A 113811-nucleotide genomic window follows, 5' to 3' on the forward strand; every position below is an offset into this window, starting at 1 on the left:
CGCTCCCGCAGCTCCGGCCGCGCGGTCGCCACCACCAGCAGGGGTACGCCCCGAGCCGCCGCGCCGAGCTGCTCGACGAAGGTGAGCATCGCCTGGTCGGCCCAGTGCATGTCCTCGAAGACCAGCACGGTCGGACCCTGCCTGGCGAGGGCGAGCAGGAAGCGTCGCCAGGCGGCCCCGGTCTCGGCCGGGTTGAGCCGCCCCGCGGAGACCCCCAGCAGTGGTCCGAGCGCGTCGGCCAACCGCAGGTCGGGCGGATCGCCGAGCTGGTCGAGGCGCTGGCGCAGCCGGTCGCGCAGCGGCTCCGGATCGTCGGTGTCCGGTGCCCCCAGCCAGGCCTTGACGATGTCGGCCAGCGCGGCGTAGGTGACGTTCTCGCCGAACGGCGGGCACTGCCCGACCAGCCAGGTGACCCGGTGGCCGGGCAGGTTGGCGGCGTGCCGGGACAGCTCGCGCAGCAGCCGGCTCTTGCCCACCCCGGCCGGGCCGAAGACGGTCACCAGCTGGGAGGTGCGCTCGTTGACCGTGCGGTGCAGGGCGCTGACCAGCAGGCCGCGCTCGTGTTCCCGGTCGACCATCGGGGTCAGCTCGGCGGCCTGCGGGTCGGTGCGCGGTCGGGCCCGGACGGCCAGCCAGAGCCGGCTGACGGCCGTGCGTCCCTTCAGGGTGACCGAGGGCTGGTCGACGTACTCCAGCTCGTGCCGGGTGGCCGCCCAGGTGCTCTCGTCGACGACCACCCCGCCGGTCGGGGCCAGCCCCTGCAACCGGGAGGCGGTGTTCACCACGTCGCCGGTGACGAAGGCCTGCCCGCCGTCGCGGGTGGCGGAGAGGTCCACCAGCGCCTCACCGGTGGCCACGCCGACCCGGAAACCCAGCGGCGGCTGTGGTCCGGCGGCCTGCCGGGCCAGGCTGCGTTGCAGCTCCAGACCGGCCCGTACGCAGCGCAGCGCGTCGTTGTCGGTGGCGACCGGGGCACCGAAGAGGGCCATCACCGCGTCCCCGATGTACTTCTCCACCACCCCGCCGTACTGGTGGACGAGTTTGCGGACGGTGGCGAAGTACGCCTGCTGGAGGCTGCGCGCCTGCTCCGGGTCGGCCCGCTCGGCGTACGTGGTGAAGTCGACGATGTCGATGAAGAGCACACTGACCTGGCGGCGGTCCTCCTGCACGGTGACCGCGTGGTCGTGCAGCGGCTGCCCGCAGTCGGTGCAGAAGTTGGCCTCGGGGGTGTTGGCGTGCCCGCACGAGGCGCAGCCGAGCGTCAGCGCCTGTCCGCAGCCGCCGCAGAAGCGGTCGTCCGGCCCCGCCGCCCGGGAGCAGTGTCCACACCTGAGGTCGATGACGAACTCCGTACGTGAGGAGATCCCATTATCCCGCCGCGACGGCCAGTCGGGTACCCGACCTGTGGGCGGACCCTGCGGCTGGCCGGCCGCCACTAGTGTTCCTCACGAGGAAAACTCACTGTCAGGAGAGTGCCGTGCAGGTGCGCTTGTCCGCCTACTGGACCGATCCGGACGGCACCGTCCGGTCCCCGGGGGAGACGGTCGACGTCGACGCGGTGACCCTGGCGAGGATGGAGGAGCAGGGCATGGTGGAGAATTCCGACAGCCAGACCACCTCGGACGCCGGCACGACCACGGGTTCGACGTCCAAGCCGCAGAAGATCGGTCCCGGGCCGACCACACCCCCGGAGAACATCGGGCCGGGGCCGACTGCCCCGCCCGCGGACGACATCGGTAAGTGAGCGAACGGCGTGGCCGGCGGACCGAAGGGTCCGCCGGCCACGCCGTTCGTGTCGTCTCGGACGGCGTGGCCGGGGGCGGCCTGGTCAGCGGTCGGTCATCCCGGCCCGTCGGCGCAGCGCGGCCACGTCGGTGACCACGATCCGGCGACCCTCGGTACGCAGCCAGCCCCGGCTGGCGAAGGAGCCGATCGCCTGGTTGACGCTCTACCGGGAACCGCCGGCCATCTCGGCGAGCTGGCTCTGGTTGAGCTCGATGGTGATCATCGGGGCCTGGCTCTCGCCGGCCAGCCGGACCAGCGTCTTGGCCACCCGACCGGGCAGGTCGAGGAAGACGTGGTCGGCGTTCTGCTCGGTGAGCCGCCGGATCAGCGCGCCCAGCGACCGCATCACCGCGTCCAGGATGCGCGGGTTGGAGTGCACCAGCTCCATGAAGGCCGGACGGGACAGCGCGAGGGCGGCGCAGTCCTCGATCGCCTCGGCCGAGGCCGAGCGGGTGGAGGCGTCCAGCAGGGAGACCTCACCCAGCACATCGGGTGGTCGGATGACCGACAGCACGGCGCGTTCCCCGGTCGGCGCGGTACGGAACACCGCCACCGCCCCGCGGCGCAACACGATCAGCGACTCGCCGGGATCGTTCTCGACGAAGAGGAGTTGGCCCTTGCGGTAGGTGCGCGGCACGGCCGCGGCGATGACCCGCTGGCGGACCTCCGGCTCCAGCCCCGCGAACATCTCCACCCCGGTGAGGGCGTCCCCCGGCTCCGGCAGGCGCATCTCCACGGCCCCACCCCTCCCCCGGTCACGGACCACAACTTCGCTCACCGGGTGAACCCTGACGGCCCTGTCGAGGTGAACTGACACCGGTTCGGCGTCCGGTAGCGGTACACATCAGATCATGACGGTCCAGTCGCTTGCTGTACACCCCCGTAGACCGTTCCGTGACACTCCCGAGCTGCGGCGGGCGGGCCGTGACGGGCGTCCCGCGCGGCCCGGCCGCACCGGCGCGGCCGGGACGGCCACCCCCGCCCAGGGACGGCCTCCGGCGGTGGGCGAGGATGGACGACGATGGTCTACCGCTACTTCTACGACTGCGAATTCATCGAGGACGGCCGGAGCGTCGACCTCGTGTCGATCGGTGTCGTCGACGAGTACGGCCGCGAGTTCTACGCGGTCTCCACCGAGTTCGACGACTCCCGCGCCGTGCCCTGGGTCCGCCGCAACGTGCTGGACAAGCTCCCCTCGCCGGCGGACCGCGCCTGGCGCTCCCGGAGCCGGATCCGCGACGACCTGTACGAGTTCCTGCTGGAGCCGGTCCGGGACCGGCCGGGCGAGCAGCTGGAACTGTGGGCCTGGTACGCCGCCTACGACCACGTGGTGCTGGCCCAGCTCTGGGGGGCGATGCCGGCGCTGCCCCGGGAGATCCCCCGGTTCACCAAGGAGCTGCGGCAGCTCTGGGACGACCGGGGTCGTCCCCGGCTGCCCGACGCGGCGGCCGACCGGCACGACGCGCTGGTCGACGCCCGGCACAACCTGGCCCGCTGGCAGGCGATGACAGCCGGTGACAACCGGCAGGTTTGACCCGCGTTGCCCGGGGCACCGGTTCGGCGAGCCGATCCGAGGGAGTGCGCCATGGCCGACGACGCGACCACCATCACCGACGCCCGGCGGCGGGTGACCGAGCTGATCCGGGACGCCCGGATCTGCATGTTGACCACGACCGGGGTGGACGGCCGGCTGCTCAGCCGGCCGATGGCGCTCCAGGCGGCCGAGTTCGACGGCGACCTGTGGTTCTTCGCCTACGCCGACTCGGCCAAGATGCGTCAGCTCCGGGTCAACCCGGAGGTCAACGTCGCCTTCTCCGACCAGCGGCACCACGCCTGGGTCTCGGTCTCCGGCACCGCTCAGGAGGCGTACGACCGGTCCCGGGCCGAGCAGCTGTGGAACCCGGTGCTCAAGGCGTGGTTCCCGGACGGGCTGGACACCCCCGGGTTGACCCTGATCAAGGTGCACGCCAGCTCGGCCGAGTACTGGGACTCGCCGGGTGGCACGGTGGTCAACCTGCTCGGGTTCGCCAAGGCGGCGGTGACCGGGAAGCCGCCGGCGGTGGGGGAGAACCACGAGGTCAGCTACTGACCGGTAGCCGGGGCCGGGCCGGGACCGGTCGGGGCGCGGTGTCGGCGTACACCTGAGCCGACTACAGTGCGCAGTGACGGCCCGCCCCGGGCCGGCAACGGTGCCGATGGTCTGAGCTGACACATATCCTGGGGCTTATCCGGGCTTCACCTGACGTTCCAGGAGGATGAGCAGATCATGCGTATCGGCGTGCTCACCGGCGGCGGCGACTGCCCAGGTCTCAACGCGGTCATCCGGGCGGTCGTCCGTAAGGGCGTCGCTACTTACGGTCACGAGTTCGTGGGTTTCCGGGACGGCTGGAAGGGCCCGCTGGAGGGCCTGTCCAAGCCGCTCGGCATCCCTGAGGTGCGGGGCATCCTGCCGCGCGGCGGCACCATCCTCGGCTCGTCCCGCACCAACCCGTTCAAGATCGAGAACGGCGTGGAGCGGATCAAGGAGAACCTCGCCGCGCAGGGCGTCGACGCGCTGGTCGCCATCGGTGGCGAGGACACCCTGGGTGTCGCCACCAAGCTGCACGAACTGGGCGTCAACGTGGTCGGCGTGCCGAAGACGATCGACAACGACCTGGGCGCGACCGACTACACCTTCGGCTTCGACACCGCCGTCAACATCGCCATGGAGGCGATCGACCGGCTGCACACCACCGCGGAGAGCCACCACCGCACCCTGGTCGTCGAGGTGATGGGCCGGCACGCCGGCTGGATCGCCCTGCACGCCGGCCTGGCCGGTGGCGCCAACGTGATCCTGCTGCCCGAGCGCAAGTTCGACGTCGACCAGGTCGCCGGCTACGTCGAGAAGCGCTTCCAGCACCAGTACGCCCCGATCGTCGTGGTCGCCGAGGGCGCCCAGCCGCTCGACGGCCAGATGGTCCTGCACAACCAGGAGCTGGACGCCTTCGGGCACGTCCGGCTCGGCGGTATCGGCCAGTGGCTCGCCGAGCAGCTCGAGGCGAAGACCGGCAAGGAGGCCCGCACCGTCGTGCTCGGGCACATCCAGCGCGGTGGCACCCCGACCGCCTTCGACCGGGTGCTCGCCACCCGGCTCGGCCTGCAGGCCATCGACGCCGCCCACGAGGGCGACTGGGGCAAGATGGTCGCGATGCAGAGCACCGACATCGTCCGGGTGCCGCTGGCCGAGGCCACCCGCGAGCTGAAGACCGTCCCGATCGAGCGTTACGACGAGGCCGAGGTCTTCTTCGGTAGCTGACCCGCCCGTTCCGTGCCCCCGTCGCGCCGTCGACGGGGGCACGGAACGCGGGACCATCGCGAACGGGACGGAAGGGTGACAATGGGGTCGGCGAGGCACACCGTCGCGGTGATCGGGGCGGGAAAGATCGGCGAGCTGATGCTCTCCGGGCTGCTGCGGTCCGGCTGGCCGGCGCAGCGACTGCTGGCCACCGCCCGTCGACCCGTGCGGGCCGAGGAACTGGCCACCCGGTACGGCGTACGGGTGGTCGACAACCTGACCGCGGTTTCCGAGGCCGCGGTGCTGGCGATCGCCGTGAAGCCCCAGGACGCGGGCGCCCTGCTCGACGAGATCGGCCCCAAGGTGCCGGCCGACAAGCTGGTCGTCTCGCTCTGCGCCGGGCTACCCACCAGCTTCTTCAGCCGCCGGCTGCCCGAGGGCACCCCGGTGGTGCGGGTGATGACCAACACCCCGGCCCTGGTCGACCAGGCGATGAGCGCCATCTCGGCCGGCGCGCACGCCACCGGCGAACACCTGGCCCTGGCCGAGGAGATGTTCGCCCCGCTCGGCGCGACCCTGCGGGTGCCCGAGTCGCAGCAGGACGCGGTCACCGCGCTCTCCGGCTCCGGCCCGGCCTACTTCTACCTGCTGGTCGAGGCCATGATCGACGCGGGCATCCTGCTCGGCCTGCCCCGGCAGGTGGCGCACGAGCTGATCGTGCAGACCGCGATCGGCTCGGCCGTGATGCTCCGCGACTCCGGCGAACACCCGGTCAAGCTCCGCGAGGCCGTCACGTCCCCGGCCGGCACCACCATCTCCGCCGTCCGCGAGCTGGAGAAGCACGGGGTACGCGCGGCGCTGCTGGCGGCGCTGGAAGCCGCCCGCGACCGCGCCCGCGAACTCGCCGCCCAGGCCGACTGAGATCGAGCACACGTCGGATTGTCGCCAGCAGCCAGCCGACCAACCGGACGAGTGACCGCCCGCTGATGACCGTCGCCGTGCTGGACGCCTGCGTCCTCGTGCCCAGCGTCCTCGCCGACACCCTGCTGCGCTGCGCCGAGCAGGAGCTGTACCGCCCGCTCTGGACGCGGGCGATCCTCGACGAGGTTCGCCGGAACCTGCCGCCGTCGGTGCTCGGTGCCAAGGCCGAACGCAGGGTCGAGGTCATGCGAGAACACTTCCCGACAGCGATGGTCTCGGGGTATGAACCTCTGATCGCCGAGATGACCGACGATCCCAAGGATCGCCACGTGCTCGCCGCCGCCGTGGCCGCCGACGCGGAAGTGATCGTCACCGCCAACCTTCGCGATTTCCCGGACCACGCACTGGCACCGTACGCCATCGAGGCGCTGCTCCCGACGACTTCCTCTGCCTGCTGCTGGACGACGACCCGGAACGAATCGCGGACATCGTCGTGCAGCAGGCGGAGGCCACCGGGAGAGGTGGACGGCCGAAGCTCAGTGTGGACGACATCCTGAGCGGTCTGGCCGGTTGCCGGGCGATCCGGTTCGCGCACCGGATCTCTCGCCAACTTGCCGAAGGTCGTTGGCCCTGACCTGTTTCGATCCGGTGCGGACTGGCGGCTGAGAAGGGGTGGCCTATCGGCGACGCCGGGTCTCCAGCGGCCACTCCAGGCTGACCCGCTCGTCGCGGCCCTGCCGGTCGAAGTACTCCTGGAGGTTCCGCTTCTGCCCGGCGTACCAGGTGACCTGCGCGCGGTGGAGGTCGTCGGGGAGCATCCGGGCGATGCGTTCGTGCCGGGCCGCGATCGCCGCGGCCAGCGCGACGGCGGCGCGGGCGTCGCTCGCGGCCTCGTGCGCGGAGCCGGGGTCCACCTGGTAGTACCGGCACAGGTCGCCGAGCTGCCGGCTGCCGTACCGGTGGGGTTCGACCTCCTGGTGCAGGATCGAGGGGTCGATGACGACGGCACGGTCCCAGTCCAGCGACGGCAGGGCGTGCCGGGCCAGCTCGGCGTGCAACGTCGTGACGTCGTAGTGGGCGCAGAAGGCGACCAGCGGCGTGCCCTCGGCGATCACCTTCCCGATGGCCGTGCCCAACTCGGCCAGCGCCTCGCCGGCCGGCCTTCCGGTGCTGCGCACCATCTCGTCGGTGATGCCGTGGATCTCGGTGGTGCGGGGCGGGATCGGCACCCCCGGATTGACGAGCCATCGCGTGGTCGTGCCATCGGAGTGCACCAGGGCGGCGGAGACGATGCGGGCGTCCAGCGGCTCGTTCCCGGTGGTCTCGATGTCGAAGCCCACCATCGGCAGGTCGTGCCACCCGCGGTGGGTGCCCGGCGGCGGCGCCACCTCCACCGGCACACAACCGTCATGGTACGTGGTCCAGCCGGCGCCGACCCTGAGCGCCTGCCCGGCCCCGGCTTCCACCCGCCGTCGGCACGTGCCACAGCTACCGGGGAACTTGTTGATCACGATGGGACTCCTGCTTCGGTCGTGCGGATGCCCCCGACGGACACGGGTGCCGGGGGTGGGACGCGAGGGGTCGCGCCCCAAGATCCTTAATCACCGGTCCCGTCGCCCACACCCGCCGGCCGGATCACCCTATGACCCTTGTGGACTGTCGGCTCCGGCCGCCCGCCGGTCGCGCACCGCAGCCGGCCGACACCGACAGCGACGCGGGCAACCCCGGTGACGACAAAGCGACACGACCACCCGAAGCCCCGGTGACACGGTGACGCGGTGGTGCATGAGACCTGGCCTGTTGAGGCGGTGACCCGGTGGTGCATGAGACCCGGCCCGGTGATGCGGAGGCCCGTCACCCGGTCACGTGGTCACGTGGCGGCGGCCTGGCACCGGCCCGTAGGGTCGACCGAAGCCGGCGACGGGTCGGTACGAAAGGCGCGGGTGCTCCATACTGGCCCGGTGTTCACTCTCGCCCAGGCGCGGTACCTGGTCGCCACCCTGCAGCCCCGCATCGACGAGCTGATCGGCATCCGGGCCGACCTGGCCGAGCTCCGGGCCGACCTGGCCGGCGCCGGCATGTCGGCGCTCGGCGGCCGGGCAGAGGTCAAGGCGCTGGAGGCCCGGTTACACGGGGTGCTGGAGGAGCTGAACTCGCACGACATCCAGGTCAAGGGGATCGCCCCGGTGCTGCTCGACTTCCCCGGCGAACGCGAGGGCCGGGCGGTGCTCTGGTGCTGGCTGGAGGGCGATTCCGACGTGCGCTGGTACCACCGGGTCGAGTGCGGCTTCGCCGGCCGCCGCCCCATCCGCTAACCCCACCCCCACCTCCACCCCACCCCCACCCCACCCCGCCCTGCACGCCCCACCCCGCCTGTGCGCCCCGCACCTCACCCAACCCTGCACGCGCCCCCAGCCCGCGCACCCCATACCCCACCCCCGAACACCCCACCTCACCCCGCGTACGTCACGCGCCCAACCCCGCCCCGCCAACCCCACCCACCCCGTCGATCATGGAGTTGTGGTGGGCGCGAACGGGGACATATGACCACGAAGCTGGCACCATAACTCCAAGATCGCGCGGGGTGCCGGGGTCGGGCCGGGTGGAGCGGGGATGGGGTGGGGTGGGGTGGGGTGGGGTGGGCAGCAGGGTGGAGGGGGTTAGGGGAGGGTGGCCAGCATGGTGGGGGAGACGTTGCCGCCGCTGAGTACCAGGATCGTCCGGGTACCCGGGGCAGCGGTCACCCGACCGGTACGCAGCGCGGCGAGGGTGACCGCCGCCGCCGGTTCGAGCAGTAGCCGGGTGGCCGCCATCAGCTCCCACCAGGCGGACCGGATGTCGGCCTCGGTGACCTCGACCAGATCGTCCACCAGTTCCCGGACGTGGGCCAGGGTGAGCTGGCCGGCGAAGGGGGCGGCCAGTCCGTCGGCCATCGAGACCGGTCGGGTCGCCGGGGTGGCGCCGTCGCCGCGCAGCGCGTACCCGACGACGTTGGCGGTGGCCGGCTCGACGCCGACGATCCGGGCCGTCGGGACGGCCGCCCGGACGGCGGTGGCCACCCCGCTGATCAGCCCGCCTCCGCCGACCGGGACCAGTACCAGGCCCGGCGGCGGGCCGTCGGCCAGCAGCTCCCGTCCCAGGGTGGCCTGACCGGCGATGACGTCCGGGTCGTCGAACGGCGGCAGCAGGTGGTAGCCGCGCTCGGCGGTGATCTGCTCGCAGGTGGCGAGCAGGTCGTCGGTGAGTACCACCTCGCCACCCCAGCGGCGGACCGCCTCGATCTTGGTGGGTACCGCGTTCGGGGGCATGCAGACGACGGTGGGCAGACCGAAGCTGCGACCGGCGAAGGCCACCGCCATGGCGTGGTTGCCGGCGGAGAAGGCGGTCAGCCCGGCGGGGACCGCCTGCCGCTCGGCCAGGGCGAGCAGCGCGTTCAGCGCGCCCCGGACCTTGAAGCTGCCGGTGTGCTGGAGGTTCTCCGCCTTCACCGCGATGTCGAGCCCGTACTCGTCGCTGAGCTGTGGACAGGGCAGCAGGGGGGTCCGGACGATCCGTCCGGCGAGCCGGTGTTCGGCGGCCAGGACGTCATCCACGCTGGTCAGTCGCACTGCCGGAGCCTAGCCGACCGGCCCGGGGTCAGCCGGCGGCGGAGCGGGGGAGGGGGTCGGCCGGCGGGTCGGCGACCGCGAAGACCACCACGTTGTCCCGGTAGTGCCGCACGCGCCGGTCGAAGTCGCCGCCGCAGGTGATCAGCCGCAGCTCGGGGCCGGGCGTCGGGCCGTACACGGTGGCGGTGGGAAAGGCGTCCTTGGGGGTACGCAGCGCGCCGGTGACCCGGAACGTCACCCGGCGGTCGCCGCGCCACACCTCGATCCGGTCGCCGGGGCGCAGCTCGCCGAGGCGGGCGAAGACGGCCGGGCCGCGCCGCGAGTCCAGGTGGCCGGCGATCACCGCCGGTCCGGGGTCGCCCGGTGCCGGCCCGCCGCCGTACCAGCCGGCCCGGGTGAAGTCGGCCGGCGGGACCAGGGTGCCGTCCCGGTCCAGGCCGAGCGCGGTGAGCGTGGAGTCGACGCCGATCCGGGCCACCCGTACCCGGGTGGGTGGCGCGGGCGCGGTGCGGAGGGCGCCGGCACCGGTGGCGCAACCGGCGGTGCAGCCGGGCCGCCACTCCCCGGAGCCGGCGGCGGGACCGTTGCCGTCCATCGGGCCGGAGCCGACGGCCGGGTCGGAGCCGGCGGCGGGGCCGGAGTCGATGGCTGAGTCGGCGGCGGAGCCGGCCGGGCCGAGTCGGGTGTCGGTGGCCAGGCCGACACCGGTGCCGGCGGCGAGGCAGAGCGCCACCCCGAGCGCGACCAGGGCACCGGCCGGCGCCGGCCGGGCCCGGTGCCGCCGGATCGCGAAGCCGGGTCTGGTCACCAGACCGGTCGCCGCCGACGCCGCACCAGCACCGTCGTGCCCACCAGCACGGCCCCCGCGGCCAGCCCGCCGGCCACCTTCGGGTACGCCCCGAGCCCGCCGACGGTCAGGCCGCCGGCCCCCGCCGGCACTCCGCCGGCCGGGGCGACCCCACCGTCGCGGGCGTCCTCGCGCAGCTCGGTGGTGAGCCCGCCCCGCTTGCCGTCGAGCACCAGCAGCGAGTAGACCCGCCCACCGGCGAGGGTCACCTCGACGTCGGTGGTCGGGCCGCTGCCGCCGCCGAGGCGCAGCCGCCAGCGGCCCGGCTCCACCTGTCGGTAGTCGGTGGTGGTGGCGAACCGGACGGCGTCGGCGATGGTCGGGCCGTCGTCGGCCGCCACGTCGACCACCGGGGCGCGTACCGAGGCCTGCACGATCCGCACCTTCGCCTGCCCGGCCGCCGGGGCGCTGAGGTCGTCGGCGAGCACCCGCAGGCCCAGGTCGGCGTACCGGCCCACCCCGGCCACCGTGTACGCCCGGCCCGCGTCGACGGCCACCTCGGTGGTGAGCACCGGCGGCTCGCTGGCCGGGGCGCCGGCCTGCCGCATCGCCACCGCGTACCGGCCGGCGGCCAGGGGCAGGTAGCGGGAGACGACGCCGTAGCCGACGGCGGGGAAGACCTGCGGCGTCCCGTCGCCGGCGGCGGAGAGGTAGACGTCCACGGCCGGGGTGTCGGGGGAGAGGTGGGCGAGCCGGACGTAACCGACGTCCCCGGCCGCGGCGACGGCCGGTGCGGCACCGCTCACGGCCACCGTCGCGCCGAGCAGGAGGGTGCCGGCGGCGGCCAGCAGCCGGCGCGGCGCGGTACGGAGCTGGGGCATCTCGCCTCCGAAGTGGTGTGTCGGTCCGGTCCCGACCTCCAGCGTCCCGTGAGCGGGACTGGATGGCAAGCCGGACACCTGCGGAACCCGCCGGTTCCGATCAGCGTGTCTCGGTCGGTGACCCCTGCGGAGTATCCGGTACCGTCCGTTCGTGATCAACGTTCGACGGGCCGTGGTGGCCGACGCCGGGGAGATCGTCCGCCTGCGTGGGGTGATGCTGGCCGACATGGACCAGATGGCTCCCGCGCCGGGCCCCTGGCAGCAGGCCGCCCGGGAGGTGCTCCACCACCGGCTCGCCGAACCGGCCGACCTGATGGCGGTCTTCGTCGTCGACGACCCCCGCCGACCGGGCGCCCTGGCGGCCTGCGCGACCGGGACCATCGAGCAGCGCCTGGGCGGTCCCGACAACCCCGGCGGGCTGATCGGGTACGTCTTCAACGTGGTCACCGAGCCGGCGTACCGTCGTCGCGGCTTTTCCCGGGCCTGTCTGGAGGCGCTGCTGGACTGGTACCGGCAGCGCGGGGTCGGCCGGGTCGACCTGCGGGCCTCGGTCCCGGGCGAACCGCTCTACCGGTCCCTGGGATTCGTGCCCACCTCGGGGCCGACGCTGCGGTTGAGCCTGCCGGTGCCGGCGGGGCGGGGCTGACGGGTGTTCGCGTCGCCGCTGACCGACGCGGCCGAGCTGCGCCCGCTCTCGCCGTGGCACGCGGAGGAGTTCCTGGCCCACCTGGATCGTGCCCGGACGCACATCGCCCCCTGGGTCGGCGCGTCCTTCGTGGCCACCGACCTGGAGTCGGCCCGCCGGGTGCTGCGCCGGTACGCCGAGAAGTGGGCGGCCGATGCCGGTGGCATCTGGGGGATCTGGGCCGGGGGCACCCTGGTCGGCGGGGTGATGTTCGTGTCCTTCGACCCGGTGTCGGGGGTGGCCGAGGCGGGCTGCTGGCTGGAGCCGGCCGCCGAGGGGCGGGGTCTGGTGACCCGGGCGGCCACCCGGATCGTGGACTGGGCGATCCGGGAGCGTGGCATCCACCGGGTCGAGTGGCGGACCAGCGTCGGCAACGTCCGCAGCGTGGCGGTGGCCCGCCGGCTCGGGATGCGGCACGAGGGCACCCTGCGCGAGGTCGTGCCGGGTCCGGCGGGTCGGGTCGACGTCGAGGTGTGGGCGGTGCTGGCCGGGCAGTGGTCGCGGACGGGCGGCCCACGGGCGTCGGCGTAGCCGCGGGCGGTCGTCTGCGGGGGTGCCGGTGCGGGGTCGCCGGACCCCTGTTCCACATCGATGTCCTTCCCAAACGCTGCATCGAGTGATATCTATCTCACACCACCACTTCCAGCCCCCAGGAGTGCGACGTGCGGAGATCCCGACTCGTGTCCCTCGCCGTGAGTCTCGCGGCATCCATCGGCGTGACCCTCGGCGTGGCGGTGCCCGCCCAGGCGGCCCCCTCCGACCGGTACGTGGCCCTCGGCGACTCGTACGCCTCCGGCGTCGGCGCCGACAGCTACACCTCCGAGAGCGGGGCCTGCCAGCGCAGCACCAACGCCTACCCGGCGCTGTACAACACCAACGTCAAGCCCGCCTCGTACAAGTCGGTGGCCTGCTCCGGGGCGACCACCACGGACGTGGTCAACAACCAGCTCTCCGCACTGACCTCGACCACCACCCTGGTCAGCGTCACCATCGGCGGCAACGACGTCGGCTTCACCTCGATCATGAGCACCTGCGTGCTCCAGGGGGAGTCCCAGTGCGTCGCGGCCGTGCAGGCCGCCGAGAACAAGGCCCGCGCGGAGCTGCCCGGCAAGCTGGCCACCGTCTACCGGGGAATCCGGTCCCGCGCGCCGTCGGCCCGGGTGGTGGTCGTCGGCTACCCGGTCTTCTACCAGCTCGGCACGGTCTGCGTGGGGCTCACCGCGACCTCCCGCGCGAAGATCAACGAGGGCATCAACCTGGTGGACGACCTCACCCGCACCGCCGCCACCTCGGCCGGCTTCACCTTCGCCGACGTCCGGTCCGTCTTCGTCGGTCACCAGCTGTGCAGCTACGGCGAGAAGTGGCTGCACGCGCTGAACTTCGTCAACCTCGGTGTCTCCTACCACCCGACGGCGGCCGGCCAGTCCGGCGGCTACTACCCGGTCTTCCGCTCCGCGGCGGGCTGACCCGCCACCAGCGGCCGGGCCGTCGGCGATCGATCCGCCGGCGGCCCGGCCGCCGGTGTCTCCGGTCGTCGGCGCTGCCACCGCATCCTCACCGGCCGGCGGGCAGGACCTTGTCGATCGCGGCGCGCAGCTCGGCCGAGTCCGGAGTGACCGTGGGCGCGAACCGGGCGGCGACCGTGCCGTCCGGGGCGACCAGGAACTTCTCGAAGTTCCACCGGACGTCCCCGGTGTGTCCGTCGGCGTCGGGGGTGTCGACCAGCGCCGCGTAGAGCGGGTGCCGGGCCGGGCCGTTGACGTCGACCTTCTCGGTCAGCGGGAAGGTGACCCCGTAGTTGACCTGGCAGAACTCGCCGATCTCGGCCGCCGTGCCGGGTTCCTGCCCGGCGAACTGGTTGCACGGCACCCCGAGCACCACCAGCCCCCGGTCGGCGTACTCGGTGGACAGCTCCTGGAGGCCGGCGTACTGCGGGGTGAGCCCGCAGCGGGAGGCCACGTTCACCACCAGCAGCGCCCGGCCCCGGTAGCCGGCCAGGTCGACGGGTCCGCCGGTCAGGGCGTCGATCTCGATGTCGAAGACGGTCATGCCGCGAGGCTACGCGCCCGCGCGCCCCACCTCGCCCGACCGGGCCGGCGAATCGACGGATACGCATCTTGACGAAGTGATGACGGTGTGAGTAGCGTCTCCCCATCGATTTGGAAAGTTTCCTAACTGTTTGAGGAGGCGCCTCATGAAGAGATCGCTCCGCCGCGCCCTCTGGGCCGGCGCCGTCATGGCGCTGACCGTGGCGGCGGTACCGGTGACCTCGGCGTTCGGCGCCGGAAGCGTCACCGCGACATTCGCCTCGGCGCAGGACTGGGGGACCGGCCACGAGGGCCGGGTCACCGTCGCCAACGGCTCCAGCGCCAGCGTCAGCACCTGGCGTATCGAGTTCGACCTGCCGTCCGGCACCACCATCAGCAGCTTCTGGGACGCCGACGTCACCAGCAGCGGCAACCACTACGTGGCGGTGAAGAAGAGCTGGGCCGGGCCGCTCGCCCCGGGGGCCAGCTTCAGCTGGGGCTACAACGGCACCGGACCGTACCGGGCGCCGCTGAACTGCACGATCAACGGCGCGTCGTGCGGCGGGGGCACCCCGCCCACCACCACGAAGCCGCCGACGACCGCCCCGCCCACCACCGCCCCGCCCACCACCGCCCCGCCGACCACGCCGCCCCCGACGACCCCGCCGCCGACCACCCCGCCGCCCAGCGGGGACAAGAAGGTCGTCGGCTACTTCGCCGAGTGGGGCGTCTACGGGCGCAACTACCACGTCAAGAACATCGCCACCAGCGGCTCGGCCGCCAAGCTCACCCACATCCTGTACGCCTTCGGCAACACCACCGGCGGCCGGTGCACGATCGGGGACAGCTACGCCGACTACGACAAGGCGTACACCGCGGCGGACAGCGTGGACGGCGTCGCCGACACCTGGGACCAGCCGCTGCGCGGCAGCTTCAACCAGCTGCGCAAGCTGAAGAAGATGTACCCGCACCTCAAGGTGATCTGGTCCTTCGGCGGCTGGACCTGGTCGGGTGGCTTCACCCAGGCCGCCCAGAACCCGGCCGCGTTCGCCGACAGCTGCTACAGCCTGGTGGAGGACCCGCGCTGGGCGGACGTCTTCGACGGCATCGACGTCGACTGGGAGTACCCCAACGCCTGCGGCCTGAGCTGCGACAGCAGCGGCCCGAACGCGTTCAAGAACGTGATCTCCGCGCTGCGGGCCAAGTTCGGCTCGTCGGCCCTGGTCACCGCGGCGATCACCGCCGACGGCAGCAACGGCGGCAAGATCGACGCCACCGACTACGCCGGTGCGGTGGGCAACCTCAACTGGCTGATGCCGATGACGTACGACTACTTCGGCGCGTTCAACGCGCAAGGGCCCACCGCCCCGCACTCGCCGCTCACCTCGTACACCGGGATTCCGCAGCAGGGCTTCAACTCCGACGCGGCGATCCAGAAACTCAAGTCCAAGGGCGTCCCGGCCAGCAAGCTGCTGCTCGGCATCGGCTTCTACGGTCGCGGCTGGACCGGGGTGACCCAGGCCGCCCCGGGCGGCACCGCCACCGGCGCGGCCCCCGGCACCTACGAGGCGGGCATCGAGGACTACAAGGTGCTCAAGAACACCTGCCCGGCCACCGGCACGATCGCCGGCACGGCGTACGCCAAGTGCGGCAGCAACTGGTGGAGCTACGACACCCCGGCCACCATCGGCGGCAAGATGACCTACGCGAAGAACCAGGGCCTCGGTGGCGCGTTCTTCTGGGAACTCTCCGGTGACACCGGCAACGGCGAGCTGATCGGCGCGATCAAGGGTGGTCTCGGCTGAGCCGAGCACCGACACCGCACCCGTCCGGCGGGGAGGGACCGGCAATCCGGTCCCTCCCCGCCGGCGTGTCCGCGTCGTCACGGGTTGCCACCCCACCGGTGCGGTGTGGCAGACTCGCCGCTCGGCAACCGGTCGACATGTCGCATCCCGGAGGACGAATGGACGCCAGACTCCGCGCCGCGGGCGTCGTACCGCTGGCCCTGTCGCTGTTCACCCTGCTCGGCTGCGGCTCGACCGGGGACGACGGGGCCGAGGGGACGCCGGAGCGGGTGCCCGCCCAGGAAGCGTCCGGCAAGGCCCGCGAGCGGGTCCAGGCGTACCTCGACGCGATGACCGCCAAGGATCCGGCCGCCGGCCGCAGCCAGCTCTGCGCGACGATGCACGCGGGTTTCGACGCCGCCGCGACCGGGCCGAACGGCGACTTCGCCGACCACTTCAAGGTGTCCCGGGCGACCATCACCGACATCCGCACCGGTGCCCAGGGGCAGGAGGTCAGCACCACCGTGACCGCTTCGGCGGGGACGCGGAAGACCACCCGGCCACTGCTGTTCACGGTCACCCGGGACGGCGCGGACTGGTGCATCGCGGGCGAGGAGCCCGGTGGACACAGCCCTGAGCCGTCGGTCACCCCCTGACCTCCCAACTGCCGGAACCGCGCCCCTCGCCGCCCGGCCGCCCGGACCGTCGCCGTACGCTTTCTCCCATGCGCCATGAGTGGCATCAGCTGAGCTACCCCGCCGTGAGCAGCCCCGGGCTGCAGACCAGCCGCCCCACCGTCGACTCCGCCGAGGACGCCGCCCTCGGCCTCGACAGGTGGCGTGAGCTGCCCCGCCAGCAGACCCCGCCGTGGTCCGACCCGGCCCAGGTCGCCGAGGTGTGCAAGGTGCTCGACACCGTGCCATCGGTGGTCGCGCCCTACGAGGTCGACCAGCTCCGGCGCAAGCTCGCCCTGGTCTGCGAGGGCAAGGCGTTCCTGCTCCAGGGCGGCGACTGCGCCGAGACCTTCGCCGACAACACCGAGAGCCACCTGCTGGCCAACGCCCGCACCCTGCTCCAGATGGCGATCGTGCTCACCTACGGCGCGTCCCTGCCGGTGGTGAAGGTGGCCCGGGTCGCCGGCCAGTACACCAAGCCCCGGTCGCTGCCGACCGACGCCCGGGGTCTGCCCGCCTACCGGGGCGACATGATCAACGCGCTGGAGGCCGACCCGGCCGCCCGGGTCGCCGACCCGCAGCGCATGATCCGGGCGTACGCGAACTCGGCCGCCGCGATGAACATGCTCCGCGCCTACCTGGCGGGTGGGCTGGCCGACCTGCACGCGGTGCACGACTGGAACAAGGGCTTCGTGAAGAACTCCCCGGCGGGGGAGCGCTACGAGGCGATCGCCCGGGAGATCGACCGGGCCATCGCGTTCATCCGGGCCTGCGGGATGACCGAGGACGACGCGCTGCGTACCGTCACCCTCTACTGCTCGCACGAGGCGCTGGCGCTGGAGTACGACCGGGCGCTGACCCGGGTCTCCGACCGCCGGGCGTACGGGCTGTCCGGGCACTTTCTCTGGGTCGGCGAGCGGACCCGGCAGCTCGACGGCGCGCACATCGACTACATCTCCCGGATCGCCAACCCGATCGGGGTGAAGCTCGGCCCGACCACCAGCCCGGACGAGGCGATCGAGCTGTGCGAGAAGCTCAACCCGGAGAACATCCCCGGCCGGCTCACCCTGATCAGCCGGATGGGCAACCACAAGGTCCGCGACGCGCTGCCGCCGATCGTCGCCAAGGTCACCGCCGCCGGGGCCAAGGTGGTGTGGCAGTGCGACCCGATGCACGGCAACACCCACGAGTCCTCCAACGGCTACAAGACCCGGCACTTCGACCGGATCGTCGACGAGGTGCTCGGCTACTTCGAGGTGCACCGGGGGCTGGAGACCCACCCCGGCGGCATCCACGTCGAGCTGACCGGTGAGGACGTCACCGAGTGCCTCGGCGGCGCGCAGGGCATCGAGGACCTCGACCTGCCCGACCGGTACGAGACCGCCTGTGACCCCCGGCTGAACACCCAGCAGTCGCTGGAGCTGGCCTTCCTGGTGGCGGAGATGCTGCGTGGCTGACCACCCGACCGGCGGCGACGCCCCGCTGGTGGACCTGCGGTCCGACACGGTGACCCGACCGACCGTCGGGATGCGGGCGGCGATGGCCGCCGCCGAGGTCGGCGACGACGTGTACGGCGAGGACCCGACGGTCAACGCGCTGGAGGCCGAGGTCGCGGCGCTCTTCGGGCACGAGGCGGCGCTGTTCGCCCCGACCGGCTCGATGGCCAACCAGATCGCCCTCCAACTGGTCGTCCCGCCCGGCGACGAGCTGCTCTGCGACGCCGACGCGCACGTGGTGACGTACGAGGTCGGCGCGGCGGCGGCGTACGGCGCGATCTCCTCGCGGACCTGGCCGGCGGTGGGCGCGGACCTCGACCCGGGCGTGGTGGAGGCGATGATCCGGCCGGACGGCTACTTCGCGGTGCCGACCCGGGCGATCGCCGTCGAGCAGACCCACAACCGGGGCGGCGGCGGGGTGATCCCGTTGCCGACCCTGCGGGAACTGCGCCGGGTCGCCGACACCGCCGGCCTCGCCCTGCACTGCGACGGCGCCCGGATCTGGCACGCGCACGTCGCCGACGGGGTGCCCCTGCAGGAGTACGGCGCGCTCTTCGACACGCTGTCGGTCTGCCTCTCCAAGGGGCTCGGCGCACCGGCCGGCTCGCTGGTGGTCGGCAGCGCCGCGCAGATCACCCGGGCCCGGGTCCTGCGCAAGCGGATGGGCGGCGGCATGCGGCAGGTCGGGGTGCTCGCCGCCGCCGGCCGGTACGCCCTGACCCACCACCTCGCCCGGCTCGCCGACGACCACGCGCGCGCGGCCCGGCTCGCCGAGGCGCTCGCCGGGTCCGGGGTGCTCGCCGGGCCGGTGCGGACCAACATCGTCCCGCTGGATCTGACCGGGCACCGGCTCGACGCCCGTGCCCTGGCGACCGCCGCCCGTGCCGAGGGGGTGCTGCTGTCGGTCCTCGGCCCCCGTACCGCCCGCCTGGTCACCCACCTCGACCTCGACGACGCCGCCATCGACCACGCCAGCAAGATCCTCCCCCACCTCCTGACCCCCTGACCCCCTGACCCCCTCCCGCTCTTCCCCTCCCGCCCACCGCCCTGCGCGCGTTGATCAAGAGGTTTGCGTCGCCCTGTCCGGGTTGATCAAGAGGTTTGCGTCAACTTCGATCTTCAAGTTGACCTGAACCTCTTGATCAACGCTGAATCTCTTGATCAACAGGGGGTCCGGGGGAAATTGCGGGGAGAGGGGGGTGGGGTTAGGGGGTTTGGAGGCGGTTGAGGGTGGCTATGTCGGTGGCGTGGCCTTCGTGTCTGTCCGAGGGGGTCTCCACGACGACGGGGATGCCGGCGGTGGCCGGGTGGGCCATCAGCTCGGCGAAGGCCGGTTCGCCGATGCCGCCCTTGCCGATGTTCTCGTGCCGGTCCCGGGTGGAGCCGCACAGGTCCTTGGAGTCGTTGGCGTGGATCAGCTTCAGCCGGTCCGCCCCGACCGTGGCGACCAGGGCGTCCAGGGTCGCCGTCATGCCACCCTCGGCGGCCAGGTCGTGCCCGGCCGCCCAGGCGTGGCAGGTGTCGAAGCAGACGCCCAGCCCCGGGTGCCGGTCCACCGCGTCCAGGTAGGGGCCGAGGTGTTCCACCCGGGAGGCCAGTGACCGGCCGCCACCGGCACTCGGCTCCACCAGCAGCAGCGGACCACCGGCGGCCGTGGTCTCGTCCAGCAGCGGCAACAGCGACTCGCGTACCTGCCGCAGGGCGGTCTCGGCGTAACCGGCGTCGACCGCGCTGCCGGCGTGGAACACCACCCCCCGGGCCCCGATCGCCCGCCCCCGACGCAGCGCGTGCGCCAGCGTCTGCGCGGACTTCTCCACCGTCGCCGGGGTGGGCGAGCCCAGGTTGACCAGCAGCGAGGCGTGGATGTAGACGGGCACCCCACGGGCGGCGCAGCCCGCGGCGAAGAGCGCGTCCTGGGCCGGGTCACCGGGCGGCAACGCCCAACCCCGCGAGTTGGAGACGTAGACCTGCACCACCCGGGAACCGGTCGCGTCCACGTACGGCAGGGCCGTCCTGGCCAGCCCGCCCGAGGTGGGGGTGTGCGAACCGACCGGCCGGAGCGGGCCCACCGGCAGCCCGCCGGGGCGACTCACAGGCAGCCCAGGGTGACCGGGGTGCCGGGCGGCACCTGGGAGTTCTCGCCCGGGTTCTGGAACCGGACGATGCCGTTGGGGTTGAACTGGACGTTCACCGTGAAGCCGGCCCCCTCCAACTGCTGCTTGGCCTGCTGGCAGGGCAGGTCGACCACCCGGGGCACGGTCACCTGCGGCGGACCCTTGCTGACGTCCAGCTTGACCTTGGTGCCCTTCTCCACGCCCGCGCCGTCGGCCGGACTCTGCCCGAGCACCTCGTCGCGCGGCTTGTCGGATTCCTTGTATGTCTCCACCGCCACCAGCCCGAGCTGGGACAGCGCGGTGCGGGCGTCGCCGAGGCTCTTGCCGACCAGATCCGGCACCGTGACGGGGGCCCGACCCCGGCTCAGGATGACGGTCACCTTGGTGCCCGGTTTCACCTCGGTGCCCACCTTGGGGTTGGTGTCCACCACCACCCCGGCCGGCAGGTTGTCGTCGTAGCGGGGGCTGCCCTTGGCCACCACCAGCTTCGCGCCGGTCAGATCGGCCTCGGCGAGGTCGAACTCCTTGCCGACGACGTCCGGCACCGGGAACCGCTCCGGCCCCAGGGAGAGGGTCAGCGTGATGGTGCCGCCCTTGAGGATCTTGGCAGCCGAGCCCGGGTCCTGGGCGACCACACCGTCGCGGGGGATCTTCTCGTCGTACCGTGGTTCGGCGAAGGAGAGCCGGAACCCGGCCCGGTCCGCCTGGGCCTGCGCGTCGGCGCGGCTGAGGTTCACCAGCTGCGGGGCGACCGTGTAGCGGCCCACCCCGACCCACCAGCCTCCCATCGCGGCGAGCAGGCCGATCACCACCACGGCCGCCGCCACCGACAACCGGCCGCGCGGGGTGCCCATCACCCGGGTACGCAGCTGCGCGAACCGGGAACCCAGGGCGGCATCCTCGACGGCCCGGCGTCGGTGCGGGCGCTGCGGGGCGACCGGCTCGGGCAGCCGGGCCCAGGTCGGCCGGTTCACCGGGCTGACCGCGGCCACCACCATCGTCGGCTGGGCCACCGCCGGCAACTCCTCGCCCACCCGGCCCAGCACGGCGGTGTGCGCGTTCGGGTTGCCCAGCTCGTCCCGGGCCACCTGCACCTCGGCCAGCAGCGCGCCCGCGTCGGCCGGGCGTGCGCCCGGATCCCGCCGGGTCGCCCGGCCGACCAGCTCGTCGAGCACCCGGGGCAGGCCGGGCACCAGGATCGACGGGGCCGGGACGTCCCGGTCGACATGCTGCCAGGCCACCTCGACCGGGCGGTCCCCGTCGTACGGAACCCGACCGGTGAGCATCTCGAACAGCACGATGCCGGCCGAGTAGACGTCGGTCCGCGGGTCGGCCTGCCCGTCGGTGACCAGCTCCGGCGCCACGTACGCGACGGTCGCCATCAGCTGGTTGCCGTCGCCCTCCTCGGCGCTGGCCTCCACCGCGCGGGCCAGGCCGAAGTCGGCGACCTTGACCACGCTGTCGACCAGGTTGGCCACCCCGCCGGTGGGCGCCTCGGCGACCAGCACGTTCTCCGGCTTGACGTCCCGGTGGACCAGCCCGGCCCGGTGTGCGGCGGCGATCGCGGCGAGCATCTGCTCCATGATCGCCAATGCCTCGTCGGGGTTGAGCCGGCGGCGTTCGGCCAGCACCTCGCGCAGGGTGCGGCCCCGGACGTACTCCATCACCAGGTAGGGAAGCCCCTGGTGGGTGCCCTGGTCGTAGACGGCGACCACGTTGGGATGGGTCAACCGGGCGATGGCCTTGGCCTCGTCGGTGAACCGACCCGGGAATCCCGCCAGTCGGGACCGCGCCTCGGTGGCCTGGGACGGGTGGATGATCTTCACCGCTACGGTGCGTTCCAGCCGCTCGTCGGTGGCGGTGTACACGGTCGCCATGCCACCACGGGCCACGCGACCGCGAATGCGGTAGCGCCCGTCGAGCAGCGAGCCCAGCAACGTGTCGGCGACCTGTATGTCCATCGGCAGGGAGTCTATGTGTCCTGAGGGTGAAGGTTGAACAGGATGCTACAGCCGGTTCCGACCCGACCGGTTCCGCGCGCTCAGCCAGGCACGACAGCACTCGCCGTCCAGCGGTACCCCACCCGCGCGACGGGACACCGCTGCTCGTGCCCGGGGGCGTCTGCTCGTGCCCGGAGCATCGTCGCGGGTGCGCTGCGGGTGTCGCGGCGTGTGCGCTGCGGGGGTGACATGCGTGTGCGGTCCGGTCGGGGCTCGGGTGCGTGTGCGGTCGGGGTCTCGCGGGTGCGGCCGGGTGGTGTGGGGCGTGCGACGCGGGGTGCCGTTGCGGCTGCGGCCGGGGGACGTGGCAGGGTGGTCCGGTGACCGATTCCGTACCCGCCGACCAGTCCGTCGGCAGTGAACTCGCCGGCCCCGGCGACCCGGCCGACTGGCTGACCCTCCCCGACGTCGCCGAGCGGCTCGACCTGTCGATCAGCAAGGTCCACCAGATGATCCGGGACCGCGAGCTGATCGCGGTGCGCCGGGACGGCGTCCGCCGGATCCCCGCCGACCTGGTGGCCAACAAGACGGTGCTCAAGCACCTGCCCGGTGTGCTCAACCTGCTCGCCGACGCCGGGTACGACGACGAGGCCGCGCTGCGCTGGCTCTACCAGCACGACGACACCCTCTCCGGTGGCAATGGCGCGGTCACCCTCGGTGGCGACCATGCCCGCGAGGTGAAGCGTCGCGCCCAGGCCCTCGGCTTCTGACCCCTCCCACCCCTTCCCGCCTCCTCTCCCACCCCTTCCCGCCTCCCGCCTCCCCTCGCCCCTCCCGGCCCGGAGCCGGCTCCCTGAAGTCACGACACCGCAGCACGATCAAGAGGTTCAGGTCACCTGCCGGCTCATCTCGTGACCTGAACCTCTTGATCAACAAGGTTCAGCGCGGGGTGGAGTGGGGCGGCGTGCGGGGGAGTGGGGGTGGGGCGGGGTCAGTCGGCGCGGCGGGTGGCGGCGATGGCCAGGTCGACCAGGGCCTGTCGGGCCTCGGTGTCCAGGTCGACGCCGGCCAGGGCGGCCAGGGCGGCGTCGGTCAGGGTGACGATGCGCTGCTCGGTACGGGCCAACGCGCCGGTGGCGCTGATCAGCTCGCGGAGCCGGGTAACCCCGTCCTCGTCCAGCGCCGGGTCACCGAGCCGGCCGAGCAGCAGCTCCCGCCCCGCCTGGTCGGCGACCTCCACCGCCGCCGCCACCAGGTAGGTGCGCTTGCCCTCGCGCAGGTCGTCGCCGGCCGGTTTGCCGGTCTGGGCCGGGTCGCCGAACACCCCCAGCACGTCGTCGCGGAGCTGGAACGCCTCGCCGAGCGGCAACCCGTACGCCGAGTAGGCGGTGCACACGTCCGCGGACGCGTCGGCGAGCGCGCCACCGAGCAGCAGCGGCCGTTCGACGGTGTACTTGGCCGACTTGTACCGGGCCACCTTGCCGGCCCGCTCCAGCGAGACCTCGCCGGTCGCCTGGGTCAGCACGTCCAGGTACTGCCCGACGGTGACCTCGGCGCGCATCTCGTCGAAGACCGGCCGGGCGCGGGCCGCCGTGCGCGGGTCCAGCCCGGCGGAGTGCAGCATCTCGTCGGACCAGACCAGGCAGAGGTCGCCGAGCAGGATCGCCGCCGCGTCGCCGAAGCCGTCCGGATCGCCGTTCCAGCCGGTCGCCCGGTGCCGGGCGGCGAACCGCCGGTGCACCGCCGGATCGCCGCGCCGGGTGTCGGAGCGGTCCATCAGGTCGTCGTGGATCAGGGCGCTGGCCTGGAAGAACTCCAGCGCGGCCAGGGCGGTGACCACCTGGTCGGCGTCCACCCCGCCGGCACCCCGGAACCCCCAGTACGCGAACGCCGGGCGCAGCCGTTTGCCGCCACCGAGCACGAACCCCTCGACCGCCTCGGCGACCGGCGTGAGGGCCTCGTCGATGCCGGCCATCCAGCTGCGCCGGCCGGCCAGGAACTCGGTCAGGGCCTTGTCGACGCGCTGCCGCAGGCCGGCACGGTCGACGGGGGAGACGGGAGCGGCGTGGGTCACGCCCCGACGCTAGCCGGTCGCCACCGTCGCCGCCGCACCACCGCCCCGGCGCGTCGGCCCGGCGGCGCGGCAGGCCAGGTGCCGGTCGAGCTCACTGCTGCTCGGCAACCCACGTGCCGCGACCAGCGAACGTCAACACCAACCCGCGTTCGCGCATCAGCTTGACGGCTGCTCGCACCGTCCCGCGCGACACGCCGTAGGTCTGTTGCAGGTACGCCTCACTCGGGATCGGTTGCCGAGGCTTGAGCGTCCCGTCTTCGATCTGCTTGGCGAGCAGGTCAGCCAGTTGCACGTAGAACGGCACTGGCGACATCTCATCGATGCTCATGGCCGGACCTTATGAACGACGAACACGACAATCTCGGCTAGCTACATGTAGGACGGTCCTGCCCGTATATTACGGTCTTAGACATGCTGTACGTGCTTGTACGAGTAGGACGAGGTGGTCTACCCTCGGTGGCGATCGGTAAACCGTCAGCATCAGGGGAAGGTCCTATGTCCCGTTGGAAGTGGTTCCACCGGCCGGCTGGAGCTGTCGATGTCGTCCAGAAGCCGGCACCTTCGCGAGAAGCTGTCGTTTTTGCTCGGAGCGGCCCTGCCCGGTGGCGGCCGGCGGAGGGCGAACGGCCCACGACCAATCTCGCGCCCGGTCCACGCGCCGGAAACGTCGTATGGCCGAACCGGGGGTCCTGGCCCCGTGGCTGACACATGCCTGCCGAATCGACCGGGACCGGGGCTTACTGCCTCGGCAGCCTGGATGGCCCGCCATGGATGAGGCGGGGGCGGAGCCATCGTTTGCTGTGCTCATGGCCGGCTACGTGGTCGACTTCCACCACCGCAGCGCCTGCTCCCGGTGTCAGCCCGACGGCTCCTGCGTACGCCTGACGCGGGCCGGCGAGACGCTACGTGCCTGGCGGGACAGGAAGAGCCGATGAGGGCCGGAGACGCATTCGACGTGACCAGGTCCGCGAGTGTCCAGTTCCTCAGACCGATCCGCTTCCGGCTGATCCGCGTGCTCGACTGGCCCACCTACGACGGGTGGGTATGGCTCGACGGGTATCAGCTGAACGCGAAGGGCGACGCCGTGTCGCGCCGCAAGATCTTCGTGCAGAAGGATGGCCTCCGCCCCGCCGCCCTCACCCGGCCCACCTGCCGGAAGACGACGCGGGTGTAGGAGCACTGCTGCTTCCGGTTGCGCCGTCACACGAGATCATGGGCACTTCCCGTCCGGTCCGAACGGTCGCTGCCCGAGATCGGCGGGCGCCGGGTGGGGCGTCGGTCGGCTCGGCGGGTGTCGATGTTCTGGTGGGAAGTACGTGAAGCCGGGCGGCAACGCCCGCTAGAGTCGACACGTGGCGCTCGGTCTTCCCTCCGTCCTCCCCAATCCCCAGCCGGCGATCGGGGAGCTGATCCGCGACCGCCAGCCGACGTTCTCGTTCGAGTTCTTCCCGCCCAAGACGGCGCAGGGCGAGCAGCTGCTCTGGCAGACCATCCGCGAGCTGGAGCCGTTGCGCCCGTCGTTCGTGTCGATCACCTACGGCGCGGGCGGTTCGACCCGGGACACCACCGTCGCGGTGACCGAGCGGATCGCCACCGAGACCACGTTGCTGCCGATGGCGCACCTGACCGCCGTCAACCACTCGGTCGCCGAGCTGCGCAACGTGATCGGGCGACTGGCCGGGGTGGGGGTCCGCAACGTGCTCGCCGTGCGTGGTGACCCGCCCGGCGACCCGGGCGGGGAGTGGATCCGCCACCCCGAGGGTGTCGACTACGCCGAGGACCTGGTCCGGCTGGTCCGCGACGCCGGTGACTTCAGTGTCGGGGTGGCCGCCTTCCCCTACAAGCATCCCCGGTCGGTCGACGTCGAGAGCGACACCGCGCACTTCGTCCGCAAGTGCCGGGCCGGCGCGGAGTTCGCCATCACCCAGATGTTCTTCGACGCCGACGACTACCTGCGGTTGCGCGACCGGGTGGCGGCGGCCGGCTGTGACACGCCGATCCTGGCCGGGGTGATGCCGGTGACCCAGATCGGCACCATCGAACGCTCGGTGCAGCTGTCCGGTGCGCCCTTCCCGCCCGCGTTGGCCGAGCGGTTCGCGCGGGTCGCCGACGACCCGGAGGCGGTCCGCCGGCTCGGCATCGAGCAGGCCAGCGAGATGTGCGCCCGGCTGCTCGACGAGGGGGTGCCCGGTATCCACTTCATCACCCTCAACCGCTCACCCGCGACCCGGGAGGTGTGGCGCAGCCTGCGGGCCGACGCCCGGGTGTGAACGCGCCGACCCCGACACCTCGACCACACCACGGCGGTTGACCGATGGTGGGCACACAGCTGAACTGGAACGAGTACGCGACCGCCTGGGCCCGGTTGCACGGCGGTTTCGACCCCCGGGCCGCCGCGCCGGTGGTCCGTGCCTGGCTGCGCTTCGCCTACCACGTCGGTTACGTGCTGGGCCGGCTTCGGGTCACCCCGACCGCGGTGACCGTCGGCGGGGTGCTGCTCTGCCTGTGCGTACCGCTGTTCAGCGTCCGGTCGGCCCAGGGGGCGATCGTGGGGGCGCTGTTCGTGTTGCTCGCCTCGGTCGCCGACAGTGTGGACGGGGCGGTGGCGGTCGCCACCGGCCGGACCACCCGGCTCGGCTACGTCTACGACTCGGTCGCCGACCGGCTCGGCGAGATCGCCTGGCTGGTGGCGTTCTGGCTGGTCGGCGCACCGGGGGCGCTGGTGGTCGCGGCCGGCGCGCTGTCCTGGCTGCACGAGTACGTCCGGGCCCGCGCGGTGGCCGCCGGGATGCGGGAGATCGGCGCGGTCACCGTGGGGGAGCGGCCCACCCGGGTCTGCGTCGCCCTGGTCGGGCTGCTGCTGGCCGGGCTGACGGGGCTGATCGACCTGGACCTGTCCGCCGGCACCATCACCATGGCCACCGCCGTCTGGCTGCTGCTGGCCGGCTTCGGCCTCGGCCAGCTCCTCTCCACCGTCCGCCGCGCCCTGCTCGACGCCGGCTGACCCGCCCGCGCCCGGGCGGGCCATGGGGCGGGGGCGGGGGCGGGGATTTCTACCAGGCGGGGCCGATCTCGTCGGCGACGATCTGGGCGGACAGGGTGACCATCGGCAGGCCGCCGCCGGGGTGGCTGGAGCCGCCGACCAGCCACAGCCCGTGCGCCGGGCCCCGGTTGGCCGGGCGGAGCAGCCCCCCGGCCGTGCCGTAGATCGACCCGCCGGGTGCGGCGGTCGCGGCGTCCAGGTCGGCCGGGGTGCGGATCTCGCGGAACAGCAGCCGGTCCCGCACGTCGACCCCCCGTTCGGCGAGTACGTCGAGGATCCGGTCGGCGTACGCGTCGGCGAGCCCCGGCCGACGCCAGTCGACCGCATCGGGGGCGGTGCCGTGGCGGGCGGCGTTGACCAGCACGAACCACGCCTCGTGCCCGGCCGGGCGGACCATCGGGTCGTCGGCCACGGTGACGAAGACCGTCGGGTCGGTCGCCGGCCGGGCCCGGATCCCCCGCCCCGGGTCGCCGAAGACGGCGTCGAACTCGGCGTCGTAGTCGCCGGGGAAGAAGACGGTGTGGTGGGCGAGCCCGGAGTCGCCGCGTACCCCGAGCAGCAGCACGAAACCGGCCAGGCTGCGGTCGGTCAGCGCGGCCAGCCGGCGCGGGTGCGGCAGCAGGTCCCGGTAGACGGTGAGCGCGTCGGCGTTGGCGACCACCACGTCGGCGGGGACGGGCGCGTGGACCCCGGCGAGGCGTACCCCGTGCACCCGGCCACCGGCGGCGTCGATCCGGGTGACCGTCTCCCCGGTGCGGACCGTCACGCCCAGGTCCAGGCAGCGGGAGAGCAGCGCGTCGGCCAGGGTGCCCAGCCCGCCGCGCAGGTACCAGCCGCCGAAGGTCAGCTCGGCGTAGGGGACGGCCACCAGCGCGGCCGGGGCGCGACGCGGATCCGCCCCGGTGTAGGTGGCGTAGCGGTCCAGCAGCATCCGCAGCCGGGGATCGGACAGGTGGCCGCGGCCCAGCCCGCGCAGGGTGCGGCCGGGGCCGATCGCGGCCAGGTCACCCAGCCGCCAGGCCAGCGCGGCCAGGTCCCGCGGCGAGTCGACGGTACGCCGCAGGATGTCCCGGTGCGAGGCCGTCCAGACCCGGGCGGCCCGCCGCCACAGCCGTTGCCAGTCGGCGGCGGACCGGTCGCCGAGGGCGGCGCCGATCCGGGCGGCGAACTCGTCCGGGTCGGCGCACGAGTCGAGGACCGGCCCGCCACCGGGGAAGACGTGCCGCACGATCGGGTCCAGCGGGGTCAGGTCGAGGTACTCGTCGAGCTTCGCCCCGGTCGCCTCGAACAGGTCGTGGAAGACCTGCGGCAGGGTGAGCAGGCTCGGCCCGGTGTCGAAGTGGAAGCTGCCCGCCGGGGTGTGCCGGACGTACCGGCCGAGCTTGCCGCCGACGGTGCCGGACCGTTCGAAGACGGTCACCTCGTGCCCGCTGACGGCCAGCCGGGCGGCGGTGGCCAACCCGCCCACGCCGGCGCCGATGACCACGATCCGCGCCATGCCGCGCCTCCTAGCTGACCGGGCGGCCCCGCCAGGACAGGCGACGCCGCTTCCGCAGATGGTACGACCGCAGGGTCAGCCAACCGAGCACCACGACCGACACGGGGTGGGCCAGCGCGTCGGGCCAGGCCCGGCCGCCGGTGGCGTGGGCGCTGCGCACCCGGCCGGCGACTCCGGCGGCGTACCCGGTCAGGGCCAGCCCGGCGGCCGGCGGCGGACCCGCCACCAGCGCCGCCACCGCCAGCAGCGGCGGCGCGGTGTAGAGCAGCAGCAGTGCGGCGACCACGGCCGCGGCGGCCGCCGGGTGGCCGAAGGTGGCCCAGAGCGACTTGGTGTAGCCGTCGCGCAGCTGCGGCCAGGTCTCGTACATCCGGCAGGCGGCCAGCCGGGAGCCGTCGGCCAGCGCGATCCGGCCGCCGGCGCGTTTCACCGCCCGCGCCAGCTCGATGTCCTCCAGCACCCGGTCGGCGACGGCGGCGTGCCCGCCGGCCCGGTCGTAGCCGGCCCGGTCCACCAGCAGGAACTGCCCCCCGGCGGCGGCCAGCGACGGCCGCGCCGAGCGTTCCATCGCGCGCAGCGGCAGGAAGGTCAACCACAACCACTGCAACAGCGGCTGCACCAGCCGGTCACCCACCGTCCGCACCAGAATCCTCGGGTACGCCGACAGCAGCGTCGCCCGCGCCGCCCGCAGCTCGGTCACCGCCGCCGCCACCGCGTACGGGGTGAGCACCACGTCGGCGTCGACGAAGGCGTACACGGTGGCGGTCGGGTCGGCGTGCCCGGCGAGTTGGTGGCAGGCGTGCGGCTTGCCCAGCCAGCCCGGTGGCGGGGTGACCCCGGTGCGCAGGGTGACCCGGGGGTCGTCGCCGACGACCGCGCGGACCACCTCGGCGGTGCCGTCGGTCGAGCCGTCGTCGAGCACCACGATCCGCAGGTCGGGCACCCCCTGCTGGGCGAGCAGCGCGAGCAGGCACGGGGTGACCCGGTCGGCCTCGTCGCGCAGCGGCAGCAGCACCGCCACCGTCTCGTCGACCCCGACCGGCCCGTCGGCCGGCCGGCGCAGCCAGTACCGGGCGTTGACCCAGGTATGTGCGGTCAGCGCGGTCACCGCGACGGCCAGCACGAGCGCGACGACGGTCACCGCCGCGCCTCCACCGACCAGGCCGGCGGTCGTCGTCCCGGCGTCGGGTGCCGGCACGGTGGCGGGGCGGGTCGGCCGGGCCGGGTGCCGCTCATGCCGGGGTGTCGACGCCGGGCCGGTCCGGCACCGGCCGGTCGGCGGGCCGTCGGCGGGCGCGCAGCAGGGTCACCGCCAGCGGCACCGCCACGGCCGCCATGCCGACCGCCCCCCAGACCGCCGAGGCGGGCAGCCGGAGGAAGACCGCGTGCGCCAGCACGCTGGAGAAGTACGTCCACAGGTAGAGCGCGAACATCGGGTCGTCGCGGGAGCCGGTGACCGCGGCGGACGGCCCGGCCAGCGGGCGCAGCGCGCTCATCAGCAGCACCGCGAAGAGCAGCCAGCCCAGGTAGTTGCTGACCGGGATGCCGGGCAGTCCCGGCAGCGCCGGGGTGGCGTCGCGCCACACCCAGTAGCCCTCGGCCACCATCTGCGGGTCGAGGAAGAGGTCCCAGCCGGCCAGCCCGACGGTGGCCAGCGCCACCCGCCCGGCGTGCCCCACCCACCGGGGCGTCGCGGTGCCGGCGGCGGGTGCCCGGCCGGCCGGCGTGGTCAGCCTGCCGGCGGGCGTGGTCGGCCGGCCGGTGGACGTGGTCAGCCGGACGGCGGCCAGCCAGGCGGGCCAGGCCATCCAGGTCCAGGCCAGTGGGATGATCAACGGCACCCCGGCCAGCTTCGGCCCCAACTCGCCGGAGTAGTCGTAGCTGCCGAACGGGAAGCCGGTGGCCACCCCGAGCGCCTCGATCGCGAACCCGCCGCCGGTGGCCACCGCGACCAGCGCCACCGCCGCCCGGGCACCCCGGGTGAGCAGCGCGTGCCCCACCGAGAGCAGGTAACCGAGGACGACCGTGGCCACGGTGAGCCGGGCCCGGGTGCCGCCGGTGGTGAGCGGATAGCAGATCTGGGCCAGCACCAGGACGGCCAGCAGCAGCCAGGGGACGTGCCGGCGGGTCATGGCATGGCCGGGTCGGACGCGCCGGGGCGGGGCAGCGGCAGGTCCCGGCCGAGCACCCCGAACGGCCGTTCGTCACCGGGGAACCGGAAGTGCCGCAGCACGTCGACGAAGCCGAACCGCCGGTACAGCCGCCAGGCCCGCGATGTCCGCTCGTCGGCCTCCGGGGTGGACAGCAGGGTGGTGCCGCCCTCGGCGAGACTGAGCAGGGCGGTGAGCTGCCGGGCGCCCACGCCGTGCCCCTGCGCGGCCGGCCGGACGTGCAGCTCGACCACCTCGAAGCAGTGGGTCAGCCAGCGCTGCCGGGCGTCCGGGTCCAGCGCCCGGAAGACCTGGTCGTGCCACCACTGTCCACCCGCGCCGAGGTAGCCGTAGCCGAAGCCGGCCAGGTGGCCCTCGGTGGTGAGGCTGGCGACGGCGCGGAACCCGGGCCGGCGGGCGTGGGTGGCGATGTAGCCGCGCCGGGCCTCCAGCAGGTCGCTGCGGTAGCCCATCGCCTCCCCGTACACCGTGACCACGTCGTCGAGCCGCCGGACGAGATCCTCCGGCGTCCACCGCACCAACCTCATGCGCGTCCTCTCACGGTTGCGGGTCACCCTCGGCGACCCAGCCCAGCACCGACCGGTCGCCGACCACGGCGCGCACCTCGAAGCGCGCGAACAACTCCTCCGCGTACCACCCTTCGGTGGGGGTGCGGGTGATCGCCGCCCGGTGCTCCGGGTGACGGTACGCGAAGGCCACGAGGTCCGTCGGGTCGCGCCACACGCTGACCGTGCCCTGCCAGCCGAGCGGCGCCTCGCCGACGCCGAACCGGGCGAGCAGCCCCGGCGCGGCGTGCAGCGCGGCGGCGACCGGCGGGACGGCCCGCCAGAAGGTGAGCGCCCGGCGGGGGCGCAGCCGGGCCCGGGTCAGCGCCAGCACCGGCCCGTCGACCCGGCCGCCCGCCGGCTCGCCGAACGGCCGCCGGCCCGACCACGCGCCCCGGCTGGTCACCGGGCGCAACTCCAGCCGCGCCGACGCCTGGGCGATCCGGGCCCAGGAGCGGCCGACCGGGGAGGCGTCGAAGCCGGCCGCCGCGGCGGGGGAGTCCCACACCACCAGCGCGGCCCACCGGGTGAGGTCGGCGTCCCCCGGGCCGAAGCCGGTGCCGGTCCCGGTGCCGAGCAGCTTGCCGAACCGTACGCCGGGGGTGCGCCGCAGCTGCCACGGATGCCGGGCCATCCGGGCCAATGCCCGCCCGACGGCGGCCCGGGGCACCCGCCACACGTGCAGGGTGACCAGCTCCGGGGTGGTGTTCACGCCACCTCGGCGGGGGTGCCGCCGGTGATCCGCAGCAGCTCCGGGTAGGTGGTGGGGAAGACCGCCTGCGGTACGCCACCGGCGGCCCACACCTCGGGGTGGCCGGCCAGGGCGGTGTCGACCAGGGTGCGCAGCGGCCCGGGGTGGCCGACCGGGGCGACCCCGCCGATCACCTGCCCGGTGTGCTGCCGGACGAACTCGGGGGTGGCCCGGCGCAGGTGGGTCACCCCGAGATGGGCGGCCAGGCCGGCGGTGTCCACCCGGTGAGCGCCCGAGGTGAGCACCAGCAGTGGGGTGCCGTCGGCGTCGAAGACCAGCGAGTTGGCGATCGCGCCGACGTGGACGCCGAGCGCGGCGGCCGCCGCGGCGGCGGTGTGCACCGCCTCGGGCAGCAACCGGACCCGGCTGGGGGAGCCGGACCCGTCCCGCGCGCCCGCGTCGTCGAGCGCCCGCTGCACCGCCTGCACGTTCGGGTGTGACTGCATGGGGCCATTCTCCCCGGTGCCGTCGGTGCTGCGGCATCCGGTCCCGGGTGGGCGCCCGAGCACCCCGCACCCGGCCGCACCCCCACCGGCGCGCGGTCCGGTCCCGCCGCTGCCGGGTGCGGGCGGGGCTCCAACCTGGCACGCCGTACGTCACCGTTGCGTTTTCGTCGGGGGCAGGGTGTACTGTCAGAGCAGTTAGAACGAGTGTTCGATTCACTCGCACACCCGTTCCAACGTCCCCGGGGGCGGTGTTTCGCGGCGCCGACCCGGGCAGGTGCGGTTTCGCGGACCGCACCGGGGTTCCGGGCAGTCGCGAGCCCGGTCCCGTCAAGGCAGGTCGTCGCCCGCCGCCCACGACCCCCGGGCGGCGGGCGACGAACCCGCCGGTTCGCCGGCCGGGTGTGGTGTGGGGAAGCGTCCACACCCGGCCGGCCCCTATCGGTGCGCCTTCCTCCGCACCACCCGCCCGGGCGTCGCGCCGGTGGAGTCCCTCCACCGTGCGTTCCGCCCGACCCGGTCACGCGGAGGAGACAGTCATGCCGACCAACCCGGCCCAGGCGCCGACGGTGCCCGCGCACGTGCTGCCGCACCGCACCCCGACCCAACTCCTCGCGGTGGCCCGACGGGGGCTGGCCGAGGCCGCCCAGACCCGCCCCGACGGGTTGCGTTACGCCGCCGCCCACCTGGCCGCGCTGCGCGCCGCCGCCGCCCTGCTGGCGGCCCGTGCCCGGCCCGCACCCAGCCGGCGACGCCGGATCACCAGCGTCTGGGTGCTGCTCGCCAGCGTCGCCCCCGAGCTGGACGAGTGGTCCCGGCACTTCGCCGCCGCCGCCGGCAAGCGGGCCGCCGCCGAGGCCGGCATACCCCGGGTGGTGAACGCCCGGGAGGCCGACGACCTGCTCCGGGCCGCCGAGCAGTTCGTGGCGGTGGTGGAGCAGGCCCTCGGCCTGACCCACCAGCCCGCCCTCGACGGCCTCGCCGCCTGACCCGCTTCGCCGGTCGAGTCGGCGGGGCCGCGGCCGGCTCGCCGCCCGGGGGGAACAGCTGACCCGGCCGCGTCCCGGTCCCCGCCGGCCCGCCGTCCGACGCACAACCTGATCCGAGTAACGACACGACGGGGGGCTGGTCCGATGGCGGGCCGCATGGTGGTCGGTTCCGCCGCACTGGCCGCTCTGGTACGCCCGGCGAGCGCGCCGGACCCGACGGGCGGCCACCGGGTGCTCCCGGTGGCACCCGAGCTGACCGGCCTGCTGCCGCACCGGGGACTACGCCGGGGCAGCACGGTCGCCGTCACCACCGGCCAGCCCCGGCACAGTGGTGGCACCTCCCTGGTGCTGGCGTTGCTCGCCGAGGCGTCCCGGGCCGGGTCGTGGTGCGCGGTCGTCGGGGTGCCCACCTTCGGTGCCGGTGCCGCCGCCGAGGCCGGCATCGCCCTGGACCGCCTGGCCCTGGTGCCCCATCCCGGCCCGGAATGGCCCACCGTGGTCGCCGCCCTGATCGACGGGGTCGACGTGGTGGTGACCGCCGTGCCGCACGCCGTCTCCGCCCCGGTCGCCGACCGGTTGGCCGCGCGGGCACGGCAACGCGGCTGCGTGCTCGTCCCGTACGGTCGCTGGGCCGGTGCGGACGTCACCCTCCAGGTGGTCCGGGGAGTCTGGGCGGGGCTCGGTCCGGGCCGGGGCCGGTTGCGCCGCCGGGAGGTCACCGTATCGGCCCGCGGGCGCGGGGCGGCGGCCCGCCCGAAGGAGATCACCATGTGGTTGCCCGGAGACGGGTCCACCCGGATCATCCCGCGGGCCGGGTCGACCGGCCCGTCCGGGTCCACCGCCGGGGCCCGGCCGGGCGGGTTGGCCGTGGTCGGGCCGTGACCCGTACGCCGGTACGCACCATGCTGCTCTGGTGTCCGGACTGGCCGGTGCTCGCCGTCGAGATCGTCGACGGGGTACCCGCCACCGGCCCGGTGGCCGTGCTGCACGCCAACCGGGTGGTGGCCTGTTCGGCGCCGGCCCGCGCAGCCGGGGTGCGCCGGGGCCTACGCCGACGGGAGGCGCAGGGGCGCTGCCCTTCGCTGACCGTCGTGGACCACGACCCCGGTCGGGACGCCCGTGCCTTCGAACCGGTCGTCGCCGCGGTCGAGGAGGTCGTCGCCGCGGTCGAGGTGGTCCGCCCCGGTGTCTGCGCGTTCGCCGCCCGAGGACCCGCCCGCCACCTCGGCGGTGAGGAGGCCGCCGCCGAACGGATCGTGGAACAGGTCGCCCAGGCCTGCGCGGTGGAGAGCCAGATCGGCATCGCCGACGGGGTCTTCGCCGCCGGTCTCGCCGCGCGGACCGGGCAGGTGGTGCCCCCGGGCGGTACGCCGGGATTCCTGGCCGGGCTGCCCGTCGAGGCGATCGGCCGACCGGCGCTGGCCGACCTGCTGCGCCGGCTCGGCGTACGGACCCTGGGCGACTTCGCCGCGCTGCCCGCCGGTGACGTGCTGGCCCGGTTCGGCTTCGACGGGGCGCTCGCCCACCGGCTCGCCGCCGGGTACGACCACCGGCCGCTCGCCGTCCGGCAGCCGCCCGCCGACCTGACGGTCACCGCCCACCACGACGAGCCCCTCGACCGGGTCGACGCGGCGGCCTTCGCGGCCCGGATGCTGGCCGAGCGGCTGCACGACCGGCTGGCGGGGCACGGGCTGGCCTGTACCCGGCTCGGCATCGAGGCGGTCACCGCACACGGCCAGGAACTGCACCGGGTGTGGCGGCACGACGGGCTGCTCACCGCCGCCGCCATCGCCGACCGGGTGCGCTGGCAGCTCGACGGCTGGCTCTCCGGCAGCACCGGTCGACCCGGTGCCCGCCCGGCCCGACCCACCGCCGGAATCGTCCGGCTGCGGCTGATCCCCGACGGGCTGCTGGCTCAGGGTGGTCTGCAACCCGGCCTGTGGGGGGAGGCCGGTGCGGAACGGGACCGGGCGCACCGGGCGTTGAGCCGGGTGCAGGGCATCCTCGGCCCGGAGGCGGTGGTCACCGCCGTGCTGGGCGGCGGCCGGTCCCCGGCCGACCAGACCCGTCTGGTCCCGTGGGGCGACGAACGACTGCCCACCCGCCCCGGCCCGCCCCCGCTGCCGGACACACTCCCGCTGCCGGGTGGGCTGTCTGCGGCGCCGCCCTGGCCGGGACGGCTGCCGCCGCCCGCGCCGGCCGTGGTGCTGTCCGTTCCGCTCGCCGCGACCGTGCACGACGCCGCCGGGGAGCCGGTGGTGGTCAGCGCACGGCTGGTGGTCAGCGCCGCCCCCGCCCGCCTCTGCGTCGGCGGTAGCGACCCGGCGGAGATCGTCGGCTGGTCCGGTCCGTGGCCGCTGGACGAACGGTGGTGGGTGCCCACCGAGGCCCATCGCCGGGCCCGGTTCCAGGTCTGCCTGGCCGACGGCGCCGCCCTCCTGCTGGCCGTCCAGGCGGGCCGGTGGCTGGTGGAGGCGATCTATGACTGACCGGTGGTCTGGTTCGCGTGGGGCCGCGTCGGGTGGGGTTGGGCCGGGCCGGGTCGCGTCGGGTTGGGCCGGGTCTCAGGGTTGTTTCCTCATGAGTGGTATGCCGCTGAGGCATATTTATGCCTCAGCGGCATACCACTCATCGGAGAAACCACTCCTGTCGGCGGTGACCCTGCCGCGCCACGCGCCCTGCGCCGCAAGAACGACCCGTCGCGTCAGGGCGGCCTGCGCCGTCAGGGCGGCGTGCACCGTTGGGGCGGGGCGAGCTGCACCGACAGGGTGGCCTGCACCGTGGGGGCGGCCTGTGCCGCGGGGACGGCGGGCACGGCGGGGGCGGCTGGATGAGCTTCCATAATCCGAAGCTGCCCTGGTCGGAGCTGGAGCGGGTGCTGTCCGGACGGCCTGCCGACGGCAGCGCGGGTGACCGTTCCCTGGACGGAGGTTCCCCCGGCGAGCGTTCCCCGGGTGACCGGTTCCAGGACGGTGGGCCTCGGGGCGACCGGTTCCAGGACAGTGGGCCTCGGGGCGGCCGGTTCCAGGACGGTGGGCCTCGGGGCGGCCGGTCCCGGGAGGACGGGCCGGATGGCCGGCGGCGGACGGACCGGCACCTGCACGTGGTGGATCCGCTCGCCGACGCCGACGGTGGCGACTCGCCGGCCTGGAGCCGGCACCGCGAGCGGTACACGCCTGTCGGGCTGACCCGACCGGACGGCGCGGTGCCCTACGCCGAGTTGCACGCGCACACCAACTTCAGCTTCCTCGACGGGGCGAGTCATCCGGAGGAACTGGCCGAGGAGGCCGTCCGGTTGGGGTTGACCGCGCTCGCCGTGACCGACCACGACGGGTTCTACGGGGTGGTCCGGTTCGCCGAGGCGGCCGGTGCGCTAGGCCTGCCGACGGTCTTCGGCGCGGAGCTGTCGCTGGGGCTGCCCGGCCCGCAGCAGGGCGAACCGGACCCGCTGGGCCGGCACCTGCTGGTGCTGGCCCACGGCCACGAGGGGTACGCCCGACTCGCGTCGGTCATCTCCCGGGCACAGCTACGCGGCGGGGAGAAGGGTCGCCCGGTCTACGGTGACCTGGAGGAGCTCGCCGCCGAGCTGCGGGACCACGTGCTGGTGCTGACCGGCTGCCGCAAGGGGCACGTGCCGGCGGCGCTGCTCACCGAGGGGGTCGACGCGGCGGCCCGGGAGCTGGACCGGCTCACCGCGCTGTTCGGCGCGGAGACGGTGGCGGTGGAGCTGACCGACCACGGGCACCCGGTCGACGCCGACCGTAACGACGCCCTCGCCGAGCTGGCCGCCGCCACCGGGCTACCCACCGTGGCCAGCAACAACGTGCACTACGCCAGCCCGGGGCGGCGACGGCTGGCGACCACCCTGGCCGCCGTACGGGCCCGGCGCAGCCTGGACGAGATCGACGGCTGGCTGCCCGCCGCGGCCACCGCCCACCTGCGCAGCGGCGCGGAGATGGCGGCCCGGTTCGCCGGGTACCCGGGTGCGGTGTCCCGGGCCGCCGGGTTCGGCGCGGAACTCGCCTTCGACCTGCACCTGGTCGCGCCCCGGCTGCCGGCGTACCCGGTGCCGGCGGGGCACACCGAGATGAGCTGGCTGCGCCACCTCACGCTGGCCGGGGCGCACGAGCGCTACGGCCCGCCCGGGGCGCACCCGGAGGCGTACGGGCAGCTGGAACACGAGCTGCGGATGATCGACGAGCTGGGCTTCCCCGGCTACTTCCTGGTGGTCTACGACATCGTGGCGTTCTGTCGCGCGCAGGACATCTACTGCCAGGGCCGGGGTTCGGCGGCCAACTCGGCGGTCTGCTACGCGCTGCGGATCACCAACGTGGACGCGGTACGGCACCGGCTGCTGTTCGAGCGGTTCCTCGCCCCGGAACGCGACGGGCCACCCGACATCGACGTGGACATCGAGTCCGACCGGCGGGAGGAGGTGATCCAGCACGTCTACGCCCGGTACGGCCGGGAGCACACCGCCCAGGTCGCCAACGTCATCTCGTACCGGCCCCGGTCGGCGGTGCGGGACGTGGCGAAGGCGTTCGGCTACTCGCCCGGGCAGCAGGACGCCTGGAGCAAACAGATCGACCGCTGGGGCTCGGTCGCGGCGGTGGACGTCGAGGGCATCCCCGAGCAGGTGGTGGCGTACGCCGACGAGTTGCAGACGTTCCCCCGGCACCTGGGCATCCACTCCGGTGGCATGGTGATCTGCGACCGGCCGGTGATCGAGGTGTGCCCGGTGGAGTGGGGGCGGATGCCCGGCCGCAGCGTGCTCCAGTGGGACAAGGACGACTGCGCGGCCGTCGGGCTGGTCAAGTTTGACCTGCTCGGCCTGGGCATGCTGTCGGCCCTGCACTACGGCTACGACCTGATCGGCCAGAGCCTCGACCTGGGTGACATGACGCTGGACGACCCCGAGGTCTACGAGATGCTCTGCCGGGCCGACTCGGTGGGGGTGTTCCAGGTGGAGAGCCGCGCCCAGATGGCCACCCTGCCCCGGTTGAAACCGCGCGAGTTCTACGACCTGGTGGTGGAGGTGGCGCTGATCCGGCCCGGCCCGATCCAGGGCGGTTCGGTGCACCCGTACATCAGGCGCAAGAACGGCCAGGAGCCGGTGACGTACCCGCACCCGCTGATGCGCAACGCGCTGGAGAAGACCCTCGGCGTGCCGCTGTTCCAGGAGCAGCTCATGCAGCTCGCCATCGACCTGGCCGGCTTCGACGCCGCCGGAGCCGACCAGTTGCGTCGGGCGATGGGGGCGAAACGGTCGGTGCAGCGGATGGCGCAGCTCGCCGACCGGCTCTACGCCGGGATGGCCGAGCGGGGGATCACCGGCGAGCTGGCCGACGACGTGTACCGCAAGCTCACCGCGTTCGCCAGCTACGGCTTCCCGGAGAGCCACGCGATGAGTTTCGCCTACCTGGTGTACGCCAGCTCGTGGCTCAAGCGCCATCATCCGGCGGCGTTCCTGGCCGCCCTGCTCAACGCCCAGCCGATGGGGTTCTACGCGCCGCAGACCCTGGTCGACGACGCCCGCCGGCACGGCGTCGAGGTCCGCCGGCCGGACGTCAACGCCAGCGGGGCGGGGGCGGTGCTGGAGTCCACGCCGGAAACACGCTGGGGGAGTGTGCCGGGGGAGCCGCCGCACGCCTGGGGGCTGGGCGGGCCGGCGGTCCGGCTCGGGCTGGGCGGTGTCCGTACCCTCGGCGACGACGTGGCCGAGCGGATCGAGGCGGAGCGGACGGCGCACGGGGCGTACCGGGACATGCCGGATCTGGCCCGGCGGGTCGGTCTCACCGCGGGTCAGCTGGAGGCGCTGGCCACCGCGGACGCCTTCGCCTGTTTCGGGCTGACCCGGCGGGAGGCGCTCTGGGCGGCCGGGGCGGCGGCCCAGGACCGGCCGGGCCGGCTGCCCGGCACGGTGACCGGCGCGGCGGCCCCCACCCTGCCCGGGATGGAGGCGGTGGACCGGCTGGTCGCCGACGTGTGGGCCACCGGGCTGTCCCCGGAGAGCCACCCGGCCCGGTTCCTCCGGGACCGGCTCGACGCGCTGGGCGCGGTGCCGATCGCCCGGCTCGGTGGGGTGGAGTCGGGTCGGCGGGTCCGGGTCGGCGGGATCGTCACCCACCGGCAGCGGCCGGCGACGGCCGGCGGGGTCACCTTCCTCAACCTGGAGGACGAGACCGGGATGCTCAACGTCACGTGTTCGCCGGGGCTGTGGCAGCGCTACCGGCGGGTCGCCCGCACCAGCGCCGCCCTCGTGGTCCGCGGCCTGCTGCAGCGGCACGAGGGGGTCACCAACCTCACCGCCGACCGGCTGGACCCGATCACGCCGCCGGTCGCGCCAGCCTCCCGCGACTTCCGATGAGTGATCCACATTACGGTTTTCCGGGCCGGAAAACGGGAGACTTCCGGCACGCGCCGGCAGAGCGGCCCGCGCGTGGCAAGGGGGATGACCAGTGACGATGGACAGTACGTACACCGGTGGACTGGCGAACGCCCGGCGCACCCGGCTGGGGGCCGGTTGGACGCCCGCCCAGGACGCCGAGCCGCGGGAGTACCAGGTGACCGAGGGGCCGGTGGCCAACGACCGCCGGTCCCGCGCCGAGGAGGACCCGGCCGGCGGCGGGGAGATCTGAGCCGGCGGCGTCGGCACCGCCAGCGGGGGGTCGGGTGGCGCGGGTGACTAGGCTCGACCGGGTGGAGCAGAGCACCCGAGGCCGGTTCGCCGGGCCGCCGCTGACCCCCCGTACCGCCGTCGTCTGGTCGGTGCTCGCCGCCGAGCTGGACCGGCGGGCCGACGTCGAGCTGTCAGTGCTCGACGTGGGTGGCGGCACGGGCGGGTTCGCCGTGCCGCTGGCCCAGGCCGGCCACCGGGTGACCGTGGTCGACGCCAGCCCTGACGCGCTCGCCGCGCTCACCCGCCGGGCCGCCGAGGCCGGGGTGGCCGACCGGGTACGCGCCGTGCAGGGCGACGGCGACGCGCTGACCGGCCTGGTCGAACCGGCCTCCGTCGACCTGGTGCTGTGCCATTCGGTGCTGGAGGTGGTCGACGACCCGGGTCCGGTGGCGACCGCGCTGGCCGGCGCGCTGCGCCCCGGGGGTGCGGCGAGTGTGCTGGTCCCCGGGCGGGCCGCCGCCGTGCTGGGCCGGGCGATGAACGGCCAGATGGAGGTCGCCGCCGCGCTGGTCGCCGCCGCCGACGGGGCCGCCGGCCCCCGGGACACCCTGCGCCGCCGGTTCGACGCCGGGGAGGCCGCCGCGCTGCTGAGTGCCGCCGGCCTCACCGTGGAGGAGATCCACGGGGTACGCGTCCTGGCCGACCTGCTGCCCGCCAGCGTCGCCGACGCCCAGCCGGGTGCCCTGGTGGAGCTGGAACGGGCGCTGGCCGGGCGCCCGCCGTACCGGGACCTCGCCGCCCAGCTGCACCTGTTCGCCCGCCGGCCGGCATGACCGGCGTGCCCCGCAGTGGCCTGCCCGCGCCTCCCGCCGATCCGCTGGCGGTGGTGCCGCCGCGCTACGGCGGGGGCAGCCTGGCCGACGTGCTGCCCAGCGCGTTGGCCGTGCTCGGTGTGCCGGGCGCGGTCGACCTGCTCGGGCTCGCGCCGGGCCTGGCCGGGGTACGGCGGATCGCGGTGTTGCTGGTCGACGGCCTCGGGTGGTACCAGCTCCCCACCGCCGCCCGGTACGCCCCGACCCTGACCGGGCTGGCCGCGACGGTGGGCCGCCCGCTGACCTCGGGTTTCCCCTCCACCACCCCGACCAGCCTGGTCACCCTGGGCGCGGGGGCGGCCCCCGGGGCGCACGGCGTGCTCGGCTTCACCGTCCGGGTGCCCGGCACCGACCGGGTGCTCAACCACATCGACTGGGCCGGCGACCCGGACCCGCTGCACTGGCAGCCGGTGCGGACCCAGTGGCAGCGCGCCCGTGCCGCCGGGGTCGCGGTGACCGTGGTGAGCCGCCCCGAGTACGCCGGCAGCGGGCTCACCCTGGCCGCCAACCGGGGCGGCGACTACCGGGGGGCCGCCGGGGTGGACGCCCTGGCCCGGACGATGCTGGCGGTGCTGGCCGCCGGTACCGGCCCCACCCTGGTCTCCGGCTACCACCCCGACCTGGACCGGCACGGGCACCTGAGCGGGGTCGACTCGGCGCCGTGGCGGATCGCCGCCGCCGGGGTGGACGGCCTGCTGGCCCGGCTCGTCGACGGGCTGCCGCCGGATGCCGCGCTGCTGGTCACCGCCGACCACGGCCAGCTCGACGTGCCCGCGGGGCACCGCTTCGACCTGGACACCGACCTGCGGCTACGGGCCGGGGTGCGGGTGGTCGCCGGTGAGCCCCGGGTGCGGTACCTGCACGTCGAGCCGGGTGCGGTGGACGACGTGCTGGCCACCTGGTCGGCGGTGCTCGGCCCGGCGGCCCGGGTGACCACCCGCGAGGAGCTGGTGGCCGAGGGCTGGTTCGGCCCGGTCGACGAGGACCACCTGCACCGGGTCGGCGACGTGGTGGTGACCTGCCGGGACACGTACGCGGTGCTGGCCACCCGGTCCGAGCCGCCGGCGGCGTCCCGGCTGGTGGCGTACCACGGGGCGGACACGGCGGCGGAGATGACCGTGCCGCTGCTGGTGGTGCGGGGCTGACGGCCGGACTGCCCGGCCGCCGGCTGCGTGGCGCGGCGTCGCGTGACCCGGCTGCCGGGCCAGGTGTCGTACCGGGCGGCTAGCCTGCGGGGATGGGCCGGAGCCAGTCGTTGCCGCGGGGTGGTGACCCGCGTTTCGGCCCCGACGCCGACGACTCGGCCAGCCCGATCCTGCACGTCGACATGGACGCCTTCTTCGCCGCCGTGGAGGTGCGCCACCGGCCCGAGCTGCGCGGTCGGCCGGTGGTGGTCGGCGGGGTCGGCCCGCGCGGCGTGGTCAGTTCCGCCAGTTACGAGGCCCGCCGGTACGGCGTGCGCAGCGCGATGCCCACCGCACGGGCGCGGGCGCTCTGCCCGGGCGCGGTCTACCTGCCCCCTGACTTCGCCCGCTACCGGGCGGCCTCCGACGCGGTGATGCGGATCTTCCGGGACGTCACCCCGCTGGTCGAGCCGCTCTCCCTCGACGAGGCGTTCCTCGACGTGACCGGTGCCCGCCGGTTGTTCGGCCCGCCGGCCGCCATCGCCCGGCGGATCCGCGCCCGGGTGACGGCCGAGCAGGGGCTGACCTGCTCGGTCGGGGTGGCACCGAGCAAGTTCGTGGCGAAGCTCGGCTCCACCCGGGCCAAGCCGGACGGCCTGCTCGTGGTGCCGGCCGGTCGGGTGCTGGAGTTCCTGCACCCGCTGCCGGTCGACGCGTTGTGGGGGGTGGGCGAGCGGTCCGCCGAGACGCTGCGGCGGCTCGGCCTGCGCACCATCGGCGACCTGGCCGAGGCACCCGCCGGGATGCTCCGCAAGGCGCTCGGGGTGGCGGCCGCGACCCACCTGCACGAGCTGGCCCGGGGGCGCGACCCCCGTCCGGTCAGCCCGGAGCAGGTGGAGAAGTCCATCGGGGCCGAGGTGACCTTCGACGTCGACGTCGTCGACCCGCAGGAGATCCGCCGGGCGTTGCTCGCCCTCAGCGAGAAGGTGGGCAGCCGGCTGCGCGGGGCCGGTCAGGTCGGCCGGACGATCTCGCTCAAGGTGCGACTGTCCGATTTCCGCACCGTCCACCGGTCCCGGACCCTCGGCGTGGCGACCGACGTGGCCCGGGAGATATTCGACACCTCCTGGGGCCTCTGGACGGTTCTCGACCCTGGTGAGCCGGTCCGGCTGGTCGGCGTCCGGGTGGAGGGCCTGGCCGGCGTGGCCGACACGCCGCGACAGCTCACGCTCGGCGCACCGGAGCGGGGCTGGCGGGAAGCGGAGACCGCCGCGGACGCGGCGGCTGCCCGTTTCGGGCGGTCCGTCATAGGTCCGGCCAGTCTGCTCGGCAAACGTGACCGCCGGCCCGGGGAAAATAGCAGTCGGCCGTAGGTCGTCCCGCTTTCCGACGCGCGAGCCCCCTCGTAGACTTGGCGGCAAGCAGCCGGATGGCTGCCACGGTCTGTCGGCCCGACCGGGCCGACCAACGTGACCGGGGAGGAGTGCCGTGCCGCTCTCGGAGCACGAGCAGCGGCTGTTCGAGCAGATCGAGCGGTCGCTTGCCGAGGACCCCAAATTCGCCTCGGCCGTGCGCGCCAGCGACCCGCGTTTCCACACGCGACGTCGCCTGCTCGTCGCTGCCGGCGTGGTGGTCGTCGGCCTGGCCCTGTTGGTCTACGGCGCGGTGATCAAGACGCCGCCGCTGGCAGTGGCGGGGTTCGTCGTCATGCTGGCCGCGCTGGGCTACGCGGTGCAGTCGCACCGGCGGGCGCAGTCACCGGACCTGCACGTGGTGGGTGGCACGACGAGTCGTCGCCGTCCGCGTGGCCGGGGTGGCCGTCGGCCGTCGCTGCTGGACCGGATGGAAGATCGGTGGCGGCAGCGTCCGGAGGGACACCGCTGACCTGTCCGCCCCACGGGATGGACGGGCGTCACCGCCGACGGTGGGTGCCGGACGACGTCCGGCAACCTCCGTCGTATCGCCATGTCCGCGTCGCCCGCCCGACGGCACGCATCGCCTGCCGGCCCGGGAGCACGCGCGCCGGCCGCCCGGTAGCGGGTCGCCCGCCGGCCCGGTAGCAGCACCGGGGGCGGGCGACGGTCAGGCGCGGCGGGCGGCCAGCAGCCGGCGGGGGTTCCAGCGCAGCAGCAGCCGGCGGAGCCGGCCGGAGGCCGCCACCAGCCGTGCCGAGCCGTCGCCGAGCGAGGTGCGCCAGCGCAGCAGCACCGACGGGGGCAGCACGGCGGCGAGGAACCGGGTACGCCGGTCCGCCCTGGCGGCCAGGGTGCCGCGTACCGTCCGCAACGCCGGGTACAGCGGCTCACCGGTGAGCGGATTCCGGGCGTAGCGGGCGCGTTCCTCCGCCCGGCCGAGCAGCCGCACCGCCGTGGCCGAGTCGCCGTCCGCGCCGACCGCCTCCCGGGCCAGCCGTTCGGCGGTCGCCCGGGGCGTCTCCGTGCGGTCGATCGGCACCCGGTAGTCGATCAGGGTGTCGAGCAGCTCGTCCCAGGCCGCGTGCGCGTCCGACCGGGCCCGGTCGGCCTCCGCACCCAGCACCGTCATCGGGACGCTCCCACCCACCGCGCCGTCGGGGGCCGCGCCGGCCGCCACCGGGACGGGCGGGCGGTGCCGCCGCTGGCGCAGCGCACGGCGACGCAGCGCTGGCACGGCCAGCAGCGCCAGCAGCGCGAGCAACCCGGCGGCCGTCCACCACGGCCAGGTCGGGGCGCGTTCGACCGGGGCGTTGACGGTCGAGTCGAAGCCCTGGTCGACCTCCCGGTCGGTCTCGTCGTCGGCCTGCGGCCCGGCGGTGGCGCCCGGGTCACCCGGGGCGGCCGGCGCGGCGGTGTCCGACGGCTCCGGGTCCGGCGCGTCGGTGTCCGGCGCCCACGCCGACCGGGTGGACCCCTGGACGCCGTACGCGGGGGTGGCGTCGAACGGCACCCACCCCAGCCGGTCGAAGTAGACCTCCGTCCAGGAGTGCAGGTTCCGGTTGGTCAACGTGTAGGTGTCCCCGTCGACGTTGCTGCCGTTGGTGAAGCCGAACGCCACCCGGGCCGGAATGCCGGCCTCCCGCACCAGCCAGGCCAGCGCCGCCGCGTACTGCTGGCAGTAGCCGACCTTGTTGGTGAGGAAGTCCACGATCTCCTGGCCGCTGGTGCCGCCCTTGGTGCTCAGCGAGTACCGGAAGCCGTTCTCCTGGGAGAAGTAGTCGTAGATCGACCGGACCCGGTCGTAGTCGGTGGACTTCCCCTCCACCAGCCGGTTGACCAGCAGGGTGACCTCCCGTGCCTCCGGGGTCCGGGTCTGTTGCCGCCGGATCGGGTGGTCGGCGGGCAGCGGCCGGGCCCGGCGCAGCGCCGCCGGGTCGTACGTCGAGCGCACGTACTCGAACGAGTAGCGCTTGCCCCGGGAGTTGTCCCGGTTGGAGAAGACCACCCCGAGGTTCTGGTCGTACGACCAGTTGCCGTTGAGCCCGTCGAAGCCGACCGGATCGGTGTAGAGCGGCACGAAGGGCATGTTCAGTGTCCGGCTGACCTCCACGGTCGCCCGGTAGGTCTGCTGCTCCACCCCCGGCCCGGCCCGGTCCGCCGGGTCGGGGAGTTCCCGGTTGACCGGTCGGCCGTTGGGCGCGCGTACCCGGAAGCCGTCCGGACGCAGGTCGTCCGCGACGCCGAACCGCAGGTAGAAGGGGTTCTTCTCGGTGGTGGTGACCTTCACCATGTCGGCCACCTCGGACTGGTTGAGCTGCCCGCTGAGCGCTGCGAAGAGGTCGATCCGCCCGGGGCCACCGCCCTGGCCGGGGCGTCCGGTGCCGGTGCCGTTGCCGGCGCCGATGAACTGGTCCAGCAGTCCACCGCTCATCCCTGGCACGGCCAGCGGCAGCACCACGGCCAGGACCACCCCGACCACCGCCAGCCGGCGGCCGGCGGCGGCCAGCGGGGAGGACTCCCAGACGTCCACGTCGCGGCCCTCGCCGGTGAACCGGCGGCCGAACCGGCGGACCCGGTCGACGTTGTCGGTGACCAGCAGCCAGAGGTAGCCGGCGGCGCCGACCACGAACGGCAGCGCCGGCACACTGTCCACGTAGACCGCCACCGGGACCGAGTAGATGGCCAGCATGGGCAGCCCGGCCAGCGCCGGTCGGCGCAGCCCGACGGCGAGCACGTCGACCACGACCGCCACCGAACCCACCCCGAGCACGCTGATGAACAGCAGCGGGGTGGTGTCCGGCACCTTCACCCCGTAGGAGCGCATGTCCTGCAACGAACCCTGGGCCAGCTCACCGAAGTGGGCCAGCGTCCCCGGCGTGGGCAGGAACGCGATCAGCTCGCTGCCGCCCGGGAAGAGCCAGGTCAGCGCGAGCAGTAGACCGGCGAGCATGCCCAGCACCTGACCCCAGAGCGGGGCCCGGACCAGCCGGGTGAGCGCCGCCGCGCCGGCCACCACGGCGACCGCGATGGTCGACTGGATCAGCCAGGTCCACTGCTGGAAGATCGACGACAGCGGGGCAGCGGCGAGCAGGGTCGCCGCGGCGGCCACGAAGCCGATGTTCCGGGACGCGATCACGGCGTCACCCTCTCTGTGGTCGGACGGGTCACCGCACCGCCCCGGCAACCGTCTCGGCCAGGGCCGCCCGCAGCGCGAAGCCCTGCGAGCCGCGCCCGGCCTGCGGCCAGAGCACCGGCAGTTGACCGTCGTGGTCGACCCCGATGATCCGCCAGCCGCCCTGCAACAGGGTGAGCGCGGCGGCGGCGTGGACCTGCTCGGCCTCGAACCGGGCACGTTCCGGCAGGCTGAGCCAGGTGGAGCTGTTGAGCAGGAAACCGACGCAGGTCGCGCCGCTGCCGCGCAGCCCGCTCAACAGCTCCGCCTCGGCGGTGGTCAGCGACCCGAACAGCGCGATGATCAGGCCGCCGTCGGCGCGTTGCCGGACCCGCTGCACCAGGGCCGCGACGTCGCCGCGCTGGTCGAGCCGGACGTCGGCGAGGTGGTCGAGGAGCAGGCCGTCACCGGTGGCCTCGGTGGCGTCGACGTCCACCCCGTCCCCGGTGACCAGGCGGAGCTTGTAGCCGGCCTGCCGGAGGTGGGTGGTGATGCTGGCGGCGGCGGAGACCGACCACTCGAAGCTGGCCGTCGGACCGTCGCCCCGGTGGCCGTGCGCCCGGGTGTCCAGCAGCACCGTGGCCCGGCTCTCCCAGGGCTGTTCCTCCCGGCGCACCATCAGCTCACCGGTGCGGGCGGTCGACTTCCAGTGCACCCGGCGCAGGTCGTCGCCCATCCGGTACTCCCGGGTGGCGGTGTCGTCCTCGCCGTGCACGGCGACCGACCGGGCCCGGCTGTCGCCGCTGCCGGCGTACTCACCGGGCAGGCGTACCGAGGGCAGCGGGGTAACCTGGGGGACCACCGTCAGCTGCTCGGTGCTGGGGAACGCCCGGGCCAGCTCGCACAGCCCGAACGGGTCGGTCATCCGGACCACCAGGGGCCCCACCTTGTACCGGCCGCGCACGTCGGCCCGGACGGTGTACGCCACCGAGCTGGCCTGCTGCGCGCCGAGTCGTTCCAGCACCACCCGGGGCCGGCTGCCCAGCGCGTACGGCAGCCGGTCCTCCAGCAGCAGGGTGCCGGTGGGCAGCCGGGACATGTTCTGCAACCGCAGCACCACCCGGGAGCTGGCCCCGACCGGCACCCGGTGCGGGTCGAGCGAGCGGTTGCAGGCCAGCTTGTACCTGGTCCGCCCGACGTAGAGCGCGGCGAGCAGTGGCAGGACGGCGAGCAGCACCGCCACCCGCAGCAGGTCCCGCTCGCCGAGGATGCCGGCGGAGATCGCCGCGGCGATCGCCGCCGCCAGGAACGAACGACCCCGGGTGGTCAGGCCCCGCAGCCCGGCCCGCACGTCACGGCCTCCGCGGCTCGAACGGCGGGCGGCCGTTGCCGGCGGCGGGCCGGGGCGTGTCGTACCCGGTGGCGCGCTTGCGGTCCGACGGCAGGGCCAGCCGGTGCACCAGGTCGGCGACGATCGCGTCGGTGGTGCGCCGGGCGAGCTGGGCGTCGGCGGTGGGGATGACCCGGTGGGCCAGCACCGGCACCGCCAGCGCCTGCAGGTCGTCGGGGAGCACGTAGTCACGCCCCTCCAGGGCGGCCACCGCGCGGGCGGTGCGCAGCAGCTGGAGGGTGGCCCGGGGGGACGCGCCCAGCCGCAGGTCGGGGGCCTCCCGGGTGGCGGTGACCAGGTCGACGGCGTACTGCTTGACGGCGTCGGCGACGTGCACGTTGCGGACGGTGGCGATCAGCCGGCGGACCGTGTCGGCGTCGGAGACCGGGCGCAGCTCCTGGAGCGGGTCGGCGGCGCCGTGCCCGTCGAGCATGGCCAGCTCGGCCTCCGGGCCGGGGTAGCCCATCGCGATCCGGGCGGTGAACCGGTCCCGCTGCGCCTCCGGCAGGGGGTACGTCCCCTCCATCTCGATCGGGTTCTGGGTGGCGATCACCATGAACGGCGTCTGGAGCTGGTAGGTGACCCCGTCGACGGTGACCTGCCGCTCCTCCATGCACTCCAGCAGCGCGGACTGGGTCTTCGGCGAGGCCCGGTTGATCTCGTCGCCGACGACCAGGTTGGCGAAGACCGCGCCGGGCCGGAACTCGAAGTCGTGGGTCTCCTGGTTGTAGACGCTGACCCCGGTGACGTCGCTGGGCAGCAGGTCCGGGGTGAACTGGATGCGGCGGACCGAGCAGTCGATGGACCGGGCCAGCGCCTTGGCCAGTTTGGTCTTGCCCACGCCCGGGACGTCCTCGATCAGCAGGTGGCCCTCGGCCAGCAGGACCGCCAGGGCGAGCCGCACCGTGGCTGTCTTGCCCTCGATGACCTGCTCGATGTTGGCCACGACGGCCTCGCTGGCGGCATGGAACTCGTCGTGCGGCAGCACGCCGCCCACCTCGTCCCAGGTCTGTTGTGTCACGGGCCTTCCCCTCGTCGCCACGACGGCAGCTCTGTAAGGAGCACCTGGACCCGTCGTTCGGTTCGCAACGGGAAGCCTCGTCTGCCGCAGGAATCGCACTGGTCTCTCAGGCTAACCATGTTTGCGGTGATCGCCGAACCCTGCCGGAAGTCGGCCGGTCACCCAGCGGATATTCGTCAGGTCGGGGGACCTGACGCGGCCGGTCGGTCACGGACGGTGACCGCCGGACCGGACGTGGTCCGCGGCCGGCGGACGCCAGGGGGTACACTGCGGGACATGGCCGGAGCCATCCTGCTTCTTACCGAGCCGTGCTGACGCGCTGACGCGCGACGGCACGGCGGCCCCTCCTGTGCGAGGGGCTTTTTCGTGCCCTGAACAGATGCCCCGGATCCGACCTGACCGCGCCAAGGAGAAGCCATGACTGAGGCAGCCGCACCGGCGGGCGACACCCCCCCGTTCCGGTACACCGCCGCCCTGGCCGACGAGATCGAGCGTCGGTGGCAGGACACCTGGGCGCGGGAGGGCACCTTCCACGCCCCGAACCCCACCGGCCCGCTGGCCGACCCGGACCACCCACGGGCCGGCGCGGAGAAGCTCTACGTGCTGGACATGTTCCCCTACCCGTCCGGCGCAGGGCTGCACGTCGGCCACCCGCTGGGCTACATCGGCACCGACTGCTACGCCCGCTACCAGCGGATGTCCGGCCGCAACGTGCTGCACGCGATGGGTTTCGACGCGTTCGGGCTGCCCGCCGAGCAGTACGCGGTGCAGACCGGCACCCATCCCCGGACGACCACGGTGGCCAACATCGAGCGGTACAAGGCGCAGCTGCGCCGGCTGGGGCTGGCCCACGACGAGCGGCGCTCGGTGGCCACCATCGACACCGACTTCTACCGGTGGACCCAGTGGGTCTTCCTGCAGATCTTCAACTCCTGGTACGACCCCGACGCCCGGAAGGCCCGCCCGGTCGCCGAGTTGGTCGCGGCGTTCGCCGCCGGTGACCGGCCGACCCCGGACGGCCGGGCCTGGGCCGAGCTGACCGACGCCGAACAGCGGCGGATCGTCGACGACCACCGGCTGGCGTACGTCTCGCAGGCGCCGGTGAACTGGTGCCCGGGGCTGGGCACCGTGCTGGCCAACGAGGAGGTCACCGCCGACGGCCGCTCCGACCGGGGCAACTTCCCGGTCTTCAAGCGCAACCTGAAGCAGTGGATGATGCGGATCACCGCGTACGGCGACCGGCTGCTGGACGACCTGGACGCGCTGGACTGGCCCGAGTCGATCAAGCTGCAACAGCGCAACTGGATCGGCCGCTCCACCGGCGCGCACATCGACTTCACGGCCGGGACCACCGATTCCGGCGAAGCCCGCATCAGGGTCTTCACCACCCGGCCGGACACCCTCTTCGGGGCCACCTACCTGGTGCTGGCCCCCGAGCACGAGCTGGTCGACGCGCTGACCCCGACCACCTGGCCGGCCGGGACGCGGGACGCCTGGACCGGGGGGCACGCCGGCCCCCGGGAGGCCGTCGAGGCGTACCGGAAGGCGGCGGCGGCCAAGACCGACGTGGAGCGGCAGGCCGACACCCGGGAGAAGACCGGCGTCTTCGTCGGCGCGTACGCCACCCACCCGGTCACCGGCGGGCAGCTCCCGATCTTCATCGCCGACTACGTGCTGGCCGGCTACGGCACCGGCGCGATCATGGCGGTGCCCGCCCAGGACGAGCGGGACTGGGACTTCGCCGAGGTCTTCGAGCTGCCGATCGTGCGGACCGTGCAGCCCGCCGACGGGTTCGACGGGAAGGCGTACACCGGGGACGGGCCGGCGATCAACAGCGCCGCGCCCGAGCGCGGCCTGGACCTCAACGGGATGGGGGTGGCCGACGCCAAGTCGGCGATCATCGCCTGGCTGGAGGCCAACGGCCACGGTGTCGGCGCGGTCACCTGGCGGCTGCGGGACTGGTTGTTCTCCCGGCAGCGCTACTGGGGCGAGCCGTTCCCGATCGTGTACGACTCCACCGGCGCGGCGATCCCGCTGCCCGAGTCGATGCTGCCGGTCGAGCTGCCCGAGGTGGACGACTTCTCGCCGAAGACGTTCGACCCGGACGACGCCGACAGCAACCCGGAGACCCCGCTGTCGCGGCGGCGTGACTGGGTCGAGGTGGAGCTGGACCTGGGCGACGGGCCGCAGCGGTACACCCGGGAGACCAACGTGATGCCGCAGTGGGCCGGCTCCTGCTGGTACGAGCTGCGCTACCTGGACCCCACCAACCCCGACCGGTTCGTCGACGCCGAGAACGAGCGGTACTGGATGGGGCCGCGCGCCGAGGGCGACTGCGGGGGCACCGATCTGTACGTCGGCGGGGCCGAGCACGCCGTACTGCACCTGCTGTACGCCCGGTTCTGGCACAAGGTGCTGTACGACCTGGGGCACGTGTCGTCGTTCGAGCCGTTCCGCAGGCTGTTCAACCAGGGCATGATCCAGGCGTTCGCGTTCACCGACCCGCGGGGCGTCTACGTGCCCGCCGAGGAGGTCGTCGAGGTCGACGGCCGCTGGTGGCACGGTGAGCAGGAGGTGACCCGCGAGTACGGCAAGATGGGCAAGTCGCTGCGCAACGTGGTCACCCCGGACGACATGTGCGCGGCGTACGGCGCGGACACCTTCCGGGTGTACGAGATGTCGATGGGCCCGCTGGAGGTGTCCCGCCCCTGGGAGACCCGGGCGGTGGTCGGGTCGTACCGGTTCCTGCAACGGGTCTGGCGGGCCGTGGTCGACGAGCAGACCGGCACGCTGCGGGTCACCGACGCGCCGGCCGACGAGACCACCCGCCGGCTGCTGCACCGGATCGTCGACGGGGTCCGGACCGACATGGAGGGCATCCGGTTCAACACCGCGATCGCCAAGCTGATCGAGCTGACCAACGCGGTGACCCGGCTGGAGCAGACCCCGCGCGAGGTGGCCGAGCCCCTGGTGCTGATGCTGGCCCCGTTCGCCCCGCACGTGGCCGAGGAGCTGTGGCGGATGCTGGGCCACGACACCTCGCTGGCGTACGCGGACTTCCCGACCGCCGACCCGGCGCTGCTGGTCGCCGAGACGCTCACCTATCCGGTGCAGGTCAACGGCAAGGTGCGCGGCCGGGTCGAGGTGCCCGCCGACGCGGCGCAGGAGGCCGTCCGGGCGGCGGCCCTGGAGGCGGTCGCGTCCGCGCTGGCCGGCAAGGAACCCCGCAAGGTCATCGTGGTGCCGGGCCGGCTGGTCTCGGTCGTCGCCTGAGCTGTCGGGAAGGGCCCCTCGTCGACGCTTCATGCGCCGCGAGGGGCCCGTCCCACCGGCCCGCCCCCGTGCTGCTGCCGGACCGGGGCGGGTCAGGGTTCGCGGCGGTGCACGACCAGCGCGGCCACCAGGGTGGCGACGGCCGGCCAGACGGCGAGGGCCAGCCAGGAACCCGGGATCGTGGCGAGATGCTCGTTGAACTGGAGGTACGGGTTCGCGACGAGCCTCTCCCAGGCCGGCACCGGCAGGGCGTTGTGGAGCGCGGCCGTCCACCGGTTCTCCAGGTCGAACGCGAGCGGCAGCAGGAGCAGCAGCCCCGTGGTCGCGACGATCGCCGGGGCGGTGTGCCGCAGCAGCGCGCCGAAGCCCAGGCCGATGAGCGCGCAGACCGGCAGCAGCAGCGCCGAGGCGACGACCGCCCGCAACGCCCCGGGGTCGCCGGGCGACGCGCCGGCCCCCCGGTCGGCGAGGATGGCCTGCGACAGCCCGAACGACACACCTGCGGTCAGCACCCCGACGACCAGCATGACCGTCGCCAGCACCAGCACCTTGGCGGCGGCCACGGCGGCTCGGGCCGGTACGGCGGCGAACGTCGTACGGATCTGGCCGCTGGCGTACTCACCGGCGATCGCCACCGCGCCGACCGCCCCGGCGGCGAGGATGACGAACAACCAACCCTCCTCGGGGAAGGCGTCGTGGATCGGGTCGAACGCGGCCTGCCGCTCCGCCGAGTAGCCAGGCCAGTTGTGGTGGTCGGCCAGGGCCGCCCGCACGCTGAACAGCACGGCCGAGACCGCGATCAGCGCCAGCGACCCGTAGGTGGAACGCAGCGACCACAGCTTGATCCACTCGGCGGCGAGCAGGTCACGGAAGCGGGCGGTGGGCTCGACGGCCCGGCGGCCGGCGCTCCGGGTGGCCTCGGTCGGTGCGGTCACCGGTCTTCTCCTGCCCGGTAGTCGACGCGGTCGGCGGTGAGGTTCATGAACGCTTCCTCCAGCGAGGTGGACCGGGTGATCAACTCGTGCACCGGGATGCCCCGGGTGAATGCCAGGTCGCCGAGCGCCGTCGGGCTCAGGCCGGTCACCGTGAGCGAGCCGTCGGGGGCCGTCCCCACGTCCGCGCCCACCTCACGCACCGCGACGGTCAGCGCCGTCGGGTCGGGCGTACGGACCACGACCTGCGTCCGGACGCTGCGGGTGGCGAACTCGGCCAGGCTCTCGTCGGCGATCAACTCGCCCCGGCCGATCACCACCAGGTGCTGGGCGGTCTGTTCCATCTCGCTCATCAGATGGCTGGAGACGAGGACGGTCCGGCCCTCGGCGGCGAGCCGCCGGAACAGTTCGCGCACCCACCGCACCCCCGCCGGGTCGAGCCCGTTGAACGGCTCGTCGAACAGCAGCGTCGGCGGATCGCCCAGCAGCGCGGCGGCGATGCCGAGCCGCTGCTTCATGCCGAGCGAGAAACCACCGATCCGGCGTCCGGCGACCCCGGTCAGGCCCACCTCGCCCAGCACCTCGTCGACCCGCGACCGGCCGATGGCGTTGCTGGCGGCCAGCGCCCGCAGGTGCGACCGGGCGCTCCGCCCGCCGTGCACGTCGCCCGCGTCGAGCAGCGCGCCGACGTGCCGCAACCCGCGCCGGCGTGCGGCGAACGGCTGCCCGTCGATCAGGGTGCTGCCGCTGGTCGGGCGGTGCAGGCCGAGCAGCAGCCGCAGGGTGGTGGACTTGCCGGCGCCGTTGGGTCCGAGGAATCCGGTCACGTGTCCGGGCCGGACGGTGAGGGTCAGCCGGTCCACGGCAGTGGTCCGGCCGTACCGCTTGGTGAGGTCACGTATCTCGATCACGGGTTCGACGCTGCCGGACGGCGGCCGACCGGACGTCGTACCGCCGGCCACTTCCGGCCCCGCGGGGTAGGCCCCGGGGCGTACGCCCGCCGGCTGATGACCACCCGGCCACCCGCTGGCTACGGTGTGTCCATGCGTCCCGTCGCCACCCGTCCGGACCCCGTCGCCCGCCGGGTGCGGACGGTCCTGATCTGGGCCGGGGTGAGCCTGCTCCCGGCCGTGGTGCTGCTCGCGTCGACCGTCGGCACGGGTGGCCCGCTCCTGCCGGTCGTCACCCCCGACGGAAGCGTGCCGGGGATCCCGCTGCGCTATCTCGCGCCGGCGCTGGTGGTGTTGCTGCCCGCCGCGCTGCTGGGACGTCGTCCGCTGCTCGCGCTGGGGCTGGCCCTCGTCGGGGCCTGCACGGTGACCGTGGCGACGAACGGATGGGAGAACGGCTACCTGTCCGCCGTCTGGTACCTGCAGTTCCTCGTCGTCGATGCGATGGTGGGGCTGGTCGCGGCACGCTTCCCGGGCCGGATCGCGGTCCCCGCCGCCGCCGTGGTGCTCGTGCTGCAGGTCACGGCGGGTTTCGTCAACTCGGCCACCGGCCCGGTCGACCGGGCCGCCAGTTCGGTGCTGCTGGTGGTCGCCGCCGTGGTGGCCGGCGGCGCGGCGCGGGCCCGCCGACGGCACGCCGAGGAGTCACGCGCGCACGCCGCCGTCGAGGCGGTCACCGCGGAGCGGCTGCGGATCGCCCGGGAAGTGCACGACATGGTGGCGCACAGCATCGGCGTCATCGCCATCCAGGCGGGTGTCGGAGCCCGGGTCATCGACACCCAGCCGGGGGAGGCCCGGGCCGCACTCGCCGCCATCGAGCAGACCAGCCGGGACACGCTGGCCGGGCTGCGGCGGACCGTCGGCGCGCTGCGTCACCCGCAGCAGGCGGCGGCGTCGCTGGACCCGCCGCCCGGTCTGGTGGACCTGGACCGGCTGGTCGACGTCGCCGCCGACGCGGGGGTCCGGGTGGCGGTACGCCGGGAGGGCCCGCCCCGACAGCTGCCCGGGGAGGTCGACCTCGCCGCCTACCGGATCGTGCAGGAGGCGCTGACGAACGTCGTCCGGCACGCGGGCGTCGACCGGTGTCAGGTCACCCTCGGCTACCTGCCGGACGGGCTGCGCGTCGAGGTGGTCGACGCGGGCCGGGGCGCTCCGCCCGGCGGTGCGGGTGCGGGTGCGGGACACGGGATCGTCGGCATGCGGGAACGGGTGACGCTGCTCGGGGGCCGGTTCGCCGCCGGGTCGCGCCCGGAGGGCGGCTTCCGGGTCGCCGCCCGCCTGCCGGCCGACGGCGGACGGGCCAGCGTCGAGATGCCCGCCGGGGTCGACGGGTGAGCATCCGGGTCCTGCTCGTCGATGACCAGCCGCTGGTCCGCGCCGGTCTGCGGGTGCTGATCGCCGACGCGCCCGACATCGAGGTGGTCGGTGAGGCCGGCACCGGCGCGGAGGCGGTCCGGCTGGCCCGGGACGTGCTGCCCGACGTGGTGCTGATGGACCTGCGGATGCCCGGGACCGACGGCATCACCGCCACCCGGGCGATCACCGCGGCCGGCGGCCCGCCCCGGGTGCTGGTGCTGACCACGTTCGACGACGACGCGCACGTGCACGGCGCACTGCGTGCCGGGGCGAGCGGATTCCTGGTCAAGGACATGGCCCTGGAGGACATCCTCGGTGCGGTCCGGGTGGTCGCCGCCGGTGACGCCCTCATCGCGCCGGCGGTGACCCGCCGGCTGATCGCCGAATTCGCCCGCCGCCCTGACCGGGCGGCCCCCCCGCGCCCCCTGCCCGGGGTGACCGAGCGGGAACGCGAGGTGCTGACCCTGGTCGGCCGGGGACTGTCCAACGCGGAGATCGCCGCGCACCTGTTCATCAGCGCGGCCACCGCCAAGGCCCATGTGGCCCGGCTGTTCACCAAGCTCGGCGCACGGGACCGGGTGCACCTGGTCATCGCCGCCTACGAGGCCGGACTGATCCACCCCGCGCGCCGTGACGACCGTGACGCGGACCGGGGCCGCTGACCCACCGCGGCGACGGCCCGCCACCGGCCGGTCCGGTCGGCGTCAGCGTCGATCCCCGACGCCGGTCGGGCTCAGCTCGGGTCGCGCCGACGGCGGCGTTCGGCCCGCCACCACTGGTACGCCAGCACCGCGCTGGCGATCAGTCCGAGGCTGGCCGGGGCGGCGGCGTACCAGTTGATGCTGCCGGGGGAACTGGCCGCCGCGCCGATGGCGGCGTAGCCGAAGGCGGTCGGGGCGGAGGCCAGCACGCTGCCGACCAGGAACGGCAGCACCCGCGCCCCGGTGGTGCCGTAGCCGTAGCTGACCAGGCCGAACCCGGCGACCGGCAGCATCCGTACGGTGATCACGCCCAGCACGCTCTGCCGGGCGAACCAGCCGTCGAGCCGGGCCAGCCGGCCGCGTACCCGCTCGGCGACGAACTCCCGCCCCAGCACCCGGCCGACGGCGAAGCCGAGCGCGGCGGCCAGCAGCGCCGCGCCGAGCGCGTACGCCGCCCCCTCCAGCGGGCCGAACACGGCCCCCGCCGCCAGCGTGACGAAGGTCCGGGGGACCAGCGCCACCAGCAGCAGCGCCCCGACGACGATCCCGGCGAACGGGGCGTACCCGCCGAGGGGGTCGGCCAGCCGGGGCAGTTCGCCGACGTCCGGCCGGGGCGCCACCAGCAGCAGCACCGCGAACCCGGCCAGCATGACCAGCAGCAGGACGAACCGACGTGCCGACGGCTGACCGAGCAGCCGCCGGACGGCGGGGATCACGGGCGGGCGGCGGGCGTCACGGGCGGGCGGCGGCGGCCACCGCGGCGCGGCGTTCGGTGCGCAGCCGCTCGGCCCAGGTGTCGTCCAGCGGCGGGAGCTGGTGCGCGCCGGTGGCCCAGCGCAGCAGCAGGTCGGCCAGGGCGGGGTTACGGGCCAGCGCCGGCCCGTGCGAATAGGTGCCCAGCAGCTTGCCCCGCCAGGCGCCCTCGGTGACGCCGTCGTTGCCGACCCCGGCGCTGACCCGGGCCAGCGGCGACACGCCGGGGCCGAGGTGGGTCCGACCGCCGTGGTTCTCGAAGCCGGACAGCGCCGGCACCCCCAGCCTCGGGTCGATCTCGCCGGCCAGCTCGCCGACGGCCCGGGTCGGACCCCGGTCGGAGGAGAGGTCGAGCAGCTCCAGCCCGGCGCACCGGGTGCCCTTGGCGAAGAAGGAGCTGCCGAGGAGCTGGTAGCCGGCGCAGACGCCGAACACCACCGAGCCCTGGGCGACGGCCCGGTGCAGGCCGCCGTCGGCGAGCAGCCGCTGCGCGCCGAGCGCCTGCGGGCCGTCCTCGCCGCCGCCGAGCAGGTAGATGTCGGCGGTGGCGGGCAGCCGCTGGTCGGAGCGGACCTCCAGCACCTCGACCGGCATCCCGCGCTGCTGCGCCCGGCGGGCCAGGATCAGCAGGTTGCCCCGGTCGCCGTAGGTGGAGAGCAGGTCGGGGTAGATCCAGACGATACGCAGGCTCTCAGTTGACACGGTCCAACTCCGCTCGGATGTCCTGGAAGGCGGTGTAGTTCGCGATGACCTCCAGCCGGCCCGGCGGGACCGCCCGGACCGCCTCGCCGAACGCCCGGACGTGCTGGAACGGCACCCCGTTGACGTCGAGCCGGACCGCCAGGTCGTACGCCCGGTCGCCGGTGATCAGCACCTGCCGGCCGCGCAGCGGGGCGAAGTCGACGTCGAACAGCCAGGAGGTGTCCAGCCCGTCGGGGTCGCGGGCGTTGATGGACAGCAGGGTGGGCGCCTCGTCGGCCATGTCGAACGCCTCCAGCCAACTGGCCGGGTTCTTGGCCAGCAGCAGCCGGATGTTGCGCCCGTCCCGGTCGACCTGGGCGTACCGGCCGGCGACCGAGGTCACCGTGTGCAGCCGGGACACCGCGTCGACGGGGCGTACCCCGAACTCGGCGGCGACGGCGAGGGCGGTGGCCGCGTTGCCGAGGTTGACCTTGCCGGGGAGCTGGAGGGTCACCTTGTGCCAGGCCCCGGTGGGGTCGAGCACGCCGTCGTCCTCCACCGTCCACTGCGCGTCCGGGCGGCGCAGCGGGCAGCCGGAGCACCACCACTGCTCACCGGAGCGCTGGATGGTGGAGCCGCACTCCGGGCAGACCCAGGAGTCGTCGTGCCAGCGTTGCCCGGCGCTGAACCAGGTGACGTGCGGCGGGCGGACGCCCCGGGCGGGGTCGGCCGGCGGGGTGGCGGCCCAGACCACCATCGGGTCGTCGGCGTTGGCGACCACCCGTACGTCGGTGTGCCGGACCAGCGCGGAACGCCAGAGCTGCGCCATCATGGCGACCTCCTTGGCCCGGTCGAGCTGGTCGCGGGAGAGGTTGAGCAGGGCCACCACGTGCGGCTCGGTGGCCTCCAGCACCTGCGCGAGGTAGTGCTCGTCGACCTCCAGCACCGCGTACGGCGTGCTGCCGGCCTTGGCCAGCGCCGAGGTGTGCCCGGTGGGCATGTTGGCGCCGAAGGAGTTGGTGGCGACCCGGCCGAGCACGCCGACGGCGGCGGCGCTGAGTCGGGTGGTGGTGGTCTTGCCGTTGGTGCCGGAGATCAGCGCGATGGCGCGTCCGGCCGAGAGGTGGGCCAGCAGGTCCGGGTCGATCTTCAGCCCGATCCATCCGCCGATCACCGAGCCGTCACCCCGGCCGGCGGCGCGCGACAGCGCCGCGGCGGTCCTCGACACGGAGCTGGCCACCTTCGCCCGCAGGGGCATCTTCGCGTCCGTCACCCGAGCGAGGTTACCGGACCCCCGCGCCCGCCAGATCGCCGCCGACGGCGAACCGTTCGGTCGGGGTGGGCCGGGCGTCCGGTCGGCGCGGGCTCCACCGGACGGGGTCGATCGATGTCGGGTAGCGGACCCGGCCCGGCGGCGCTCCACCCCTCCACTTCGCTCCACCGGCTCTGACGTGCGGTTTTGCCCGCGACAGCGACGCGCCGCGCGGGCGAATCTGGTTGCAGGTGGAGGGAAGTGGAGTAGAGTGGGGCGCATTGGTGAGGCCGGGAGGGCCCACCGGCCCGGGGGGTCAGCGGCGCCGCGAACGCCGCTCAGGGCGAGGGGGTAGGGCCGATGTTCCTCGGCACGCACACCCCACGCCTGGACGAAAAGGGCCGGTTGATCCTTCCGGCCAAGTTCCGGGACGAACTGGCGGGGGGTGTCGTGATCACCAAAGGGCAGGATCGCTGTCTCTACGTCTTCCCCACGCCCGAGTTCCAGCGGATCGCCGACCAGTTGCGCGCGCAGCCCATGACGAACAAGGCGGCCCGGGCCTACAGCCGGGTCTTCTTCGCCAGCGCGCACGACGAGGTCCCCGACAAGCAGGGCCGGGTCACCATCCCGGCCCACCTGCGGTCCTATGCCGCGCTCGACCGGGATCTGGTGGTGATCGGGGCGTCCACCCGGGTGGAGATCTGGGACCGGACGGCCTGGGAGAGCTACCTCGCCGAGAGCGAAGACGACTTCGCCGACATCGAGGAGGGGGTGCTGCCCAGCGGTCTGTAGGGCGTGGCGACGCCCGACGTACTGCGAGATCTCCAGCCGCTTTCGAGTTCCTGGCGCCCCTTCCCCGGTGCCAGGGGCACGATCTCCATCCCGGGTCGACGACCCGGAGCCGGAGCGGGAGCGGATGGGGATCTGGCGGTACGACGGCACGGCGTCGTCCGACGGCAGAGCGCGACACGTAAGAGCAGGTATTCCACAGTGGGGGTCGACATGGGGGAGCTACGCGGCACGCACGTGCCGGTGCTGCTCGAGCGGTGTCTCGAGCTGCTGGCCCCCGCGCTGGACCGGGGCGGCCGGACGGTCCACGTCGATGCCACGCTGGGCCTGGCCGGGCATGCCGAGGCGGTGCTGGAACGGCATCCGCACACGGTGCTGATCGGCCTGGACCGGGACACCGAGGCCCTGGCGCACGCCCGGGTCCGGCTGGCCCGCTTCACCGACCGGATCCACCTGGAGCACGCCGTCTACGACGAGTTGCCCGAGGTGGTGGCCCGGCTGGGCTATCCGGTCATCGACGGAGTGCTGTTCGACCTGGGCGTCTCCTCGTTGCAGCTCGACGCGCCCGACCGCGGGTTCGCCTACGCCCAGGACGCGCCGCTGGACATGCGGATGGACCAGACCCGGGGGGTGACCGCCGAAGAGGTGGTCAACACCTACTCCCACCCTGATCTGGCCCGGGTGCTGCGGGTCTACGGCGAGGAGAAGTTCGCCGGCCGGATCGCCTCGGCGATCCTCCGGGAGCGTGAGCAGGGGCGGATCACCTCCTCGGCCCGGCTGGCGGAGCTGGTCAGGGAGAGCATTCCGGCACCAGCGCGACGAACCGGGGGACACCCGGCCAAGAGAACGTTTCAGGCTTTACGGATCGAGGTAAACAGGGAACTGGCGGTGCTGGAGAAGGCGCTGCCGGCTGCCCTCGACACGCTCGGCGTGGGCGGTCGCATGGTGGTCCTGTCCTACCACTCGCTGGAGGACCGGCTCACCAAGCAGGCGCTCGCCGACCGGGTCCGCAGTAAGGGCCCGGTCGACCTCCCGGTGGAACTGCCCGGGTCGGGTCCGACGTTCCGGCTGCTCAGCCGGGGCGCCGAACTCGCCGGGGAGGAGGAGGTCACCGCGAACCCGCGGGCCGCGTCGGTGCGGTTGCGGGCCGCGGAGCGACTCGACCCGACCACCGGGCCGTCGGGGCGGACCGACCGCGAACGGTCCCGCCGACGGGTCAGGGCGATGCACCAAGCGGGAACGGGGTCGACAGCGGGTTCCACAGTGGACCACGGGACGACGCCGGGGGACGGCAGGACGGACGAACAGGGGGAGGGGACATGAACGTCAACAAGCGTGACGGCCGCGACGCGGTCGTCGGGCAGCGCGCACCGCGGTCGGGGGGCCGGACCACGGCGCAGCGCACGACCCGTACCACGACGCCGGCGGACCTCGCCGGTCGAGCGGGGGAGACGCGCCGGGGGGCGCGCGAGTTCCCCACCCAGGGCAGTGCCGCGTTGCGGCCGGCGGAGCAGCCGGCCACCCGTACCGCCACCGCCGGCACCGGGTCGCCCCGGCTGCGGGTGGCGCCGCCGCCGCCGGTCCGGGTGCCCCGGGCACCGTTCGCCGCGCTGATCGTGGTGCTCGTGGTCGGCGGGGTGCTGGGCATCCTCGCGGTCAACACGAAGATCAACGAGAACGCCTTCAAACTCCAGCAGCTCCAGCAGCAGCAGGCCCGGCTCGACGTCGACCAGCAGCAGTTGGAGAAGCAGATCGAGGAGGCCAAGGAGCCGGGCAACCTGACCGCCCGGGCCCGCAAGCTGGGTCTGGTGGAGGCCGGTGAGCCGGCGTACATCCGGCTGCCGGACGGTCGGCTGATCGGCGTGCCGCAGCCGGCCGACGGGCAGCCGGCGATCACCAGCCAGCAGGGCAACGGGGGGTAGCACCCGTGCCGCCGAGATCGGACGAACCGCGCCGGGACGCCACGGGCTCCCGGCGCGGTGCGGTTCGTGGTGGGGCCGCCCGGGGCGGCGAGCCGCGAGCCGGGCAGCCCCGCACCGGGGAACCCCGCACCGGGCAACCCCGGGGCGGCGAGCCGCGCACCGGCGACCCACGGCCGGGGGAGTCCCGGGGCGGGGACACCGGCGGGATCTCCGACGCGCGGGCGTACACCCCCCGGGGCCGCACCATCCGGGAGAGCAGCGAGGACCGGGGCGGGCAGCGGCGCACCCCACGCGCCGGCCGCTCCGGCGACCCGTTCCGCCCCGCCCTCCAGGTCCTCGACGGCGGTCGGGCCGCCGCCAACCGGAGCGGCCGCCGGGAGGCCGCGCCGACCGGTCGTACCGGCGTCATCCGGACCGTGCCGCAGCGCGTCGCGCCCGACGACGACGAGTTCGCCGAGCCGCCCGCCCCGCGCCGCCGGCCCGGCCGCAGCGTCCCGCGCCGGGGTGACCCGCCCGGTCGCGGCGCCCCGCGCCGCACCGAGACGCCCCGGCGTACCGACCGACCGGCCGGGCGACGACCGGTGCGCAAGCCACGCCGCCCGCCGAAGCTCGCCGAGCCGCGTCGCCGGCTGCGACTGGGCACCGTGCTGGTGCTGGCGATCTTCGCGGTGATCGGCATCCGGCTGGTCGTGCTGCAGGCCGTGGACACCCCGGCGTACGCCGGGGGCGGCGTCGACAACCGGCTCACCCGGATCGACCTGCCGGCCCCGCGCGGCTCGATCCAGGACCGCACCGGTGCCCCGCTGGCCCGCAGCGTCGAGGCCCGGTACGTCTTCGCCGACCCCACCATGGTCAAGGACCGCACCGAGACCGCGAAGCTGCTCTCCCCGCTGCTCGGCGTCCCGGTCTCCGAACTGGCCGACAAGATGAAGCGTCGGGGCAACCTCCAGTTCCGCTACCTGGCCCGGGGCGTCGACGTCGCGCAGGCCAAGCAGATCGAGGCGCTCGACCTCGCCGGCATCGGCACCCACCGCGACGAACGCCGCGAGGTGCCCGGCGGTGACCTGGCCGCCAACCTGGTCGGCTTCACCAGCCAGGACATGGACGGGCTGGAGGGCCTGGAGGCCCGCTACGACGACCTGCTGCGCGGCCAGGACGGCCGGCGGGTGTACGAGGCGGGGCTGGGCGACCTCAACGCCCCCATCCCCGGCGGCTACAGCCAGACCACCGCCCCCAAGCCGGGCAGCTCGCTGGTGCTCACCATCGACCGGGACCTCCAGTTCCAGGTGCAGCAGATCCTCAGCCGGCAGATGGCCCAGACCCGGGGCGCGATCGGCGCGGCGGTGGTGCTCGACGTCAAGACCGGCGACGTGCTGGCCCAGGCGAGCAACCCGACCTACAACGCGGCCTCGCCGGAGCAGAGCCGACCCACCGACCGGGAGGACGCCGCCTCCAGCTTCGTGGTCGACCCGGGGTCGGTGCACAAGGCGATCACCTACGGCGCGGCGTTGCAGGAGGGCGTCATCACCCCGGACAGCGCCTGGCCGGTCGCCAACACCATCACCCGGGGCGACGTGACCTTCCGCGACACCCACCCGGCCGACGGCAAGAAGCTCAGCGTGGCCGGCATGCTGGCGTACTCGTCCAACGTCGGCACCATCGAGATCGGCGACCGGCTCGGCCCGGACCGGCTGATCGACTACCAGAAGCGCTTCGGGCTGGGGCAGCCCACCGGCGAGGGGATGCCCGGCGAGGCGTCCGGGCGGCTGCTCCCGGCCGCGCGGTGGAGCGGCTCGTCGTACGGGTCGGTGCCGATCGGGCACAGCGTGGACACCACCCCGTTGCAGATGGCCGCCGCGTACGCCGCCATCGCCAACGACGGCACCTACGTCCAGCCGCACCTGATCAAGGAGGTGGTCGGGGCGGACGGCAGGCGCACCCCGTCCGCCGCCCCGGTCACCCGCTCGGTGCTCAGTCCGCAGAACGCGGCAGCCCTGCGTACCCTGCTGGAAGCGGTGACCACGGTCGACGGCGCGACCGGCCTGGCCGCTGCGGTGCCCGGCTACCGGGTCGCCGGCAAGACCGGCACCGGGCTGCGCTACGTCGACGGCAAGGAGCAGCCCGGCGAGGTCGGCTCGTTCATCGGGATGGCGCCCGCCGAGGCGCCCCGGTACGTGGTGGCGGTCTTCGTGTGGAACCCCGAGGGCGGTGGCGGCGCGGTCGTCGCCCCGGCGTTCCGCGAGATGATGGGCTTCACGCTGCGTCACTACCGGGTTCCTCCGTCGCGCGGGAAATCCCCCAACTTCGAGGTCTTTCCGCGCTGACCGGGAACGGCGGGACATCATCGGTGAGTGCCGACGAACCACCGGGGCGGCTGTGCGGCCGGAACCGGACGACCGGGTAGGGTCTGACGCCGTGCCCGGCAATCCACGCCCCCGTACCGTGCCCGGAGTCCGGCTCGGCGACCTCGCCGACCGGCTCGCCGTAGCGCCGCCGGCCGACGCCGCCGAGCTGGTCGTGACCGGGGTGACCCACGCCAGCCAGGAGGTCCGACCCGGCGACCTGTACGCCGCCCTGCCCGGTGCCCGTCGGCACGGCGCGGAGTTCGCCGCCGGGGCCGCCACGGCCGGCGCGGTGGCCGTGCTGACCGACCCGGCCGGCGCGGCGGCGGCCGGCGCGGCCGGGCTGCCCGTCCTGGTGACGCCCGATCCCCGGGCCGTGCTGGGCGAGCTGGCCGCCGCGGTCTACGGCGACCCGACCGACGGGCTCACCGTGATCGGGGTGACCGGCACCGCCGGCAAGACCTCGACGGCCTACCTGATCGAGTCCGGGCTGCGCGCCGCCGGTCACGTCACCGGCCTGATCGGCACCGTGGAGACCCGCCTCGGCGACCTGGTGACCGACAGCGTCCGGACCACCCCGGAGGCCACCGACCTGCACGCCCTGCTCGCCGCCGCCCGCGAGCGCGGGGTGACCGCGGTGGTCATGGAGGTGTCCAGCCACGCCCTGGCGATGGGGCGGGTCGGCGGGGTCCGGTTCGCCGTCGGCGGCTACACCAACTTCGGCTCCGACCACCTCGACTTCCACGCCGACACGGCGGACTACTTCGCCGCCAAGGCCAGGCTCTTCGACGGGCGTTGCCGGGTCGAGGTGCTCAACCACGACGACCCGGCGCTGCGCCCGTTGTTCCGGCCGGCCACGGTCAGCTACTCGGCGGCCGGCGACCCGACCGCCACCTGGTGGGCCGACCGGGTCGGCGGCGAGGGCTACGCCCAGCGGTTCACCGCGCACGGCCCGGACGGCCTGGAGCTGCCCGCCGGGGTGGCGCTGCCCGGCCGGCACAACGTGGCCAACGCGCTGCTCGCGGTGGCCAGCCTGGTCGCCACCGGGGTGGACCCGGCGACCGCCGTCGCCGGGGTGGCCGCCTGCGGCGGGGTGCCCGGCCGGCTGGAGCTGGTCAGCGGGGACGCCCCGGTGCGCGGGGTGGTCGACTACGCGCACAAGACCGACGCCGTGGTGGCCGCCCTGGCCGCGCTGCGCGGCACTGGCACCGGTCGGCTGATCTGCGTCATCGGCGCCGGTGGCGACCGGGACCGGGGCAAGCGCCCGGTGATGGGCGCCGCCGCTGCCCGGGGGGCCGACGTGGTGCTGGTGACCGACGACAACCCGCGCACCGAGGACCCGGCGGCGATCCGGGCCGAGGTGCTGGCCGGGGCGTACCGGGCGGACGCCGGTGCCCGGATCGTCGAGGTGCCGGGCCGGCGGGAGGCCATCGCCGAGGCGGTCCGGCTGGCCGAGCCGGGGGACGTGGTGGCGCTGCTCGGCAAGGGGCACGAACGCGGTCAGGAGATCGCCGGCGAGGTGTACCCGTTCGACGACCGCACCGAGCTGGCGGAGGCGCTGCGCGTCCGCTTCGGCGACCTGGCGGGTCGACGGTGATCCCGCTGAGCCTGGCCGAGGTGGCCGCCGCGGTGGGCGGCCGGCTGCACGCCGCCGACCCGGACACCCGGGTCACCGGCCCGGTCGAGTTCGACTCCCGCAAGGTCGCCGCCGGGGCGCTCTTCGTGGCCTTCCCCGGCGAGCGGGTCGACGGGCACGACTACGCCGCCGGTGCGGTCGCCGCCGGTGCGGTGGCGGTGCTCGGCACCCGGGAGCTGCCCGGGGTGCCGATGGTGCTGGTGGACGACGCGCTGGCCGCGCTGGGCCGGCTGGCCCGGGCCGTGGTGGACCGGCTGCCGGGGCTCACCGTGATCGGGCTGACCGGATCGTCGGGCAAGACCACCACCAAGGACCTGATCGCCCAGCTCGCCGTGCGGCTCGGCCCGACGGTGGCCCCGCCCGGGTCGTTCAACAACGAGCTGGGCCACCCGTACACCGCCCTGCAGGCCACCGCGCAGACCCGGTACCTGGTGATGGAGAAGGGCGCCCGGGGCGTCGGGCACGTCCGTTACCTCTGTGACGTGGTGCCGCCGCGGATCTCGGTGGTGCTCAACGTCGGGGTGGCGCACCTGGGCGAGTTCGGCTCGGTGGAGAACATCGCCCTGGCCAAGGGGGAGCTGGTGGAGGCGCTGCCGGCCGACGGGCTGGCGGTGCTCAACGCCGACGACCGGCTGGTGGCGGCGATGGCGTCGCGCACCGCCGCCCGGGTGGTCCGCTACGGCGAGTCGGCCGACGCCGACGTGCGCGCGGTGGACGTGACCCTGGACGGGCGGGGGCGGCCGGCGTACACCCTGGTGACCCCGGAGGGGACCGCCCCGGTGCGACTCGGCCTGACCGGCCGGCACCAGGTCTCCAACTCGCTGGCCGCGGCGGCGGTCGCCCGGGAGCTGGGCATGCCGCTGGCCGAGCTGGCGGCGGCCCTGGGCGAGCTGGGGCTGGTCTCCACCCGCCGGATGGACGTCTTCACCCGGCCGGACGGGGTGACCGTGATCGACGACTCGTACAACGCCAACCCGGCCTCGACGGCGGTGGCGCTGCGGGCGCTGGCCGGGATGCACCGGGGCGGGCGGACGTTCGCCGCCCTGGGCTACATGGCCGAGCTGGGCGAGTACGAGGACGAGGGGCACCGGGAGGTCGGCCGGCTCGCGGCCGAGCTCGGTGTCGACCGGCTGCTCGTGGTGGGTGAGCCGGCCGCGCCGATCCACGAGGGCGCGACAGCGGTAAGTGACTGGGGAGGAGGGTCGGTGCTGCTCACCGATCAGGCGGCGGCCGTCGAGGTGCTGCGCAGCGAGCTACGACCGGGCGACGTCGTCCTGGTGAAGGGCTCCCGGTACCGCACCTGGGAGGTGGCCGACGCGCTGCGTGCCGACGGCGAGGGTGCCGGGGCCGGCGCGGGGGGTGCCGCGTGAGGGCGGTCATCGTCGCCATCGGGGTGGCGTTCCTGGTGTCGCTGCTGGCCACGCCGCTCGCGATCAAGGTGTTCGCCCGGCTCAAGGCCGGTCAGCCGATCCGGTCGAACCTCGGGCTGGCCAGCAACGAGGGCAAGAAGGGCACGCCGACGATGGGCGGCGTGGTGTTCATCCTGGCCACGGTGATCGCCTACGTGGCCGGTCACCTCGCCCTGACCACCCTGCCGGACGCGCAGATCGCCCAGGTCGAGCCGACCATCACCGCCCTGGTGCTGCTGGGGCTGATGGTCTTCTCCGGCGCGGTCGGCTTCATCGACGACTTCCTCAAGGTGCGCAAGCGGCACAGCGGCGGGCTCAACAAGCGCGGCAAGCTGTTCGGGCAGATCCTGGTCGGGGCGGCCTTCGGGGTTGTCGCGCTCTACTTCCCGAGCAGCATGACCGACGCCAGCGGCGCGACGACCAACACCGAGACGGTGGGCAGCACCACGCTGAGCTTCATCCGGGACATCCCGGCGCTGGAGATCGGCAAGGTCGCCTCGGTGATCGTGATCATCATGGTGGTGATGGCGGCGACCAACGGGGTCAACCTCACCGACGGCCTGGACGGGCTGGCTACCGGCGCCTCGGTGATGGTGCTGGCCGCGTACGCGCTGATCGCGTTCTGGCAGTACCGGCACTGGTGCGCCGACCCGACGTACACCGCCAACCCGGACAACTACTGCTACGCCGTCCGGGATCCGCTGGAGATCGCGTTGATCGCCGGGGCGGCGGCCGGGGCCTGCGTGGGCTTCCTGTGGTGGAACACCTCGCCCGCCCGGATCTTCATGGGCGACACCGGCGCGCTGGGCCTCGGCGGCCTGATCGCCGGGATGGCGATGTCCACCCGGACGGTCCTGCTGCTGCCGATCCTCGGCGGGCTCTTCGTGATCATCACGATGTCCGTGGTGATCCAGATCATCTCCTTCCGCACCACCGGCAAGCGGGTCTTCCGGATGTCCCCGCTGCAGCACCACTTCGAGTTGGCCGGCTGGAGCGAGGTCAACATCGTGGTCCGCTTCTGGATCATCGCGGGCATCGGGGTGGCCATCGCGCTGGGCCTGTTCTACAGCGACTTCCTGGCCAGCATGGGCTGACCCCGGGCACCGGGGCGGTCCCGCGACGGGTCACCGCCCCGGCCCCGGCCGGGGTTTCCCCTACCCGAGGGGCACCCGATCCGCATTTCGACACGCCGACCGGCACGAACGGCCGGAACCAGCCGCCCGTAGCGGCGATGATGGGCGGGTGGGGGAGGACCGAGGCACCAGCACCGGCACGACGACCCAGACCCAGCCGCGGCGGGTCGCGGGCTCGGGGCGTACCACCGACCCGCCCGCAGCGCTGGCCGGGCTGGGACCGGCCGGCGGCCTGGCGGCGCTGCGCGGCCTGCTGGCCCGCCCGCTGGCCTCCTACTACCTGCTGCTGTCCAGCGCCGGCCTGCTGCTGCTGATCGGCCTGACCATGGTCTTCTCGGCCACCAGCGTGCGCGACTACGCCGAGGCCGGCGACGCGGCCGCCTCGGTCACCAAGCAGGCGATCTTCGCGGTGATCGGCATCGTCGCGTTCTGGGCCTGCCAGCGCCTGCCGGCCAGCACCTTCCGTTCGCTGGGCCGACCCCTGCTCGGGGCCGCGGTGGTGCTGCTGCTGGTGCTCAACCTGCTGGTGGCCCTGGACGCCCTGTTCGGGCTGGCCTCCCTCGGGCCGCTGCGGGCCAACCTGCTCTGGCTCTATCTCGGGCCGATCCAGGTGCAGCCCGCCGAGCTGGCCAAGCTGGCGCTGGTGCTGTGGGGGGCGCACGTGATCGCCCGCAAGGGCGCCGCGCTCGGCTGGTGGAAGGAGCTGGCCACCCCGCTGTTCCCGGTGGTCGGCCTGCTCTTCGTCCTGGTCGGCTACAACGACCTGGGCAGCATGCTCTGCCTGCTGGCCATCGTGGTCGGCCTGCTCTGGGCCGCCGGAGTGCGGTTGCGGGTCTTCGCCGCGCTCTCCGCGGTCGGCCTGGCGGGGATCGGACTGCTCGTCGCGGTGGCCTCGCTCGGCGCCGGATCCGGCGCACGCGGCCAGGAGAACTACCGACTGGCCCGGCTCACCTCGTTCCTCGACACGCCCGACCCGGCCAAGTGCGTCGAGGACGCCTGCTGGCAGATGGTGCAGGCCCGCAACGCCATCGAGCACGGCGGCTGGTTCGGTGTCGGGCTGGGCAAGAGCAGCGTCAAGTTCGGCTGGCTGCCGGCCGCCCACAACGACTTCATCTTCGCCGTCATCGCCGAGGAGTTGGGCGTGGTCGGCTGCACCGTCATCCTGGTGCTCTTCGCCGTGCTCGCCTACACCGGGCTGCGGATCGCCCGCCGGGTCGCCGACCCGTTCCGCCGGCTCGCCGCCACCGCCGTCACCGCCTGGCTGGTCGGCCAGGCGGTGATCAACATCGGCGGGGTGACCAAGCTGCTGCCGCTGACCGGGGTGCCGCTGCCGTTCATCTCCGACGGCGGCAGCGCGCTGGTCGTGACCCTGGCGGCGGTCGGCATGCTCGCCTCCTTCGCCCGCGCCGAACCCGACGCGGCCCGCGCCCTGCACGCCCGTCCGCCCGCCCGATGGGTCCGACTAGTCTGGGCCCCGTTGCCGCCGCTTCCCGGCGCGCGGAGCCGACCGGCGCCGCCGTCGGCTGCCCCGGGGTCCGTGCCCCGGGCGCGCGGGCGGCGACCCGACGATCAGGCCGCACCGCGCGGCGTCCGGCAGGACCGGACCCGGGGCGGGACGGCGAGCGAGAGGAGACGCTGATGGGTCCGCTGCGTTCGGTGGTGCTCTGTGGAGGGGGCACCGGTGGGCACATCTACCCGCTGCTCGCCTTCGCCGACTGCCTGCGCCGACACGACCCGGGCGTCCGGATCACCTGCCTCGGCACCCCGAAGGGGCTGGAGAACGAGCTGATCCCGCCGGCCGGCTACGACCTGCGGCAGATCCCGGCCTACCAGCTGCCCCGCTCGGTCAACATGGGCCTGGTCCGCACCCCGGACCGGATGTGGAAGGCGGCCCGCGCCGCCGGCAAGGTGATCGACGAGGTCGCCGCCGACGTGGTCGTCGGCTTCGGCGGGTACGTCTCGGTGCCCGGCTACCTGGCCGCCTGGCGGCGGGAGATGCCGATCGTCATCCACGAGGTCAACGTCCCGCCGGGGGTGGCCAACCGGCTCGGCATGAAGTTCACCAAGAACCTCGCGGTCGGCTTCCCGCACCAGCCGGCCCAGTCCGAGGTGCTGCGCGACGCCCGGGTGGTCGGCGTGCCGCTGCGCCGGGGGATCGCCGGGCTGGACCGCAACGCCATGCGTGCCGCCGCCCGCGCCCACTTCGGACTCCGCCCCGACCTGCCGGTCCTCTTCGTCGCCGGTGGTTCGCAGGGGGCCCGGTCGATCAACCTGGCGGTCTCCGGCGCGGCCAAGGAGCTGGCTCGCAACGGGGTGCAGGTGCTGCACGTGATGGGCGCCCGCAACGAGCCGGTGCCGGTCCCGACCGACCTGCCGGTGCCGTACGTGGCGCTGCCCTACCTGTCCGAGATGGAGCTGGGCTACGCCGCCGCCGACCTGATGCTGGCCCGGGGCGGGGCGATGACCTGTGCCGAGGTGGCCGCCATCGGGCTGCCCACCATCTACGTGCCGTACCCGCACTCCAACCAGGAGCAGAAGCGCAACGCGCTGCCCGTGGTGGAGGCCGGCGGCGGGCTGCTCGTCGACGACGCCGAGCTGACCCCGGCCTGGCTGGAGCGCACCGTGCTGCCCCTGCTGCGCGACCCGCAGCGGCTGTACGCCATGGGTGCCGCCGCCGCCGGGTACGGCCGCCGCGACGGCGACGTGGCCCTGCTCAACTTCGTCTACGAGGCGGTGGCCCGGTGAGCCGGTCCACCGCGACGGGAAGGTACCTGGCATGAACACCGTGCAGTTCACCCCGGCCGGCACGCTCACCGCGGAGGACCTGGGCCGGATCCACCTGATCGGGGTGGGCGGGGTCGGGATGAGCGGCCTGGCCCGGCTCTTCCTCACCCGGGGCCTGCCGGTCTCCGGCAGCGAGCTGCGTGAGTGGCCGTCGCTGGCCGGCATGCGGGCGCTGGGCGGCACCATCCACATGAGCCACGAGGCGGCCAACCTCGACGGGGTGGACACCGTGGTCTACTCCTCGGCCATCGGCCAGGACCACCTGGAGATGGTCGAGGCCCGCCGGCGCGGGCTGCGGGTGCTGCACCGCTCCGAGGCGCTCGCCGCGGCGATGACCGGCCGCCGGACGGTGGCGGTGGCCGGCACCCACGGCAAGACCACCACCACCTCGATGGTGACCATGGTGCTCCAGCAGGCCGGGGTCGACCCGTCCTTCGTGATCGGCGGGGAGATCTCCGAGGTGGGCTCGGGGGCGCACCACGGCACCGGCGAGCACTTCGTGGTCGAGGCGGACGAGAGCGACAGGTCGTTCCTGATCTACCGCCCGTACGTGTCGATCATCACCAACGTCGAGGCCGACCACCTGAACACCTACGGTGACCTGGCGACCCTGGAGGCGGCCTTCGCCGAGTTCGCCCGGCTCACCGACCCGGCCGGGTACGTCATCACCTGCGCCGACGACCCGGGCGGGCGGCGGCTGGCCGAGACGCTGCGCGCCGAGGGGCGGCGGGTCTGGACGTACGGCGAGGCGGCCGACGCCGACCTGCGGCTGTCCGAGATGGCCTCGTCCGCCCAGGGCGTGCGCTACCTGGCGGCCCTGGACGGCCGTTCGCTGGGGGAGATCCGGCTGCCGGTGCCGGGACGCCACATGGGCCTCAACAGCGCCTCGGCGGTGCTCGCCGCCCACCTGCTCGGCCTGCCGGTGGCGGCGGCGGAGGCGGCCCTGGCCGCCTTCCCGGGCGTGCGCCGGCGCTTCGAGCGCAAGGGCGTCGCCGACGGCGTGCTGGTGTATGACGAGTACGCCTACCACCCGACCTCGATGACGCTGGCCCTGCGGACGCTGCGCGAGGTGGCCGGCGACGGCCGGCTGATCGTGGTCTTCCAGCCCTACCGGCTGTACCGGACCCGGGACCTCCAGGCGGAGATCGCCGCCGCCCTGGCGATCGCCGACGAGCTGGTGCTGCTGGAGGTCTTCGGCCCCGGTGAGCTGCGCCAGCCGGGTGAGGGATCGGCGGCGTTGCTGGCGGCGGTGCCGCTCGACGACGCGCACAAGGTCTTCGTGGACTCGCTCGACGACGCGCCGGTGGAGGTGGCCCGCCGGGCCCGCCCCGGCGACGTGGTGGTGACGATGGGCGCTCCGCCGATCTCGCTGCTGGGCGATCAGCTGCTCGACGCGTTGACCGCGCGATGATCGCGCGGTTCCCCCGGCGCGGCCCGGACCGCGGCGTCCGGGCCGGGAGCGCCGCCGGTCCGCCCGTCGGGCACCCGGTGGCCGGTCCGGACGGCGCGACCGCCGGTAGCGGATGAGTCCGGGTCCGGCGCGGGGCCGTGGCACCGGCACCGACGGCGGCGGTTCCCGGCGGGGTCCGGTCCGGCGCTGGCAGCTCGTCCGGGCGGGCAGCGACGCGGTCCCGCCGTCGACCCGGCGGTTCATGGCGCGGGCCCGGCAGCGGCGGATGCGGGCCGCTCTGCCCTGGGCGGTGGTGGCCGGGGTACTGGTCCTCGCCGGCCTGGTGGCGTGGGCGGTGCTCGGATCCGGCCTGTTCGGGGTGCGTGAGGTCCGGGTGGAGGGGGCGCGGCTGGTCACCCCGGTCGAGGTGCGTGACGCGGCGGGGGTGCCGGACGGGATGCCGCTGGCCCGGGTGGACCTGGCCGCGACGGCCCGGCGTATCGGTGGCCTGGCCCCGGTGGAGCGCGCCACGGTCCGCCGGGACTGGCCCGGTGCCCTGGTGGTGACGGTGGTGGAGCGGACCGGGGTGGCGGTGGTGCCCCGGGACGACCGGTTCGTGGTGATCGACCGGGCCGGGGTGGTGTTCCGCACGCTGGCCCGGCCGCCGGACGGGCTGCCGGTGGTGCGGCTGGCGGCTCCGGGACCGGACGATCCGGGCACCCGGGCGGCGTTGCAGGTGCTGGCCGTGCTCACCCCGCAGCTGCGGGCCGCCCTGGTCGAGGTGACCGTCGAGGGACTGGCCCGGATCGGGCTGACCCTGCGCGACGGGCGGGCGGTGGTGTGGGGCGACGCGACCCGGGGCGCGGACAAGGCGCGGGTGGCGACGGCGTTGCTGGGTCGGAAGGCCGACACGATCGACGTGAGCGCGCCGGACGTGGTGACCCTCAGGTGAGGTCCGTGGTGGACGTGAGTCGCCCCGCACCCGGCGGCGACACGCCGGTGGGGTCCTTGGCTCTCGGCGTGGGGGCGCTTACGTTGCCCCGAAGAGGATCAGTGGTTGACATAACTCTAAGCCTCTAGTAGAGGGTTAGGGTTCAGCTCTGATCCTCGCTGGTGAAAGCTCCTCGACCACCGGTCTGGGCCACGCCGTACCGGGGCAGTGCGAGCCAATCTCGAAGGGAAAGGACCGGAGATGACACCTCCGCACAACTACCTGGCGGTCATCAAGGTCGTCGGCATCGGCGGCGGCGGCGTCAACGCCGTCAACCGGATGATCGAGGTTGGGCTCAAGGGCGTCGAGTTCATCGCGATCAACACCGACGCGCAGGCGTTGCTGATGAGTGACGCCGACGTCAAGCTCGACGTCGGCCGGGAGCTGACCCGGGGGCTCGGCGCGGGCGCCAACCCGGACGTCGGCAAGAACGCCGCCGAGGACCACCGCGACGAGATCGAAGAGGTGCTCAAGGGCGCCGACATGGTCTTCGTCACCTGTGGCGAGGGGGGCGGCACCGGCACCGGCGGGGCGCCGGTGGTGGCCAACATCGCCCGCAAGCTCGGTGCGCTGACCATCGGTGTGGTCACCCGTCCGTTCTCCTTCGAGGGCAAGCGCCGCCAGGTGCAGGCCGAGTCGGGGATAGACGAGCTGCGCAACCAGTGCGACACGCTGATCGTCATCCCCAACGACCGGCTACTGGCGCTGGGCGACCGCGGCATCAGCATGATGGACGCCTTCCGCACCGCCGACCAGGTGCTGCTCTCCGGCGTCCAGGGCATCACCGACCTGATCACCACGCCGGGCCTGATCAACCTCGACTTCGCCGACGTCAAGAGCGTGATGAGCGGGGCGGGCAGCGCGCTGATGGGCATCGGTAGCGCCCGGGGCGAGAACCGGGCGGTCGAGGCGGCCGAGGCGGCCATCTCCAGCCCGCTGCTGGAGCAGAGCATGGACGGCGCCCGGGGGGTGCTGCTCTCCATCGCCGGCGGCTCCGACCTGGGCCTGTTCGAGATCAACGACGCGGCGCAGCTGGTCACCGACGCGGCCCACCCGGACGCCAATATCATCTTCGGCGCGGTCATCGACGACGCGCTCGGCGACGAGGTGCGGGTCACCGTGATCGCCGCCGGCTTCGACGGCGGGACGCCCGCGTACAAGGCGGTCGACTCGCCGCGCAAGAGCAACCAGAACCAGCCGACGACGCAGACCCCGACGGTCACCGCGCCGGCCACCCTGCCGCCGCCGCAGCAGACGCCGCGCCGGGTGCTCTTCGACGACGTCGACGTGCCCGACTTCCTCAAGAACGGCTCCTGAGCCGCCGATGACGAGCAGCTCCGTGGCCGGTCCCGCGGCCCCGCCGGTGACCGGCGGTCCCCGTGCGGGCCGCGTCGTCGCGTCGTCGCCCGGGCGGACCGGCCGATGACCGGTCCCTCCGGTCCGGACCGCCGGGCCGAGCTGGCGGCCGGGCTGGCCGCGGTACGGACCCGGATCACCGGGGCGTGCGCCGCGGCCGGCCGGGATCCGGCCGGGGTGACCATGATCGCGGTGACCAAGACCTACCCGGCCGGTGACGCGGTCGCGCTGGCCGGGCTCGGGGTCGTCGACCTGGGGGAGAACCGGGACCAGGAGGCCGCGCCGAAGGCGGCCGAGGTGGCGGCGGCGGGGGTGACCGCCCGCTGGCACTTCATCGGCCAGTTGCAACGCAACAAGGCCCGGTCGGTGGTCCGCTACGCCGACGTGGTGCACTCCGTGGACAGTGCCCGGTTGGCCCGGGCGCTGGCCACCGCCGCCGAGTCCGGTCGGGACCGTCCGCTGGAGACGCTGGTGCAGGTCAGTATCGACGGCGACCCGGCCCGGGGTGGTGCCCTGCCGGGCTCCACCGACCCCGACCGGGGGCTCGACCCGGTGGCCGAGGTGCTGGCCGGGGCGGAAGCGCTGCGGTTGGCCGGGCTGATGGCGGTGGCGCCGCTGGGCTGGGAGCCCGAGCGGGCGTTCGCCCGGCTGGCCGAGGTGGCGGCGGCGTTCCGGGCGCGGCATCCGGCGGCCACCGCGCTCTCCGCCGGGATGAGCGGTGACCTGGAGGTGGCGATCGGGTACGGGGCGACACATGTCCGCGTCGGCAGCGCGTTGCTCGGAATGCGTTCCACGCTGCGGTAGCCTGACCCCGGTAGAAGCAAATTACATCAGTGTTGTTCAGGAGCGGCGTCCCGAGGTCGGGGGCCACGACGGGCGAGCCGCGAATCGCGCGTCGGGGGATCGTCGCTCCGATCCGGTGGGCAGGGACGTCCACTGGCGACACGGCACGGGGGTGCGTGCCGCACGGCGGACGGAAGGGCGCGGGATGGGTGCACTGCGCAAGGCGGGGGTCTGGCTCGGGCTCGTCGAGGAAGACGACGAGCGCGGCTACGACGAGGGCTACGACAAGCCCGGCTACCGCGAGTCGCGGTACCGGTCGAGCCGGTACTCCGAGGAGTTCGCCGACGACGACGAGGACGATGCCGAGGAGCCGCCGGCGCCGCGTCCCCGGCTGGGTGACCGGGGCCGGCTGGCCGACCGGTCCAGCCGGGCGGTGGAGGCCGACCGCGCCGACGACGAGCGGGCCGAGCGGTCGGAGCGGGCCGAGCGGGCCGAACGTTCGGAGCGGACCGAGCGGGCGAGCGTCCGGTCGATCACCCGGTCGACCGGTGCGGATACCTCGGGCGCGTTGAGCTACCACACCCGGGACAATCTGGCCCTGGCGCCGCAGGCCTCGCCCCGGGAGCGCCCGGTGGTGGCCGAGGAGGAGCAGCGCTACCAGATCACCACGCTGCACCCGACCACCTACCGGGAGGCGCGGACCATCGGCGAGCACTTCCGCGACGGGGTTCCGGTGATCATCAATCTTACCGAGATGGACGAGGCGGACGCCCGCCGACTGGTGGACTTCGCCGCCGGGCTGGCGTTCGGGCTGCGCGGTACGATCGAGCGCGTGACCAACCGGGTGTTCCTGCTCTCGCCGGCCAACGTCCAGGTCACCGCCGAGGACAAGGCCAAGATCGCTGAGGGCGGCTTCTTCTCCCTGAGCTAAGTCCACCCGAACGAGGGACGTCGCCTACCGTGTTGTCGATCATGTTCCAACTTTTGTACCTGATTTTGTACCTCTTCCTTATTGTGCTGTTGGCCCGATTCGTTCTCAGTGCGGTCCTCCAGTACGGTCGTCGGTGGCAACCGGGGCGTGGCGCGTCCGCCGGACTCGAGTCCGTGTGGAGCGTCACGGATCCGCCTCTCAAGGCGTTGAGGCGGGTGATCCCCCCACTGCGAATTGGTACCGTGAGCATCGACCTGGCCTCCCTTGTGCTCCTGGTTATCCTGTTCGTGCTGATGAGGTTTGTGTTAGATCCGCTGATCAGGAACTTCTCCTGACCAGCGCGCGCTTTCGCGGCCGCAACTGACCCGAGGAGTTTCGATGCCGCTGACACCGGCCGACGTGCACAACGTCGCCTTCAAAAAGCCGCCGATCGGCAAGCGGGGGTACGACGAGGAGGAGGTCGACGCCTTCCTGGACGAGGTCGAGCGGGAGCTTGCCCGTCTGATCGAGGAGAACAACGAGCTGCGCGCCCAGGTGGAGCGCGGCGGTCGTGGCGGGGCCCCTGCCGGCCCCGGCGGCGACGCCCGGCTCGCCGCCGAGCTCAACGACGTCAAGGCCCAGCTCGACCGGGTGCAGCGCGACAAGGCCGCCGCCGAGCAGGCCGCCCGTGCGATGCAGGCGGAGCTGGAGCAGGTCCGCACCACCGGCGGCCCGGCCGTCGGCGGCGACGGCGAGCAGCAGGCGCTGCGGGTGCTCATGATGGCCCAGCGCACCGCCGACGACCACGTCTCCGACGCCCGCCGCGAGGCCGACCAGCTGCTCTCCGAGGCCCGTTCGAAGGCCGAGGAGGTCACCCGGGAGGCGCGGGCCAAGGCCGACGCGCTGGAACGCGACGCCCGTCAGCGGCACCAGGAGGCCATGGGCGGCCTGGACGCCAAGCGGACCGCGTTGCAGAAGCACATCGAGGAACTCAAGCAGTTCGAGCGCGAGTACCGCACCCGGCTCAAGGCCTACCTGGAGAGCCAGCTGCGCGACCTCGACGGTCGGGGTCAGGGCCTGGAGGCCGAGATGACCCGTACCGAGGGCACCCGTGCCGTCGGTGGCAACGGGCTCGCCGCGGCGAGCCTCGCCGGCTCGTACGGCGGCAGCCGCTCCGGCGCCCTCGAAGCCGGCCGCTGATCCACGTCGGCGGCCGTCCCCCGACGGCCGCCGACTTACCCACGACGCGGCGGGGGTGAGCTGTGCTAGTCGCCAGTCTGCTGCTCATCCTTGTCGCGGTCGCCCTGCTGGTGTTCGGTCTCGTCGACGGCTCCAGCACGCTGTTGACCAGTTCCATCGCGGCCAGTCTGCTGGCCGCCGTCGCACTGGTGGCCGGTGCCCGCCAGGCAGCCGCCACCAGGGCGAGGGCGGCGGAGCGGGCCGAGCAGGGTGAGCACGCGGGTGCGCCCCGCGCCACCGCCCCGCCGGCCGCGTCCGCGCCGTCGGAGGTCCCGACGACGTACGTTCCGACGACGATCGGTGCCGGTGGCGTCGGGTGGCGGCAACCACCCGGCCCGCCGGTGGCCGACGATCCCGTCGTCCTCTCTCCCCGCCCCGACGCCGGGGCCTGGGAACCCGAGGCGGAAGCCCCGTGGGATCCGGTCGTGGTCCCCGAGCCGGCGGGGCCGACCGGTCGACCCCCGGCGACCGGTCCCGTCCGGTACGCCGCCGACCCCGACCCCGTCCCCTACGCCGCCGAGGACACCGACCCCGACCGGTACGACGACCTTCCCGTCGATGCCTCCCACGCCGACCGGCAGGTGGACGGCCCGGACGACCCCGCGCCGCCCTGGGAGCACCCGGCCGACGCCTCGTCGCCGTGGGAACCACCGCTGCAGCGCGTCCCGCCCGCCGACGCCGCCCTGGTGGCCCAGCTCGACGACGAGGTCCGGGTCGTCGACGGGCATCCCCGCTACCACCTGCTCTCCTGCGCCCACCTGATCGAGCGGGAGCACGAGCCGCTGCCGGTGTTCGAAGCGATCTCGCTCGGCTTCACCCCGTGCGGCCTGTGCAACCCGGACACCGCCCTGCTCGCCGACACCTACCCCCGCTGAGGCCGGCGTCGATGCCCATGGACACGCTGACCGTGGCGGTACGGGTCAAGCCCGGCGCGTCCCGGCCCAGGGTCGGCGGCTGCTTCGCCGGCCCGCACGGTCCCGCCCTGGTGATCGCGGTGACCGCCCCGGCGGTGGACGGGCGGGCCACCGAGGCGGCCCGCCGGGCGCTGGCCGGCGCGCTGGGCGTCCGGCCGGCGGCGGTGGCGCTGCGGACCGGAGCGGCCAGCCGGGACAAGCTCTTCCTGGTCGACGGTCCGCCGCCCGGCCTGACCGAGCTGCTGGGGCGGCTACGCGACGGATCGGCCGGGTGACGGCGCCCGGGGTGGGGCGCCCGTGACGCCGGGGTTGGACCTGGCCCTGCTCCTCGGAGCGGCCGTGTTGCTGGTGGCGGTCGGTGCGGTGCGGTTCTCCACCCGGCTGGGCGTACCGAGTCTCCTGGTCTATCTGGCGCTCGGGGTGGCGATCGGCGAGGCGGGGCTGGGCATCCGGTTCGACGACGCCGAGCTGACCCGGGTACTCGGGTTCTGCGCGCTGATCGTGATCATCGCAGAGGGCGGGTTGACCGCGCGGTGGAGCACCCTGCGCCCGGTGCTCGGCCTGGCCGGCGCGTTGTCCACGGTCGGGGTGCTGGTCAGCATCGTCGTGGTCGGCCTGGTGGTGCACCTGCTGCTCGGGCTGGACTGGCGGTTGGCGCTGCTCTACGGCGCGGTGCTCTCCTCCACCGACGCGGCGGCGGTCTTCGCCACCCTGCGCCGGTTGCGGCTGCCGCCGCGGCTGGTGGCCACCCTGGAGGCCGAGTCGGGCATGAACGACGCCCCGGTGGTGATCCTGGTGGTGCTGCTGTCCCGCAGCGGCCCGGTGGAGCACCCGTGGTGGTTCGAGGTCTTCCTGGTCGGCTACGAGCTGGGAGTGGGCGCGGTGGTCGGGTTGGCCGTCGGGCTGGCCGGTCGGTTCGCGTTGCGGCGGGCGGCGCTGCCCTCGTCCGGGTTGTACCCGATCGCCGCGGTCGGCTTCACCGTGCTGGCGTACGCCGCCGGGGCGGTGGTGCACGCCTCCGGCTTCCTCGCCGTCTACGTGGCCGGGGTGCTGCTGGGCAATGCCCGGCTGCCGCACCGGCAGGCCATCCTGGGGTTCGCCGACGGGCTGGCCTGGCTGGCCCAGATCGGGCTGTTCGTGCTGCTCGGCCTGTTGGCCACGCCGGAGCGGCTGCACACCGCGCTGGTTCCGGCGGTGGTGACCGGGTTGGCCCTGCTGCTGCTGGCCCGGCCGGCGTCGGTGCTGGTCTCCGCGTTGCCGTTCCGGGTGGGTCTGCGTGAGCAGGCGTTCCTGTCCTGGGCCGGGCTGCGCGGGGCGGTGCCGATCGTGCTGGCCACCATCCCGCTCTCGGCCCGGGTGCCCGGGGCGGACCGGCTGTTCGACGCGGTCTTCGTACTGGTGGTGATCTTCACGGTGCTCCAGGCGGGCACGCTCGCGCCGGCCGCCCGGCGGCTGCGGGTGACCGCGCCGGCCGAGCTGGCGGAGATCCGGGTGGAGACCGCGCCGCTGGAGCGGATGCGGGCGGACCTGCTCCAGTTGGAGGTGCCGACGGGCTCCCGGCTGGCCGGGGTGCACGTCGACGAGTTGCGGCTGCCGGTGGGTGCGTCGGTGACCCTGGTGCTGCGGGACGGGGTGGGCTTCGTGCCGGGTACGGACACCCGGCTCAAGACCGGCGACAGTCTGTTGATCGTGGCGACCGCCGGGGTGCGCGACGAGGCCGAGCGCCGGCTGCGGGCGGTCAGCCGGCGCGGTCGGCTGGCGAGGTGGTTCGGCGAGTACGGCGAGGATCGAGACGGTTGACCTGCTAGTCTCCTTTTTGCCCCAATTAGCGGTTTTAGGGGCTGAATAGCGGTGCGACAGTGCGGCACGTTGTCGGACGCCTGCACGTTCCGTATTCTTGCCAACCTCCGGAGTGCGCGGCCACCGTTGCCGTGCGCCCGTTTTGTTACGCGGGGACGCCACGTCGGCGGACCCTGTCCGGGCACCGCCGAGCGCCGCGTCCCGCGGCTGAGGGAGCTGACGATGGCGAAGCCAGCCGACACCAGGACCGCCGGTAGCAAGCCGACGGCGAAGGCCACCCGCAGCGCGGCCGAGACCGAGAAGATCCGGGCGGCCCTGGCGGCCCGACGGGACGAGCTGCGCGCCGAGTACGATCAGACGCTGAGCGAGATCACCGAGCTGCAGCGCGACCGGTTGACCGACTCGGCCGGGGACGACCAGGCCGACACCGGCACCAAGACGTTCGAGCGCGAGCAGGAGATCTCCCTCGCCAACAGCATCCGGGAACGGATCACGCAGGTCGAGCGCGCCCTGGAGCGGCTCGACGAGGGTGGCTACGGATGGTGCGAGCGGTGCGGGAACCCGATCCCGGTGGAGCGGCTCGCCGCCTTCCCGTCGGCGACCCTCTGCGTGACCTGCAAGCAGCTGGCGGAGCGGCGCTGACGCCCACTCCCCGGTGACCTCGCGAGACGGCGGAACCACGCCGTCAGGACAGTCGATGGGGAGTCGATGACCACAGCACCGACCGCCGGATCCGGCACCACCGAGCCGGGCGGCGGCACACCCCGCCGCAGGGCGGTCGTGGTCCTCGTCGGCATCGCCTCACTCGCGCTGCTGACGGATCTGCTCACCAAGCACCTGGCCCTGCAACTGCTCGACGACCGGGCCCCGGTCCGGCTGCTGGGCGGGGCGGTCTACCTCACCCTGACCCGCAACAGCGGCGCGGCGTGGAGCATCGGCGCGGACCACACCTGGGTGTTCCCGCTGATCACCATCGGGGTGGTCGGCTGGATCGCCTGGATGGCGCTGCGGCTGCGCTCGCTGCCCTGGGCGGTCTCCCTCGGCCTGGTGCTGGGGGGCGCGCTGGGCAACCTCACCGACCGGATCTTCCGGGCACCCGGCCACTTCGTCGGTCACGTGGTGGACATGGTCAGCCTCTTCGACCCGTACGGCCAGGTGTGGCCGGTGTTCAACCTGGCCGACAGCTGCCTGGTCTCCGGGGTGCTGCTGGCCGTGCTGCTGGAGCTGACCGGCCGCCAGCGCGACGGGCGGCGGGTCGGCGGCCGGGGCGACGCGGTGTCCGCCGGGTCACCGGCCGACGGGCCGACCCCTGCCGACGCCGAGCCGAGGGAGCGGGCATGACCGACACCTCCGTCGCCGGTGGCGACCACCGTTCGCTGCCCGTCCCGGACGGCCTCGACGGCATGCGGCTGGACCAGGCGGTGTCCCGCCTGTTCGGGCTCTCCCGGACCGCCGCCGCCGCGCTGGTCGACGCCGGGGACGCGCTGGTCGACGGGGTGGCCCGGCAGAACTCGCACAAGGTCAAGGCCGGCTCCTGGCTGGAGGTGACGCTGCCCGCCCCGGTCGCCCCGCCGACCGTGGTGCCGCAGGCGGTCCCCGGGCTGACCGTGGTCTACGCCGACGACGACATCGTGGTGGTGGACAAGCCGGTCGGGGTGGCCGCCCATCCCAGCCCCGGCTGGACCGGCCCGACGGTGATCGGCGGCCTCGCCGCGATCGGCCACCGGATCTCCACCAGCGGGGCCGCCGAGCGGCAGGGCGTGGTGCACCGCCTCGACGTCGGCACCACCGGGATCATGGCGGTGGCCAAGAGCGAGCAGGCGTACACCGCGCTCAAGCGGGCGTTCAAGTACCGCGAGGTGGAGAAGCGCTACCATGCGGTGGTCCAGGGGCATCCCGACCCGTCCCGGGGGACCATCGACGCCCCGATCGACCGCCACCCGCACCACGACTACCGCTGGGCGGTGGTCTCCGACGGCAAGCCGAGCATCACCCACTACGACACCATCGAGGCGTTCCCGTCGGCCAGCCTGCTCGACGTCCGGCTGGAGACGGGGCGTACCCACCAGATCCGGGTGCACTTCTCGACCCTGCGGCATCCCTGCGTCGGCGACCTCACCTACGGCGCCGACCCGACCCTGTCGGCGCGGCTCGAACTGCGCCGGCAGTGGCTGCACGCCCGGTCGTTGACCTTCGCCCATCCGCGTACCGGCGACGACGTCACCTTCGTCAGCGAGTACCCGGACGACCTGGCCCGCGCGCTGGCGATCCTGCGCGACTGACCGGTACGGCCCGATCCGCCACCCGCCGGCAGGGCGGGCCGGTGATGGGCGATTCGTCGGAAGGGGCACCCGGCGTGATCGCCCCGACACCGTCACCGACCGGAGAGGGTACGGATCGTCCGGCGTCGACCCCCGCTGCGACCTCCCCGGACTCCGGTGGCAGCGGGTCATCCGCCCGGTCGCGCTGAGTATTGTTGCCGGGGGATGTGTGCAGACCGCCGTGGTCCGAATAGGGTTTCGTTCGTAGCCTGTCAGGCGGATATCGACGGCGCGGGAGGGCGAGCCTTGGACGGCACCGAGACCGGCTGGAGCCGGTCGGCCGAACCGGCACCGCGATGGCGGGCGCTCTTCGAGCGCGCCCGCCTCGGCGGGCGCGCCGCCGAACAGCCGGAGCCGGACCGCCGGGGCGAGGACCCGACCCGGGAGCCGTTGCCCGGCCGTACGCCCGGCGGCGGCTGGGCCGGGCGGGGATCGGCCACCGTGCCACCACCTGCCGACCCGGGCTACCCCGCGCGCCCGGGCTACCCCGCCGATCCGAACTACCCCGCGAGCCCGGGCTACCCGGCGGACCCGAACTACCCCGCGGAGCCGGGTTACGCCGTCGATCCGGGCTACCGGGCCGGGGCGAGCTACCGGGTCGACCCGGCCCACCACGCCGGCCCCGGCCACCCGGCCGAGCCCGGTCTCCGCGCCGATCCCGGTTACCCGGCCGGCTCCGGTTACCCGGCCGATCCCGGCTACGCGGCCGATCCCGGTTACCCGGCCGAGCCTGGTTACCGGTCCACCGGCGGTTATCCGGCCGAGCCCGGCTACCTGCCGGAGCCGGCCCGCCCGCCGGACCCGCCGGTCGTGCCGTCCCGCTACGCCCTGCTGGACGGCGGTTACCGGGCTGAGCCACCAGCCGCCGAGTCCCGGTACGCCCTGCTGGACAACGGATACCGCGCGCCCGGTTACGCGCCGCCCGAACCGGCGTACCAGCCACCCCAGCCGGCGTACCCCGAGCCGGCGTACCCGGAGCCCGGCTATCAGGCCGAGCCGCCGGTCTACCAGCCCGAGCAGCAGGCCTACCCGCCCGCGGTGACCGCCGACCGCAGCTATCCGGCCCGGATCGAGCCGGCCCGCATCGAGTGGCGTCAGCAGGGTCCACAGGACGAGCAGGAACGGGCCGCCGGCATCCTCCGGCGTGACCTGGGCACGCCCCGGGTGCTCGCGTTCGCCAACCCCAAGGGCGGCGTACACAAGACCACCGCCACCGTGCTCGCCGCCGCGACCGTCGGCAGCGTCCGGGGCCGGGGCGTGCTCGCCTGGGACGACAACGAGCTGCGCGGCACCCTCGGCCTGCGCGCCGGCAGCGCCCGGCACGCCCGGACGATCCGGCACCTGATCAGCGACCTGGCGCACATCGAGATCCGCGACGGGGCCGAGCTGCTGGAGTCCCTCGACGACTACCTGCGGCACGCCTCCGACGGCTCGTACGACGTGCTGGCCGGGGAGGAGAGCCCCCGGTTCGCCCAGCGGCTCGACCAGTTCACCGTCAAGCGGGTGCTGGAGCTGCTGCGCCGCACCCACGACGTGGTCTGCGTGGACACCGGCAACAACGTGGAGAGCCCCAACTGGCGCACCGTCATGCACGCCGCCGACCAGCTCGTGGTGACCACCGTGCCCCGGGAGGACGCCGCGTTCAGCGCCGACTGGATGCTCGACCTGCTGCACGAGGAGGGGATGGGCGAGCTGGCCGACAACGCGGTCACCCTGATCTCCTGCCCGACCCCGGGCCGGTCACCCCTGCAGGACGACCTGGAACGGCACTTCGCCACCCGGACCCGGGCCGTCGCCGTGGTGCCGTACGACCCGGTACTGGAGACCGGCTCGTCGATCGAGTACCACCACCTCCAGGCCGAGACCCGGGCCGCCTGGCTGCGGGCCGCCTCGATGATGCTGGAGCCGTTCGCCCGCTGAGGGGCAGTCCCGCCTCCGCCGCCCCGCCGTACCGCTGCGCCTGAGAGGATCATCGGGTGAGCACGGACACCCCCGATCCCCACCGCCCCGCCGACGCCCCGGCGGGTGCCGCGCCCACCCCGGACGCCGCCACCACCGGGCCACCGGCCGGCGGGCCGTCCACCGCGCCCGGCCACGACCCGGCCGGGAACCACTCCACCGCGCCGGCCTACGACCCCACCGCCCGGGGGCACGACCCGGCCGGTTACGGCCCTACCGCGCCCGGCCACGACCCGGCCGGGTCGTACCTGCCGTGGCCGCCGGCCGCCGGGCTGCCGCAGCGGGCCGACCGGCGGCCGGGGCGCACGCTGGCGGTGGCGGGTGCCCTCGTGCTGGGGGTGGCCGCGCTCGGTGGGCCGCTGGGGCTGCTCTGGGCGGCGCTGGCCCCGGACACCCCGGTGCGCAAGACCGCCGAGGGGGCCGTCTACGCCCAGCCCCAGCCGGAGCAGCCGATCGCCGCCGACGGCTGGTTCAGCCTGCTCGGGCTCGGTTTCGGGGTGCTCGCCGCGATCGCGGTGTGGACGCTGCTGCGCCGTCGCCGCGGGCCGGTGGACCTGGCCGCGCTGACCGTCGGCGCGCTCGGCGCCGCCCTGGTCGCCTGGCAGCTCGGCCGGCGGATCGGGCTGGACGGCTACCAGCGGCTGCTCGCCACCGCCCCCGCCGGCACGCCGTTCGACAAACCGGCCGACCTGCGGGCCGGCGGCATCGAACGGATCTTCGGCGTGCTGCCCGTGCCGTACGGCAACCTGCTGCTGCCGGCGTTCGCCGCCGCCGTGACGTACACCCTGCTGGCCGGCTGGTCGCGCTGGCCGGCACTGCGCCCGGAGCCGGAGCCCGACGCGGCGGCGGGGTGGCCCGCCGCCGGGGCGGCCGGCGGGGTCAGTTGGGGGCCGGCGGGGACGCCAGCTCCGACAGCGGCACCGGAACCGCCCGCACCTGGCGCAGCAGGGTCGACTCGCGGTTGAGCAGCCGCAGCTCGGCGCGGAGCCGGGCCGCCGTGTCGTCGATGGCGAGCAGCCGTTGCCGGTCGGCCACGGTCAGCACGGCGGTGGCCGCGACCAGGTGGGACAGCACCGTCGGGTCCTCCGGCAGCTGCTCGGACAGCTCCTCCGGGTCGTCCCGGATCAGCCCCAGGTACTGCCGGAACACCGCGATCACCCGGGTCGCCAGCAGCTCCGCGGCCTCGTCCGGGCCGGTCGGCTCAGGCAGCCACTCGACCTCGGCGGTCAGGTAGCCGGCGGCGTCCCGGTCGGTCCCGGTGACCCGGAACCGTCGCCGGCCCACCGTGACGATGTCGAAGCCGCCGTCGTCCAGCTCGGTGACCTGCCGCAGCTCGGCCGTGCAGCCCACCTCGTGCAGGGTCACCTCGCCGCCGCCGGGGGTGGCCCGACCCGCGGCCGGGGCGACCTCCCAGCCGGAGCGGATCGCCACCACACCGAACTCCCGGGGCACCCTCTCGGGCCGGGCGACCAGGTCCCGCACCAGGTGGCGGTAACGCTCCTCGAAGATGTGCAACGGCAGCACCAGACCTGGAAAGAGCACCGTTGCGAGGGGGAACACCGGCAGCCGTGCGGTCACACGTCCGAGCGTAGCCCGATCCGGCGAGGTCGGCGTGTCCCGGCTCACCGTCCCGCGGTACGGGCGGCGCGGGTCGCCCTCCGGGCCGCCGCCTAGACTCGGGGGCGTGTTGAATCGGATCGACCTGCGCGGCGGGTTCCGCGACCCGCGCCGCCTGCTGCCCCGTGCCCAGCTCGACGTCTCCGTGGCCGTCGAGCGGATCCGCCCGCTCGTCGAGGCGGTCCGGGACCATGGGTACCCGGCGATCCGGGAGGCCAGCGAACGGTTCGACGGGGTCTGCCCGCCGGTGCTGCGGGTTCCGGCCGGGGCGATCGCCGAGGCGGAGGGGACGCTCGACCCCGACGTCCGGGCCGCCCTGCTGGAGTCGATCGAGCGGACCCGTCGGGTGCACGCCGACCAGCGCCGCACCGACCACACCACCCGGGTCGCGCCCGGGGGCACCGTCACCGAGCGCTGGCTGCCGGTCGACCGGGTCGGCCTCTACGTCCCCGGCGGGCTGGCGATGTACCCGTCGACGGTGGTGATGAACGTGGTCCCGGCCCAGGCGGCCGGGGTCCGCTCGCTGGTGGTGACCAGCCCGCCGCAGCAGGACAACGGGGGCCTGCCGGACGCCCGGGTGCTCGCCGCCTGCGCGCTGCTCGGCGTCGAGGAGGTGTACGCCGTCGGCGGCGCCCAGGCGGTGGCGATGCTGGCGTACGGCGCCGCGGTCGACGCCGAGGGCACCCTGCGCTGCGAGCCGGTCGACATGATCACCGGACCGGGCAACATCTGGGTCACCGCGGCCAAGCGGCTGCTGCGCGGCGTGGTCGGCATCGACGCCGAGGCCGGCCCCACCGAGATCGCGGTGCTGGCCGACGACACCGCCGACCCGGCGCACGTCGCCGCCGACCTGATCAGCCAGGCCGAGCACGACCCGCTGGCGGCCAGTGTGCTGGTCACCCCGTCGGTCGAGCTGGCCGACGCGGTGGACCGGGAGCTGGCCCGACAGGTGCCGGCCACCAAGCACGCCGACCGGATCGGCACCGCGCTGGGCGGGGAGCAGAGCGGCGTCGTGCTGGTCGACGACCTCGACGCGGGGCTGCGGGTGGTCGACGCGTACGCCGCCGAGCACCTGGAGATCCAGACCCGGGACGCCCGCGACTGGGCGCTGCGGGTGCGCAACGCCGGGGCGGTCTTCGTGGGGGCGTGGGCGCCGGTGTCGCTCGGCGACTACTGCGCCGGCTCCAACCACGTGCTGCCCACCGGGGGCTGCGCCCGGCACTCGTCCGGGCTGTCCGTGCAGTCCTTCCTGCGCGGGGTGCACCTGGTGGAGTACACCCGGGAGGCGCTGCGCGACGTCGCGCCGCACGTGCTGACCCTGGCCACCGTGGAGGACCTGCCGGCGCACGGTCAGGCGGTCGCCGTGCGCTTCGCCGGGGAGCCGTCGTGACCATCCTCGACGACCTGCCGATCCGCGACGACCTGCGGGGGCGGTCGCCGTACGGTGCGCCGCAGCTCGACGTGGCGGTCCGGCTGAACACCAACGAGAACTCCTACCCGGTGCCGGAGCCGGTGGTCGAGGCGATCGCCAAGGCGCTCGCCGCCGAGCTGCGCGACCTCAACCGCTACCCGGACCGGGAGGCGCTGGCGCTCCGCGCCGACCTGGCCGGCTACCTGGGCCACGGGATCACCGCGGATCAGGTCTGGGCGGCCAACGGCTCCAACGAGATCCAGCAGCAGCTGCTCCAGGCCTTCGGCGGGCCGGGGCGGACCGCGCTCGGCTTCGTGCCGGCGTACTCGATGCACCCGCTGCTCGCCCTGGGCACCGGCACCCGGTGGGTGCCGGTGCAGCGGGGGGTCGACTTCGGGCTGACCGCCGCCGAGGCGGTCGCCGAGGTCCGGACGCACCGCCCCGACGTGGTCTTCCTCTGCTCGCCGAACAACCCGACCGGCACCGCGCTCGACCCGGCGGTGGTCACCGCCGTGCTCGACGCCGCGCCCGGCATGGTGGTCGTCGACGAGGCGTACGCCGAGTTCGCCCGCCCCGGCACCGGCAACGCCCTGACGCTGCTGCCCGGCCACCCCCGGCTGGTGGTGAGTCGGACGATGAGCAAGGCGTTCGGGTTCGCCGGCGGCCGGTTGGGCTACCTGGCGGCCGACCCGGCGGTGGTGGCGGCGGTACAGCTGGTCCGGTTGCCGTACCACCTCTCCACGCTCACCCAGGCCGCCGCCCGCGCGGCGCTGGCCCACCGCGACGCCCTGCTCGGCAACGTCGAGGCGATCAAGGTGCAACGCGACCGGATCGTCGACACGCTGCGGTCGCGGGGCCACCGGGTGGCCGACAGCGACGCCAACTTCGTGCTCTTCGCCGTCGGCGGCGACCAGGCCACCGCCTGGCGTGCCCTGCTCGACGCCGGGGTGCTGGTCCGGGACGTCGGCCTCCCCGGCTGGCTGCGGGTCACCGCCGGCACCCCCGCCGAGACCGACGCCTTCCTCACCGCGATGGAGAAACTGTCATGAGTCGCACCGCCCGGGTGGAGCGGATCACCAAGGAGACCAAGGTCCTCGTCGAGATCGACCTCGACGGCACCGGCCAGGCCGAGATCAGCACCGGGGTCGGCTTCTACGACCACATGCTCCACCAGATCGCCCGGCACGGCGGCTTCGACCTGACCGTCCGCACCGTCGGTGACCTGGAGATCGACGCCCACCACACGATGGAGGACACCGCGCTGGCCCTGGGCGCCGCGTTCGACCAGGCGCTGGGGGACAAGGCCGGCATCCGACGGTACGGCTCGGCCACCGTCCCGATGGACGAGGTGCTCGTCCGGGCCGCCGTCGACCTGTCCGGCCGCCCGTACGTGGTGCACGACGAGCCGGCGCTGTCGCCGTACATCGGGCCGGTCTACCCGACCAGCATGACCCGGCACATCTGGGAGTCCTTCGGCCAGTCGGCCCGGGTCACCCTGCACGTGGACGTGCTGCGCTCGGCCCGGCCGGGTGGCCACCCGGACGCGCACCACGTGGTGGAGGCCCAGTTCAAGGCGGTCTCCCGGGCGCTGCGGGAGGCCACCGCGCTCGACCCGCGTAACGCCGGCGTGGTGCCCAGCACCAAGGGCGCGCTGTGACCGGCGCGGCCCGGACGACCCGGCCCGGCCCGCGCCGGGGTGACCGGGCCGGAGGGCGACGCTGATGGGGCCGGTGCTGCCGACCCTGCTGTTGATCCTCGCCGGCCTCCTCGTCGGCGGGGCCTGGTCGTTGTACCGGCAGGACGCGCCGCGTGGTGCGATCGTGGTCACCGGGCTGCTCGCCGTGCTGGCCACCGTCGGCGGGGTGCTCTGGCTGCTACCCGGGGAGGGCTGATGAGCGAGCGGGTCGCCGGGGACGACACCGGCGGGCGGGGGCGCGGCCGGCGGATCGTGGTGCTCGACTACGGCTCGGGCAACCTGCGTTCGGCCGAGCGGGCGCTGGCGCACGCCGGGGCGGACGTCACGGTCACCGCCGACCTGGCCGCCGCCGCCGGGGCCGACGGGCTGGTGGTGCCGGGTGTCGGCGCGTACGCGGCCTGCATGGCCGGGATCGAGGCGTCGGGTGCCGGCCCGGTGATCGCCGAGCGGGTCGCCGCCGGTCGGCCGGTGCTCGGCATCTGCGTGGGCATGCAGGTGCTCTTCGAGCACGGCGACGAGCACGGGGTGGTGACCAAGGGGCTGGGGCTGCTGCCGGGCGGGGTGACCCGGCTGCCCGCCGACCGGTTGCCGCACATGGGCTGGAACACGGTGACGCCGCCGGCCGGCTCGGTGCTCTTCGCCGGGCTGCCCGCCGACAGCCGGTTCTACTTCGTGCACTCCTACGGGGTGCTGGAACGGCCGGCGCTGACCGGAGCGGGAGCCCGGGTCACCACCGCGCACCACGGCACGGACTTCGTCGCCGCGGTGGAGCGGGGGGCGCTGTCGGCCGCCCAGTTCCACCCGGAGAAGTCGGCCGAGACCGGTGCCGCGCTGCTGCGTAACTGGCTGGCCACGGTTGACTGAGCCGTCGGGCCGCACCGGGCCGGGTGCGCGGTGAGCAAGGAGCGGGCCCGCCGACGGGCCGTCCGGGAGGCGGAGGCGGCCCGCGACCGTGTCGTCCGCCAGCGCAAACTGGCCCGGCGGCAGCGTCGTCGCGCCCTGGTCCGTCGGGTCACCCCGCAGTGGCGGCGGGGCCGGACCGGCCGGTTGGCCCGGCGCAGCCGGGGGGAGCGGGCCGCCATCGTCGGGCTGACCGCGGCGGCGCTGGCGCTGATCTGGGTTTTCGTCGACGATCTGGCGCTGCGGTTGGTGCTGGTCGTGCTGTTGCTGCTGGTCCTGCCGGCGATCGTGGTGATCGCCCTGGACCGTCGGATCTGACCGAGGAGTAGAACGTGAGCCTGACCCTCTTGCCCGCCGTGGACGTCGCCGACGGCCAGGCCGTCCGACTCGTGCAGGGCGCGGCCGGCAGCGAGACCGCGTACGGCGACCCGCTCGACGCAGCGCTGGCCTGGCAGAACGACGGCGCGGAGTGGATCCACCTGGTCGACCTGGACGCGGCCTTCGGCCGGGGTTCCAATGCCGCCCTGCTCGCCGAGCTGGTCGGGAAGCTGGACGTGCGGGTGGAGCTGTCCGGCGGTATCCGGGACGACGCGTCGCTGCGGGCCGCGCTGGCCACCGGGGCGGCCCGGGTGAACATCGGCACCGCCGCGCTGGAGGACCCGCAGTGGTGCGACCGGATCTGCGCCGAGTACGGCGACCGGGTGGCGATCGGCCTGGACGTGCGGGGCCGTACCCTCGCGGCGCGCGGGTGGACCCGGGACGGCGGTGACCTGTGGGAGGTGCTGGCCCGGCTGGACGCCGCCGGCGCGTCCCGGTACGTGGTGACCGACATCACCAAGGACGGCACGATGCGCGGGCCGAACCTGGACCTGCTGGCCGAGGTGTGCGTCCGCACCTCCGCCCCGGTGATCGCCTCCGGTGGTGTCTCGACCCTGGACGACCTGCGCGCCCTGGCGACCCTGGAGCCGGCCGGTGTGGAGGGCGTGATCGCCGGCAAGGCGCTCTATGCGGGCGCGTTCACGGTGGCCGAGGCGCTGGCCACGCTCCGGGCCGCCGGATGACCGACGCCGGGCTGCCGCCGGGTGACGACGCGACGGTCACCCGGCTCGGCTCGGGCGGCCCGTGGGAGGCGGTGTACGGCTACTCCCGGGTGGTCCGGGCCGGCCGGTCGGCCTGGACGGCCGGCTGCACGTCGACTGTCGACGGGACGGTGACGCACGTCGGTGACGCCGCCGCCCAGACCGCCCAGGCGTTGCGGATCGGCCTGGCCGCCCTGGGCGAGGTGGGCGCGTGCGCCGCCGACGTGGTGCGGACCCGGTTGTACGTGACCGACCGCCTCTTCGCCGACGAGGTGGGCCGGGCGCACAACGCCGTCTTCGGCGCGGTCCGGCCGGTCGCCACCATGATCGTCGTCGCCGGTCTGCTCGACCCGGACCACCTGGTGGAGGTCGAGCTGGAGGCCTACCTGCCGCCGTCCTGACCTGCTCATCGGCCGTTCCGGGCCGGTGCGTCCCGGCCCCTGCCCGATCCGTTCCCTTCCGACCTCTCCCGGCCCGTTCCCTCCCGACCCGGCGGGTCCAGGGGCGCACCGCGGCGGGCCGGCCTGGCCGGGAGAGCTGGGTCACCCTCCGGCCTGATCGGTTGTGCACAATCAAATTGCGGGCTATGTTTTCCGGGTGACTGAGGATCTGGTGCTGGGCCGGCAGGTGTGCTTCGCGCTCTACGCGGCGTCCCGGGCGCTCACCGACGTCTACCGGCCCATCCTCGACGAGTTCGGGCTCACCTACCCGCAGTACCTGGTGCTGCTGGTGCTCTGGGAGCGGGGTGACGATCCACCCACCGTCTCCGAGCTGGGAGCCGCGCTACGGCTCGACTCCGGCACCCTCTCCCCGCTGCTCAAGCGGTTGGCGGCGGCGGGCCTGGTGGTCCGCACCCGATCCGCACGTGACGAGCGACGGGTCGAGGTGGGGCTGACCGCCGACGGCGCGGCCCTGCGCCAGCGGATGACCGACGTGCCGACGCGGGTGGTCTGCGCCACCGGCCTCGACGAGGCCGAACTCGTCACGCTGCACGACACCCTCACCCGGATGACCGCGACGATCCACCGACAGAAGGAGCAGTGATTCCCATGCAGGTGCTCTACACCGCCTCCGCGACGGCCACCGGCGACGGCCGCGACGGCCACGTCCGTACCTCCGACGCCACCCTCGACCTGGACCTGGCCGTCCCGAAGGAGATGGGCGGCGCGGGCGGCGCGGCCAACCCCGAGCAGCTCTTCGCCGCCGGCTACGCGGCCTGCTTCCACTCCGCGCTGCGGGTGGTCGCCCGCCGGGCCAAGGCCGACGTGACCGGCTCGGTCGTCGAGGCGGAGGTCGGCATCGGCGCGAACGGCAGCGGCGGCTTCGGTCTGGCCGTCACCCTGGTGGTGGACCTGCCGGCCGTCGAGCGCTCCGCCGCCCAGCAGCTGGTCGAGGGTGCCCACCAGGTGTGCCCCTACTCGAACGCCACCCGGGGCAACATCGAGGTCACCCTCACCGTGCGCGAGGCCGCCGCGGCCTGATCACCGCACCGGTCCACCACCATCGCGTACGAGAGGACGACACCGATGAGCAGCAACCGTGAGATCCACCTGGCGTCCCGCCCGCAGGGCTGGCCGACCGCAGACAACTTCCGCCTGGTCGACACCGAGGTGCCCAGCCCGGGGCCGGGGCAGATCGTGGTCCGCAACCAGTTCATGTCGGTCGACCCGTACATGCGCGGCCGGATGAACGACGTCAAGTCCTACGTGCCGCCCTTCGCCCTGGACGTGCCGCTCGACGGTGGGGCGGTCGGGGAGGTGGTGGCCGGCGAAGCCGACGGGATCCGGGTCGGCGACACCGTGCTGCACGGGCTCGGCTGGCGGGAGTACGCGCTGCTCGACGGCCGGTCCGCCCGCCGGGTCGATCCGGACGTCGCCCCGGTCAGCGCCTACCTGAGCGTGCTCGGGATGACCGGGCTGACCGCGTACGCCGGGCTGCTCGACGTGGCGGCGATGCAGCCGGGGGAGACGGTGTTCGTCTCCGGCGCGGCCGGCGCGGTGGGCAGCATGGTCGGCCAGATCGCCAAGCTCAGGGGGGCCGGCCGGGTGGTCGGCAGCGCCGGCTCGCCGGCCAAGGTGGAGCGGTTGACGGCGCTCGGTTTCGACGCCGCCTTCGACTACCACGACGGCCCGGTACGCGACGCGCTGAAGGCCGCCGCCCCGGACGGAATCGACGTCTACTTCGACAACGTCGGCGGCGAGCACCTGGAAGCGGCGATCGGCGCGATGAACCTGCACGGCCGGGCCGCGATCTGCGGCATGATCGCGCAGTACAACTCGGCCGAGCCGCCGGCCGCGCCGCGCAACCTGGCGCTGGTCATCGGCAAGCGGCTCACCCTGCGCGGCTTCCTGGTCGGCGACCACGGCGACCTGCGCGACCAGTTCGTCACCGAGGTCGGCGGCTGGCTGCGCGAGGGCCGGCTCTCCTACGACGAGACGATCGTCGACGGCATCGAGAACGCCCCGGACGCATTCCTCGGCCTGCTCCGCGGCGAGAACCTCGGCAAAATGCTGGTCCGCCTCTAACCAGCCCACCCCACCCCCACCCGCCCCACCCGCTCCCCGCCCCTGCGCCTCCCGCCTCCGCCCCCGCCCCTCCCGCCCCCGCTCGACAGCGTTGATCAAGAGGTTTGCGCCATTCTTGAAGATCGAACTGACGTAAACCTCTTGATCATCGTCCGTAAACCTCTTGATCACCGTGGGGTTCCCCGGGGGTGGCGTGCGGGGTGGGCGAGGAGGGGGCACGGGGTGGGGGTGGGTGGGGCGGGGTTGGATAGGCTCGGCGCATGACGGTGGCGGTACGGGTGATCCCATGTCTGGACGTGGACGCCGGCCGGGTGGTCAAGGGGGTCAACTTCCTCGACCTGCGCGACGCCGGTGACCCGGTGGAGCTGGCGGCGGCGTACGACCGGGCCGGGGCGGACGAGTTGACCTTCCTGGACGTCACCGCGTCCTCCAGCGACCGGGGCACCATGCTCGACGTGGTACGCCGTACCGCCGAGTCGGTGTTCATCCCGCTGACCGTCGGCGGCGGGGTCCGGCAGGTCGCCGACGTGGACACCCTGCTGCGCGCCGGGGCGGACAAGGTGGGGGTGAACACCGCCGCCATCGCCCGCCCCGAGCTGATCGCCGAGATCGCCGACCGGTTCGGCCGGCAGGTGCTGGTGCTCTCGTTGGACGTCCGGCGGGCATCCGCCGGCACCACCCCCAGCGGTTTCGAGGTGACCACCCACGGTGGCCGGCGGGGCACCGGGCTCGACGCGGTCGAGTGGGCGGCGCGCGGTGCCGAGCTGGGCGCGGGGGAGATCCTGCTCAACTCGATGGACGCCGACGGCACCAAGGCCGGTTTCGACCTCACCCTGATCGAGGCGGTCCGTGCGGTGGTCGACGTGCCGGTGATCGCCAGCGGCGGTGCCGGCCGGGTGGCACACTTCCCGCCCGCGATCGGCGCGGGTGCCGACGCGGTGCTCGCCGCCAGCGTCTTCCACTTCGGCGAGCTGACCGTCGGGGAGGTCAAGGACGCCCTGCGCGCCGCCGGGCACCCGGTGCGCTGACGCTTCCGCCGCCGCCCACCCCGGCACTCCTGCTCCGTGCGCGGGCCGACGGCTCCGTTCCCTGGTCCGTGCGCGAGCCCCACGGCTCCGATCCCTGGTCCGTGCGCGGGCCGACGGCTCCGTTCCCTGGTCCGTGCGCTAGCCCCACGGCTCCGATCCCTCGTCCGTGCGCGGGCCGGCCCCGGTCCGCCGCCCGGCCCTGCTCCGGCGGCGAGAGTGGCCGGCCCCGGTGAGGACCGGTGTCGCTACCGCCGGGGTGCGGGTCGGGCGTGAGCGCGCTGGCTCAGCGGCCGGTCTGGCCCTCGGGGGAGCGGCGCGGGGCCGGAATCGACCGGACCACGTACTCCTGCACGGCGGCGGCGTGGTCCTCCTCGGGCAGGTGCCACGGGGCGCTGCCCGGGGCGTGTCGCCGGACGAGCACCCCCTGGACACTGTCGACGGTGCCCCCGACCCCGGCCCGGGGCCGGGTGCGCCAGAGCTGCTCGCCGTCCGGGGTGATCCGGAACCAGCCGTCGGAGACGGTGACCAGTCCCGCGCCGACCAGTCGCTGGACCGCTGTCTCCACGTCGTGCCGTTCGGGTATCGCGTGGTTGAGGTGGTCGGCGGTGGACAGCACGTCAGTGAGTCGAACCCCTTCCGGGCGGCGGGAGTCCGCCGCGCGCCGATGCCGTCCGGCCCCGCTGGCGATCACCAGTGACACGAAGATCCAGGCGTCCGTCCAGCGCCACGCGTTATCCCCCATGCACGAATGATGCCTGTAGGTGTCCGCTGAGGAAACACCTACTTTCCCCCTGTCATGTCAGCGCAGCTCAGCGTGGATCACCCCCGAAGCCCTGGAGCGCGGTCGCGCCGGAGACCGGTCCGGGACGACCCGCTCCGGAAGCGTGCGGCGGCTCGGCGCCCGGTGTCCCGACGCGCGGCGGGGGGTCGGTCGGCGCGGTGGGAACCGGTGTCCCGACGCGCGGCGCGGGTTCGGTCGGCTCGGCGGGAACCGGTGTCCCGACGCGCGGCGCGGGTTCGGTCGGCTCGGCGGGAACCGGTGTTCCGGCACCCGGTGCGGTGGCACCCGGTGCCGCTCGGGGCGGATCGGTGGGAACCGGTGCCGGCGGGACGGCGAAGCGCGGGATGAAGAACTGGGTCAGCGGGCCGATGCCGAGCGCGTACCCGACGGTGCCGACCCCGACCGTGCCGCCGAGTAGCCAGCCCAGGGCCAGCACGGTGACCTCGATGACGGTGCGGACCAGCCGGACCGAGCGGCCCGGCCGGCGGGCGACGTAGCCGGTCATCAGGCCGTCGCGGGGGCCGGGGCCGAGCCGGGCGCCGAGGTAGAGGCCGGTGGCCGCGCCGTTGGCGACGATGCCGCCGAGCAGCAGGCCGGCCCGGACGGGCAGCGGCAGCCCGGCCGGCAGCAGGGCGACCGTGGCGTCCACCACCAGCCCGATCACCACCACGTTGCTCACCGTGCCGAGCCCCGGGCGTTGCCGCAGCGGGATCCAGAGCAGCAGCACGAGTGCGCCGACGGCGATGGTCACGGTGCCGAACGACAGGCCGGTCTGCCGGGCCAGCCCCTGGTGGAAGACGTCCCACGGGTCCAGTCCGAGCCCGGAGCGGATCATCATGGCCATGCTGACGCCGTAGAGGACCAGCCCGGCGAAGAGCCGGGTGAGCCGTCGGGCGGGACGGTGCCGGAGATTGCCAAGCAGAGCCATGCATGCCACCCTAGGGTCCAATGCTCAGGGTAGAAGAGCCAATTTGACGGGAGTGGCCGTGACCAGCCAGGTGCGAGGGGTCCAATTGGCCCGGTTGCTCGGGCAGTGGCACGCGCTGCCGGGTCGTCGCCGCAGCCCCGACTACGCCGCGCTCGCCGCCGCGGTGCGGGGCCTGCTCGCCGACGGCCGGCTCCCGCTGGGGGTACGCCTACCCGCCGAGCGGGAGCTGGCCGAGGCGCTGCGGATCAGCCGTACCACGGTCACCGCCGCCTACCGGCAGCTGCGGGAGACCGGTCACCTGGCCAGCCGACGCGGCGCGGGGAGCTGGACCATGCTGCCCGGCACCCACCGGGTCGCCAGCACCGGCCTGTGGACCCCGCTGGACGACCGCGACATGATCGACCTCGGGGTGGCCGCGCTGGCCGCCCCGCCCGAACTGGTGCCGGCCGCCCGGGCCGCGGTGGAGGATCTGCCGCGTTACCTGTCCGGCGCGGGCTACCACCCGACCGGCATCATCGAGCTGCGCGAGGCGGTCGCCCGGACGTACACCGAGCGGGGCCTGCCGACCAGCGCCGAGCAGATCATGGTGACCAGCGGCACCCAGCACGCCCTGGACCTGGTGCTCCGGCTGGCCCTCGCGCCCGGCGGGAACGTCCTGGTGGAGTCGCCCACCTATCCGAACGCGCTCGCCGCGCTGGCCGCCCGGCGGGCCCGGATCAGCACCCACGGCCTCGCCGTCGACGCCGGCTGGGACGCCGACCTGCTGCTGGGCAGCATCCGGCAGACCCGGCCCAAGCTGGCGTACCTGATCCCCGAATTCCAGAACCCGACCGGCCACCTGATGCCGGCCGAGCTGCGGGAGCGGCTGGTGGCCACCGCCCACGCCGCCGGCACCGACCTGGTGGTCGACGAGTCCTTCGTGGACCTGCCGCTGAACGGCACACCGCCGCCCCCGCCGGTCGCCGTCTTCGACCGGCACTCCCGGGTGATCTCCATTGGCGGGATGAGCAAGCCGTACTGGGGCGGGCTGCGGATCGGCTGGGTACGGGCCTCCGCCCCGCAGGTGCAGCGGCTGGCCGCGGCCCGGGTCGGGGTGGACATGGCCAGCCCGGTGCTCGACCAGTTGGTGGCGGTGCACCTGCTCGCCCAGGCCCCGGCGATCGTCGCGGCCCGCCGCGCGCAGCTCGTCACCCAGCGGGACGCCCTGCTCGACGTGCTCGCCGAGCGGCTGCCCGACTGGCGGGTCGGGGTGCCGCACGGCGGGGTCACCCTCTGGGTCGAGCTGGACGGCCCGATCTCCAGCGCACTGGCCCGCGCCGCCGAGGAGGTGGGCGTACGGCTGGCCCCCGGCCCCCGCTTCGGCCTGGACGGCACCCTGGAACGCTTCCTGCGGCTGCCCTTCACCCTGCCCGCCGACGACCTGGTGGAGGCGGTCGGGCGGCTGGCGGCCATCCGGTACGACCTCGACCGGGGAGCCGGTCGCCCGCGCTGGCGGGAACCGGCCGTCATCGCCTGACCCGGCCGCGCCCCGGAGCCGCCGAGACCCGGCCCCGGTCCAGAGCCCGGTCGGGCCGAAAGCGGCCTGGCCGGGCGGTGCCGGCTGGGAGACTGCCGGGGTGGGTAACCCGGGGTGGTCGCGTGGCGTCCGGCCCGGTGCGCCCGGCTCCCGGACCACCCGCCTGGAACTCTTCTACGACCTGGTCTTCGTCTTCGCCTTCTTCAACGTCACCGCGTTGACCTCGCAGGAGCCGACCGGCAGCAACCTGCTGCGCTGTCTGCTGGTGCTGGGGCTGCTGTGGTGGTGCTGGACCGGGTTCGCGGGCCTCGGCAACGCCGTCCGGGCCGACCAGGGGTGGGTGCCGGTGGTCGGCTTCCTCACCGGCACCGCCACCTTCCTGCTGGCGCTGAGCATGCCGGGGGCGTTCGTCGACGAGCCCGGCGGGCTGAACGGCCCGCTGGTCTTCGCCGGCTGCTACTTCCTGGTCCGGGCCTCCCAGCTGGCCGTCTTCGGCGTGCTGGCCCGCGGCGACCCGACCCGGTGGCGGCAGTGGATCCGGCTGGCGTTGCTGCCGGTGGCCGCCACCGGGCTGCTGGTCGTCTCCGCGTCGCTGCCGGGGAGGATCGCCGGGGACGGTGCCGCGACCGCCCTGCAACTCACCCTCTGGGCGGCGGCCCTGCTGCTGGAGTACGTGGTCGGGGTACGGGTGGGCGGGACCTACTGGACGGTGCTCTCCGCCGGGCACTGGGCGGAACGGCACGCACTGATGGTGCTGATCGCGCTCGGCGAGTCGATCATCGCGCTCGGGGTAGGCCCGAAGTTCGTCACCGGTCTGCCGTTGACCTGGCCGGTGGTGATCGCCGCTGTGCTCGGCATCGCCGTGGCGTCGGTGCTGTGGTGGGCCTACTTCGACACCCTGGCGCTCGCCCTGGAGCAGGCGCTGCACCGCAGCCGCGACCCGGCGTCGCGGGCCCGGCTGGCCCGGGACGTCTACACCTACCTGCACCTGCCGATCGTCGCCGGGGTGATCTTCTTCGCGCTCGGGCTCAAGGACCTGCTGGTCGAGGTGGCCGATCCGGACACCCCGCGCTGGGGGGAGTCGCTCGGCGGCTACTGGATCCTGGTGCTCTACGGCGGGGTGGGCCTCTACCTGCTCAGTCTCGTCGCCTGCGGGCTGCGGGCGGTCCGGGTGCTGCGCTGGCCGCCGGTGGTGGCGGTGCTGGCGCTGGGCGCGCTCGCCCCGGTGGGTGCCCGGGTGTCCGAGGTGGGCGCGTTGGCGCTGTTGGCGCTGGTCTGCGTCGCCTTGGTCGTGGTGGAGACCCGGGGGCAGGGCCGCCGTCGCCACCGGGTGCGGCAGTTGGCCCTCCAGGAGCAGGAGGCGGCCGAGGTCGAGCAGAGCCGGTGGCGGCACGAACACCTGTGACCGACCGGCGGCGGTGTCCCGGGACGGGGGGACACCGACGCCGGTCGGTCATCGACGGTCAGATCTCGGCCAGGCTGCCCGCGTACATCTTGTCGATCTCGGCGGCGAAGTTGCTCTCCACCCCACGGCGCTTGATCTTCAGGGACGGGGTCATCTCGCCGTCCTCGATGGTCAGGTCGCGGGGCAGGACGGTGACCCTCTTGATCGTCTCCCAGCGGTTGAGCTTGGTGTTGAGCTGGGCGACGTGCTCCTCGACCATGGCCCTGGCCTCGGGCGAGGCGACGATCTCGGCGTAGTCGCGCCCCTCGAGCGGCCCCCCGGCCGCCCAGCCCCGGATGGCGTCCGGGTCCAGGCTGACCAGCATGGTGCAGTAGTTGCGGGCCTGACCGATCACGATCGCCTGTGAGGTGTACGGGCAGATCGCCTTGAACATGCCCTCGATGTGCGACGGCGCGACGTACTTGCCGCCGGAGGTCTTGACCAGGTCCTTCTTCCGGTCGGTGATCCGCAGGTAACCGTCGCCGTCGAGGCTGCCGATGTCACCGGTGCGGAAGAAGCCGTCCTCGGTGAACGCGGCGGCCGTCTCCTCGGGCAGGTTGTGGTAGCCGCGCATCACCGGTCGACCCCGGACCAGGATCTCGCCGTCGGTGTCGATCCGGCACTCCAGGTCGCCCATCGCCCGGCCGACCGTGCCGATCCGCAGCCCGTCGGGCGGGTTGACGAAGTTGCCGGCGCTGGTCTCGGTCAACCCGTACCCCTCGGAGATGGGCAGGTTGGCCGCGGCGAAGAAGGTGGAGATCTCCGCGCTCAACGGCGCCGCACCGGAGACGAGCACCCGGATCCGGCCGCCGAGGCGGGCCTGGAGCTTGCTGAACACCAGCTTCTCGGCCACCGCGTACTTGGCCTTCAGCAGGCCCGGGACCGGACGGCCGGCCTGCTCCAGGGCGACCTTCCGCTTGCCGACCTCGACCCCCCAGGCGAAGATCTTCGCCTTCGCGCCGCCCGCGTCCTGCGCGGTGGTGACCGCCTTGTTGTAGACCTTCTCGTAGACCCGGGGCGCTCCGCACATCAGCGTCGGACGGATCACCGCGAGCATCTCGACCAGCTTGTCCACCCGGCCGTCGACATAGGTGGGCAGGCCGACGTGCGTCGATCCGCAGAGCAGCGTCTTGCCGAACGAGTGGGACAGCGGCAGCCACAGGTACTGCACGTCGTCGTCGCGCAGCAGACCCGTCTCGGCCTGCACCACCCCCTCCCAGCACCAGCCGCCGTGCAGCAGCTCGACGCCCTTCGGCCGGCCGGTGGTGCCCGAGGTGTAGATCAGCGTGGCCAGGTGCTCCGGGCCGACCGGGGCGATCAGCCGGTCGACCAGGCCCGGGTCGGTGGCGAGGGCCTGTGCGCCCCGCTCCTCCAGCTCGGCGAGGGTGAGCTGGGGCACCGCGGCGGCCGGGTCGGGGGTGCCGTCGAAGAGCACCACGTGGGTCAGCGCGGGCAACGTCGCACCGGCGATCTTCGCGGCCTGGGCCGGGTTCTCCGCGAACAGCACCCGGGAGCCGGAGTCGGCGATGATGTACGTCGCGTCCTGCGGCTCGGTGGTCGGGTAGACGGTGGTGGTCGCGCCACCGGCGCACATGATGCCGAAGTCGGCGACGATCCAGTCCAGCCGGGTGTTGGCCAGGATCGCCACCGGGTCCTCCAGCCCGACCCCGAGCCCGTGCAGGCCGGCGGCGACCGCGTCGGCCCGCCGGCCGACCTGCGCCCAGGTCAACCAGACCGGCCCGGAGTCGTCCGCCGCCGGGTGGGCGAAGGCGTGCCGGTCGGGGGTCGCGGCCACCCGCTTGCGGAACATGTCGGGGATGGAACGGTAGGGCACATCGAGAGCCATCGCGGTAGCCGCCTTCGGGGGTGGATGACGTGACGGGGGTCACGTCGCTCTGCGGTTACCGAAGGGTATTGCCTGCACCGGCGCATCGGCTAGCCCTCGAACCTGTGAGGCGGCTGAGTACCCCGCGCCCCGGCGTCGGCCCGACCCCGCGCGGGCGGCGGGTCAGAGCCCCAGCCGGGCGGTGCGCAGGCGTTCGGCCAGCGCGGCCGGTCCGTCGATCTGGACCCGGGCCACCCGTTGCCGGCCGGAAAGGAACAGCACCAGCTCCCCGGGCGACCCGACCAGCCGGACCCGTTCCCCGCCCCGACCGGCGGTCAGCTCGCCGTGGCCGGGGGCCTGCACCAGCAGACTCGCCGGGAAGCGCCGGACCCGGGTCCGGACCAGCAGGGCCACCGGGCGCCACAGCCGGGCGGTCAGCCCCGCCGGGAGGTCCCGGGGCTGCCAGCCCGACCGGGCCCGCCGGACGTCCTCGTGGTGGATGAAGAACTCCATGGTGTTGGCCACCTCGTCGGTCAGCGGGTTGCTGACCGGGCTCCACACCGGTGGGCGGCGCACCTGGGCGACCAGTTCCGACCAGGGCCGGGCGGCGATCCGCAGGCGCACCCGCTCGGCGTACCCCTGCAGCGGCGGCAGCAGGATGCCACCGGCGGCGTCCGGACGGCGCTCCCGCACCACCAAATGGGCGGCGAGGTCCCGGGCGGTCCACCCCTCGTTGATCGTCGGGGCGTCCGGGCCCACGTCCAGCATCAGGTCGGCGAGCGCCTCGCGCTCCGCTCGGGCGTACCGCGGCATGCAGCGATCGTAGGTCGCCCGGCCGGCATCGGCGCGGCGAGCGGTCCGCCGCGCCGGCCGGTGACCGCTCGGCGACGTGACGGTGGACATACCACGCCGGGCGGCGGAGGTGGCTGCGACCGGTAAGGATAAGGGAGATACTGGTGGCTTACGGCGGGGGAGAGCGTGACGAGCGGGACGAGTCGGGACGTGATCCAGCGGGGGCTGTCGATCCTCGGCCGGGCGATCCGGGAACAACCACGCATCTTCGCGGTGGCCGTCGCCGGCAGCGTGCTCTTCGGCGGGCTGGTGATCGCCAGCGCCTACGTGGTGGGCGCCGTCGTCGGCGACGTGGTCGTGCCGGCGGTCGAGTCCGGCGAGGTGGGCACCGGCACCCTGGCCCTGGCGGCGGTGGCGCTGTTCGGGATCAGCGTGCTGCGGGTGGTCGGCATCTTCGGCCGGCGGCTCGGCGCGGGTTACATGCAGTTCCGCCTCCAGGCCGCCTACCGCCGTCGGGTCACCCGCCGCTACCTGGACCTGCCGCTGTCCTGGCACCACCGCAACGCCACCGGGACGTTGCTGTCCAACGCCAACTCCGACGTGGAGGCGGCCTGGTACCCGATCGCACCGCTGCCGTTCGCGGTCGGCACGCTGGTGATGCTGGTCGGCGCGGTCGGCTCGCTCTTCGCCACCGACTGGGCGCTCGCCCTGGTCGGGCTGGCCGTGTTCCCCGCCCTGTTCGCGCTCAACGTGGTCTACTCCCGCCGGATGGCCCCCCGGCAGGCCCGCGCGCAGCGGTTGCGGGCCGAGGTCAGCGGCATCGCCCATGAGAGCTTCGACGGCGCCCTGGTGGTCAAGACCATGGGCCGGGAGGCCCAGGAGACCGCCCGGTTCGCCGGCCGCGCCGGGCAGCTACGGGACGCGCTGATCTCGGTCGGCCGGCTGCGGGGGGTCTTCGACCCGCTGCTGGAGACGCTGCCCAGCCTCGGCACCCTGGCCGTGCTCGTGGTCGGCACGATCCGGCTGCGGCAGGGCGCGATCAGCGTCACCGAACTGGTCAGCGTCGCGTTCCTCTTCACCGTGCTGGCCTTCCCGGTGCGGGCCATCGGCTGGGTGCTGGCCGAGCTGCCCCGCAGCGTGGCCGGCTGGGACCGGGTCAGCCGGGTGCTCGACGCCACCGGCGAGATGCCCTACGGGGACGTCGCCCTCGCCGACGACGGCACGCCCGCCACCCTGGCCTTCACCGACGTCCACTTCGGGTACGCGCCGGCCGAGGCGCACCTGCCCGGCGCGCAGGTGCTCGGCGAGGTCACCTTCACCGTGCCCGCCGGGCGGACGGTGGCGCTGGTCGGGCCGACCGGCGCCGGCAAGTCCACCATCGCCTCGCTGGCGGTCCGGCTGGTCGACCCGGACAGCGGCACGGTGAGCCTGGACGGGGTGGACGTCCGGCGGCTCACCGCCGGGTCGCTCGCCTCGACCGCCGCCCTGGTCGCCCAGGTGCCGTTCGTCTTCGACGACACGGTCCGGGCCAACATCAGCCTGGACCGGCCGGGCATCGACGACGGGGAGGTCTGGGCGGCGCTGCGGCTGGCCGAGGCGGACGGTTTCGTCGCCGCCCTCCCCGACGGGCTGGACACCATGGTCGGCGAGCGGGGCACCTCGCTCTCCGGCGGGCAGCGGCAACGGCTCACCCTGGCCCGCGCGCTGGCCGGTCGGCCCCGGCTGCTGGTGCTCGACGACGCCACCAGCGCGGTCGACCCCCGGGTCGAGGCGGCCATCCTGGCCGGGCTGCGCTCCCCCGCACCCGGGCAGCAGGCCGCCGCGTCGATCCTGGTGGTGGCGTACCGGCGGGCCACCATCGCGCTCGCCGACGAGGTGATCTACCTGGAGCAGGGCCGGGTGCTGGCCCGGGGCACCCACAGCGAACTGCTGGCTACCGTGCCCGGCTACGTCGACCTGGTCACCGCGTACGAGCAGGCCGAGCAGGAACGTGAGCAGAACCGGACGTACGACGAGGTCGCCCCGCTGCCGTCGGGCCTGGAGATCGAGGTGGACCGGTGAGCGCGAGGAGCGCAGCGCAGCGGAGCCCCGCAGTCGCGAGCGGAAGGTCGGTTCGGTGAGCGCGAGGAGTGCAGCGCAGCGGAGCCCCGCAGTCGCGAGCGGAGCGGCGGCAGCGGTGAGCGAGGGGGCGGCAGCGGTGAGCGCGGGTGCGGGCGGTGCGGACGAGCGGGCCGAGGGGACCTGGCAGACGTTGCGGCGGGGACTGGCGCTCTCGCCGGAGCTGCGTACCGGACTCGCCGGCACGATCGCCCTGGCGCTGGTCTACATGGTCGGCCGGGTGGCCGTGCCGGTCGCCGTGCAGCGCGGCATCGACCAGGGCATCGCCGTGCCCGGCGGCCCGGACCTGGGGGTGATCGTCACCGTGGTCACCGCCACGGCGGCGGTGCTGGTGCTCACCACCGCCTGCGGTTACCTGATGATGCGGCGGTTGTTCACGGTCAGCGAGACCGCGCTGGCCAACGTGCGGACCAGGGCGTTCCGGCACGTGCACGACCTGTCGATGCTGCACCAGCAGTCGGAGCGGCGCGGGTCGCTGGTCTCCCGGGTGACCAGCGACGTGGACCAGATCACCCAGTTCCTCCAGTGGGGCGGGGTCATCCTCATCGTCAACCTGGGTCAGCTCGCCGTCACGACGGCCGTGATGGTGGCGTACTCCTGGCAGTTGACGCTGGTGGTGCTCGTCGCGTTCGCGCCGGCGGTGCTGATGATCCGGCTGTTGCAGCGCCGGCTGGCCGGGGCGTACGGGGTGGTCCGGCAGCGGATGGGCACCCTGCTCGGCACGATCGCCGAGAGCGTGGTGGGTGCGCCGGTGATCCGGGCGTACGGGGTGTCCGGTCGGACGGCCCGGCGGTTGGACGCGGCGATCGAGGGGCAGCGGGTGGCCCAGCAGCGGGCCATCCGGATCAGCATCATGGGCAGCTCGGTGGGGGAGCTGGCGGCCGGGGTGGCGCTGGCCGGGGTGGTGGTGGTCGGGGTGTCGCTCGGGGCGGACCGGACGTTGTCCATCGGCCAGCTCACCGCTTTCCTGTTCCTGGTCACCCTCTTCATCCAGCCGGTGCAGATCGCCACCGAGGTGCTCAACGAGGCGCAGAACGCGATCGCCGGCTGGCGGCGGGTGCTCGACGTGCTGGACATCGCGCCGGACGTGGCCGATCCGGGGGAGCGGGGCCGGGAACTGCCGGTGGGGCCGCTGGACATCCGCTTCGCCGACGTGACGTTCGCCTATCCGGGTGGGCCGCCGGTGCTGCACGGCGTCACGCTGGACATCGCGGCGAAGAGCCGGGTGGCGGTGGTCGGCGAGACCGGCAGCGGCAAGACCACCTTCGCCAAGCTGCTCACCCGGCTGATGGATCCGACGCAGGGGCGGGTGCTGCTGTCCGGGGTGCCGCTGGACGAGGTGCGGTTCGACTCGCTGCGGTCCCGGGTGGTGATGGTGCCGCAGGACGGGTTCCTGTTCGACGCCACGGTCGGGGAGAACGTCCGTTTCGCCCGCCCCGAGCTGACCGATGCCGAGCTGACCGCCGCCTTCACCGAGCTGGGCCTGGCCGACTGGCTGGACGGTCTGCCGGCCGGTCTGGACACCCCGGTGGGCGAGCGGGGGGAGGCGCTGAGCGTCGGGGAGCGGCAACTGGTCGCGCTGGCCCGGGCGTACGTGGCGGATCCGGACCTGCTCGTCCTGGACGAGGCGACCAGCGCCGTCGACCCGGCGACCGAGGTACGCCTGCAACGCACCCTGGACGCGGTCACCCGGGGCCGGACCACGTTGGCCATCGCGCACCGGCTCTCCACCGCCCAGGCCGCCGACGAGGTAGTGGTGGTGGACCGGGGCCGGATCGTGCAGCGCGGACCCCACGAGGAGCTGCTGCGTGACCCGGATTCGGTCTACGGCCTGCTCTACGCCTCCTGGCTGGAGCAGACCCGCTGACCGACGACCACGGTCGAAGGGCGGGGAGTCGGTGGACGCGGTCGCCCTGGTGCTCTACTCTGCGGGTTAGGTAAGGCTAACCTTTATCGGAGGTGTCCGGTGGCCCCGACCCCTGCTGAGCTGATCCGTACCCTGGTGGCCGGTCGGCTGCCCGGCCTGGTGCACCTCGCCCACCGCCCCGGTCCGTTCCACGTCCGGCACGCCACCGACCCGGAGGGACGGGTGCTGCTGCTGGTCCCGGTCTTCAGCGACCTCGCCGCGGAACTGGACCCGGGCGCGGCCCGCGACGTCGCCGTGGTGCTCGACGTACTCGACCTGCCCCCGGCCGCCGGAGCACCCTCGGCCGGCCGGGCCTGGGTGTCCGGCTGGGCGGTGCCCCTGTGCGGCGAAGCTGCCCGTCGCGCCGCCGACGACTTCGCCGCCGTGGACCCGACCGGTGACCTGCTCGACGTCGGGCGTCGCTTCCGGCTGCACCGCTTCGAGGTCGCCGAGGCCCGCCTGGAGACCGCCGGCACCGTGCACCGGGTCGACCCCGGTGAGTACGCCGCCGCCGAGCCGGACCCGCTGCACGCCGACGAGGCCACCGTGCTGGCCGACCTCGCCGACCGCCACGGCCCCCAGGTGGTCGCGTACCTGCGGCGTCAGCTCGACCTGGCCGGCGACGAACCCCGGGTGGTACGCCTCGACCGCTACGGTCTGATCGTGGCGTACGGCCGACCCGGCGACCGCCGTCGGGCACGCCTGCCCTTCCCCCACCCGGTGACCGACCGCGCAGACCTCCCTGACCTCCTCCACCCCCTCCTCAACACCCCCGCCCCCACCCACCGCCACCTCTGACCGCCCCCGCCCCTTCTCCTCCCCCTCCCCGCCCGCCCTCCCTCCCGCTCATCCCGCCTCGCCCCCGCCCCCGCCCTCGCCCTCGCCCCCGCCCCGGTGATCAAGAGGTTCAGGTCACCGGCGAGCGCGTTTCCCACCGCAAACCTCTTGGTCACCAATCACCAACCCGGCGTGATCCATTTGCCCGGCTGGTTGTCCCGGTGATCAAGAGGTTTGCGTCATCGGCAAGCGCGTTCCCCACCGCGAACCTCTTGATCACCGACAGTCAGCGCGGCCTGACCGGACCGCCCGCTTGGTCGTCCCGGTGATCAAGAGGTTGGTGCCATCGGATCGCTCGAAGTTGACGTGAATCTCTTGATCACCGGGACGAGGGCGGGGCGGGCGAGGCGAGGGCGGGGCGGGCGAGGCGAGGGCGGGGCGGGCGAGGCGAGGGCGGGCAGGGCAGCCGGGGCAGGGGAGGGGTCACGGGGTGGGGGGTGGGAGTGGGGCGGTGAGGTAGCGGTGGATGGTGGGGCCGAGGGTGGCGGCCAGGGTGTCGGGGGTGGCGGAGGCGACCGGTTCGAGGCGGATGACGTAGCGCATCATGGCCAGCCCGATCATCTGGGTGGCCACCAGCGCGCCGCGCATCGGCAGCTCCGCCGGGGGCAGGTCGAGATGGTCGAGCACCCGGCGCAGCACCTGGGTGACCAGGAACTCGCGCATCAGCCGGGCGGTCCACTCGTTGTCGGCGGCCGAGCGGAGCAGGGCCACCGCCGCCGCTCCGGCCGGCGAGTCCCACACCCCGAGGAACGTGCGGACCAGCCGTTCACCGGTCCCGTCCGGGTCACCGACCAGGACGGCGGGCAGGAGCGCGGCCGGGTCCACCGGGATGTCGATGGTGGCCCGGAACAGCTCCTCCTTGCTGCCGAAGTAGTGGTGTACCAGGGCCGGGTCGACCCCGGCGGCGGTGGCGATCTGCCGGATCGGGGTCGCGTCGAAGCCGCGTTCGGCGAAGGCCGACCGGGCGGCGGTGAGGATCGCCTCGCGGGTGTCCGGGTTGCCGGGGCGGCGGCCGGTGCGTCGGGTCACCGGGGTCACCCGCTGCGCCGGCGCAGGGTGGCCGCCGCCAGTACCAGGGCCGCCAGTGCCGCGCCGGCCACGATCGCCATGTCCCGCCACATCAGGCCGGTGGGTTCGGCGTGCGCGCCGACCTCCTGGAGGGCCTCCACCGCGTACGACAGGGGCAGCACGTCGCTGACCGCCTGGAGCCAGCCGGCCATCTGCCCGCGGGGGACGAACAACCCGCACAGCAGCAGTTGCGGGGCGACCACCACCGGCATGAACTGCACCGCCTGGAACTCCGTCCGGGCGAACGCGCTGCACAGTAGCCCCAGCGCGACGGCCAGCACCGCGTTCACCGCGGCGATCCCGACGACCAGCCCGGCGGATCCGGCCGTGGTGAGCCCGAGCAGCTGGTACGCCGCGGCGGCGGCGACGGTCGACTGGACCACTCCGGCCAGCCCGAACGCGATGCCGTAGCCGAAGAGCAGGTCGAGTTTGCCCAGCGGGGTGGTGAGCAGTCGTTCCAGCGTCCCGCTGGTGCGTTCGCGGAGCATCGCGATGCTGGTCACCAGGAACATGATGATGAACGGGAAGAAGCCCAGCATCACCAGGGCGACCCGGTCGAAGGGGGCCGGCCGGCCGGGCGGGGCGGGCTGGTCGGCGTACATGTAGTAGACCAGGGTGAGCAGCACCGTCGGCACCACCACCAGCAGCGCCACGGTGCGCCGGTCGTGCCGGAGCTGGCGCAGGATCCGCCCGGTGGTGGCGGCCAGGATGGTCGGGTTCACGCCGCCTCCCCGGTGGTCGACGGGTCGGTCTCGCCGGCCCGGATCAGCCGCAGGAACGCCTCTTCCAGGTCGTCGACCCCGGTCGCGGCGCGCACCGCGTCCGGGGTGTCGTCGGCGATCAGTCGGCCGTGGCGGATGAGCAGCAGCCGGTCGCAGCGGGCCGCCTCGTCCATCACGTGGCTGGAGACCAGCAGGGTGGTCCCGGTGGCGGCGAGGGCGTGGAACCGGGCCCACAGGTCGGCCCGCAGCACCGGGTCCTGCCCCACCGTGGGTTCGTCGAGGACGATGAGTTCCGGTTCGCCGACCAGCGCGCAGGCCAGTGAGGCACGGCTGCGTTGCCCGCCGGAGAGGGTGCCGACCAGTTGGCCGGCGGCGGCGGCCAGGCCGACGTCGGCGACCGCCCGGTCGGCGTCGGCGGCGGCGCGTCCCTGGAGGGCGGCGAAGTACCGGGCGTTCTCCCGGACGGTCAGGTCGGCGTAGACGCTGGGCGCCTGGGTGAGGTAGCCGACCCGGTGGCGCAGGTCGGCCGCGCCGGCCGGACGGCCCAGCACGGTGACCGTGCCCGAGCTGATGGTCTGCACCCCGACCACGGCCCGCATCAGGGTGGTCTTGCCGCTGCCGCTGGGGCCGAGCAGTCCGGTGACCGCGCCCTGCGGCACCGTGCAGTCGATGCCGTCCAGCACCCGCCGCCGGCCCCGGTCGACGACCAGGTCGCGGACGGCGATGGCGTCGTCCATCGCGCCTCCCTCTGTAATTCATCGGTTGTTGAACTCAACGGTAGATGAATTACTCGTCGTTCCGCAACGGCCTGTCACCGACCCGTCCCGGTGGCCGGTACGCCGGTGGGGGTGCCGCCGGCAGTACCCGACACGCCGGTGCCGCGGTCGGAGCCGGGTCGGCGGATCGGGCGCTAGCCTTCGGACCAGGGCATCAACCTTCGGATCGGGCGCTAGCCTTCCGACCGGACAGGTGGTCCGCCTTCGGGCATTGCGCGCTGATCGGACGTGCGGCACGATGGCGCGGTGGATCACGCTCCGTTGCCGGAGGCCGCCTTCCTGGCCGACTGGACCGACCGGCTGCGGGCGTCCGCCGACCGTCCCGTGGTCGGCATCCTGCTGCGCGGCAGCCATGCCCGGGGCGCCGCCACCGCGTACAGCGACGTCGATCTCGACGTCCTGGTCACCGCGACCGCCGCGCCCACCCCGCCGTACGACGCCCGGCGGGCCTACCTGGCCGAGGTCGACGGGCGCATCGTGCACGTCTCGGTGGCCGCCCGGGACGTCCGCACCTGGGTCGACCGGCTCGGCGAGCCGGCCGAGTGGGCGTTCGGGCTGCCGGTGACGACCCCCGCCCGGCTGCTCTGGGCCGATCCGACCTGGCGGCCCCGGATCGACCTGCCGGTGCTCTGCCAGCCCGCCGACCAGCCCCGCCTGGAGGAGTTCGTCGCCACCCTCGGCAAGGTGGCGGGGGCCTGGGCCGCCGCCGACCCGCTCGGCGTCCGGCTGGCCGCCGCCGACCTGGCCCGGCTCTGCCCGTGCGTGCTACGGCTGGCCAACCCGGGGGTACGGGTGGCGTCCCGGCTGGTCGCCTTCGCCGCCGCCCTGGACCTGCCGGTCGCGCCGCCCGGCTACCGCGACGACATGCTCCGTTGCCTGGGGATCCGCCCCGGCGGCGTCGCCGAGGTCGCCGCCGCCGCGACCCGGCTGGTGGCCGGGGTGCTCCCGCTGGTCCGCCCGTACGCCGACCGGATCGCCGAGACGGCCGGCCCGGACCTCGCCCTGGCCCTGGGCGACGGCCGGCTGGACCGGTACGTCGCCCAGCTGTCCCGGGCGGTCGGGGACGGGGCGCAGGTGCCCGCGCCGCGTGCGGGACAATCGGTAACTGTGCCCGTACCTGACTCCGCTCCCAGCGCCGGTGGATCCGCCGGCGCGGTCCGCCCGTCCCGTCTCGACCCGGCCATCGCCGCCCGGCTGCGCCGCACCCCGGACGGCCTGGTCGCCGCGGTCGTGCGCCAGCACGACACCGGCGAGGTGCTGATGGTCGCCTGGATGGACGACGAGGCGCTGCACCGCACCCTCACCACCGGCCGGGCCACCTACTGGTCGCGCAGCCGCCGGGAGTACTGGGTCAAGGGCGCCACCTCCGGCCACCACCAGTACGTCCGCTCGGTGGCGCTGGACTGCGACGGCGACGCGGTGCTGGTCGGCGTGGACCAGGTCGGCGCGGCCTGCCACACCGGCGAGCGCACCTGCTTCTTCACCGAACTCCCGGTCACCACCCAGGGGGCGATCTCATGACCGACGGTGCGCTCAGCCCGGATCTGCCGACGTTCGTCGAGGCGGCGGCCCGGTGGCGGGTGGTGCCGGTGACCCGGCGGCTGCTGGCCGACGCGGAGACCCCGGTCGGGGTCTACCGCAAGCTGGCCGGCGGGCCGGGCACCTTCCTGCTGGAGTCCGCCGAGCAGGGCGTCGGCTCGGCCGGGATGGCCTGGTCGCGGTACTCGTTCATCGGGGTGCGCAGCAGCGCGACCCTGGTCGAGCGGGACGGCGTGGCGAGCTGGACCGGCACCCCGCCGGCCGGCGTGCCGGTCACCGGGGATCCGGTGCACGTGCTGCGGGAGACCGTCACGGCGCTCGCCGGGGGCACGCCGGATCCGGCCGCCGGCCTGCCCCCGCTGACCGGCGGCATGGTGGGCTACCTGGGGTACGACCTGATCCGCCGGTTCGAGCGGCTGCCCGAGTTCACCGAGGACGATCTCGGGGTGCCGGAGCTGGGCATGATGCTGGCCACCGACCTGGTGGTGCTGGACCACTACGACGGCTCGGCGATCCTGGTCGCCAACGCGGTGCTGCCGCCGCTGGACGACCCGGACCGGGCGGCCCTGGTCACCGCCGCGTACCACCACGCGGTCGGCCGGCTCGACGCGATGACCACCGCGTTGTCCCGACCGATTCCGCCCATGATCTCGACGGTGGACCGGCCGCCGGCCGGCGACGTGGTCAGCCGGACCGCCGAGGGCGGCTACCCGAAGGCGGTCGAGGCGGCGAAGGAGGCGATCCGGGCCGGCGAGTGCTTCCAGATCGTGCTGGCCCAGCGGTTCGAGCGGGCCACCGACGCCGACCCGCTGGACGTCTACCGGGTGCTGCGGACGACCAACCCGAGCCCGTACATGTACCTGCTGCGGTTCGACGGGTTCGACATCGTCGGCTCGTCCCCGGAGGCGCACCTGAAGGTCAACGCCGACGCCGACGGGCAGCGTCGGGCGATGCTGCACCCGATCGCCGGCACCCGGCCGCGCGGGGCCACCCCGGCGGCCGACGCCCGGCTCGCCACCGAGCTGCTGGCCGACCCGAAGGAACGGGCCGAGCACGTGATGCTGGTCGACCTGGGCCGCAACGACCTGGGCCGGGTGTGCCGGCCGGGCACCGTGCAGGTGCCGGAGTTCGCCACCATCGAGCGGTACAGCCACGTGATGCACATCGTCTCCACGGTGGTGGGCACCCTGCGCGACGACCGGACGGCCTTCGACGCGCTGGCCGCCACCTTCCCGGCCGGCACCCTGTCCGGGGCGCCGAAGGTCCGGGCCATGGAGATCATCGAGGAGCTGGAACCGGTCCGGCGGGGCCTCTACGGCGGCACCGTGGGCTACTTCGGGTTCGGCGGCGACCTCGACATGGCGATCGCGATCCGTACCGCGCTGATCCGCGACGGCCGGGCGTACGTGCAGGCCGGGGCGGGGGTGGTGGCCGATTCCGATCCGGCCGCCGAGGACCAGGAGACCCGGAACAAGGCCGCCGCCGTGCTGGCCGCCATCGCCGCCGCCGAAACCCTGCGACCGGCCCGGTGAGCGATACCGGGACAGCCGCGACGACGGCCGCCGGCAGCGCGTCGGGCGGGCGGCGCGAGCTGACGTACGCGCTGCTGCTCTGCCTGGCGGGGGCGGGCCTGGCCAGCTGGGCGGCGACCCGGACCTGGGCGGTGGAGGTGCTCGCCCGGGGTGCGCTGCCGGCGGCCCGGCAGGACCGTTCCGGGGCGGACCTGCTGCCCTGGCTCCCCGCGTTGGCGCTGGTCGCGTTGGCCGGCAGTGGCGCGGTGCTGGCCACCCGGGGACGGGTCCGGCGGTCGCTGGGCGGGCTGGTCGCGCTGCTCGGCCTGGCGGTGGCGGCCGGTGCCGGTTACGGGCTGACCGCCGATCTCGGCGTCGAGGTGCACCCGCAGTGGCCGGCGCTCTGCCTGCTCGGCGGGTTGGTGGCGGCCGGTGGTGGGCTGCTCACCGCGCGGCGCGGCGGGCACTGGCCGGCGATGGGGGCCCGCTACGAGCGGCCGGCGCGCACCGGTGGGCCGGCGCGTTCCGACGGGCGGCCGATCGCCGACCGGGGCACCCGGGAGGCCTGGGACGCGCTCGACCGGGGTGAGGACCCGACGGTCAGCTGACCGGCTGCGGGGCGCGGGTCGTCGGCCGCTGTCCGGCGGCGGCCCGGCCCCCGGTCCCGCGCCGGGCCGCGGCCAGCTCGGCGCCGGCGGTGGCCCGGGCGGCGGCCAGCTCGGTGCCGGCGGTGGCCCGGGTGGTGGGCAGCCCGGCCCGGGCGGCGGCCAGCTCGGCGACCAGGCGGTCCAGTTCGGCGCGTTGACCCGCGCGGGCGCGGTCGGCGCAGACCGCCTCCCAGGCGTTGCCCCGTGCGGTCCGCACCCGGCCCTCGCCGGCCACGACGCGTTCGAGGGTGTGCACCACCTCGACGGCCAGCGACGCGACCGTCCGGGAGATGGTGGTGAGTCCGATGCCGGCGTTCGGCCCCGCAGTGCTCATAGGTCACCCCGCACGATGAGATCCGATGGTGGGCAGGCGCATCGTCGAGTCTGCCCGATGCCGATGCTGCCGGGTTCACGTTTCGCCCGGGTGACGGCCCGGTCAACGGTCCCGACCTGCGCCGGACGGGCATTCTTGACCTTGGTCACAGCGGGCCGGCGACCGCCCCGAGCTGCGCGGCGGCGCGGATCG

General features: G+C 74.2%; 106 protein-coding genes and 5 pseudogenes (1 of these 111 only partly in view). 77 read left to right on the plus strand and 34 right to left on the minus strand.

Features of this window, described 5'->3' with window-relative positions:
* Positions 1–1436, minus strand: partial view of an ATP-binding protein gene (locus tag GA0070623_RS31480; RefSeq protein ID WP_269458966.1) — the 5' portion only. The gene continues 2245 nt to the left of window position 1, outside the view; the window shows 1436 of its 3681 coding nt (coding positions 1–1436); it begins with the start codon at positions 1434–1436; its stop codon lies beyond the left edge, outside the window.
* A gap of 41 nt (positions 1437–1477) precedes the next feature.
* Between GA0070623_RS31480 and GA0070623_RS26585 the strand changes: the two genes are divergently transcribed.
* Entirely contained in the window at positions 1478–1744 is a 267-nt protein-coding gene (locus tag GA0070623_RS26585; protein ID WP_067308057.1) for a hypothetical protein, read from the plus strand.
* An 84-nt stretch (positions 1745–1828) separates the two neighbouring features.
* On the opposite strand, the pseudogene GA0070623_RS26590 reads toward GA0070623_RS26585, so the two are convergent.
* A pseudogene (locus GA0070623_RS26590) lies at positions 1829–2521 on the minus strand (Crp/Fnr family transcriptional regulator).
* A gap of 285 nt (positions 2522–2806) precedes the next feature.
* On the opposite strand from GA0070623_RS26590, the gene GA0070623_RS26595 reads away from it, so the two are divergent.
* The 5 genes from GA0070623_RS26595 (at position 2807) to GA0070623_RS26615 (ending at position 6537) form a co-directional block, all read left to right on the plus strand.
* Positions 2807–3319 (plus strand): polyadenylate-specific 3'-exoribonuclease AS, encoded by a 513-nt coding sequence (locus GA0070623_RS26595; protein WP_067313550.1) that lies wholly within the window; start codon positions 2807–2809, stop codon positions 3317–3319.
* 51 nt (positions 3320–3370) lie between these two features.
* The gene (locus GA0070623_RS26600) at positions 3371–3874 is read left to right on the plus strand and encodes a pyridoxamine 5'-phosphate oxidase family protein (protein ID WP_067313552.1); all 504 of its coding nucleotides are present in this window, start codon (positions 3371–3373) and stop codon (positions 3872–3874) included.
* A gap of 177 nt (positions 3875–4051) precedes the next feature.
* Positions 4052–5080, plus strand: coding sequence for a 6-phosphofructokinase (locus GA0070623_RS26605; RefSeq protein WP_067313555.1), 1029 nt, complete (start codon positions 4052–4054; stop codon positions 5078–5080).
* Between the two features lie 81 nt (positions 5081–5161).
* Positions 5162–5980, plus strand: a complete 819-nt coding sequence (gene proC / locus GA0070623_RS26610; protein ID WP_067313557.1) for a pyrroline-5-carboxylate reductase — start codon at positions 5162–5164, stop codon at positions 5978–5980.
* A gap of 65 nt (positions 5981–6045) precedes the next feature.
* Positions 6046–6537: a PIN domain-containing protein gene (locus GA0070623_RS26615; protein WP_067313560.1), complete on the plus strand. Its 492-nt coding sequence runs from the start codon at positions 6046–6048 to the stop codon at positions 6535–6537.
* Between the two features lie 120 nt (positions 6538–6657).
* Here GA0070623_RS26615 and GA0070623_RS26620 read toward each other — a convergent pair whose 3' ends face one another.
* Positions 6658–7380 carry an exonuclease domain-containing protein gene (locus GA0070623_RS26620; RefSeq protein WP_157517621.1) on the minus strand — a complete coding sequence of 241 codons (723 nt, stop codon included), beginning with the start codon at positions 7378–7380 and terminating at the stop codon, positions 6658–6660.
* Between the two features lie 561 nt (positions 7381–7941).
* On the opposite strand from GA0070623_RS26620, the gene GA0070623_RS26625 reads away from it, so the two are divergent.
* Positions 7942–8295, plus strand: a complete 354-nt coding sequence (locus GA0070623_RS26625; protein ID WP_067313564.1) for a DUF2203 domain-containing protein — start codon at positions 7942–7944, stop codon at positions 8293–8295.
* 345 nt (positions 8296–8640) lie between these two features.
* Here GA0070623_RS26625 and GA0070623_RS26630 read toward each other — a convergent pair whose 3' ends face one another.
* The 3 genes from GA0070623_RS26630 to GA0070623_RS26640 are packed head-to-tail and all read right to left on the minus strand — an operon-like array spanning position 8641 to position 11256.
* Positions 8641–9588 (minus strand): threonine ammonia-lyase, encoded by a 948-nt coding sequence (locus GA0070623_RS26630; protein WP_084261537.1) that lies wholly within the window; start codon positions 9586–9588, stop codon positions 8641–8643.
* A gap of 28 nt (positions 9589–9616) precedes the next feature.
* Entirely contained in the window at positions 9617–10396 is a 780-nt protein-coding gene (locus GA0070623_RS26635) for a class F sortase (protein ID WP_231932561.1), read from the minus strand.
* Positions 10393–11256: a DUF4397 domain-containing protein gene (locus GA0070623_RS26640; protein WP_084261538.1), complete on the minus strand. Its 864-nt coding sequence runs from the start codon at positions 11254–11256 to the stop codon at positions 10393–10395. Before GA0070623_RS26640 ends, GA0070623_RS26635 begins: the two co-directional genes overlap by 4 nt.
* Before the next feature lie 151 nt (positions 11257–11407).
* On the opposite strand from GA0070623_RS26640, the gene GA0070623_RS26645 reads away from it, so the two are divergent.
* From GA0070623_RS26645 to GA0070623_RS26655, 3 genes are all read left to right on the plus strand, one after another.
* A complete protein-coding gene (locus tag GA0070623_RS26645) occupies positions 11408–11902 on the plus strand; it encodes a GNAT family N-acetyltransferase (protein ID WP_067313566.1) in 495 nt (164 codons plus the stop codon).
* 3 nt (positions 11903–11905) lie between these two features.
* On the plus strand, positions 11906–12472 hold the full coding sequence (locus GA0070623_RS26650; protein WP_067313568.1) for a GNAT family N-acetyltransferase: 567 nt from the start codon (positions 11906–11908) through the stop codon (positions 12470–12472).
* Between the two features lie 161 nt (positions 12473–12633).
* Positions 12634–13407, plus strand: a complete 774-nt coding sequence (locus GA0070623_RS26655; protein ID WP_231932562.1) for an SGNH/GDSL hydrolase family protein — start codon at positions 12634–12636, stop codon at positions 13405–13407.
* An 88-nt stretch (positions 13408–13495) separates the two neighbouring features.
* Here GA0070623_RS26655 and GA0070623_RS26660 read toward each other — a convergent pair whose 3' ends face one another.
* Positions 13496–13990 carry a glutathione peroxidase gene (locus tag GA0070623_RS26660; RefSeq protein ID WP_067313572.1) on the minus strand — a complete coding sequence of 165 codons (495 nt, stop codon included), beginning with the start codon at positions 13988–13990 and terminating at the stop codon, positions 13496–13498.
* A gap of 145 nt (positions 13991–14135) precedes the next feature.
* Here GA0070623_RS26660 and GA0070623_RS26665 point away from each other — a divergent pair, with 145 nt between their 5' ends.
* From GA0070623_RS26665 to GA0070623_RS26680, 4 genes are all read left to right on the plus strand, one after another.
* Positions 14136–15773, plus strand: a complete 1638-nt coding sequence (locus tag GA0070623_RS26665) for a glycosyl hydrolase family 18 protein (protein ID WP_067313575.1) — start codon at positions 14136–14138, stop codon at positions 15771–15773.
* 158 nt (positions 15774–15931) lie between these two features.
* Positions 15932–16408 carry a hypothetical protein gene (locus GA0070623_RS26670; RefSeq protein ID WP_067313577.1) on the plus strand — a complete coding sequence of 159 codons (477 nt, stop codon included), beginning with the start codon at positions 15932–15934 and terminating at the stop codon, positions 16406–16408.
* Between the two features lie 68 nt (positions 16409–16476).
* Positions 16477–17883, plus strand: coding sequence for a class II 3-deoxy-7-phosphoheptulonate synthase (locus GA0070623_RS26675; RefSeq protein ID WP_089004191.1), 1407 nt, complete (start codon positions 16477–16479; stop codon positions 17881–17883).
* 70 nt (positions 17884–17953) lie between these two features.
* Positions 17954–18928 (plus strand): threonine aldolase family protein, encoded by a 975-nt coding sequence (locus tag GA0070623_RS26680; protein ID WP_231932870.1) that lies wholly within the window; start codon positions 17954–17956, stop codon positions 18926–18928.
* A gap of 199 nt (positions 18929–19127) precedes the next feature.
* On the opposite strand, the gene GA0070623_RS26685 is transcribed toward GA0070623_RS26680, so the two are convergent.
* Together GA0070623_RS26685 and pknB are read right to left on the minus strand one after the other, a co-directional pair.
* A complete protein-coding gene (locus GA0070623_RS26685) occupies positions 19128–19991 on the minus strand; it encodes a deoxyribonuclease IV (RefSeq protein WP_067301943.1) in 864 nt (287 codons plus the stop codon).
* A gap of 20 nt (positions 19992–20011) precedes the next feature.
* On the minus strand, positions 20012–21997 hold the full coding sequence (gene pknB, locus GA0070623_RS26690; protein WP_067301903.1) for a Stk1 family PASTA domain-containing Ser/Thr kinase: 1986 nt from the start codon (positions 21995–21997) through the stop codon (positions 20012–20014).
* Between the two features lie 359 nt (positions 21998–22356).
* Here pknB and GA0070623_RS26695 point away from each other — a divergent pair, with 359 nt between their 5' ends.
* Positions 22357–22746 carry an Rv2175c family DNA-binding protein gene (locus GA0070623_RS26695; protein ID WP_067301901.1) on the plus strand — a complete coding sequence of 130 codons (390 nt, stop codon included), beginning with the start codon at positions 22357–22359 and terminating at the stop codon, positions 22744–22746.
* 221 nt (positions 22747–22967) lie between these two features.
* On the opposite strand, the gene GA0070623_RS26700 is transcribed toward GA0070623_RS26695, so the two are convergent.
* Together GA0070623_RS26700 and GA0070623_RS26705 are read right to left on the minus strand one after the other, a co-directional pair.
* Positions 22968–24050 (minus strand): polyprenyl synthetase family protein, encoded by a 1083-nt coding sequence (locus tag GA0070623_RS26700; RefSeq protein WP_067301899.1) that lies wholly within the window; start codon positions 24048–24050, stop codon positions 22968–22970.
* A 91-nt stretch (positions 24051–24141) separates the two neighbouring features.
* Complete coding sequence (locus GA0070623_RS26705) at positions 24142–24378, minus strand: GntR family transcriptional regulator (protein ID WP_197700013.1); 237 nt, start codon at positions 24376–24378, stop codon at positions 24142–24144.
* Positions 24379–24856: 478 nt separating this feature from the next.
* Between GA0070623_RS26705 and GA0070623_RS31485 the strand changes: the two genes are divergently transcribed.
* The 4 genes from GA0070623_RS31485 to GA0070623_RS26720 all read left to right on the plus strand — a co-directional run bounded on the left by GA0070623_RS31485 (position 24857) and on the right by GA0070623_RS26720 (position 27054).
* Positions 24857–24985 (plus strand): hypothetical protein, encoded by a 129-nt coding sequence (locus GA0070623_RS31485; RefSeq protein WP_269458967.1) that lies wholly within the window; start codon positions 24857–24859, stop codon positions 24983–24985.
* Positions 24982–25224, plus strand: a complete 243-nt coding sequence (locus tag GA0070623_RS26710; RefSeq protein ID WP_067301896.1) for a hypothetical protein — start codon at positions 24982–24984, stop codon at positions 25222–25224. Before GA0070623_RS31485 ends, GA0070623_RS26710 begins: the two co-directional genes overlap by 4 nt.
* 178 nt (positions 25225–25402) lie before the next feature.
* Positions 25403–26320 carry a methylenetetrahydrofolate reductase [NAD(P)H] gene (gene metF, locus GA0070623_RS26715; protein WP_067301893.1) on the plus strand — a complete coding sequence of 306 codons (918 nt, stop codon included), beginning with the start codon at positions 25403–25405 and terminating at the stop codon, positions 26318–26320.
* Between the two features lie 44 nt (positions 26321–26364).
* Positions 26365–27054 (plus strand): CDP-alcohol phosphatidyltransferase family protein, encoded by a 690-nt coding sequence (locus GA0070623_RS26720; RefSeq protein ID WP_067301891.1) that lies wholly within the window; start codon positions 26365–26367, stop codon positions 27052–27054.
* Between the two features lie 49 nt (positions 27055–27103).
* Here the strand turns inward: GA0070623_RS26720 and GA0070623_RS26725 are convergent, their stop codons facing one another.
* The 6 genes from GA0070623_RS26725 to GA0070623_RS26750 all read right to left on the minus strand — a co-directional run bounded on the left by GA0070623_RS26725 (position 27104) and on the right by GA0070623_RS26750 (position 32504).
* On the minus strand, positions 27104–28591 hold the full coding sequence (locus GA0070623_RS26725; protein ID WP_067301888.1) for a phytoene desaturase family protein: 1488 nt from the start codon (positions 28589–28591) through the stop codon (positions 27104–27106).
* A gap of 10 nt (positions 28592–28601) precedes the next feature.
* Complete coding sequence (locus GA0070623_RS26730; protein ID WP_067301934.1) at positions 28602–29732, minus strand: glycosyltransferase; 1131 nt, start codon at positions 29730–29732, stop codon at positions 28602–28604.
* 91 nt (positions 29733–29823) lie between these two features.
* Entirely contained in the window at positions 29824–30723 is a 900-nt protein-coding gene (locus tag GA0070623_RS26735) for a carotenoid biosynthesis protein (RefSeq protein WP_067301885.1), read from the minus strand.
* Positions 30720–31289: a GNAT family N-acetyltransferase gene (locus tag GA0070623_RS26740; protein ID WP_067301882.1), complete on the minus strand. Its 570-nt coding sequence runs from the start codon at positions 31287–31289 to the stop codon at positions 30720–30722. The genes GA0070623_RS26735 and GA0070623_RS26740 overlap by 4 nt, the downstream gene beginning before the upstream one ends.
* Before the next feature lie 10 nt (positions 31290–31299).
* A complete protein-coding gene (locus GA0070623_RS26745) occupies positions 31300–32019 on the minus strand; it encodes a monooxygenase (RefSeq protein WP_067301879.1) in 720 nt (239 codons plus the stop codon).
* Positions 32016–32504: a YbaK/EbsC family protein gene (locus tag GA0070623_RS26750; RefSeq protein WP_067301875.1), complete on the minus strand. Its 489-nt coding sequence runs from the start codon at positions 32502–32504 to the stop codon at positions 32016–32018. The genes GA0070623_RS26745 and GA0070623_RS26750 overlap by 4 nt, the downstream gene beginning before the upstream one ends.
* A 536-nt stretch (positions 32505–33040) precedes the next feature.
* Here GA0070623_RS26750 and GA0070623_RS26755 point away from each other — a divergent pair.
* From GA0070623_RS26755 to GA0070623_RS26795, 9 genes are all read left to right on the plus strand, one after another.
* Positions 33041–33490, plus strand: a complete 450-nt coding sequence (locus GA0070623_RS26755; protein WP_067301872.1) for an SAV_6107 family HEPN domain-containing protein — start codon at positions 33041–33043, stop codon at positions 33488–33490.
* A 144-nt stretch (positions 33491–33634) separates the two neighbouring features.
* Positions 33635–34372 (plus strand): hypothetical protein, encoded by a 738-nt coding sequence (locus tag GA0070623_RS26760; protein ID WP_067301869.1) that lies wholly within the window; start codon positions 33635–33637, stop codon positions 34370–34372.
* Positions 34373–34392: 20 nt separating this feature from the next.
* Entirely contained in the window at positions 34393–35979 is a 1587-nt protein-coding gene (locus GA0070623_RS26765; protein WP_067301866.1) for a DNA polymerase Y family protein, read from the plus strand.
* A gap of 341 nt (positions 35980–36320) precedes the next feature.
* A complete protein-coding gene (locus GA0070623_RS26770; protein WP_067301931.1) occupies positions 36321–39857 on the plus strand; it encodes an error-prone DNA polymerase in 3537 nt (1178 codons plus the stop codon).
* 97 nt (positions 39858–39954) lie between these two features.
* The gene (locus GA0070623_RS30485; RefSeq protein WP_244253196.1) at positions 39955–40128 is read left to right on the plus strand and encodes a hypothetical protein; all 174 of its coding nucleotides are present in this window, start codon (positions 39955–39957) and stop codon (positions 40126–40128) included.
* A 43-nt stretch (positions 40129–40171) separates the two neighbouring features.
* The gene (locus GA0070623_RS26780; protein ID WP_067301928.1) at positions 40172–40942 is read left to right on the plus strand and encodes a methyltransferase domain-containing protein; all 771 of its coding nucleotides are present in this window, start codon (positions 40172–40174) and stop codon (positions 40940–40942) included.
* A complete protein-coding gene (locus GA0070623_RS26785) occupies positions 40939–42126 on the plus strand; it encodes an alkaline phosphatase family protein (protein ID WP_067301857.1) in 1188 nt (395 codons plus the stop codon). The genes GA0070623_RS26780 and GA0070623_RS26785 overlap by 4 nt, the downstream gene beginning before the upstream one ends.
* 92 nt (positions 42127–42218) lie before the next feature.
* Complete coding sequence (locus GA0070623_RS26790) at positions 42219–43478, plus strand: DNA polymerase IV (RefSeq protein ID WP_067301850.1); 1260 nt, start codon at positions 42219–42221, stop codon at positions 43476–43478.
* Between the two features lie 115 nt (positions 43479–43593).
* Positions 43594–43989, plus strand: coding sequence for a DUF3040 domain-containing protein (locus GA0070623_RS26795; RefSeq protein ID WP_067301847.1), 396 nt, complete (start codon positions 43594–43596; stop codon positions 43987–43989).
* A 198-nt stretch (positions 43990–44187) separates the two neighbouring features.
* On the opposite strand, the gene GA0070623_RS26800 is transcribed toward GA0070623_RS26795, so the two are convergent.
* From GA0070623_RS26800 to GA0070623_RS26810, 3 genes are read right to left on the minus strand one after another with little or no spacing between them, the layout of a single operon-like run.
* A complete protein-coding gene (locus tag GA0070623_RS26800) occupies positions 44188–46656 on the minus strand; it encodes a transglutaminase TgpA family protein (RefSeq protein WP_067301843.1) in 2469 nt (822 codons plus the stop codon).
* 28 nt (positions 46657–46684) lie between these two features.
* A complete protein-coding gene (locus GA0070623_RS26805; RefSeq protein ID WP_067301840.1) occupies positions 46685–47983 on the minus strand; it encodes a DUF58 domain-containing protein in 1299 nt (432 codons plus the stop codon).
* A gap of 1 nt (position 47984) precedes the next feature.
* Positions 47985–49043, minus strand: coding sequence for an AAA family ATPase (locus GA0070623_RS26810; RefSeq protein WP_067301838.1), 1059 nt, complete (start codon positions 49041–49043; stop codon positions 47985–47987).
* A 417-nt stretch (positions 49044–49460) separates the two neighbouring features.
* Between GA0070623_RS26810 and leuS the strand changes: the two genes are divergently transcribed.
* Positions 49461–52316, plus strand: a complete 2856-nt coding sequence (gene leuS, locus GA0070623_RS26815) for a leucine--tRNA ligase (protein WP_067301836.1) — start codon at positions 49461–49463, stop codon at positions 52314–52316.
* A 92-nt stretch (positions 52317–52408) separates the two neighbouring features.
* On the opposite strand, the gene GA0070623_RS26820 is transcribed toward leuS, so the two are convergent.
* Together GA0070623_RS26820 and GA0070623_RS26825 are read right to left on the minus strand one after the other, a co-directional pair.
* A complete protein-coding gene (locus GA0070623_RS26820; protein WP_067301833.1) occupies positions 52409–53251 on the minus strand; it encodes a hypothetical protein in 843 nt (280 codons plus the stop codon).
* Complete coding sequence (locus tag GA0070623_RS26825) at positions 53248–54159, minus strand: ABC transporter ATP-binding protein (RefSeq protein WP_067301924.1); 912 nt, start codon at positions 54157–54159, stop codon at positions 53248–53250. Before GA0070623_RS26825 ends, GA0070623_RS26820 begins: the two co-directional genes overlap by 4 nt.
* A gap of 132 nt (positions 54160–54291) precedes the next feature.
* Here GA0070623_RS26825 and GA0070623_RS26830 point away from each other — a divergent pair, with 132 nt between their 5' ends.
* A complete protein-coding gene (locus GA0070623_RS26830) occupies positions 54292–55533 on the plus strand; it encodes a sensor histidine kinase (protein ID WP_067301921.1) in 1242 nt (413 codons plus the stop codon).
* Positions 55530–56216: a response regulator gene (locus tag GA0070623_RS26835; protein WP_067301830.1), complete on the plus strand. Its 687-nt coding sequence runs from the start codon at positions 55530–55532 to the stop codon at positions 56214–56216. The genes GA0070623_RS26830 and GA0070623_RS26835 overlap by 4 nt, the downstream gene beginning before the upstream one ends.
* Positions 56217–56287: 71 nt before the next feature.
* Here the strand turns inward: GA0070623_RS26835 and GA0070623_RS26840 are convergent, their stop codons facing one another.
* From GA0070623_RS26840 to GA0070623_RS26850, 3 genes are read right to left on the minus strand one after another with little or no spacing between them, the layout of a single operon-like run.
* On the minus strand, positions 56288–56971 hold the full coding sequence (locus GA0070623_RS26840; protein WP_067301827.1) for a TVP38/TMEM64 family protein: 684 nt from the start codon (positions 56969–56971) through the stop codon (positions 56288–56290).
* Between the two features lie 16 nt (positions 56972–56987).
* The gene (locus GA0070623_RS26845) at positions 56988–57710 is read right to left on the minus strand and encodes a type 1 glutamine amidotransferase (protein WP_067301824.1); all 723 of its coding nucleotides are present in this window, start codon (positions 57708–57710) and stop codon (positions 56988–56990) included.
* Entirely contained in the window at positions 57700–58947 is a 1248-nt protein-coding gene (locus GA0070623_RS26850) for a MurT ligase domain-containing protein (protein ID WP_067301918.1), read from the minus strand. The genes GA0070623_RS26845 and GA0070623_RS26850 overlap by 11 nt, the downstream gene beginning before the upstream one ends.
* A 354-nt stretch (positions 58948–59301) precedes the next feature.
* Between GA0070623_RS26850 and mraZ the strand changes: the two genes are divergently transcribed.
* From mraZ to GA0070623_RS26970, 25 genes and pseudogenes are all read left to right on the plus strand, one after another.
* On the plus strand, positions 59302–59733 hold the full coding sequence (mraZ, locus tag GA0070623_RS26855; protein ID WP_067301821.1) for a division/cell wall cluster transcriptional repressor MraZ: 432 nt from the start codon (positions 59302–59304) through the stop codon (positions 59731–59733).
* Positions 59734–59943: 210 nt separating this feature from the next.
* A complete protein-coding gene (rsmH, locus tag GA0070623_RS26860; RefSeq protein ID WP_067301819.1) occupies positions 59944–61053 on the plus strand; it encodes a 16S rRNA (cytosine(1402)-N(4))-methyltransferase RsmH in 1110 nt (369 codons plus the stop codon).
* Positions 61050–61652: a hypothetical protein gene (locus tag GA0070623_RS26865; RefSeq protein ID WP_067301817.1), complete on the plus strand. Its 603-nt coding sequence runs from the start codon at positions 61050–61052 to the stop codon at positions 61650–61652. The genes rsmH and GA0070623_RS26865 overlap by 4 nt, the downstream gene beginning before the upstream one ends.
* Positions 61653–61657: 5 nt before the next feature.
* Positions 61658–63976 carry a penicillin-binding transpeptidase domain-containing protein gene (locus GA0070623_RS26870; protein WP_067301813.1) on the plus strand — a complete coding sequence of 773 codons (2319 nt, stop codon included), beginning with the start codon at positions 61658–61660 and terminating at the stop codon, positions 63974–63976.
* Positions 63977–64028: 52 nt separating this feature from the next.
* Positions 64029–65591: a UDP-N-acetylmuramoyl-L-alanyl-D-glutamate--2,6-diaminopimelate ligase gene (locus GA0070623_RS26875; protein WP_084261033.1), complete on the plus strand. Its 1563-nt coding sequence runs from the start codon at positions 64029–64031 to the stop codon at positions 65589–65591.
* On the plus strand, positions 65588–67000 hold the full coding sequence (locus tag GA0070623_RS26880) for a UDP-N-acetylmuramoyl-tripeptide--D-alanyl-D-alanine ligase (protein WP_089004192.1): 1413 nt from the start codon (positions 65588–65590) through the stop codon (positions 66998–67000). Before GA0070623_RS26875 ends, GA0070623_RS26880 begins: the two co-directional genes overlap by 4 nt.
* Positions 66997–68133: a phospho-N-acetylmuramoyl-pentapeptide-transferase gene (gene mraY / locus GA0070623_RS26885; protein WP_067301809.1), complete on the plus strand. Its 1137-nt coding sequence runs from the start codon at positions 66997–66999 to the stop codon at positions 68131–68133. The genes GA0070623_RS26880 and mraY overlap by 4 nt, the downstream gene beginning before the upstream one ends.
* Positions 68134–68404: 271 nt before the next feature.
* Entirely contained in the window at positions 68405–69811 is a 1407-nt protein-coding gene (locus GA0070623_RS26890; protein ID WP_089004373.1) for an FtsW/RodA/SpoVE family cell cycle protein, read from the plus strand.
* Positions 69811–70917: an undecaprenyldiphospho-muramoylpentapeptide beta-N-acetylglucosaminyltransferase gene (murG, locus tag GA0070623_RS26895; RefSeq protein ID WP_067301806.1), complete on the plus strand. Its 1107-nt coding sequence runs from the start codon at positions 69811–69813 to the stop codon at positions 70915–70917. Before GA0070623_RS26890 ends, murG begins: the two co-directional genes overlap by 1 nt.
* Positions 70918–70948: 31 nt before the next feature.
* A complete protein-coding gene (murC, locus tag GA0070623_RS26900) occupies positions 70949–72367 on the plus strand; it encodes a UDP-N-acetylmuramate--L-alanine ligase (RefSeq protein WP_067301802.1) in 1419 nt (472 codons plus the stop codon).
* A 112-nt stretch (positions 72368–72479) separates the two neighbouring features.
* Positions 72480–73298, plus strand: a complete 819-nt coding sequence (locus tag GA0070623_RS26905) for a cell division protein FtsQ/DivIB (protein ID WP_067301799.1) — start codon at positions 72480–72482, stop codon at positions 73296–73298.
* A 240-nt stretch (positions 73299–73538) separates the two neighbouring features.
* Positions 73539–74654: a cell division protein FtsZ gene (ftsZ, locus tag GA0070623_RS26910; protein ID WP_067301796.1), complete on the plus strand. Its 1116-nt coding sequence runs from the start codon at positions 73539–73541 to the stop codon at positions 74652–74654.
* 105 nt (positions 74655–74759) lie between these two features.
* The gene (locus GA0070623_RS26915; protein WP_067301792.1) at positions 74760–75497 is read left to right on the plus strand and encodes a YggS family pyridoxal phosphate-dependent enzyme; all 738 of its coding nucleotides are present in this window, start codon (positions 74760–74762) and stop codon (positions 75495–75497) included.
* Between the two features lie 184 nt (positions 75498–75681).
* Entirely contained in the window at positions 75682–76407 is a 726-nt protein-coding gene (locus GA0070623_RS26920) for a cell division protein SepF (RefSeq protein WP_089004193.1), read from the plus strand.
* A 29-nt stretch (positions 76408–76436) separates the two neighbouring features.
* Positions 76437–76742 carry a YggT family protein gene (locus GA0070623_RS26925; protein ID WP_067301785.1) on the plus strand — a complete coding sequence of 102 codons (306 nt, stop codon included), beginning with the start codon at positions 76437–76439 and terminating at the stop codon, positions 76740–76742.
* Positions 76743–76785: 43 nt separating this feature from the next.
* Positions 76786–77586, plus strand: coding sequence for a DivIVA domain-containing protein (locus GA0070623_RS26930; protein WP_067301781.1), 801 nt, complete (start codon positions 76786–76788; stop codon positions 77584–77586).
* 62 nt (positions 77587–77648) lie between these two features.
* Positions 77649–77829 (plus strand): annotated as a pseudogene (locus GA0070623_RS31730) (hypothetical protein); the annotation flags it as partial.
* Positions 77830–77921: 92 nt separating this feature from the next.
* Positions 77922–78500 (plus strand): hypothetical protein, encoded by a 579-nt coding sequence (locus GA0070623_RS31735; RefSeq protein WP_407938013.1) that lies wholly within the window; start codon positions 77922–77924, stop codon positions 78498–78500.
* Between the two features lie 11 nt (positions 78501–78511).
* Positions 78512–78814, plus strand: a complete 303-nt coding sequence (locus GA0070623_RS26940) for a DUF167 domain-containing protein (RefSeq protein ID WP_067301775.1) — start codon at positions 78512–78514, stop codon at positions 78812–78814.
* Between the two features lie 22 nt (positions 78815–78836).
* A complete protein-coding gene (locus GA0070623_RS26945) occupies positions 78837–80339 on the plus strand; it encodes a potassium/proton antiporter (protein ID WP_067301772.1) in 1503 nt (500 codons plus the stop codon).
* 222 nt (positions 80340–80561) lie between these two features.
* Positions 80562–80981 carry a TraR/DksA family transcriptional regulator gene (locus GA0070623_RS26950; RefSeq protein ID WP_067301769.1) on the plus strand — a complete coding sequence of 140 codons (420 nt, stop codon included), beginning with the start codon at positions 80562–80564 and terminating at the stop codon, positions 80979–80981.
* A 66-nt stretch (positions 80982–81047) separates the two neighbouring features.
* Positions 81048–81680 (plus strand): signal peptidase II, encoded by a 633-nt coding sequence (gene lspA / locus GA0070623_RS26955; protein ID WP_067301766.1) that lies wholly within the window; start codon positions 81048–81050, stop codon positions 81678–81680.
* Complete coding sequence (locus tag GA0070623_RS26960; protein ID WP_067301763.1) at positions 81677–82621, plus strand: RluA family pseudouridine synthase; 945 nt, start codon at positions 81677–81679, stop codon at positions 82619–82621. Before lspA ends, GA0070623_RS26960 begins: the two co-directional genes overlap by 4 nt.
* A 285-nt stretch (positions 82622–82906) precedes the next feature.
* The gene (locus tag GA0070623_RS26965) at positions 82907–84580 is read left to right on the plus strand and encodes a MinD/ParA family ATP-binding protein (protein WP_067301760.1); all 1674 of its coding nucleotides are present in this window, start codon (positions 82907–82909) and stop codon (positions 84578–84580) included.
* Positions 84581–84636: 56 nt separating this feature from the next.
* On the plus strand, positions 84637–85584 hold the full coding sequence (locus GA0070623_RS26970; RefSeq protein ID WP_067301758.1) for a DUF2567 domain-containing protein: 948 nt from the start codon (positions 84637–84639) through the stop codon (positions 85582–85584).
* Here GA0070623_RS26970 and GA0070623_RS26975 read toward each other — a convergent pair.
* Positions 85499–86197: an LON peptidase substrate-binding domain-containing protein gene (locus tag GA0070623_RS26975; RefSeq protein WP_067301755.1), complete on the minus strand. Its 699-nt coding sequence runs from the start codon at positions 86195–86197 to the stop codon at positions 85499–85501. The two genes, GA0070623_RS26970 and GA0070623_RS26975, sit on opposite strands and share 86 nt — an antisense overlap.
* A gap of 106 nt (positions 86198–86303) precedes the next feature.
* Between GA0070623_RS26975 and hisD the strand changes: the two genes are divergently transcribed.
* The 12 genes from hisD to hisF all read left to right on the plus strand — a co-directional run bounded on the left by hisD (position 86304) and on the right by hisF (position 94875).
* The gene (hisD, locus tag GA0070623_RS26980; protein WP_067301752.1) at positions 86304–87626 is read left to right on the plus strand and encodes a histidinol dehydrogenase; all 1323 of its coding nucleotides are present in this window, start codon (positions 86304–86306) and stop codon (positions 87624–87626) included.
* Complete coding sequence (locus GA0070623_RS26985; protein WP_067301748.1) at positions 87623–88696, plus strand: histidinol-phosphate transaminase; 1074 nt, start codon at positions 87623–87625, stop codon at positions 88694–88696. Before hisD ends, GA0070623_RS26985 begins: the two co-directional genes overlap by 4 nt.
* The gene (gene hisB, locus GA0070623_RS26990) at positions 88693–89304 is read left to right on the plus strand and encodes an imidazoleglycerol-phosphate dehydratase HisB (protein ID WP_067301745.1); all 612 of its coding nucleotides are present in this window, start codon (positions 88693–88695) and stop codon (positions 89302–89304) included. The genes GA0070623_RS26985 and hisB overlap by 4 nt, the downstream gene beginning before the upstream one ends.
* Before the next feature lie 64 nt (positions 89305–89368).
* Positions 89369–89539: a hypothetical protein gene (locus GA0070623_RS30490; protein ID WP_172898466.1), complete on the plus strand. Its 171-nt coding sequence runs from the start codon at positions 89369–89371 to the stop codon at positions 89537–89539.
* Positions 89539–90207, plus strand: coding sequence for an imidazole glycerol phosphate synthase subunit HisH (hisH, locus tag GA0070623_RS26995; protein WP_067301742.1), 669 nt, complete (start codon positions 89539–89541; stop codon positions 90205–90207). Before GA0070623_RS30490 ends, hisH begins: the two co-directional genes overlap by 1 nt.
* Before the next feature lie 30 nt (positions 90208–90237).
* Positions 90238–90561, plus strand: coding sequence for a hypothetical protein (locus GA0070623_RS27000; RefSeq protein ID WP_067301738.1), 324 nt, complete (start codon positions 90238–90240; stop codon positions 90559–90561).
* 14 nt (positions 90562–90575) lie between these two features.
* A complete protein-coding gene (gene priA, locus GA0070623_RS27005) occupies positions 90576–91304 on the plus strand; it encodes a bifunctional 1-(5-phosphoribosyl)-5-((5-phosphoribosylamino)methylideneamino)imidazole-4-carboxamide isomerase/phosphoribosylanthranilate isomerase PriA (RefSeq protein ID WP_067301735.1) in 729 nt (242 codons plus the stop codon).
* Positions 91301–91723 (plus strand): RidA family protein, encoded by a 423-nt coding sequence (locus tag GA0070623_RS27010; protein WP_067301732.1) that lies wholly within the window; start codon positions 91301–91303, stop codon positions 91721–91723. Before priA ends, GA0070623_RS27010 begins: the two co-directional genes overlap by 4 nt.
* A 196-nt stretch (positions 91724–91919) precedes the next feature.
* Entirely contained in the window at positions 91920–92366 is a 447-nt protein-coding gene (locus tag GA0070623_RS27015) for a MarR family winged helix-turn-helix transcriptional regulator (RefSeq protein ID WP_067301729.1), read from the plus strand.
* A gap of 5 nt (positions 92367–92371) precedes the next feature.
* On the plus strand, positions 92372–92803 hold the full coding sequence (locus tag GA0070623_RS27020) for an organic hydroperoxide resistance protein (RefSeq protein WP_067301726.1): 432 nt from the start codon (positions 92372–92374) through the stop codon (positions 92801–92803).
* Positions 92804–92848: 45 nt separating this feature from the next.
* Positions 92849–93847 carry an NADP-dependent oxidoreductase gene (locus GA0070623_RS27025; RefSeq protein ID WP_067301723.1) on the plus strand — a complete coding sequence of 333 codons (999 nt, stop codon included), beginning with the start codon at positions 92849–92851 and terminating at the stop codon, positions 93845–93847.
* 260 nt (positions 93848–94107) lie between these two features.
* A complete protein-coding gene (gene hisF / locus GA0070623_RS27030; RefSeq protein WP_067301720.1) occupies positions 94108–94875 on the plus strand; it encodes an imidazole glycerol phosphate synthase subunit HisF in 768 nt (255 codons plus the stop codon).
* Between the two features lie 283 nt (positions 94876–95158).
* On the opposite strand, the gene GA0070623_RS27035 is transcribed toward hisF, so the two are convergent.
* Together GA0070623_RS27035 and yczE are read right to left on the minus strand one after the other, a co-directional pair.
* A complete protein-coding gene (locus GA0070623_RS27035) occupies positions 95159–95617 on the minus strand; it encodes a hypothetical protein (protein ID WP_089004194.1) in 459 nt (152 codons plus the stop codon).
* 322 nt (positions 95618–95939) lie between these two features.
* Positions 95940–96584 (minus strand): annotated as a pseudogene (gene yczE, locus GA0070623_RS27040) (membrane protein YczE); the annotation flags it as partial.
* 58 nt (positions 96585–96642) lie between these two features.
* On the opposite strand from yczE, the gene yczR reads away from it, so the two are divergent.
* Both yczR and GA0070623_RS27050 read left to right on the plus strand, forming a co-directional pair.
* Complete coding sequence (gene yczR, locus GA0070623_RS27045) at positions 96643–98100, plus strand: MocR-like transcription factor YczR (RefSeq protein WP_067314298.1); 1458 nt, start codon at positions 96643–96645, stop codon at positions 98098–98100.
* Positions 98101–98200: 100 nt separating this feature from the next.
* A complete protein-coding gene (locus GA0070623_RS27050; protein WP_067314287.1) occupies positions 98201–99505 on the plus strand; it encodes a low temperature requirement protein A in 1305 nt (434 codons plus the stop codon).
* Between the two features lie 58 nt (positions 99506–99563).
* On the opposite strand, the gene GA0070623_RS27055 is transcribed toward GA0070623_RS27050, so the two are convergent.
* Positions 99564–101390: an AMP-dependent synthetase/ligase gene (locus tag GA0070623_RS27055; protein ID WP_067314290.1), complete on the minus strand. Its 1827-nt coding sequence runs from the start codon at positions 101388–101390 to the stop codon at positions 99564–99566.
* Positions 101391–101552: 162 nt separating this feature from the next.
* Positions 101553–102182: a TIGR03085 family metal-binding protein gene (locus tag GA0070623_RS27060; protein ID WP_067314300.1), complete on the minus strand. Its 630-nt coding sequence runs from the start codon at positions 102180–102182 to the stop codon at positions 101553–101555.
* Positions 102183–102347: 165 nt separating this feature from the next.
* Between GA0070623_RS27060 and GA0070623_RS27065 the strand changes: the two genes are divergently transcribed.
* The 3 genes from GA0070623_RS27065 (at position 102348) to GA0070623_RS27075 (ending at position 106983) form a co-directional block, all read left to right on the plus strand.
* Positions 102348–104222, plus strand: coding sequence for an ABC transporter ATP-binding protein (locus GA0070623_RS27065; RefSeq protein WP_172898467.1), 1875 nt, complete (start codon positions 102348–102350; stop codon positions 104220–104222).
* Between the two features lie 136 nt (positions 104223–104358).
* On the plus strand, positions 104359–106146 hold the full coding sequence (locus tag GA0070623_RS27070; protein ID WP_067314292.1) for an ABC transporter ATP-binding protein: 1788 nt from the start codon (positions 104359–104361) through the stop codon (positions 106144–106146).
* Positions 106147–106245: 99 nt separating this feature from the next.
* Entirely contained in the window at positions 106246–106983 is a 738-nt protein-coding gene (locus GA0070623_RS27075; protein WP_089004195.1) for a DUF2470 domain-containing protein, read from the plus strand.
* 462 nt (positions 106984–107445) lie between these two features.
* Here the strand turns inward: GA0070623_RS27075 and GA0070623_RS27080 are convergent, their stop codons facing one another.
* Genes GA0070623_RS27080 through GA0070623_RS27090 form a run of 3 tightly spaced genes read right to left on the minus strand, consistent with a single transcriptional unit; the run spans position 107446 to position 109549 of the window.
* Positions 107446–108051: a TetR/AcrR family transcriptional regulator gene (locus GA0070623_RS27080; RefSeq protein ID WP_089004374.1), complete on the minus strand. Its 606-nt coding sequence runs from the start codon at positions 108049–108051 to the stop codon at positions 107446–107448.
* A gap of 5 nt (positions 108052–108056) precedes the next feature.
* Positions 108057–108812, minus strand: a complete 756-nt coding sequence (locus GA0070623_RS27085) for an ABC transporter permease (protein ID WP_067315418.1) — start codon at positions 108810–108812, stop codon at positions 108057–108059.
* Complete coding sequence (locus GA0070623_RS27090; RefSeq protein ID WP_067315423.1) at positions 108809–109549, minus strand: ABC transporter ATP-binding protein; 741 nt, start codon at positions 109547–109549, stop codon at positions 108809–108811. The genes GA0070623_RS27085 and GA0070623_RS27090 overlap by 4 nt, the downstream gene beginning before the upstream one ends.
* 723 nt (positions 109550–110272) lie before the next feature.
* On the opposite strand from GA0070623_RS27090, the pseudogene GA0070623_RS31210 reads away from it, so the two are divergent.
* The 4 genes and pseudogenes from GA0070623_RS31210 to GA0070623_RS27105 form a co-directional block, all read left to right on the plus strand.
* Positions 110273–110488 (plus strand): annotated as a pseudogene (locus GA0070623_RS31210) (phosphoribosyl-AMP cyclohydrolase); the annotation flags it as partial.
* A 174-nt stretch (positions 110489–110662) separates the two neighbouring features.
* Positions 110663–111109, plus strand: a complete 447-nt coding sequence (gene hisI, locus GA0070623_RS31215) for a phosphoribosyl-AMP cyclohydrolase (RefSeq protein ID WP_407938014.1) — start codon at positions 110663–110665, stop codon at positions 111107–111109.
* Positions 111106–112659: an anthranilate synthase component I gene (locus GA0070623_RS27100; protein WP_067315426.1), complete on the plus strand. Its 1554-nt coding sequence runs from the start codon at positions 111106–111108 to the stop codon at positions 112657–112659. The genes hisI and GA0070623_RS27100 overlap by 4 nt, the downstream gene beginning before the upstream one ends.
* Positions 112656–113246 (plus strand): Trp biosynthesis-associated membrane protein, encoded by a 591-nt coding sequence (locus GA0070623_RS27105; protein ID WP_089004196.1) that lies wholly within the window; start codon positions 112656–112658, stop codon positions 113244–113246. Before GA0070623_RS27100 ends, GA0070623_RS27105 begins: the two co-directional genes overlap by 4 nt.
* Positions 113247–113379: 133 nt before the next feature.
* On the opposite strand, the pseudogene GA0070623_RS27110 reads toward GA0070623_RS27105, so the two are convergent.
* A pseudogene (locus tag GA0070623_RS27110) lies at positions 113380–113619 on the minus strand (hypothetical protein); the annotation flags it as partial.
* Between the last annotated feature and the right edge of the window lie 192 nt (positions 113620–113811).

The organism is Micromonospora rifamycinica, assembly GCF_900090265.1.
Taxonomy (GTDB): domain Bacteria; phylum Actinomycetota; class Actinomycetes; order Mycobacteriales; family Micromonosporaceae; genus Micromonospora; species Micromonospora rifamycinica.

Excerpts from the sequence above, each read along its gene's own strand:
- GA0070623_RS27025 (WP_067301723.1), top strand. The coding sequence starts at position 92,849 with ATGAGCAGCAACCGTGAGATCCACCTGGCGTCCCGCCCGCAGGGCTGG.
- hisF (WP_067301720.1), top strand. The coding sequence starts at position 94,108 with ATGACGGTGGCGGTACGGGTGATCCCATGTCTGGACGTGGACGCCGGC.
- GA0070623_RS26750 (WP_067301875.1), bottom strand. The coding sequence starts at position 32,504 with ATGCAGTCACACCCGAACGTGCAGGCGGTGCAGCGGGCGCTCGACGAC.
- GA0070623_RS26950 (WP_067301769.1), top strand. The coding sequence starts at position 80,562 with ATGGCGAAGCCAGCCGACACCAGGACCGCCGGTAGCAAGCCGACGGCG.
- GA0070623_RS26710 (WP_067301896.1), top strand. The coding sequence starts at position 24,982 with ATGAGGGCCGGAGACGCATTCGACGTGACCAGGTCCGCGAGTGTCCAG.
- rsmH (WP_067301819.1), top strand. The coding sequence starts at position 59,944 with ATGGGGGAGCTACGCGGCACGCACGTGCCGGTGCTGCTCGAGCGGTGT.
- GA0070623_RS26640 (WP_084261538.1), bottom strand. The coding sequence starts at position 11,256 with ATGCCCCAGCTCCGTACCGCGCCGCGCCGGCTGCTGGCCGCCGCCGGC.
- GA0070623_RS26765 (WP_067301866.1), top strand. The coding sequence starts at position 34,393 with ATGCTGCTCTGGTGTCCGGACTGGCCGGTGCTCGCCGTCGAGATCGTC.
- GA0070623_RS26605 (WP_067313555.1), top strand. The coding sequence starts at position 4,052 with ATGCGTATCGGCGTGCTCACCGGCGGCGGCGACTGCCCAGGTCTCAAC.
- GA0070623_RS26600 (WP_067313552.1), top strand. The coding sequence starts at position 3,371 with ATGGCCGACGACGCGACCACCATCACCGACGCCCGGCGGCGGGTGACC.
- proC (WP_067313557.1), top strand. The coding sequence starts at position 5,162 with ATGGGGTCGGCGAGGCACACCGTCGCGGTGATCGGGGCGGGAAAGATC.
- GA0070623_RS26740 (WP_067301882.1), bottom strand. The coding sequence starts at position 31,289 with ATGAGGTTGGTGCGGTGGACGCCGGAGGATCTCGTCCGGCGGCTCGAC.
- GA0070623_RS26865 (WP_067301817.1), top strand. The coding sequence starts at position 61,050 with ATGAACGTCAACAAGCGTGACGGCCGCGACGCGGTCGTCGGGCAGCGC.
- ftsZ (WP_067301796.1), top strand. The coding sequence starts at position 73,539 with ATGACACCTCCGCACAACTACCTGGCGGTCATCAAGGTCGTCGGCATC.
- GA0070623_RS27020 (WP_067301726.1), top strand. The coding sequence starts at position 92,372 with ATGCAGGTGCTCTACACCGCCTCCGCGACGGCCACCGGCGACGGCCGC.
- GA0070623_RS26830 (WP_067301921.1), top strand. The coding sequence starts at position 54,292 with ATGCGTCCCGTCGCCACCCGTCCGGACCCCGTCGCCCGCCGGGTGCGG.
- GA0070623_RS27010 (WP_067301732.1), top strand. The coding sequence starts at position 91,301 with ATGACCGACGCCGGGCTGCCGCCGGGTGACGACGCGACGGTCACCCGG.
- GA0070623_RS26960 (WP_067301763.1), top strand. The coding sequence starts at position 81,677 with ATGACCGACACCTCCGTCGCCGGTGGCGACCACCGTTCGCTGCCCGTC.
- GA0070623_RS27090 (WP_067315423.1), bottom strand. The coding sequence starts at position 109,549 with ATGGACGACGCCATCGCCGTCCGCGACCTGGTCGTCGACCGGGGCCGG.
- GA0070623_RS26665 (WP_067313575.1), top strand. The coding sequence starts at position 14,136 with ATGAAGAGATCGCTCCGCCGCGCCCTCTGGGCCGGCGCCGTCATGGCG.
- murG (WP_067301806.1), top strand. The coding sequence starts at position 69,811 with ATGGGTCCGCTGCGTTCGGTGGTGCTCTGTGGAGGGGGCACCGGTGGG.
- GA0070623_RS26930 (WP_067301781.1), top strand. The coding sequence starts at position 76,786 with ATGCCGCTGACACCGGCCGACGTGCACAACGTCGCCTTCAAAAAGCCG.
- leuS (WP_067301836.1), top strand. The coding sequence starts at position 49,461 with ATGACTGAGGCAGCCGCACCGGCGGGCGACACCCCCCCGTTCCGGTAC.
- murC (WP_067301802.1), top strand. The coding sequence starts at position 70,949 with ATGAACACCGTGCAGTTCACCCCGGCCGGCACGCTCACCGCGGAGGAC.
- GA0070623_RS26705 (WP_197700013.1), bottom strand. The coding sequence starts at position 24,378 with ATGAGCATCGATGAGATGTCGCCAGTGCCGTTCTACGTGCAACTGGCT.
- GA0070623_RS26785 (WP_067301857.1), top strand. The coding sequence starts at position 40,939 with ATGACCGGCGTGCCCCGCAGTGGCCTGCCCGCGCCTCCCGCCGATCCG.
- mraZ (WP_067301821.1), top strand. The coding sequence starts at position 59,302 with ATGTTCCTCGGCACGCACACCCCACGCCTGGACGAAAAGGGCCGGTTG.
- lspA (WP_067301766.1), top strand. The coding sequence starts at position 81,048 with ATGACCACAGCACCGACCGCCGGATCCGGCACCACCGAGCCGGGCGGC.
- GA0070623_RS26915 (WP_067301792.1), top strand. The coding sequence starts at position 74,760 with ATGACCGGTCCCTCCGGTCCGGACCGCCGGGCCGAGCTGGCGGCCGGG.
- hisH (WP_067301742.1), top strand. The coding sequence starts at position 89,539 with ATGAGCGAGCGGGTCGCCGGGGACGACACCGGCGGGCGGGGGCGCGGC.
- GA0070623_RS26940 (WP_067301775.1), top strand. The coding sequence starts at position 78,512 with ATGCCCATGGACACGCTGACCGTGGCGGTACGGGTCAAGCCCGGCGCG.
- GA0070623_RS26755 (WP_067301872.1), top strand. The coding sequence starts at position 33,041 with ATGCCGACCAACCCGGCCCAGGCGCCGACGGTGCCCGCGCACGTGCTG.
- GA0070623_RS26850 (WP_067301918.1), bottom strand. The coding sequence starts at position 58,947 with ATGCCCCTGCGGGCGAAGGTGGCCAGCTCCGTGTCGAGGACCGCCGCG.
- GA0070623_RS26790 (WP_067301850.1), top strand. The coding sequence starts at position 42,219 with ATGGGCCGGAGCCAGTCGTTGCCGCGGGGTGGTGACCCGCGTTTCGGC.
- GA0070623_RS26735 (WP_067301885.1), bottom strand. The coding sequence starts at position 30,723 with ATGACCCGCCGGCACGTCCCCTGGCTGCTGCTGGCCGTCCTGGTGCTG.
- GA0070623_RS27035 (WP_089004194.1), bottom strand. The coding sequence starts at position 95,617 with ATGGGGGATAACGCGTGGCGCTGGACGGACGCCTGGATCTTCGTGTCA.
- GA0070623_RS26660 (WP_067313572.1), bottom strand. The coding sequence starts at position 13,990 with ATGACCGTCTTCGACATCGAGATCGACGCCCTGACCGGCGGACCCGTC.
- GA0070623_RS30490 (WP_172898466.1), top strand. The coding sequence starts at position 89,369 with ATGGGGCCGGTGCTGCCGACCCTGCTGTTGATCCTCGCCGGCCTCCTC.
- GA0070623_RS26675 (WP_089004191.1), top strand. The coding sequence starts at position 16,477 with ATGCGCCATGAGTGGCATCAGCTGAGCTACCCCGCCGTGAGCAGCCCC.
- GA0070623_RS26920 (WP_089004193.1), top strand. The coding sequence starts at position 75,682 with ATGGGTGCACTGCGCAAGGCGGGGGTCTGGCTCGGGCTCGTCGAGGAA.
- GA0070623_RS30485 (WP_244253196.1), top strand. The coding sequence starts at position 39,955 with ATGGACAGTACGTACACCGGTGGACTGGCGAACGCCCGGCGCACCCGG.
- GA0070623_RS26770 (WP_067301931.1), top strand. The coding sequence starts at position 36,321 with ATGAGCTTCCATAATCCGAAGCTGCCCTGGTCGGAGCTGGAGCGGGTG.
- GA0070623_RS27100 (WP_067315426.1), top strand. The coding sequence starts at position 111,106 with ATGACCGACGGTGCGCTCAGCCCGGATCTGCCGACGTTCGTCGAGGCG.
- GA0070623_RS31485 (WP_269458967.1), top strand. The coding sequence starts at position 24,857 with ATGGCCGGCTACGTGGTCGACTTCCACCACCGCAGCGCCTGCTCCCGG.
- GA0070623_RS26760 (WP_067301869.1), top strand. The coding sequence starts at position 33,635 with ATGGCGGGCCGCATGGTGGTCGGTTCCGCCGCACTGGCCGCTCTGGTA.
- GA0070623_RS26905 (WP_067301799.1), top strand. The coding sequence starts at position 72,480 with ATGAGTCCGGGTCCGGCGCGGGGCCGTGGCACCGGCACCGACGGCGGC.
- GA0070623_RS26595 (WP_067313550.1), top strand. The coding sequence starts at position 2,807 with ATGGTCTACCGCTACTTCTACGACTGCGAATTCATCGAGGACGGCCGG.
- GA0070623_RS26680 (WP_231932870.1), top strand. The coding sequence starts at position 17,954 with ATGCGGGCGGCGATGGCCGCCGCCGAGGTCGGCGACGACGTGTACGGC.
- GA0070623_RS27060 (WP_067314300.1), bottom strand. The coding sequence starts at position 102,182 with ATGCCGCGGTACGCCCGAGCGGAGCGCGAGGCGCTCGCCGACCTGATG.
- GA0070623_RS26720 (WP_067301891.1), top strand. The coding sequence starts at position 26,365 with ATGGTGGGCACACAGCTGAACTGGAACGAGTACGCGACCGCCTGGGCC.
- GA0070623_RS27055 (WP_067314290.1), bottom strand. The coding sequence starts at position 101,390 with ATGGCTCTCGATGTGCCCTACCGTTCCATCCCCGACATGTTCCGCAAG.
- GA0070623_RS26670 (WP_067313577.1), top strand. The coding sequence starts at position 15,932 with ATGGACGCCAGACTCCGCGCCGCGGGCGTCGTACCGCTGGCCCTGTCG.
- GA0070623_RS26725 (WP_067301888.1), bottom strand. The coding sequence starts at position 28,591 with ATGGCGCGGATCGTGGTCATCGGCGCCGGCGTGGGCGGGTTGGCCACC.
- GA0070623_RS26615 (WP_067313560.1), top strand. The coding sequence starts at position 6,046 with ATGACCGTCGCCGTGCTGGACGCCTGCGTCCTCGTGCCCAGCGTCCTC.
- hisB (WP_067301745.1), top strand. The coding sequence starts at position 88,693 with ATGAGTCGCACCGCCCGGGTGGAGCGGATCACCAAGGAGACCAAGGTC.
- pknB (WP_067301903.1), bottom strand. The coding sequence starts at position 21,997 with ATGGACATACAGGTCGCCGACACGTTGCTGGGCTCGCTGCTCGACGGG.